The organism is Kribbella orskensis (assembly GCF_004342085.1).
GTDB classification, from domain to species: Bacteria; Actinomycetota; Actinomycetes; order Propionibacteriales; family Kribbellaceae; genus Kribbella; species Kribbella orskensis.
On record NZ_SLWM01000015.1, the window covers coordinates 55343 to 168477 of the forward strand.

Consider the following 113135-nt stretch of genomic DNA (forward strand, 5'->3'; position numbering starts at 1 on the left):
GTCTGGTAGCCCGCGTGACCGCCGTCAACGAGGATCTCGCGTCCCCGCGAGGTGTATGTGATCGCCATGTGGTCGTTGTGCCCGTGCTTCTCGCGGGCAGGCCCGAAGCGGATGCTGTAAGTCGACTCCTGCGTGAACGGGCGGGTCTGTCCCCAGCCGGTCCGGCCGAACACGTAGCCGGCGTCGAAGATACCGATCCGCTGGGTCGGCGCGACTCCCTTGGTCCCGAGCTAGGCGGCGTACTCGAGCGGGGTGCCGGGGTCCGACATCGTCTTGACGGCCTCGGAGTCGCCGATCTGGTGCAGCCGGCCGAGCGAGTTGGTGGCGAGCGCGAGCCAGCTCGCCATCAGGGCCCGGCGTTTGCTGATCGTCGTACCGGGATCGGCGCCACACTGCTTCAGGACCGCTTCGGCCCGGCCCCAGAGCGTGTAGTTGAACTGCGCGTAGGCGGTGGACTGCTCGTTGGTGGAGCCCTGGCTGTCGATCGCCGTCTTGATCGCGTTCGTCAGCCGGCCCTCCGCGGTGCGAAGGTAGGACGGCCGGTTCAGCGTGCACCCGACACCGAACAGCGCCAGGGCCTCGTCCGTGCCGTGGTTCCCGTCTCCACTGTAGTTCTTGATCAGGAACTTCGCATGCTCGACCAGCGCCTTGTCGAGCCAGGAGTAGCCGGCCGGCAGGGTGGGCACCCCGAGCCCGGACAGGATCGCCTGCCGGGTGCAGATCAGCACGTTCGTGCGGTGCATGGTGGACTCGTAGGCGCCGACGTCCTTCTTCCAGGAGTACGGGTTGTCGTGCACCCAGTCCTTCACGATCGCGGTCACGTGGGCCAGCGCCGCCCTGTCACCCCTGCTGCCGGCGCTGATGCCGAGCCCGAGCCACCGCAGCGAGTGCAACCACATGTACCAACTCGGGTTCTTGTGCGGGTTGAGCCGCCAGTCGATGTCGCCGTTGCCGTCACCCACCTTGACTGGCCCGAAGTTGCCCCACGTGTAGGTGTCCTTCATCAGGTCCGTGACCGGGTTGATGTTGTCGATGCTGCTGTAACCCGGGCAGGTGTAGGTACCGGTCACTTGCGCCCTCGCCTGCAACAGGTCCCGGATGCCGTGGTTCGCCACCCCGGTCGCCGCGAACACGGTGACGACGGCGAACACCACCACCCCGCAGATCAACCGGCCGTGTCGCCAAGCCGTCTTCCGCTTCCTCACAATTCCACCCCAGACGGGCGCGACTCAGCTGGAAATGGGCAGGCTGAAGCGCCTCAGGTCGTTTTGGCGCACAAAAACGTGCGTGAGCAGCCGTCGACCGAACAATCGACGGCTATCAGATCCGTCCCGTCAGCGGCCGGATGTCTCCACGGGTTTCGAAATGCCGAGGAGTTTCATTCAGCCGGGCGAAGGAAGATCACCGTTCCGCCAACCGCAAGCACTGCGTCCAACGATGCACCTTCTTGCCGGACAGTGAATTCACAAGCCCCCTACTCATCACGACGCGGACAGTGCGGCAGGAATTGTCACCGCATACCTGTCTTGTGTCGTGATCGCCCTATTGGGTTCCCGGCGATCACGACATAGGTTTCCGCGGCAGGTGCTGGTCCGCGTCAAGGCTGCGGGTATCCAGCCGTTCGACAACTACTTCCGCAGCGGTGAGATGGCGGCGTTCCTTCCCGCGCAATTTCCTCAGCAGCTGGGCAACGAGCTGGCCGGCGTGGTGGAGGCCGTGGGTGACGGCGTGACTGGAGTCGGTGTCGGTGACGAGGTTTTGGGGTGGGTCACGCGCGCGGCTTTCGCGCAGCACGCCGTGGTGCACGTCGGCCAACTCGTCCTCAAGCCGAAGGTCCTGGATTGGCCGGAAGCGGGCGGTTTGTCTGGAGCTGGACAGACAGCGCACACCGCGTTGCAGGAGGTCGGGCTGAAGAGCGGAGAGACACTGCTGGTGCATGCTGCTGCCGGCGGCATCGGCAGTATGGCCGTTCAGATGGGCAACAACCTCCAGGAGAGTTCTCCGGGGTCGCCTTCACCTGGCACGCCGCGACCACCACCGCGGCCGCGCCGTCACCAAGTAGCAGCAGTAGCAGTAGTTGCGGTGACGGCGGCGGATACGGCTACTGATCCGATTCGACGAGCACTCGCACGTCCCACGGTCCGAGCTCGAGCTTCCCGTTCACCGGTTCGTCCGAGAGCACGTCGTGAACGGGAGCGGGCAGGTCGAGGCTGTGGTCGTCCCACGACCAGTTGTGGACGAACCGAACCCGCCGGCCGTCCGCTGCGGTCGCGGACGTGACTGTCACACTGCTCGGCAGATCAGTCAAGGACACCGGCCGGATCCACCGGAACAGAGCAGCCGCCAGCGCGGGGTTCGGAACTGTACCCACGTAGGTGATCCGGCCGGAGCCGTGTGCCCGGGTGGTTATCGCCGGCCACTGCGCGAAGTGTGGGTGGTCGTAGCCCGCCAGCACATCGGCTCCGTCGAGCTGAAGTCCGTCGACCCAACGGGTGGCCGCCGCGTCGTCGCCGAGTTCCAGGCCGCCGGTCTCGCTGCCGCGGACACTGAGATTCACGCTCAGGTTGCTGTACTCGTCGTACCAGACGCCTGCTGCGGTGGCGAGTCTGGCGGGCTGGATGTCGGTGCGGGCGCGCGCCTCGCGGTCCGCGTATCCGGTCCGCGGCCCGACGACGAGGTGACCGCCTGCCTCGGCGTACGCGACCAGTTGGTCCAGCAGTTCGTTGTTGGCCAGATAGAGCGCCGGTACGACGAGAACCGGCTGATTCTCGACCGAGCCGGTGAACTGGCTCGCGTGCACGATGCGTACCTGTAGGCCGGCGTCGAAAGCTCCACGGTAGAAGGGATCGAAGAACCCGTTGTACGAGCGTTCGTCCGGGCTGCCGTCCTCGTGCGCGAGCGCCGGGTACTTCTGCATCAGCCACTTGCTCGGCATCGAGTAGAGCATCGTCACGTCGCTGTCCGGGGTGAGACCTGCCACCACTGATCCCGCTGCCTCTAATTCGGCGCCGAGTCGCGCGATCTCCCGGTAGGTACGGCCAGGCCGGCCGCTGTGGGGGAGGACTCCGCCCCAGTAGGTCTCCGCGCCGAAGTGCAATGTGTGCCAGTGCCAATACTCGATCATGCTGGCCCCACGCGACACGAGCGCCCACGCTGCCTGCCGCCACTGACCGTCGTACGCGGGACGGTTGTTCCACGGATAGCCGATGGACTGTGCATTGGTCTCGGTCACGAGGAACGGGCGCTGCTGTGACGAGTACATCCGGTCCGCGCTGAGGTAGAGCGCCCACGTGCCGCTGGTGGTCCAGCCCTGTTGAGCTGGACCGGCCTGTGGGTGCGAGAGTCCCTCCTGCGTCGCGTAATAGGCGTTTCCGGTGGTCACGTCGAGACGCCGTACCAGCTCGTCGTCGGCGAGTGCCGGACGCTCGTACGCGATGCAGGTCGTGACGAACTGGTCCGGCCGTGCGTACTCGCGGACGATGTCGGCCTGCCAGCCGATGAACTCAGTGGTCTGGTCTGCCTGGAACTGCCGCCATGCCACGTCGTACTGCGGCTGCACGTTGCCGTCGGGCGTCCACAGATCGGCCCAGTCCGACAGCCGGTGGGACCAGTACACGAGTCCCCACTCGTCGTTCAGCGTCTGCACGTCGCCGTACCTGTGCCGCAGGCTGTCCACGAACCGCTGGAACACCCCGCGGTTGTGCAGCAACTCGTTCCCGGGCTCGTTGTCGACCTGGAACCCGATCACCGCCGGATGACCGGCGTACCGCTCGGCGATCCTGCGGATCACCCGCTCGGCGTGGAACCGGAAGCCGGGATGGGTGAAGTCGACCTCCTGTCGCGCGCCCCAGCCGATGCGCTGACCCGTCCTCCGCTCACCGGTGATCTCCGGGTAGAGCCGCGCCAGCCACGGCGGTACGGCGTACGTCGGGGTGCCGAGCAGGACCGCGATGTCACGTTCGTGGGCACCGTCGAGGACGGGTTGCAACCAGTCCAGCTCGAAGCGCCCGTTCTCCGGCTCCCAGGTGGACCAGACCGACTCACCCACCCGGATCACCGAGAAGTGGGCCGCGGCCATCTGATCGAGATCCTGCTCGAGACGATCCTGCGGTTGGTACTCGTGGTAGTACGCACCTCCGAAGAGCACGCGTTCGTGCACAACTTCTCCAATGGTAGAAGGGAGAACTAGCCCTTGACGCTGCCTGTGGACAGTCCGGACTGCCAGTACCGCTGCAGCAGCAGGAAGGCGGCGATCAGCGGGATCACGGACAGGAACGATCCGGTGATCACCAAGGACAGGACGGCTCCGGTCGTGCCGCCACCGGCGCTGGCCTGCGACGACCACTGCGCGAGCCCCAGCGTGATCGGGTACAGATCAGGGTTGTTGAGCATGATCAGCGGCAGGAAGTAGTTGTTCCAGGTCGCGACCAGCGTGAACAGCACCACCGTGACGATGCCTGGGGCAAGCATCCGGAGCGCGACCTGGAAGAAGATCCGGAACTCGCCCGCGCCGTCGATCCGGGCGGCCTCGATGATCCCGTCCGGAACCGCGTCCTGCGCATAGATGCGCATCAGGAACAGGCCGAACGGGCTGACCAGCGACGGCAGGATGATCGCCCACGGCGTGTTCACCAGACTCGCCTTGCTGAACAGCAGGTACGTCGGGATGGCGAGCGCCGTGGTCGGCACCATGATCGCGCCGAGCACCAGCCCGAACATCGCGCCGTTCCCCCGGAACCGGTACTTCGCGAAGCCGTAACCGCCGAGCGCGCAGAGGAACGCGGCCCCGCCCGCACTGACCACCGAGTAGAAGATCGTGTTGCCCATCCAGCGGGAGAACACCCATCCGCCGTTCGTCACGGTCTCGCGAATGTTGGACAGCAGCGAGAAGTCGCTCGCGAACCACAGGCCGAAGCTCGAGAACAGGTCGCCCACCGTCTTCGTCGATGCGACGAACAACCAGAACAACGGCAACAGGAAGTAGATCAGTAACGCCACCATGCCGAGGGTGAGCACGTTGCTGCGTCGCTCTCTCATGACCGGCTCCTCCGGGACGTGACGAACAGAACGGCGTACGACGCGACGACTATCACGGTGCCGAGGAAGAACGAGACCGCCGCGGCGTAGTTCACCTCCTGGCCGGTGAAGGCGAGGGTGTAGGCGTAGAGATTCGGCGTGTAGGCGCTGTCGATGACGCTGGGGGCCAGGCGCTGCATCAACTGAGGTTCGTTGAACAACTGGAAGCTGCCGATGACCGAGAAGATCAGGCAAACCAGCAGTGCCGGCCGGAGTGCCGGGATCTTGATGCTCCACGCGGTCCGGATCGCTCCGGCGCCGTCCACCGCGGCGGCCTCGTAGAGGTCGTGCGGCACGGCCCGGAGAGCGGCGTACAGGATGATCATGTTGTAGCCGGTGAACTCCCAGGTGACGATGTTCGCGATGGAGCCGAGCATCCAGTCGCTGCTGAGGAACTTCGGTGCCGGCAGGCTCAACTTGCCGGCGAGTTGGGCGAACGGACCGAAATCCTGGCCGTAGAGGTAGCCCCACATCAGCGTGGCGACCACACTCGGGACCGCGTACGGCAGGAAGATGGCGAGCCGGAAGGTCTTCGCCATTCGCAGCAGCCCGCTGTCGATGGCCAGCGCCGCCAGCAACGCGATCGCCAGCATGATCGGCACCTGGATCAGGCAGAACAGCGCGACCCGGCCCATGCCTGCCAGCAGCCGGGGATCGGTCAGGGCCCGCGTGTAGTTGCCGAGCCCGGAGAACACCGTGCCGCCGATCAACCGCTCCTGGAACAGGCTCAGGTACGCCGCATACGCCAGTGGCAACACCAGCAGGCCCAGGAACACCAGCATGAACGGCGCGACGAAGAGGTAGCCGGTGCGGGCGTGGCTCACGCCACGCCCCCGCCGACGAACCTCACTACGGCTCGGCGCCCGCGCCCCGAGCCGATCGGCGGTGTTGATGCTCATTGCCCGACCTTGAAGCCCTGGTTCTCCGCGTACGTCGTAGTCCGCTCCTGCCACTGGTCGAGTGCGGCGCTGGTGTCGCTCTTGTTCGCGAACGACTTACCGACGGTCTCGCCCCAGTCGCTGTAGGCCTGATCCAGGAACGGCGGCCACTGGAACTTCGTGTCCACGGTGTCGCTGATCCCGGCGAACAGCTTGTTCACCGTCTGGCCGCCGTAGAAGGGCAGCGGGCGGTCGACGAACGAGGTGTCGGCCAGCAGGGCCTTCGTCACCGGGAAGAGGAACTGCTGGGTCGCGAACATCTTCGTCGACTCGGGATCGGTATTGATGAATTCGGCCAGCTTCGCCGCCGCGATCGGGTTCTTCGTCCCCTGCACGACCGCTGTCGTCGAACCGCCCCAGTTGCCGGAGACGTTCTTGCCCGCATCCCATTGGGGGAGCGGTGCCGCACGCCACTTGCCGCTGGTCGCCTTCGCGCTGCCTTCGAGGAAGACCGGGCCCCACGCGGCGGTGAGCCAGGTGGCGTACTTGCCACGGTTCAGCGCCTGGTACCACTGGTCGTTGAAGTCGGCATCGGCCGAGATCGCGCCGTCCTTGATCAGGCCGCTCCAGTAGTCGGCGAGCTTCTTGGACTCCGCACCGTTCAGATCGATCTTGACCGAGTCGGCCCCGGTATTCTCGAACGGCTTCACGCCCGCCTGCCAGAGCAGGCCGAACCACACCCCGGCCTGGCTCTGCGCGAGGTTCGTCATGAAGACCTTGGGATCTGCGGAGTGCAACTTCCGGGCCGCCGCGGCGAACTCGTCCCAGGTCTTCGGTACGGCGATGCCGTACTTGTCGAAGATGTCCTTGCGGTACAGCATCCCCATCGGCCCGCTGTCCTGCGGGATCGCCCAGACCTGGCCGTCGGAGCCGACCACCTGCTGCCAGGTCCACGGCACGAACTTGTCCTTCAGCGCCTCGCCGCCGTACGGGCGCAGGTCCATCAGGCTCTTGGTGATCGAGAACGTCGGGATGTACTGGAACTCGATCTGGACGGCGTCCGGGAAGCCGGTGCCGGCCTTCAAGGCGGTGCGCAGCTTGGTGTACTGCGGGGTTCCCTGGCCGGCGTTGACCACCTTCACCTTGATCGCGGGGTACTTCTTCTGGAACAGGTCGACTTCCTTCTGGATGTTCGGCACCCAGGTCCAGAATGTCAGCTCGGTGGGCGTGGACATGGCCTTGTCGATGTCTGCCTGGCTGACGGTCTTGGCCGCCGCGGGCTGACCGCCGGAGCCGTCGCCGCCACCGCCGCAGGCGGCCAGGGCGAGACTGCCGCTGAGGACGAGCGCCGCGGCGAGCGCAACTCGCCGCCGCAGGGATGTGCGTTGGAAACGAGACACGTGGAACAACTCCTTGGGATCTGAGCAGAGCTTCGCCCGGGGTCGCGGCCTCGGCCGGCAGGTGCGGACCGCCCGTCAGGGCGGACGTGCGTTCAGCGGTGGGTGCGGCTCCGCCCACGCGGAGCAGCGGTCGAGCGGCGGATGACCAGCCGGAGCGGCGGTGGCTCCGGTGTGGGAGACCGGTCGCCGGTGGGCGACTCGATCTCCTTGACGAGGTTCGCGATCCCGCGGGCGACGTGGACGTCGAAGTCCTGCGGGACGGTGGTGAGTGACGGCGTCAGGAACGCCGCCGTCGGGATGTCGTCGAATCCGACGATGCTGACGTCATCGGGGACCGATCGGCCGGCCTCGGTGAGCGCGCGCAGTACACCGATGGCCATGTCGTCGTTGGCGACGAAGATCGCGGTGACGTCATCGTCGGCAGCCAGCTCCCGACCGGCTGCGTAGCCGGACGCCGGGAGCCAATCACCTTCCAGTACAGGGGGTTCCGGGACGCCGGCGTCGGCCAAGGCCTGTCGCCAGCCCGCCAGCCGGTCCCGGGCGGCCCACCAGCGTTGCGGGCCGGCGACGTGCCAGACCGTCCGGTGCCCGAGACCGAGCAGATGTTCGGTCGCGGCCCGGCCGGCGCCGACGTTGTCGCCGCCGGTGTCCAGGCTCGGCTTCGCGCTGAGACCCGGGAGCCGGCCGAAACTGAGTACCGGGATGTCGACGTCGATCGGCTGGGCGTCGCCCTCGTCGATCGGTTCGGACAGGATGATGCCGTCCACTCCCTGCACGAGCAGGTGCTCGATCGCGTCGGCGACGGTGTCGCCTTCGAGGGTGTTGACGATGCTGACCGAGTAGCCGGTGGTGCGGAGGGCGCGTTCGATCGCCACCAACTGCGTCGCCGGACCGAACAGCGCCGTACCGAGGCACACGACTCCGATCCGGTGGGTGCGGCCGGAGTTCAGCGCGCGGGCGGCGTCGTTGCGGCGGTACCCGAGCTCCCGCATCGCGGCCTGGACCCGGAGCCGGACCTCCTCCTTGACGTACGGCTCGCCGTTCAGGACACGCGACACGGTCTTCTGCGAGACGCCCGCGAGCCGGGCGACGTCCGTGCTCCCCGGACGGCGGCGCGCATGACCGCCCTCGGAAGCCCGTTTCGCCACGGTCATGACCATCACCTCGGGTGTGTTCTGACTGCTTCTGACTACGCAGTCAGATTCTGTCTACGTAGTCAGAAGGTCAATGGCTCGTGACCTGTGATCTGGGTCACATCAGGTCAGCGGGAGTACTGGGCGGTGAGACGGCCGCGGGCGATGGTCTTGGCGTCGATCGCCTTCAGGGCATCGTCGAGGCCGGCGCCGTCCAGGAGGCCTGTCGGTCCGGACAACGCATAGACGGTGAAGCGATAGTGGTGCGTTCCGCTCGGCGGGCAGGGACCGTAGTACCCGGTCTTGCCGCCCGAGTTCTTCGCCTGCTTCACGCCCGGCGGCACCCCGCCTTCTGCCAGTGAGGCGGCTGTTGCTTCGAGGTCGAGCACGACCCAGTGGGTGAAGGTGCCCCGGGGTGCGTCAGGGTCGTCGACGACCAGGGCCAGGGCTCCGGCGTTCGCCGGGATGTCCTTCCAGGCCAGCGGTGGCGGCACACCCTCGCCGTCGCAGGTGTACTTGCGCGGGATCGTCTCGCCGTCGCGGAATGCCGGACTGGTCACGGTGATGCTGGAGGGTGCGGTCACGGCAGGCTCCTTCCCGTTCTCGGCACCGCCGCAGGCGGCCGTGCCGAGAAGCACGGTCATCCACAGCAGTAGCCGCAGTCGCACCCTTTCACGGTACTTGTTATCGATCCGGCACGAAGACGACGTCACCAGCGGTAACTGGCGCCCGCTCGACCGAGGCGATCACTCGTGCTGCCCGGGGGCGCCAAGGTCGTCACCCTGCTCCAGCCATTCATCGCGGCCTCGCTTGCGAGGTACGGCCAATCCGGCACCGGGCCCTGGATGATGTGGCTCGACGAAGCCTTCGACGGCGTCGACCGTGGGAGAAGCTGGACGGGAAGCCGCTGACGGTGAAGCTTCTGTTCCGGTGAACGGACGACCAACACCTCCGCGCTCGCACGCACGACGAGCTGGTCTGGAAGCCAGCGCGCTCGGCAAGGCGGGGGTAATCCCGATGCCGAAGAAGGACGCCCGCGGCAGGCGTCACTACAAGACCAACCTGTTCCACTTCCTATTCCGCTACTTGAACTCCGGCGAGGGCGACGTACCACCAGTCACCCGCGAAGTCCTCCGCCGCGCCGAACCCAACCGCTCCAACCGCCCCTGGGTCCACGTGGCTGACGACCTGCGACAGGCCGTCAAGGCAGCGTCAAGATCGGTGGCCCTGGTGTTAGAAAGGCGTCAAGACAGGAACTCCGTCGCACCCGGTCGGGTTGGCTTGGGGTTGTGAGTAGTCGGATCCTTCAGGTGCCCAAGCGTCTTCTGGTGGGTCGCCCGATCCGCAGCGCGCTGAGCAGCGAGCAACTGCTGCCCAAGAAGCTCGCCTTGCCGGTCTTCTGCAGTGACCCGCTGTCGTCGAACGCCTACGCGACCGAAGAGATCCTGTTGATGCTCAGCCTCGGCGGGCTGGCGTTGTTCCATCTGACCTGGTGGGTGGCCGGGGCAGTCATCGTGCTGCTGCTCGTGGTCGTCGCGTCGTACCGGCAGACCTGTCACGCTTATCCGAACGGTGGTGGCGCCTACGCGGTGGCCGGCGCGAACCTCGGCCGAGACGCTTCGCTGATCGCGGCGAGCGCGCTCCTGGTGGACTATGTGCTGACTGTCGCGGTGTCAGTCGCCGCGGGCGTCGCGAACATCGTGTCGGCCTTCCCGGCACTGGTGCCACACGCGGTCTCGGTGTCGATCGGGCTGGTCGCCGTACTGGCGTTGCTGAACCTGCGCGGCGTCCGTGAGTCGGGCACGATATTCGCGATCCCGACATACGGCTTCGTGATCAGCGTCTTCATCATGATCGCAATGGGCCTGGCCCGGATGGCCGGCGGTGATACTCCGGCGGCGGAGTCGGCGTCGTATGGAATCCGGCCGGATCACCAGGCGACTGGGCTGCTGCTGGTAGCCCTTGTGCTGCGGGCGTTCGCCTCCGGCTGTACCGCGCTGACCGGCGTCGAGGCGGTGAGCAACGGTGTACCGAACTTCAAGAAGCCCAAGAGCGACAACGCGGCCAACACGCTGGCGATCATGGGCGGGCTGACCATCACCATGTTCGCCGGGCTCACCGCGCTCGCGCTCGCCACCCACGTGCATGTCGTGGACGACACCACCCGGCTGATCGGTGCGCCCGACGACTACTCCCAGCGGACAGTGATCGCCCAGCTGGGTGCGGCTGTGTTCGGCAGCGACTCGATCTTGTTCTACGTCGTCCAGGTGTTCACTGCGGCGATCCTGGTGCTTGCGGCGAACACCGCGTTCAACGGGTTCCCGATCCTCGCGTCGATCCTGGGCGGCGACGGCTACCTGCCGCGGCAGTTGCACCGGCGCGGGGACCGGCTCGTGTTCAGCAACGGCATCGTCATCCTCGCCGCGCTGGCCGGCCTGTTGATCTGGGCGTTCGACGCGAGTACGACGCGGTTGATCCAGCTGTACATCATCGGTGTATTCGTGTCCTTCACGCTCAGCCAGTGGGGCATGATCCGGCACTGGACGACCCGGCTCAGGCCATCCGACGGCAGCCTCGCACCGAGCAGGGCCGCCCGGCGATCGATGCACCGCGCCCGGCTCATCAACGGCGTCGGTGCGGTCGTCACCGGCCTGGTGCTGATCGTCGTACTCGTCACCAAGTTCACCCACGGGGCGTACATCGTGGTGATCGCGATGCCGTCGCTGTACCTGCTGATGCGCGGGATCCAGCGCCACTACGACCGGATCGCGATCGAGACCAGGCCGAGGCCGGGCGGGGTGACGCTGCCGGCACGGATCCATGGCGTCGTCCTGGTGTCGAAGCTGCACGAGCCCACCCTGCGCGCCCTGGCCTTCGCCCGCGCTACCCGCCCGACCACCCTGACGGCGGTGACCGTGGACCAGGACCCTGACGAGACCGAGGCCCTGGTCCGGGAGTGGGATGAGCGGCAAATCCCGGTTCCGCTCAAGATCCTCAACTCGCCGTACCGCGACATCACCGGACCGGTGCTTGCCTATGTCAAAGACATCGGCACGAAGAGCCCTCGCGACGTGGTGTGCGTCTTCATCCCCGAGTACGTCGTAGGTCATTGGTGGGAGCAGCTACTGCACAATCAGAGCGCACTGCGACTCAAAGCACGGCTGCTGTTCCAGCCGGGCGTGATGGTCACCAACGTTCCATGGCAGATGGGCTCCTCCGGGGCTGTGCAAGGGCGTTCGGAAGGGAATGCTCAGGTGGTGTCCGCTGGGGGTGACCTGGCGAGCGACACCCCGAAGTCTGCTGTGTCACGCTAAGCAATGTGGCGCAGAGGGACAGTACAGACTCCGCTGGTGGTCGGAGAGCGTTGCCGCGCCTGGCGACCGGTTTGTCCCCGGTACGGCGATCAGCCGGACTCGCAGCAGGCGTTGTCGGGCTACCGATCGTCACTACCGTCCTCGTCGAACTGCGCTCGCAGCTGTCCCTCGAAAGCGTGCTACTGCTGTACCTGCTCGCGGTCGTCCTCGTCGCCGTCATCGGTGGCATCCTGCCGGCCATTGTCGCCGCTGTCCTGTCGGTCCTGCTGGCCAACTACTTCTTCACCCCGCCCTTTCACACGCTCTTCGTGGAACAGCGCGACAGCGTGGTCGCGCTGATCGTGTTCGTGCTCGTCGCGCTCACGGTCAGCGTCACGGTGGACCTCGCCGCACGACGACGAGTGGCTGCCGTCCGAAGCCGCATGGAGGCGCAGATGCTCTCCGACCTCGCCGCACAGCCTGTGACGGAACGATCGCTGAAAGGCGTCCTGGAACAGGTGCGCGACACGTTCGCGATGACGTCGGTGGCGTTGCTGGTACGGCGCGGCGAGCACGACGAGATCGGCGCGATCGTCGGCCCGCCTCTGCACGGCCATCCCACCATCACCGCCGCAGCCGGGCCAGGCCTCCGCCTCGTTGCTGAAGGCCCCGAACTGTTCGCCGAGGACCGCGGCCTGCTGAACAGGTTAGCCATCGCCGCGGCACGAGCTTGGGACACCCAGCAGCTCGCCGGCGAGGCCCGCGGACTGGCAGAGATCGACCGGCTGCGCACCGCACTGCTCGCCGCGGTCGGCCACGATCTGCGCACGCCGCTGGCCGGAATCAAGGCGGCCGCGTCCACGCTGCGGCAGAAGGACGTCGCCTGGACGGAGGCGGAGCGGGCCGAGCTGTACGAGACCATCGAGGAGTCCGCCGACCGGCTCGACGATCTGATCTCCAACCTGCTGGCGATGAGCCGCCTGCAGGCCGGTGCAGTTTCGGTCCACCTCGTCGCGACCGCCCTCGACGAGGTCGTCGCCAGGGCACTGATCCACCTCCACGGCGACGGTGTGCAGGTCGACGTACCCGATGATCTGCCCCTTGCGCTGATCGATCCCGGACTGCTCGAGCGTGTCATCGCCAATCTGGTAGACAATGCGCGCCGCTACTCACCGCGCGGCACCGCGGTCCACGTGCACGGGTCGGTCGAAGCACCAGGATCGGTTCTGCTGCGCATCGTCGACTCAGGCCCTGGCGTCGCAGCCAAGGACCGGGACCGAATGTTCGCGCCGTTCCAGCGGCTCGACGACCGATCCGCGGGTGGAGTCGGCCTCGGACTGGCCTTGGCCCGCGGCTTCACCGAGGCGATGGGCGGCAGCATCACGCCCTCGGACACGCCCGGTGGCGGACTCACCATGGCCCTTTCATTGCCGGTGGCAACATGAGCCGGGTACTGGTTGTCGAGGACGACGCGCAGTTGCTGCGGGCTCTCAGGATCAATCTGCGCGCCCGGCAGTACGACGTCGACGTCGCCCCCGACGGAGCAAGCGCGCTGTCCGTCGCGGCCCGGTTTCCACCGGACCTTGTGATCCTGGACCTCGGGCTGCCCGACATGGACGGCGTCGAGGTCGTGCACGCCCTGCGCGGCTGGTCATCGGCGCCGATCCTGGTGCTGTCTGCACGCGGCGCACAGGCGGAGAAGGTGACCGCGCTCGACGCCGGCGCCGACGACTACGTCACCAAGCCCTTCGGCATGGACGAACTACTCGCCCGCATCCGCTCCGCGCTGCGCCGCGCAACCCCGGCCGACACCGCCCCGATCATCCGTACGGACGCGTTCACCATCGATCTCGCCGCCAAACGGCTGACCACCGACGAAGGCGAGGTCCGGCTGACACCGACAGAATGGCACCTGCTCGAGATCCTGGTCCGCAACCCCAACAAGCTCCTCAGCCAGCGACACCTGCTCAACGAGGTGTGGGGACCGTCCTACGAGACCGAGACCAACTACCTGCGCGTCTACATCGCACAACTGCGGCGCAAGCTCGAGCCCGATCCCTCCCGCCCCAGACACCTCCTCACCGAACCCGGCATGGGCTACCGCTTCCAACCGTGACGAGCTGCCTTCGCCCCAGTACGGCGGCGCCGCAGGATCTAGTCGAGCAGCCGATCCAGCTCGTCCCCCGCCTCGTCGTACCCGGCATCCCGGATCCGCTGCAGTTCCAGCAGGTCACTCGCCGCTACTGCCCGCCGAGTCGGGTGCTCGCCCGCCCGCTCGCAGCCCTCGTCCAACAGCTCATTCAGTGCGTCGACGTCGCCACGCTCCTCCGCCAGATCCGCAAAGCTTGTCCAACGCCTTCTCGTTCCCCTCGTCGGCCAGTGCCCGCAGGGATCCCCAGTTCGCCATAGCCCCATCGTCCACCGTTGAGCTCTCGCCGACTTCTGCGCTGTGTGCCAAGGCGAGTAGGACGGCGTGATCCGATCGTCTCTGCTCGGCGCTGTCGGCCAGGCCGGGAGTTGAGGGAGGCGTTCGCGGACGCGTTGGTGCATCTTTGCCTGTCTGGCCTTGACGACCTTCTTCAGACCCTGGGTGTCGGGCGCTGGCAGGGCGATTGCCCTGCGCCACAAAATCCCGCAAGAACTGCCTGATCGGCGCCACCGACTGGCCGGCCGAATCGATCACCATCCAGGGCACGATCTCGTCCGCCGCAACGACCCGTCCCCACCTGGGAAGCCGAATAGACCCCAGATCCCGCTCTGGTTCGCCGACCGCTTCCACGCAAGCCTCCCTCGAACCGACTGTGGGACAAGTCCTACCGCCGGGGTGAACGCGACACCCGTTCCACCGGGGCGTGTCGATAGTTAGTCCGGTCAACCGTCTGGAACCGCTACCGCCGGGTCGCCCGCGAATCCAGCGCGATGATCATCCGCGGCCGCCTAGAACGCTCGTCCGGCGCCACCAACCTCGTCGCCGACAAACTGGAACGCCTACCCCTGGCCGCCAAAACCACCTCCCGCGACTTCCGCTGACACGCTTGGCGTTGAGGTTGTCGGACGGGGCCGGTTTCTTGTTCTGCGCTGGTTCGTCGCCAGGTGCGTTGGATCCTTGCCGGCAGATGGCTATGGGATCAGCCCGTCATCTGCGTGCCGGCGGACTCGATCGTCTCATTTTGCGACTCTTGGGCCAGACCATGCTCAGTCTCAGTACCGTCAGACAGGCGCATGTCGATTCTTGGGCCGGGCCCCCCGGACAGTGCGCGACGACCATGGAGGTAGCGATGAAGGCGCTTGTATATCACGGTCCGGGCAAGAAGGCGTGGGAGGACGTTCCCGACGCGACGATCCAGGAAGCCACCGACGTCGTGGTGAAGGTGGACACGACCACGATTTGCGGCACCGACCTGCACATTCTCCAAGGGGACGTAGCCGCCGTCACCGAGGGACGGATCCTTGGGCACGAGGCTGTGGGCACGGTGACCGAGGTCGGTGAGGCGATCAAGGGCTTCCATGTCGGGGACCGCGTCCTCGTTCCGGCAATCACCAAGTGTGGACGCTGCGAGTACTGCACGCGCAGCATGCCCTCGCACTGCCAGACCGTCGGTGGCATCGGTTGGATCTTCGGTCACCTGATCGACGGCACGCAGGCCGAGTTCGTGCGGGTGCCCTACGCTGACACCTCCCTGTACCTGGTACCCGACGGGGTGAGCAACGAGCAGGCGATCTTCCTGGCGGACTCGTTGCCCACCGGATACGAGGTGGGCGTGCTGGCCGGTCAGGTCAGGCCGGGCGACACCGTCGCGGTCGTCGGTTCCGGAGCGGTTGGACTGTCCGCCATCCTGACCACCGGCCTGTGGGGCGCATCCCGCGTGATCGCCATCGACTCCAACAAGTTCCGGCTGGAGAAGGCCCTGGACTTCGGTGCCACGGACACGGTGGAAGCTGGCCCCAACACGGTGGCCGATGTCCTCTCCTTGACTGACGGACTGGGTGTCGATGTGGCCATCGAGGCAGTCGGCTATCCAGAGACGTTGCTGACCGCGGCGTCGCTGGTGCGTCCGGGTGGCCACATCGCCAACGTTGGCGTGCACGGCACCCCGGTGGAACTGCCGATGCAGAACCTGTGGATCCACAACGTCACGCTGAGCATGGGTCTGGTAGACACAGTCTCGATTCCCACGCTGCTGAAGATGGTGGCCAGCGGGCGGATTCCGGCCGAGAAGATGGGCACCCACACCTTCGTGTTCGACCAGATCGACGAGGCGTACGACGTGTTCAAGAACGCGGCGGAACACCAGGCGCTGAAGGTGATCATTTCGCCTAGCTGACTCGAGCGCATCCGGGGGTGGCCATGGCTTTCGCGGCCGTCCCCGATCGATGCGGATGCAACTGATAGCGAACGCGTCCAACCTCCGCGACAGGGACGAGCGCGCGATGCCTATCCGGACGGACCTGGAAGTAGTCCGGTCAACGGTCTGGGCCCGCTACCCGGGGGAGCCGCACGCGACTCGGCCGCCCTCACCGTGCGCGGCCGCCGAACGGGCCAACGGCGTCACCAACCTCGTCGCCGACCACCTCCAGCGGCTACCGCCTGGCCGCCCGCACGACGTCGCGAGACTTCCGGTAGGCCCGCGGCCAGCAACTCCAGCTCCCGCGCACGCCCCACGAATTCGCCCCGCCGGTGCCTCGTCGCCCGCTCCTCGCCCGCGATCCACCCGTGTGACCACGCTCTATGCCCGCTCATCGTAAGGCGGGCGTTGGCCGAGTTCGAGCAGCTCGGCCTGCTGTATGTCCCCTCCTGATGGTGGCCATCAGCCGTGACCCCCTCGGGCGCCACCGACGCCCGGTGAGAAAACCTTACTGATCAACGCCCTCAACACGACAGTGCGCGACGCCCCTGGAGACCCCGACGAAAGGTGAAGCACAGGGCCACCCGCGAGTTCTTGATCGGTGGCGTGCTCGGGCCGATCACCCGGCCCGAGGTGGTGATCGCCGGCCTGTACCGCGGCGACGATCTGGTCATCGTCGGCCGCACCGTTCCACTCAGCCCGGCTCAGTCAGTCGAGCTCGGCGCGGTGCTGACCCCAGCGAAGCCGGGCCACCCGTGGCCGGACGAGATCACGTCACAGCGATGGGGCTGGAAGGACTCCAAGAAGCCGTTGACCAAGGTCGAGCCGCTCGTCGTCGCCGAAGTCGCGGCCGATGCCGCCACCCAGGCTGGCCAGGTCCGCCACTCCATGAGGTTCATCCGCTTGCGACCCGACCTCACTCCCGACGATCTCGACCGGCTCGATTCCTGAGCCGTACTCGCCGGCACGTGGAGTGGGGGAGTGATTCCGTCGGCATGGCTGCTGGTGTCCGTGGCAGGCTGGCAGGCATGTGCGGTCGGTCGGTGCCGTCGAACCGGCGCCAGGTACTCCCACCATCGATGGTGATGTCGCTCCCGGTGAAGGCAACCGCCGCGGCGTTGGCGCAGAAGCCACTCGGTGCTCCCACCTCAGACCAGCTCGCGCAGCCGCGATGGTGACCTGATCCGGCTGGAGGGACGCGGATCAGCAGGATTGGCGGGCATGGTCATTGACTCGATTTTGCCTGGGGCAGGGCGAGTTTTGCGGCGGCGAGGCCTTGGGTGATGAGCTCGTTGCGGGCGTCTTGACCGAGCGGGACGGTGGTGTGGACGCCTTCGCGGAGGTAGGCGATGAGGCGGGACGGTTTGGCGGCGAGGTACTCGGCCCAGTGGACGATCCGCAGGTTGGGGTATCTGCGTTGGGCGTCGGCGAGTTGGAGGTTGATCCAGGCGCTGTTGCGCTGGTCGGCGACCTGCATCGCTGCGGCTTTGGAGGTCCGGCACATCTGGGTGTTGACCCAGACAACGATCCGGTTGGGGCCGACGATGCTCATCGTGCGGTTGATCTGGGCCGCGAAGACCGGCGGGTTGAAAGCGTCGTTGGTGCCAGTGGCCATCAGGATCCGGCGCGGCATGCCGTACTTGGTGGCCCAGGCCTGGAGGGCGTCGACGGCTGGGGTGGTGGGGCGGCCGGACCAGTTGTGGACGGCCAGGCTGTCGCCAGTGCGGCCGGCCAGACGGACGGCGAGGGAACGTCCGTCCTGGACGGCGATGCTGTCGCCGAACATGAACACGCCGTCCCTGGCGACCACGGTCTTGATCGTGGCCTCGGTGGCGATCGCTTTGCCCATGATTTGCCAGTTCCCGAGTACGCCGGAGCCGTAGGGGCCGCTGTCAGCGGCGTCGCTGTGGCTGGCGGCGACGATGGCGCCGGTGGTGCCGGCGACGGCGACCGCTCCGGTCAGCAGAAGCTCGATGCCCTGCAGATTCGACTCCCGTGACCTGCGCCGGCTGACCCGGGGGCCGCGGCTACGGCTTCCGCGCCCCTGGGTGCCTTGGTCAGCCCAAGAATGACGGTTGCTTTGGGCATCGTTCATCCCAGCACCGTAGGTGCCTCGCGAGCGTGATCGCGCCTGCACTGGCGTCGGGTCGTAGCTCCTGTACGGGCACCGCCGCGGAATGCAAGCGCGAGGGAAAGGCTCGCAGCAGAGGCTCCGTCACCCAAAGGCCGTAGCTATCGCAACACACTGACATAGCCGCGATCCGGGCGTTGGGGGCACCTGACAGTTCCGTCAGCGCCAGATGATCCCAGCGACAATGGCTGCAGCGGCAAGCACGCTGGTTCCTACCCACTGCCAGTTCCGTTGCACGAAGGTGCGGCCCGCGTACAGGCGGTCGACCTGAATGGTGAACTCCCGTGTCAGCGAGGGGACGCTGACCGCCCGCTCCCCGTGACCGGGAACAGGCACCCGCATGGAAGCGGACACGGTGAGGCTTTGTTTGCCCGCGATCAGCGGAAGCACGTCGAAATCCCAAGTCGCGGTGTCCGAGACGATTTGCTCACCTTCGGGTGGGTTGAGCCGCTCGACGCGGAACGAGCGGCCCATCAGATCGACGACCATGACGGCCGAGGTGTTGATGACCTCGGTGGCGGGAACCTGGGAGTCGGCGACCAGGGCAGCGATGATGCCGTCGGCCTTCTGGCCGCGGGATATCACGACTCTCACGATGTCGCTCCGGCCTTGCCGCAGCGGTGGCACATCGATGCCTAAGGCGCCGAGGCGGACCTCGATGCCGAGCGCCTTTCGCACCGCCGCGTCAAGGCTCACGGTGGACGGGTCAATCTCCACCGAACCTATCGGTTCCGCTGCCTGCGCGACGGTTGTCGGAAGTTGTATCTGCAGTCGGTCGACGTCGCTATCGCTATCGCGTGGGGCAGATGTGCTCGACTGCACCATGTCGCCGTCCTCCCAGCCGAGATAGGCACTGCAGTGGTAGCAGAAGGTGGATCCGGTGGGGTTGCGCTCCCCGCAGTCCTGGCACTCGGCTGTTCGGTCCGGCACCGACCGGTCATTGCTGGCGTCCAGTCGGCCGTCGTCGTCGCTATCGCGTGGGGCAGATGTGCTCGACTGCTCCACGTCGCCGTCCTCCCAGCCGAGATAGGCACTGCAGTGGTGGCAGAAGGTGGATCCGGTGGGGTTGCGCTCCCCGCAGTCCTGGCACTCGGCTGTTCGGTCCGGGACCGACCGGTTCGTGGCGGTCGGCACGGGCTGCTGGATCTGCGGCTCTGACGTCGGCGTCTGCTGCAAGGAACTATCGCGCCGGTGACCGAAGTGGGTTCTGAGCCGGCCGGCGACACGGAGACCGATCCATACGGCGGCTAATAGCGCTGCTGCACTCGCGACGGCTATTAGGACCTCGACCACGACTGTCCGCCCCCTTGGTGCTGTAGTGACAGCGTCCGCCCTGCGCCCCGACCCGGTCAACAATCCTCAGCAGCTGCCATCGACCGGAGGCAGATGCGAGCGAATGCGCACTATCCGCCGGCGCTCATGTCCCGTCATGCTGTTTCGGCATGTGCTCCTACATCGGCCATGACAGGCCGTTTGCACAGCAGCGGCCGTTCGGTTCGGCACCTGCTCGCCCAGGACAGCCGCCACCTCTGACCACGCTCGCGACAGAGCGCCACCGTCGATCCGTCGTACCGGGGCCGCCTCTTCACCGTCGGCACGTTCCTCCGCCTCAACCTGACGATCTGCCTCGCCGGCATCGTCGGTACGACGGCCACGCTGCTACTGGCGAGGGCAGCCCTCAAGCACTCGAGCGAACAACTAGTGGTGCCGTGACGAGCCTGCCGGGCTGGTCTGGGTCGCCGCTGATCTCGCGCACTGCGCGGTCGAAGAGACACGCGGCGATGTCGCGCAGCGGGATCCGCGCCGTCGTGAGTGGGGTGTCGAGCATGCCGGCGAGCGGGAAGTCGTTGAACCCGGTGACGGCGATGTCCTGGCCGACCTTGACCCCGTGCCGCTGCAACGCACGCATCGCGACCACGGCATAGGCGTCGTTGTCCGCCACGAACACATCCGGGCGATCACTGCGGCCGAAGGTCTCCTCGACGTACGCCGAGACCTGCTCGAGCGAACTGAATGACTCCACCACCGCCGGCGACGGAAACTCCCGCAGGAACCCGGCCCGCCGCTGATGCACCCACGGCAGCGCGCTGTCCGTCGCGAGGTAGGCGGCCCTGGTCCGGCCGGTCCCGGCCAGATGGCGGGCGATCCCTGCCATCGAGGTCTCGTTGTCAACGTCGACCCAGCACTGCCGATGCCGCGGCCCGGTCCGCCCGAACGCGACGAACGGGAACGGCCGCTGACTGAGGAACGCGATCCGCTCGTCCTGCGGCATCGTCTCCAGTACGACGATCGCGTCGACCTGCCGGGCCGCGATCAAGCTCTCGTAGAGCGCGATCTCGGTCGCGCCCTCGGTCGGCGTGGTGACGTGGACGCCGTACCCGGAGATCGCCGCCGACTTCACCAGACCGCCGAGCAAGCCGTGCAGGAAGCCACCCAGGCCAGGGTGCTGGTCGCTGAACGCATCGTCCTCGAGGTAGAGCGGCAGGCCGATTACCTGGCTTCGGCCGGACGACAACGCCCGTGCCGCGTGGTTCGGGGTGTAGCCGAGCTCCTTGATCGCGGCGCGCACCGTCCGGATGGTCGGCTCGCTCACCCGGTGGGGCGCGTTCAGCACGTTGGACACCGTCATGGCCGACACTCCGGCCAATCGGGCGACGTCCGCGACCGTCGTCCTGCGTGGTTTCTGCTGCGTCAATCCAGCCCCCTGTCACTTCCGCTCGATCCGGGCCAGGCCGGCCACGGGTACGTCGATCGCCCACAGTTCGGTGGGTGCCGTCGTACTGCGATGGACCTCGGCGCCCGAGCAGTCCGACACTACGAGGTCGACCGGTCCAGGTCCGGCGCCTTCGACCAGTATGCGTGGTTCGCTGCCGCCATTCACAAGCACCACCGACCGGTCGGAGTTACTCAAACGCACAACTGGGTTGGTGAAAACGGCCACGACAGTCTCCGCACCGGCGGCCCGCACCTGCGTGTAGCGCGCGTCCGGGCGCGACGGAGTCAGTACGCCGTGCAGCAGCGCATCGGCGTGGTCCCGCAGGAATCCGAGCCAGAACCGTACGACGCGTTGCTGCACGACCGGCAACGCAACGAGCTCCATCGACACCTGCGGCGTACTGAACATCGCACCGATGAACTGCTGGGCGACGGTCTCCGGGGAGGCCGACGGATGCCACATCAGCATGTCCGAGTGGACCGCGCGATCGCCCGCCAGCAACCGGCTGTCGATCGTGCGCACACGGTTCTCCACCGGATCCATCGCGCAGTCGCCGGCCCGCAGGAACGTGCCGAACTGCCACAGCCGCGGGTTCACGTAGTCCTGCCGGAACTCGATCAGCAGGTCCGGCCGCAACCGGCGCAGCTCGGCCGTGATCGCGTGCAGGATCAGCTCGACACCTTCGTCGATCGACGAGCAGTCGCCATCGGGCGCCGGGTGAGGGGACGACCATGCCCAGGTGTCGAGGAAGTCGAGCTTCAGCCCGTCGACACCCCAATCCCGCACCGGCCGGACGCAGCTCTCGACGATGTGCTCACGCACCTCGGGGTACCTCGGATCCAGCACCGAGGCGCTCAGACCGTCGACGTAGCCGAGGGTGCGGTCTTTCATCCGGTCCCACGCCTTGGAGTGCTCACCGATCAGCGGCGGCGCGATCCACAGCACGTAATCGACTCCGAGCTCGTGCACCCGCCGTACATGACCGGCCATGTCGGGGAAGGTCTGACTGGTCGGCTCCCAGTCGCCGCAATGGGCGTAGCCGCGCGCGGTGTCGTCGGTCTGCCAGCCGTCGTCGACGATCACTGCGGAGCAGCCGTACGACGCTCCTGCACGGGCGTGCCGTTCGACGGACTCGGCGGAGACGTGCTGGTGGTCGCTGTACCAAGTCGAGTACATCGCTTGCCGGGCCGGCTCGGGCACTGGCGCGATCCGGTTGCCCAGCTCGGCCGTCCAGTCGTCGGTCACACCGCGCAGCGCTTCGGCGAAGTGCAGCTCCCGCAGGTCGATCCGCAAGGTGAAGCGGCGGACGCCGTCGGTCGGCTCGATGTCGTCGACCGCGAGCTGGACGAGTTGCTCCGCGCCCTCTTCGTTGACGCCGACCGCGAAGTCGCAGCCGCGGACCGTGGCGGACAGCGAGATCGTCAGCGGACTCCGGTCGCCGGCGTCGACGAGGGCCGCGACCGGCGCCGAGCGGACCGACCGGATGTCGCGGTGCGAACCCCAGTCGGTCGGCAGCTCCCGATGCGATCCCTGCGTCGCGCGCCACAGCGTCACCGCGGACTCGGCCGGCCAGGTCCAGCGGATCCGGACGGCGTCGTCGGCGACCACGTCGTACCGCAGCACGCCGGGCTGGGTGCCGGTGAGCTCGGTGATCGAACGGGCACCGGTGACCGACGCGGTCCGGACTGTGCGGCCGTCAGGAGACCGGATCTCGAAAGTCGTCACGATTGCGAATATAGCGATAAAACAGAGTCGCCAGAAGGTATTGACGGAATTGCTGGGCGCTTCTAGTTTTAGCGCTCATATCCGATCCTCCGAGGAGTCGCCGTGCTGGCTCTGAGCTCCGACAGCCCGGTCGTCGAGGACGCCTTCGGCTGGGCCCGGAAGCAGGCGCTGGGCTGGGTCCAGACGGCGCCGACCCGGGGTTCCGGCACTTCGCCCGCTCGGCGACGCCGGCGCGGATCTTCGGGGCAACCGAACCCGCGACGGCGGCGGCCGCCCGGGCAGCAGGACAACAGACAGCACGGGGAATCGAACCTAGAGAAGGAGAACTGTTGATGCCGACCAATGAGAAGCCCTTCGGACGACCGATCACACGTCGTGGTTTCCTGGCCAGTGCGGCCCTCGCCGGAGTGGGCGCGAGCGCGTTGCTGACCGCCTGCGCCGGCGGAAGCGCGGGCGGAAGCGGGGGCGGCACCTCGAGCACCCCTGGCAAGGGCGGCAGCCTGACATGGGCCTCATGGGCGAACCCAGGCGAGGCGGAACGGTTCCGGCAGATCTCGAAGGACTACGAGGCCGCGCACGGGAGCAAGGTCACCTTCCAGGTCGTCGTCGGTGACTACGGGGCCAAGCTGCTCACCCAGCTCGCCGGCAACAGCGGTCCGGACGTCTTCTACGTGCAGGACTCCGGCATGCAACGGCTCATCCAATCCAAGAACGTCGCCGATTTCACCGAGTTCACGTCGAAGCCGGACTCGCCGCTCAGGCTCGACGACCTGTACCCGAACCTGATGGAGTGGTGCAAGCCTGCCGACGGCAGCCCGGGCACCTACGGACTGGTCGTCGACTGCAACCCGATCGTGTTCTGGTTCAACAAGGACATGGCCGCGGCCGCCGGGATCACCCAGAATCCCGCTCAACTGCAGGAATCCGGTACCTGGAACCGGGACGCCCTCGACGACTTCCTGACCAAGATCAAGGCCACTGGCAAGCGGGGCATGGTGCTGGAAGGCGGCTTCGGCCCCATGTTCAGCTGGATGACCGCCTTCGGAGGCAAAGTCGTCGACGGCGACAAGGCGATCTTCAACGAGGACGCCAAGTCGATGGAAACCCTCGAGTGGCTCTGGGAGGGAATGGCCAATCGCAACATCACCTATGGTGGGTCGCTGCCGAAGGGTCAGGGCATCGACGCCCTGTTCTACGGCCAGCAGCTCGCCAGCTGCCAGATGGGACGCTGGATTCTCCCGAACCTCAAGAAGCTGAAGTTCGGCTACGACATCGCACCGTTCGCCTCCGCCGACGGCAAGACCGTCCCGCCGGTGATTGTCTACACCGCGGCCATGGGGGTGAACGCCAAGGCCAAGGACCCCGAAGCCGCGATGTACTTCGCCACCCGGTTCGTCAACAAGGACGGTCAAAAGGCCCGGCTCTCCGGCGGAGGCAACGCGGTGCCGGCCACCGCGGGACTGGAAGACGTGGTGCTGGAGAACAAGCTGCCCGAGCACTGCGCCTGGTTCACCGACGTCGCCAAGAACGGCTATGCCATCCCGCCTGCCATCGCGTCCAAGGCGGAGGTCGGAGCCAACCTCGGCACCGAGATGGACAAGTCGATCAAGGCCGGCGACAGCGCGAAGGTGTGGGCCGACAAGATCTGCAAGTTCATCAACAACGGGAGCTGAGGCATGCCGCTCGCGCCCGATGTGAAGCGCAGACGGCGGACCGAAGCACTGTGGGGGTACGCCTTCCTCACCCCTCAGCTCGTCGGCCTGATCGCCTTCATGCTCGGTCCCCTGATCTTCGCCCTCTTTCTGTCGTTCTCGAGCTGGGACGGTTTGGGCTCGCGCACGTTCGTCGGACTGCAGAACTTCACCGGTGTGTGGCAGAACGCCCAGCTGCGGCAGTCCTGGCTGAACACTGCATGGTTCACTGCCCTACAGGTGCCCGGACTCATGATCACCGGCTTCTTCTTCGCGTTCTTCATCCAGAAGGCGGGTCGATTGACGCCCCTCTACCGGATCTTCTTCTTCGCGCCCCAGGTCACGTCAACCGTCGCGGTGGCCGCCGTCTGGCTCTGGCTGCTGAACCCCGAGATCAGTCCTATCAACGCCCTGCTGAAGTCGCTCGGGGTGCCCAACCCACCTGACTGGCTGCAGGATCCGGGGACGGCGATCCCTGCGATCGTCCTGGTGTCGATCTGGCAGGGCCTCGGCTACATGATCGTGATGTTCGTCGCCGGCCTGCAGAACATCTCGCCGACCCTGATGGAGGCCGCGGACATCGACGGCGCCTCGGAATGGCAGAAGCTGCGCAAGATCACCGTGCCACTGCTGTCGCCGACCATTCTGTTCCTGTCGATCACCTCGATCATCGGGTCCTTCCAGGTGTTCGACTACATCTTCTTCTTCTTCGACACCACAGCGCCGGCGAACGCCCACACGATCGTGTACGACATCGTGAACATCGCGTTCCGTGAGTTCAAGTTCGGATTCGCTGCGGCAATCGCAATTTACCTGTTCCTGATCCTGCTGGTCCTGACCGGCCTCCAGCTTCTTGCTCAGAAGAGATGGGTGCATTACACCGAATGACTTCCTCATCAGGCGAGATCAGCGCCCGGGCCATCGAACGGGCGCGTCGAAAGAGTCTTTCTCATGGGCTGAGCGGGGGTCGGTTCAAGCCGTCCTGGATTCCGCTGCACCTGCTTCTGGCCGCGGGCTCGCTGGTGATGTTCGTGCCATTCCTGTGGATGTTGTTCTCGGCCTTGAAACCGCTGGACGAGATCTTCGCCCAGCCGCCGAGACTGCTGCCGAAGGTCTGGCAACCGCAGAACTTCGTCACCGCATGGCAGGGCGCCGACTTCGCCCGGGCGTACTTCAACAGCGCCTACATCGCCGCCCTGGTCACGATCCTCACGCTGATCACCTGCTCGATGGCCGCGTACGCCTTCGCGCGGATCCGTTTCCCAGGGCGCAGGGTGATCTTCGGCATCTTTCTGGCCACCATGATGGTTCCGTTCCAGCTGACCGTGATCCCGCTCTACGTCATCCTGGGGCAGCTCCGCTGGATCGACACCCACCTGGCGCTGATCGTCCCGCCGGCGTTGTTCAACGCCTTCGGCGTCTTCCTCCTCCGTCAGTATGTCCGCGGCATTCCGCTGGAGCTGGAGGAAGCTGCCGCGATCGACGGCGCGGGGCGGGTCCGGATCTTCACGACCATCATTCTGCCGCTGCTGCGTACCCCACTCGTGGCCCTCGGCATCTTCGTGTTCCTCGGGCAGTGGAACTCGTTCTTCTATCCGCTGATCTTCCTGAACAGCGATCAGAACTTCACGATTCCGCTCGTGGTCAACCAGTTCAAGGGCGCCTACTCCTCCGATTGGACCAGCCTGATGGCGGCCACGACGATGGCAGCGCTGCCGATGCTGCTGGTCTTCATCATCGCCCAGCGTCAGATCGTGCAGGGTATCGCTCTGTCCGGCTCGAAGACTTGACCGATACCGGCACTGTCGTTGAGTTCGGCGGTGATCCGTGGAGCACCCTGGTCTTGTCGGTGTCGTGGACGGCGCGGATCCGCTCCGCGAGCGCCGCGTCTGCTGCGGCCCGTTCCTGGCGGGCGGGAGCGGCCTTCAGCCACGCGTAGTACGACGGCGCTCGATCTCGACGAGCGCGCACAGCCGATTCACGCTCCAGCCAGGGCGGGAGGTGGTGGAGTGGTCGGCGACGAACTGGAAGCGGTTCACCAGTTCGTCTCCCCGGCGAAATACTTGGCCGCCTGGCGCAGGATCTCCCGCTCGGTCGTGAGCTTGGTCTTGTCCGCCCGCAGTTGCGCGTTCTCGGCCTCGAGCCGGGCAAGCTTCGCCTCCGGCGACTCCGGCGCGGCACCCGTCGGTGTCTTGCGCCGGCGGGTCCGCGAAGGGCTGCTGACAATGGTGCCGTCGCCGGTCGTCTTCTTGCCCGAGCCATACACCTCGACCCAGCGAGCCAGGGTCGCCCGCTCGATCCCGAGATCCGCCGCGATCCCACGCAGCGTCGCCCCCGGAGTGGACTCGTACAAGTCGACGGCCTGCCGACGAAACTCCTCGGAGTAGTTCTTGCGGGCCATAGTTCTCAATCATCTCGCTTCCCCAGCACATGCTGGATTCAGCGTGTCCAAGAACCAGGATCAGGGCCCCATCGACCCTCACCCGCCAGCCTGCTCACACTCATAACGGTCTTGGATGAAGTCGCCCCTCTCGTCCGAGAGATTCACGGACTCCTGACCAGTGACGAGGCATCTCAAGTCCAGGCAGAGGCCCAAGCGAAGCGCAGGGAGGAGTTGCGTGCGAAGCAGCGTGAGGCCGGCAGCAGGGCGGCGGATTTCGCGTGGGCAGACTGAAAGGTGCTCCTGACCAGCGACGATGTGGTTTGTCTAGGACCATGTCGTGCGGAGCCGAGGAGCACCTTCCAGGTGATGAAGACTACCGGGTTGTATCCGTGCGTTCGGGTTGATGCTGCCGGTTCGGGGGTGGTGTCGCAGGCCGGTGGTCTGTTGCTCACTGAGGCGGTGCGGGTCAGTGGCCTGGGCGCGGAGCGTCGCGAGCGCTGGCGCCGTGTGGCGCAAGCCGTTGGCCCGGCACGACCCGGCCAAGATCGTCACCGATCTGGCGATCGTGCTCGGGTTGGGTGGGAACTGCCTGGCCGACATCGCGGTGCTGCGCGGCGAGCCGGGCGTGTTCGGCCCTGTCGCCTCAGATCCGACGGTGTCCCGCACGATCGACGCGCTGGCCGGCGACGTCGAGCGGGTGCTGAGTGCGATCAATGTCGCCCGGGCGGCGGCCCGCGCGCGGGTGTGGGCGCTGGCCGCAGATACACCAGCGCACCGCCACAGGATCACTTCAGGTGGGAAACGGAACCCGGTGAACCCCGACGGCACTGTCACGGGCGGCCTCGCACGAGGAGTGTGCTTCATCGACCCACACCCTTCACTGACCGCGGCGATCCGCCAACGCAATAGTGCCCCGCCGACCAGTACACCGCCGTCGCGGAGACCACCGACCACGGCTGTCCGATCCGCGACCATCTGGCCGCTGTTGCACGACGGCGAGATCATCTGCGCGACGGCTCTGGAAGGCGCCCTGCTGGTGTCGACCCGGGGCGGCGATTACGAGCTGCACCTCGGCAAGGACCTGTCGATCGGGTACCTGTCCCACGACGCCGAGCGGGGTCGAGCTCTATCTGCAGGAGTCGCTGACATTCCTGGCCCTCACTGCGGAGTCCAGTGTCGTACTGATCTCCTGATCACAGCTCCAGCAGCGCACGTTCCTCCCGGCCCCGCTCACGCCTGAGCCGGCGCAGGCTCGAGTCGGGCAGCCGGCCGCGTCACCACGCACGAGTTTGTCGCGCTGGCCATCGATGATCGTCCGCCGCGCTTCGATCGCTGCCCGGTGTCCTGCGGCCGGTTGATCTCGCCGCGTCGGACTGCGCCGCTTCGTCGGCTGATGTCAGGCGAGAAAGTCGATGCGGTGTTCTTGGCCGGCGAAGGTGAAGGTGTCGCCGAGTTGGAGTCCCTTAAGCGAGGAATAGATCAGCGAATCGGACGACAGGCCTTCGTAGGTCGCGCCGTCGCACTCGAACGCGGCCGCCACGACGCCGACGACGTAGCGAGCGCCGTCAAAGCCGACGAACGCGCCGGGCGCTACGGCAGTCTTGACGCCGAAGTCGAGATTCTCGATCCGGGTCAGGGTTGCCTTCTGCCGGTCCTCGACATCGTTGAGCAGCCCACCCAGGTCAGCGGCCTCATCGGACTGGGACAGATCGCCGACCGAGTCCGCTACGTCAGGGGCCAACTGTGCCGCGGACTCGTGTTCCGCGGCGCCCGCGCGCGACGACCGAAGCTCGGCTTCGGCGTGGGCGATCAGCGCGTCCTTGACCCGCTGTTTGGCGACACTGTCCATCGCGGCCGGCTCAGTCATCGGCAGTCCTTCCAGGGAGACTCTTCCGCCACCGTCCCACAGCCGGGCCGTCTCGGCCACGGATCACAGTCTGCGGATCGCTCCGGCGACGGGGTATCGCGTCAACGGGTGAGGAAGTTTGCGGTCGGGTGTCATGGAGATCGCCTGCGGCTTCGGGGTTGGTCGGGTCGGATGTCCGCTGCGTGGTGGGGTTGGTGAGCTGGACTCGGGACTGGACGTCGAGTTTGGCGAAGATGGCGCGGAGGTGGGTGCCGACGATGTTGTCGGAGATGCCGAGGGTCGAGGCGGCGACTTGCTGGTGTGGCCGGCGGCGATCAGTTCGCGACGCGTTGCTCGGCATCGGTGAGGGCTGCTCAGCCGGCGGTCGGGCGCGTGGCAGCCGGTTTCCACTTCGTACGCCGCCTCCCGGCGCATGGCCTCGATGCCATCGCGGCCGACCCGCGAGCCCATAGCGTCGTATACGTCGGCTCGGTTGAGCGCGACGGATGCGCTTCGCGCTGGGTGAGCTGGAACCGTCGACAGGTCCCGATCTCCCAGCCCGCACGGGCATCGCGTCGCGCCACCATCAGTCCACCGAAGTCACCTGTGGATCAGGGCAAAGCCCCAGCACCCCGGTGTTAGGGCTGTCTCGCGATCGTGTACCGGATCGTGTCGTTCGCAGCGCCTCACCCGAGATCTTCACGATGCGCAAGGTGTGCTCACCATCCTTCAGACCGGGATCAGTGAACACCTGCCGTGCCGTGACACGCACGTCGTTGAAGAGGTTCACCCGCCTCACGACGCTTCCGCTCGGCCGGCGTACGCCGGATCGGGTGCGACTCGGGAAATTATCTTCGCTAGTGGTAGAGGGTGGCGGATGGGAGTCGCGCAGGCGTTGCTGGGCCGGGGGAGCGGGGTGCGGTTGGATGTCGCGGCCGCCACTTTCCTCGGCACGATCACCGTGCCGAAACCCGCCGCGCGTACGCCGCCGGGCTCGACCGCCTGGTCAGCGAGTTCGGTTGCCGACGCTGACCTGCAACTGCTCGGTGTCGATCCTGACCGGGTTGCTGGCTGGTTCGTTGCGACCTGGGACGACTCGGCGCCGAGCACCTTCAACGCCCGGTCCGGATCCGGACTCGGCCGATGCCCCCGGCCCGGACTCGGGCCCTGAGCAGGGCACAGATGGGTAAGCGCGGCCAAACGGTGACTCGTGAACAGAAGCGGTCTGTCGTCGGCTAGGGGTTGCTGGGCGCTGGGGAGGCCGAACGCCGGGTGGCCGCTGCCATCCCCTACAAGTTCAACAATCGGCACTTCCTCGACGCCGGGAGGCTCAAAGGCATCCACCCGCTGGCAGGCACGAACGACCCACATCCCGAACGGACAGTACTGCCTGTACATCGAACTGCCGAAGTCCTCCGGCTACACAACGGCGTGGGTGGACTGGCTTATCAAGAGCTGCCAGACCGCCGCGGGCTTCTTAGCGCAGCTACCTAATTTGCGGCTTCGAAGGCTGCCCGGACGTCGTCCCCGCCATCGCGCAAGCTTCCGGCACCCCCACCCGCCCAGCGGCCCGACCCGGTCGCTGTCGTTGGAGCCGTCCCAACGTGCACTGATAAGGCTGTCCTGGTCATCGACGATTGCGTCGAGGCGCTGGCAGAAGCCCGGTCCGGCCTGCCCCCTACATCTCCCACCTACCGCCCTCGAAGCTCATCTGGTAGTTCCGGCAGGCTCCGCGCACGATCGGCGTGGAGCCTGGCGTTGGTATCGCTGGGGTGACGGATCAGCGGGCGGTCTTGAGGAGATCCTGCTGGAGGTTCGAAATGGCGGCGGCCAGCCGGGTGTCGGGGCGGAGGCCGTCGATGGTCTGGCTTGACTCGGTCACCGTTACTTGGGCGAGGACGTTGCCGACGACAAAGTTCACGTTCGCGCCTGCCGTGAAGCGCGTGGGAGACGACTTCTTTGTCAGTCCTGAGTCCGTCCAGGTGCGCGAGATGCCCCGGACCGTGAACGTGTCGCCGTGCTCGTACTGTCCCCAGAAACGGTTCTGGAGCGTCACAGCGCCCTGATGAGAACGGAACCGGTACAGGTAGACCGCCAGTCGTCGGTCGTCGGACGACATGCGGATGCTGACGTACCCGCGGACGAATCCGGTCCGGGCGAGCAGTTGGCGATCCTCCTGCGGGGTCCCGGACAACTTGCTGACGAACCGCTCCACGTCGAACGCACCGACCCGTTGCCGATCCCAGTCCCGGGATGACCTTCGAGTGAAGGTGGCGGATCGGACCACCAGCCGCGCGAGATCGACCTGCCGCGGCGTGGCAGTCGGCGCGGTCGGCCGCGGCGATACGGCTCGCGACGGTGTCGCCGCAGGAGCCGACGCCCGTGGTGCGGGAGTCACCGAAGTTATCGCCGATACCGTCGTCGGTGGCGGCGCACTCTGCTCGGCGGAGCCGCCGCAGCTGACCAGCAGTGGCACAGCAAGCAGGGCAAACCCGGCACGCATCATCTGGTGTTCCTTCCTCCCCGCCGGACTCGCTCGTCCGGCCGAAAGCAGACCCTACCCAGGGTCAGGGTGCTTGCGCGCACTCGCGCGACTGCGACGAGGTGGCTGAAGACCCGCCCTGCCCTACCTGTCGCGACAGGTAGGGCATATGAAACCTGTAGTTCGACGGCCAGCCCGTCTCGGGACAACGGCATCGCGCCGCGCCCGCCGGGCAGAACGAGCCGCCGAGGCAACCCGGCTCACACGAGCATTCGCCGATCACAATCCGCCACCCGTGAAGCCGGCCCTCTAGAGGCGAACTTGCGGCAGCGCTCACGTCTTAGCTCACGTGATTCAGCGGCAAATGGTGAGGAACGTCGGGTCTCAATGACATGCCTGCCAAGACATAAGCGCAGGTCACGAACGATCTTGCGCATTGCTGGCAGGAACTGAGAGGTCTGGGCTCAGAAAGCGGTGGTTAGGGGTTGGGCAACCGTGGTCGGAGCATCATTCCAGGCGGACTCTCCCGGCTTGGGGCGCTTGGCCGCGGCGAGAAGATGCGGACGCCTCAGGGCAGGTCAGGGTCTTCGAAGGCTTGTTGGAGGGCTTGGGTGGCGGCGGGGTTGGGGGCTTTGCGGTCGAAGTAGCTGTCTTGGGTCATGGAGACGCGGGCGTGGCCTAGTTGGTCGGCGGCTCCGCGGGCTGTTTGGCCGGCGTCGTCGAGGGCTGTGGCTACGGCTTTGCGGAAGGCGTGGGAGGTGATCCAGGTGAGGGTGTCTGTGGGGACTGGCTCGGCGGCTTGGTCTACCTGGGTGAGGAGGGCTTCGGTGGCTTCTGGGGTGGGGCTGTAGGTCCGGAGGAGGGTGGTGGCCATGGTGCGGTCGACCTTGGTTCGGCCGGTTTCGATGAGTTCGATTTTGGTCTTGGGCCAGTTGAGGGTCTTGGTGACTTGTTCGCGGGTTAGGCCGGCTTCTCTGCGGGCGGCGCGGAGAGCTAGGCCTAGGTCGCGACGGGCGGTGCTTCCGACTGGGGAGAGGGCTGTGCGGAGGGATCGGCGGACGTTGGTGGGGTCGCGGTAGCCGCCGAGGGTGTCGGCGAAGATCGGGTCGTCGAGGCGGATGCCGGCGGCTGATCTGGTGCGGAGGGTGGCGACTAGCCAGTTGGGGAGGCCGAGGGTGCGGTTGCCTGCGGCGGATTTGGTGGGTTTGCGGAGGAGGCCCTCGGCCTTGATGCGGACGATGGTGTGGGTGATGTCGACGGTGCCGGCTTCGAGGTCGACTTGGGACCAGTGGACGGCGAGGGCTTCTCCGATTCTGACGCCTGTGCCGAGCATGAAGGTGACAAGGTCGGGCAGATCGGCTCTGATGGCTGCTTTGTCGGCTTTCAGGTGCGTGCGGAGGAGCTTGATCTCATCGGCGCGGATGGCCCTTGCGGGCTTCTTGGCGGGGTGTTCGATGCTTTCGACTTCGCGGACCGGGTTGACGCTGATGGCGCCGTAGCGGACGGCGAGTTGCATCATGCCGGAGATGATGGCGCGGCAGGTTTTGGCGGTCGGGGCGCCGGTGTTCCTCTTGATTGTGGCGATGACCTTGTCGATGCGAGGCGTGTTCGCTTCTCCGATGCGGATCTCGCCGAGGGCGGGTCGTACGTGGTTCTTGATGGCACGTCGGTAGGTATCCAGGGACGTGGGGGAGCGTCGGCCGTCGGCGATCTGCTCCTCGAACTTCTCTTCCCAGAGGTCGAGGAGGTGGGTGAGCTTATGCATGGCGGTCAGGTCGCCGGACTGGCCGGTCTTGGCGCGGTCCTGAAGCTTCTTGAGTAGCGCCTGCCCGGCGGCCGTCTTGGTCTTGGCGTAGGCGGAGACCAGGCGGACATGGCCGTCGTGATCGCGGAACCTGGCCTGCGATTTGTACTTGGTGGGGTTGCCCTCATCGTCGGTTCCGGCGATCCAGGTCGAGATCTCTCCCCAGGATCCGATCGGCACCGGCGGTCGCGCCATTTCAGGCCTCCAACCTGATCGACGGTTGGTTGCTCAACGGCTGGTCCGGCAGAGACTCCGCAGTTGCGGGACCGATGCCAAACGATGTGAGGTGACGCACAGTAACGATCAGATAGAGGATGGAGTAGGCGTCCGATCGTCCCCAGGGCAGGTCACTGGAGGACCTGAGTGTGGTCGCCGGCGACTCGACGAGTAGCGAGGTCCGGCAAAGCGATGCGTAAGAGGTGCGTAGACAACACGAAGGCCCAGGAGCAGATTGCGATGTCTGCCTGGGCCTTGGTGTTTGTGCGCCGCCAGGGACTCGAACCCCGAACCCGCTGATTAAGAGTCAGCTGCTCTGCCAATTGAGCTAGCGGCGCGTTCTGTTCGCTTGGTGTTGCCTGCGAACGAAGAGGATCGTAGCAGGGCTTCTTGGTAGATACGAAATCGGCTATTCCGCCGCTGCCGGGAGGTTGCCGGGGCAGGGAAATCAGGGGCGGAGTTCGAGGACGGCCATGGCGGCGTTGTGGCCGGCTATGCCGCTGACGGCGCCTCCTCGGCGGGCTCCGGAGCCGCAGATCATGAGGTTCGCCACATCGGTCTCGACGCCCCAGCGGCCGACCTCGGCCTCGTCGTCGACCCACGGCCACTGGAGGTCGCCGTGGAAGATGTGGCCGCCGGGCATGCCGACGGATTGCTCGATGTCGAGCGGGGTCTTCGCCTCCAGGCAGAGGTTGCCGTCGGCGTCGCGGGCGATGCACGGTTCGAGCGGCTCGTCGAGGTACGACTCCAGCCCGCCCAAGACCCGGCGTACCGACTCGTCCCGGGCGGCATCGTTGTCGGAGGCAAACAAACGGGTGGGGAAGTGGACGCCGAAGACGGTCAGCGTCTGGTGGCCCGAGGCAACCAGGGACGGGCTGAGGATGGACGGGTCGGTGAGGGAGTGGCAGTACACCTCCGACGGAGCGACCGACGGTACTGCGCCCGCGGCGGCCTGGCGGTAGGCGGTTTCCAGCTGGCTGTAGTCCTCGTCGATGTGGAAGGTGCCGGCGAACGCCCGCCGCGGGTCGTCGCCGGATCGCAGCCGGGGGAGGCGCGACAGCAGCAGGTTGATCTTCAGTTGTGAACCCTCGGGCCGGGCGCTCGCAGGTTGCCCGCGCAGCGCGGCGAGAGTAGTCGGCGCGACATTGGCGAGGACGTACGTGCAGTCGACAGAGCGCTCCCCGTCGCCACCCATCCAGGTGATCGACGCGCGCGTGCCATCGGCCTCAACACTGGTCACCGACGCATTGACGACAAGTGCAGCACCGGCCCGGCGAGCAGCCGCAGCCAAGGCATCCGTGACCGCGCCCATCCCACCGACAGGCACCCGCCACTCGCCTGTCCCGTTGCCGATCAGGTGGTACAGGAAGCATCGGTTCTGGATCAGCGACTCGTCGCGCAATCCCGCGAAGGTACCAATGACAGAGTCCGTCGCGACCACGCCACGCACCGTGTCGTCCGCGAACCGCTGCTCCACGACCTCGCCGAACGGCCGCTCCACCAGCGCGGCCCAGAGGGCGGGGTCGACCCGATTGCGCAGTGAAGCCCCCGATACGAGAGGCTCGAGCAGCGTCGGCGCGACCACGCCCGCAAGCTCCCCGACGGATCCGTAGAAGGCCGACCACGCGTCGTACTCCGAGTCGCCGCCGGTCAGCGCCGCGAACGACTCCCGGGTGGCCGCGCCCTCAGGCCGCTCCACCATCAGGCCGAGGTCGCGGCCGCCCCGGCGTACCGGCGTGTACGACGCGACGGAGCGCGAGCGGAGCTCCAGGGACAGGCCGAGGTCGGCCACGATCTTGTCGGGCAGCAGACTGACCAGGTACGAGTACCGTGACAGGCGGGCGTCCACGCCGGGGAACACCTGCTCGCTGACCGCGGCACCACCGGTGTGGCTCTGCTGCTCCAGCACGAGGGTGCTCAGCCCGGCGCCGGCCAGGTAGGTCGCGGCGACCAGGCCGTTGTGGCCGCCGCCGACGATCACGACGTCGTAGAAGTTCTTGCTCTCAGCAACCATGTCAGACCGGCCAATCGAGTCGGTGGTACGCGGCGTCCCAGAACATCCACTCGTAGCGCGAGGTGGCGGCGAAGTGCCGGTGGCACCGGTCGCGTTCGCCCGGGCCGACCTCGTCGCCGAGCCGGTCCGTCACCGCCAGGACCGACTCTACGACCGCGTCGAACTCCTCGGACCCGTACGCCTCGATCCATTTCGCGTACACCGGGTCCGGCGAGGACCGTTTGAGCAGCTCCCGCCCGACCTCGCGGTAGATCCAGTAGCAGGGCAGCACCGCCGCCACGGCCTCGGCGTACGTGCCGGTGGAGCAGACGGCGGTCAGATAGGACATGTACGCCGTGGTCGTCGGCCCCGAGCCGGTCGCGTCGACGTCGGCGGAGGTCAGCCCGAGGGAGCCGAGCAGGTCCGCGTGGAGCTCGCGCTCGACCTCGATCGCGTCCGCGGCGTGCCGGGCGAACATGCTGACGGCGTCCTCGTCGACGGCCCGGGCGGCGACCAGCGCCAGCGCGCGGGAGTACGCCCGCAGGTAGTGGCTGTCCTGCACGATGAAGTACTTGAACGCCTCGTGGTCGAGCGTCCCGTCGGTCAGCCCGGTGATGAACGGGTGCTCGACGATCTGTTCGTACACCGCGGCGGCGCCGGAGTCCCACAGCTCGGCGGAAAACGTCATCCTCAGCTCCTCAGCCTCGACTGCGACGACCCTAACCAGCCGGCGCCCGAAGACTACGAGACGAAAGTCACGATCGGCCTTACTCTGACGCCATGACCATCCAGGGGGAACCCACCGCGCGTGACGAGGCGGTTCCGATGCCGCCGGACACGCCGCTGCTGCGCCGGATCCGTGCGTCGGTGATCGGCGACGACCAGGTGATGCCAGGACCGTACGGGCCGCGCCGGGTCACGTACGCCGACTACACCGCGTCCGGCCGGGCCCTGACCTTCCTGGAGGACTTCATCCGCGAGGAGGTGCTGCCGCGGTACGCGAACACGCACACCGAGTCCAGCGGCACCGGCCTGCAGACCACCCGGCTCCGCGAGGACGCCCGCAAGATCATCCACGACAGCGTCGGCGGTGACGAGGAGACCGCGGTGATCTTCTGCGGCTCCGGCGCGACCGGCGCGATCGACAAGCTGATCGGGGTGCTCGGCCTGCGGATCCCGGCCCCGCTCGACGACGAGTACCACCTGACCGACGAGATCCCGCCGGAGCAGCGCCCGGTCGTCTTCATCGGCCCGTACGAGCACCACTCGAACGAGCTGCCCTGGCGCGAGTCGATCGCCGACGTGGTGGTGATCGGCCAGGACGCCGACGGCCATATCGACATCCCGCGGCTGGAGGAGGAGCTCGCGAAGTACGCCGATCGTCCGGTGAAGATCGGCTCGTTCTCGGCAGCGAGCAACGTCACGGGCATCGTCAGCAACACCCGTCGGGTCTCCGCGTTGCTGCACCGGTACGGCGCGCTCTCCTTCTGGGACTGCGCCGCCGCCGCGCCGTACGTCGAGATCGACATGTACGGCGGTCGCGATGCCGACCCGCTCTCCTACAAGGACGCGATCTTCCTCAGCCCGCACAAGTTCATCGGCGGCCCGGGCACCCCCGGAGTACTGGTGGCCCGCCGTGAACTGCTGCACAACCGCGTCCCCGACGTACCGGGCGGTGGCACGGTCGCCTACGTGAACCCGACCGAGCACCGGTACCTCGACGACCCGGTGCACCGCGAGGAGGGCGGTACGCCGAACATCATCGGGTCGATCCGCGCGGGCCTGGTGTTCCAGCTCAAGGAGGCCGTCGGGATCGAGGTGATCCGGGCGCACGAGGACGCGTACCTGCGCCGGGCGGTCGAGGCGTGGCGGGACGAACCGGGCCTCCAGATCCTCGGCAACCTGGACTCCGAGCGGCTGTCGATCGTGTCGTTCGTGGTGAAGGCGCCGTCCGGGCGCTACCTGCACCACAATTTCGTCGTCGCGGTGCTGAACGACCTGTTCGGGATCCAGTCCCGCGGCGGCTGCTCCTGTGCGGGGCCGTACGGTCACGTCCTGCTCGGGATCGACCTGGTCAAGTCGCACGAGTTCGCCGACGAGATCGAGCACGGCTGCGAGGGGATCAAGCCGGGCTGGGTCCGGGTGAACTTCAACTACTTCATCTCCGAGGCGGTCTTCTCGTACGTCGTGGAGGCGGTGCGGCTGGTCGCCCAGCACGGCTGGCGGCTGCTCGGGGACTACCGCTTCAACCCGTCCAACGGGCTCTGGCGGCACCACCGCGGCCCGGTGGAACCACCGATGCGGCTGTCCCAGGTCGGCTACGACGCCGACGGCGAGCTCCGCTACCCGCGCCACGACGACAAAGCGCCGGAATCCGCGCTCGAGGGCTACCTGGCCGAGGCGCGAGAACTACTGTCCGCGTGCCACAACGCGGACACCGACAGTGAGGCCAGCGTCAACCAGGAGTTCGACCACCTCAGGTGGTTCGACCTACCGTCCAGCTGCCTGTCGCCTGTCGTTCCCTGACTCGGGCGTCAGCGCCGGCTGGTAGGTCCCGTCAGTCGCGCTGAGCGTCCACGGCGACCCGTTGACGATCAAGGTCCGGTCGGCGATGGCTGCCTTCGCCGTAGCCAACACCGGCTGCTGCACCCACCGACAACCCGTGCGATAGGTCCGCTGCGTCACCCGTACTGCGACCGCGCCCGGCCCCTCCGCGTAAGCAGCCGCCTGAAGCTTCTGCGCGCACCCCGCCGGCGTAGCCACAACCAGCACGATCTGCTCAGGATTCGCCGCCACCGCCCGAACCTCCAACACCTTCGCCACCGTCGTCCGAATCACCCGCGGCGCAGCAGTCTGCCGAGCCTCCACCACAGGCACCGGTCCCGGCTCTTCAGGCGAAGACCCCCCGAAAACCTTCGCCAGCACAAAAACACTGAACGCGACCACTCCGACAACAAAGGTCACCAAAACAGCAACCCCATACACAAACCAAACACTGCCGCCCGACTTCACCCCCCGATCCTCCTAGCCCAACCACCCCCACCCCGGTAGGACACCCGCGCAGTACCTGGTGGGGCCTCAACTGCAGTAGTCGCAGACACCTGTGACTGGCAGCTGGGTGTGACAGGTCGGGCAGGTCGCGGTAGGTCGCTCAGCCGCCTTCGCCTTCCGCGTCCTTTCTCGCGCTGCGGCGAGCCGGTGAGTCAGGGCCGGCGACCCGCCGTCAGGCGGCAGGCCAACCGCGTCGAAGTAGCGGTAGCAGGCCAAGCGCTCGCGAGCCGCATGCTCGTCGAGGTCTGCGGGAGGCCGGCCGGATGCTGCCTCGACAGCCACCGCATATCCGGGACCCACGCTGCCTTCCGAGTTGATGCAAAGCGATGAGAGCAACGGTTCGCCACGCCGGGAGCAGTCGGCCGAGACCCGGCCCAGCACATCCCCGATCCAGTAGTGCATCAGCTGCTTCGTCCGGATCCCGGTTCGAGCCTGCACTTGCTCCGAAAGCAGCTTGTAGGTCACTACGTCCCGATAGCGGTGTGCGGTCGCGAGCAACACCTCGCGCCCAGCATCAGCCCAAGCGCTCCGGGCCTGCTCAGAGCCGACCTCGGACACCTCCCGCCAAGTCCTACCCTCGGACGCCTGCATCCCGCCGCCGTCCTCAACGAGCGAGGTCACCTCGAACCCGAGTTGGCGAAGCACCTTCGCAGCCCCACTCACCCCGCCGGAGAACTCCGAGGAGGTCGCCGCTCGACCGGTCGCATACTTGTGCGCCACCCCGAGCACCGCCTTGGAGTCATAGCTCCTCCCGCCATGCAGGAGCAGGTACTCCCGGGCAGGCCCGAAGCCGTACCGCGCCAGGAACTCCTCAGCCCCGCGCTCGTCGTACTCCGAAAGCGCGCTGAGCACATGATCCCGAGTCACCACATCAAAGGTCGGCACACCGCTGACGATACGACCGACCACAGACAGTGGGGACAGCAAAGGCCAAAGTGCAACCTCACCCCGACAACAGCCCAACAACCACCTCTGCCACGGCGAGAGCCGAACAGCTACCTCAGCCAGAGCGAAAGCCGGACAACCACCTCGGCCACGGCAGAGAGCCGGGCGGCTGCCCCAGCCACGGCAAAGGGGGGTTCGGGGTGGCGAAGCCCCCGCCTGCGGAGCGAAGCGACGCACAAATAGCGAAGGCGGCCAGGTCCACGCTTTCTGTGGACACAGACCGCCAGTCGCCTTCGGGTGAGTAACGGGACTTGAACCCGCGGCCCCCTGGACCACAACCAGGTGCTCTACCAGCTGAGCTATACCCACCATGTTGCCTTACCTAGCCGCCCGAATCACTGCGGCTGGGTAATCATAGCGACGATGGTCAGTTACCTGAAATCGGGTCGCTGACCAGGCTCGCGGCCGCCTTCGCGGTGTCGGTGTCGGGCCCGGGCTGGGGCACGAAAACGGTCTGCCGGTAGTAGCGGAGCTCGGCGATGCTCTCGGTGATGTCGGCCAGCGCGCGGTGGTTCCCGTTCTTGGCCGGCGTCGCGTAGTACACCCTCGGGTACCAGCGGCGGACGAGTTCCTTGATCGAGCTGACGTCGACGTTGCGGTAGTGCAGATGCGCCTCCACCTTCGGCATGTCGCGGACCAGGAAGGTGCGGTCGGTGCCGACCGAGTTGCCCGCCAGCGCGGCCTTGCGCGGCTCCTTCACGTACCCGGAGATGAAGTCGAGCACCTGCTGCTCGGCCTCGCCCAGCGGGATCCCGTTCGGCAGTTCGGCGAGCAGGCCGGACGCGGTATGCATGTCGCGGACGAAGTCGCCCATCTGTTCCAGCGCGGCCGGTGGGGGCGCGATCACCAGGTCGATTCCCTCTCCGAGCACGTTCAACTCGTAGTCGGTGACGAGAACCGCGACCTCGATCAGGGCGTCGTTCACCAGATCAAGCCCGGTCATCTCACAGTCGATCCACACCAGCCGGTCGTTCATGAGCACCCACCTTACGGCGGCCGGAGGCGACCGGCGCGCCCGGCAGCCTCAACGCCGGGCGTGGCGATCGATTCCGTCCTGCGATCCGCCGCCGAGCGCGGGTGGTCAGCCGGGGGCGTGGCCGACGTGGATGCTGCGCACCGACAGCGCGGCGAGATCCGTCCGGCGACCCAGGTACTGCGAGCTGTCGGGGTCGAGCAACGCCTGCCAGACGGCCAGATCCGCCGCTGGCAGGGCCAGCTCGGCCGGCAGCTCGGACCCATGCCCATGACCATGTCCGTGTCCATGTCCGTGCTCCGGCTCGTGATCCCCAGCACCAGGAGTCAGCCGTTCGATCCGGAGCTGGAACTGGGTGACCACTCGCTCGCGATCCTCGTCGGACAGCGGCACCGGCTTCTCGGTCAGCACACTTCGAGTTGTCACCCCGGTCAGCCCCGCCCGCTGCAGAGCGTCCGTCCATCCATAAGGCATCGGTACGGTCCCTGGCAGCGCGTCCCGCATCGCGGCGAACCATCGATCCTGCGCAATATCGAGCCGTAGCTCCAGGCCGGGCTCACCGATCCCCAGATCCCAGGGCAGACTCCGCGCCGGCAGCCCACCCTCGGCCAGCGCCAGCCGGCCACCCGGTGCAAGCAGCGAGGCGAGCGCGTCGATCGCGGCCTGCTGGTCGGCCGCATGGTGCACCGAGGCGGATGCCCAGATCAGGTCCGCGGGTGCGCCGATTGCCTCACGCAACGGTTCTGGTCCGTCGTCCATCGACACCAGTTCACACCGGACGGCGCTGCCTGCCGTGTGGTCGCGGGCCTCCTGCAACACGTCCGGGTCGGCATCGATCGCGACCACGCTGCCGCCGGCCGGCAGCGCCGCGGCGAGCGCCTTCGCCATACCGCCACCACCGCAACCGACATCCACGGCCAGCCGGTCGGTGGACCGAACCAGGCCCTCGGCAACCATCTCGTTCCACCCGGCCTCGTCGGTGGCGGTAGTCCGCAGCCGCCCGGCCTGCGCCGCCCAATCGATCTCGATCATGCACTCCAGTCTGCCCCGCCACCTGGTCAACCTGACAGCTCCCCGGGGAGGCCCACCGGAACCATCCAGGGAGGCGCCGTCAGAACCCCTCCAGGGAGGCGCCAGCCTGGTTGGGGTGGGCGGCTGGGCACGCGGGCGAGTTCGCGGCAGTGGTTGGGCTGGCTGTTTGGTTGGGTGCGGGAGCGGCCTGCGGCAGTGGTGGCTTGGCGGGTGGGTCGGGACGACCTTCCCGGTCGGGCGGGAAAGCTCCCGCGGGGTTCAGGGGCAACACTGTTGCGGTGCTGCTACCCACGGTGCTGTTCTGTCTAGGGGAGACGGGAGGTGGGGCATGCCGGTTGGCGGGGGCCCGGCGTCGTACGGCGCTGTTGTACGTCCGCGGCTGTTTGCGCTGCTGGATGAGGGGTCCCGGCGACGTCTGCTGACGGTGGTTGCGGACGCCGGGTTCGGCAAGTCGACCCTGCTCGGTTCCTGGGCCGCGGAGCGTCCCTGCGCCTGGTACACCGTCCGTGCCGAGGACCGGCCCCTCGCAGCGATGGTCACCGGACTGGTGGAGTCGCTGCGTCGCCAGGTCCCAGCCCTGTCGGAGGTCCTGGCCGCAGAGCTCCAAGGACCGCGTGGCCCCGACGCCGACGCCGAGCAGGAAACCAGAGCACTCGCGTACGCCGCAGTGCTGGCGGATGCGCTCGAGCAGCACCTCGACGGTGACCTGGTTCTGGTCCTGGACGACCTGCACGAGCTCAACCCCGGTGACCCGGCGACCAGGCTGATCGAGGGCCTCATCCGGATCGCCCCTCCGTCGCTGCACCTCGTGGTGGCGTCCCGGACGCCCATGCCGTTCGGGATCGACCGCCTCCGCGGCCGCGGTCAGGTGCTGGAGATCGACGCGACCGCCCTCGCCTTCACAGTGGCGGAGACCCGGGCCGTGCTGCACGTAGTACTGGGTGATGGGTCGGAGGAGCTTGCCGAGCCGCTGCAGGCCGCAGTACAGGGGTGGCCGGCGGCTGCGCGGTTGGCGGTGGAGGCATTGCGGACCGTGCCGGGCTCGGAAAGGCAGAGCCGGTTGCGGCGCGCACTGCGTTCCGACGGGCCGCTGTACGACTACCTGGCGGAGGAGGTCTTCGCTGCCGAACCACCTGCCGTACGGCGGTTGGTCGCGGCGGTTGCGGTGCTCCCCAGGTTCGGGACCGAGTTGTGCCAGGCAATAGGTCTCACGGACAGCGCCGCGATGCTGCAGCAACTCCGTACCAGAGGTCTGCTCGTCTCGGCGGGAGATGAAGACGGCTACGAGCTCAACCCGCTGGTCCGGGACTTCGCCATCGACAGGCTGTCAGCGGACGAGGTGGGCATGGACACGCTGGTACTGCGGGCAGGCGAGTGGTTCGAGTCCGTCGGGGACCACCGGGACGCGCTGGCCTGCTACCAAGCGGTGGAGCCGGCCCACGTGGCGAGAATGCTCACCGAGCGCGGGCATGCGATGGTCAGCGGTGGTCTGGCGGAGACGGTGGTCGGTGCGGTCAGCGCGTTGCCCGAGGAACTCCGGGACGCCGCGATGGACCAACTGGAAGGGGAAGCCCGGCAGGTGCTGGGCGACTGGCAGGGCGCGGAGGACTGCTTCGGCCGGATCATCGCACCCGAAGGTGAGATCCCCGTCGGCATCGCCTGGCGGCTCGGGCTGATCCACCATCTGCGGGGCCGTACGGACATCGCGGTCGCGACGTACCAGCGGGGCAGGATCGACGGACAGCAACCGACCGACGAGGCGCTCCTGCAAGCCTGGTGGGCAGGCGCGCACTGGCTGCGCGGGGAGTTCGACGAGTGTCGCCGGCTCATCGCGGCCGCGGAGGTATCGGCCAAGGTCTCCGGCGACGACCGCGCGCTCGCGATCGTCCACACAGTGCTGGCGATGCTCGCCGCGGTCGACAGCGATCCGCGGGGGAACGCGTCGCACTACGTCAGAGCCTTGGAGCATGCAGAGCGCGCCGGAGATCTCTTGCAGTCCATCCGGATTCGGGTGAACCGCGCATCGCACCACATCGCCGAGGGCGACTACATACTCGGTCTGGACGAGCTGGAACGCGCACTGGAGTTGGCGGACCGCGCAGGCTTCGCAGTGTTCCGTGCACTGGCTTTGAACAACCGCGGCGAGGCTCTACTGAGGCTCGGCCGGCTGGACGAGGCCATAGGTGAACTCGAAGCTTCCAGAGCGCTGTACCAGAAGCTGGAGTCGAAGCGGGTTGCGCAACCTCTTGCCGTGTTGGGAGAGGTCTACCGCGAGCGAGGCGACCGGGCGATGGCCCGAGCCTGCTACGAGGAGGCCATCACCATGGCTGAGGACACCAAGGACATGCAGGCGCTAGTACCGTCGCTGGCCGGCCTGGCTCGAGTGCTTGCCGTCGAGGAGCCGGAGCGCGCTGCGGAGCTCGCCGAGATCGCAAGACAGGCTGTTGCCTACGGACCGGTCCCTGGCTTGTCTGGCGCGCTGGTCGCTCTTGGCTGGGTGACACTGCACGCCGGGAACAAGACGGAGGCTGCAGCCGCAGCGGAGGAATCAGCCGCACTGTGCCGCAAGCGGCGTGACCGGGCCGGCCTGGCCGATGCACTCGAGCTCTACGCGGCAGCCGACGGCGGCGAGGTGCTGCACGAAGTACTGAACATCCGGAACGAGTTGGGCGACCCGCTGGGCCAAGCACGAGCTGAGCTGATGCTTGCAAGGCGTACTACGGGAGCGGAGGGCCGCGAGCTGGCCTTGAGAGCGCACCAGCAGTTCCTGGCTGCGGGAGCGACCCGCTATGCCGCAGCCGCTCTTGCCGCCAGCGAGGAGACAAGGCCGGCTCCGGTGCGCATTGAGTGCCTAGGTGGCTTCCGCGTACTCCGGAACGGCAAGGCCATCCAGCTCGGCGAGTGGCCGTCCAAGAAGGCCCGCGACCTGCTGAAGATCCTGGTGGCTCGTCGTTGTCGTCCGGTCGCCCGCGTGCAACTCCTGGATCTGCTGTGGCCGGACCAAGGTGAATCGGTCGCTTCGCCCAGACTGTCGGTCGCCCTGTCGACAGTGCGGTCCGTGCTCGACCCCACGAAGCAGTACCCGCCCGACAAGTTCGTCGGTGCCGATCGCGCGACCATCTGGCTCGACGGCGACGAGGCCGCCGTAGACGTCGAGGTCTTCCTCCACGACGCCCGGGCCGGCTTGGACGGCAACAGCCTGCCCCTGCTGCGCGGAGCGGAGGCGGCGTACAGCGGTGACTTCCTGGAAGAAGACGTGTACGCCGACTGGGCCGATGGGATGCGTGAGGAGGCCCGGGCACTCTACGTACGGGTTGCCCGCGTACTGGCCGAGCGGACCAAAGGCGATCCCGACGCGGCCGCCGGGTACCTGCTCCGCATCCTCCAGCGCGACCAGTACGACGAACGGGCCCACCTCGGCTTGGTGTCGGCGTTCCAGGCGAGTGGTGCCCATGGCGAGGCCAGGCGGGCATATCGCACCTATGTCCAGCGCATGGCGGAGCTCGAGGTGGAGCCCGCACCCTATCCCGCGGTACAGGCCCGGCCGGTCCGGCTTTAAGACTGTCTGAAGCCGCGGCGTCACTCTTTGGACATGGCAGCACCTGTGCACAACGCGGTGGTCACCTGCGACTTCGGGGTCGCGGGTCACCCAGGCCGTGACTATCGAGCAGGCGCCGGTACGCCGGTCCGGGCCACCCTGGCCGGGGTCGTCGTACGGGTGGCAGTGGACCAGGTCGTGGTGGAGTCGAACGCGATCTGGCACATCTACGACCATCTGGCCGAGCCGGAGGTCCGGCAGGGGGACACGGTCGAGACGGGGGATCGCCTCGGCCTGGCGACCGGGCCACACCTGCACTACGAGGAGCGGGTCACGCCGTACCGGGCTGAGGACCGACGCAGCCCGCGCTTCGACCTGCACCCGAACACGAGGCTGCCTGCGTAGCGGAGATGTCACGGACTGCTCGGGGAGCTGGGGGCTGAGGTGGCGTCGGGCGGGCCGGCCGTGGGAGGGAGCGGTCGAGCCGCTCGGCGCTACCGTTTGCTGATGATCGCGACCAGGTTCGACACGGAGCGACTCGCCCTGCTCCCGCTGCACGTGGAGTACGCCGAGGAGATGGCGAAGGTGCTCGCGGACCCCGGGCTCTACACGTTCACCGGTGGTGAGCCGCCGTCGGCGGAGGTGCTCGAAGGCCGCTACACGCGCCAGGTGGCGGGCTCGGGCGATCCGGGGGAGTCCTGGCTCAACTGGGTGATCAGCTCACTGCGGGACGACGAACTCGTCGGCTATGTGCAGGCGACAGTGACAGCCGAGGCGGCCGAGATCGCCTGGGTGCTCGGCACGGCCTGGCAGGGCCGTGGCTACGCGAAGGAGGCGGCCGTCGGTCTGGTCGCGTGGCTCCAGGCGCAGGGCGCGCGGCGGATCATCGCGCATGTCCACCCGGATCACGGGGCTTCGGCGTCGGTGGCAGCCGCGGCAGGACTCAGCCGGACCGACCAGATCGACGACGGCGAATTCCTCTGGCTGCTGACCACTTGAGAGATCATGCAAAACAGGCCCGGCCGCGAACGGCCGGGCCTGCTTCGGGAGTCGTTCAGACCGGGCGGACGTTCTCCGCCTGCGGGCCCTTCGGACCCTGGGTCAGGTCGAACTCGACCTTCTGGTTCTCGTCCAGCGAACGGAAACCGTCCGTCGCGATCGCCGAGTAGTGCACGAACACGTCGGCGCCGCCGCCGTCCTGGGAAATGAAGCCGAAGCCCTTTTCACCGTTGAACCACTTCACTGTTCCGCTGGCCATGATTTTTGCTCCTTCTGTGGGGCGGGTAACAAGTCCCGGCGGTCGCCGGTCCCAGGGTTGCCGAACGAGCCCTCCCAGTCGGACCAAGGCCCGGAAATGAGAAAACGCCCTGCGGATCACAAACTCCGCGGGCGTTTCAAAACGAACGTGGAACTGCAAAACTGCAACCGCCGGAAACGGTAGCACATCCTGACCGACAGTCGCGGCTACCAGGAGCCGCGGTGGTCCGGGACCAGGAAGGTGAAGGGGACGATCAGCAGCAGCACCGCGGCGAAGATGATGCAGACGTTCGCCTGCGAGGTGCCCGGGTTCGCGCTGTGCGCCAGCACCGTGGTGGTGACGGAGACGGCGATGATGCCGCCCGACTGCCGGAACATCCCGCGCAGCCCGGCGATCGCGGAGATCTGGTCCGGCGCGAGTTGCAGGCTCGCGTTGTTGGAGGCGGGGATCGACAACCCCATCCCGATCCCGGTCACCCCGGCCGCCACCGCGAGCCAGGCGTACGGCGTCAACCCGTGCGGGGCGATCGACATCAGCGTCATCCCGGCCGCGACCAGCAGGAACCCGCCGATCATCGGCGCCCGGTAGCCCGTCCGCCGCAACGCGAACACCGCCAGCCCGGCCACGCAGATCATCCCGACGGCTCTTGCCGTCAGCAACGTTCCCGCCTGCAGCGGCTGGATCCCGTACCGCGACTCGGCGTACAGCGGGACGAGCGCGCCGAACCCGAGCACGGCGGCGCCGTACAGCAGGTTGATCGCGTTCATCACGGCGAAGCCGCGGCCGCGCAGCAGCGTGATCGGGATGAACGGGTCCCTGGCCCGGTTGGTGTGCCGGACGAAGAGGAAGCCGAAGACCACCGCGAGCACCTCGGCCCCGATGAACAGCGGGTCGGTCGGCTCGGCCCCGCGGCCGCCGAGCGAACTGATCCCGTACATCCCGGACAGGATCGTCAGCGCCAGCAGCAGCGCGCCCACGCCGTCGATCCGGGCGGCCGCCTTCGGTGCGCTGTGCGGGATGAACCGCCACGCGAGCAGGATCAGCAGCAGCCCGGCCGGCACGTTGACGATGAAGATCTCCCGCCAGGACCAGTAGGTGACGATCACGCCACCGACGATCGGGCCGAGGATGCCGCCGATCGGGAAAATGCTGGTGAACATGCCCACCGCGCGGTCGCGGTCCCGGCCGAACTGCTCCGCCACGATGCCGGTCGCGGTCGGCATGAAGGCGCCGCCGCCGATCGCCTGGAACGCGCGGAACACCACCAGCAGGTAGATGCTGTCGGCCAGGCTGCAGGCCAGCGAGGCGATCGTGAAGAGCACCGCGGCGGCGAGGAAGACCCGCTTGCGGCCGAACTGGTCACCGAGCCGGCCGGCCAGCGGCATCACCAGGATCTGGCCGAGGGCGTAGATGGTGATGGTCCAGCCGCTCCAGTTCAGCTCCGCGTTCAGGTCGCCGCGGATGGCATTGAGCGCGGTCGCCACTATGGTCTGATCGATCGAGGCCATCAGGAGGGCGATCGACACGATGCCGAAGACGATCCGCCGGTGAGCCAGCGGCTCGTCGGCGGCCGGTTCGGCGGTTCTCTCCTCAAGCCTTGGCGGTTCCATCGATCGACAGACTACATTGCTTGCCAGCAGGCAATAAAGGGGTGACATGACCGACACCGAGACGTTGAGCAAGCTCCGCGGCGTGATCTCCAAGCTCGCGCGCGAGCTCAACGCCACGGCTACCGGCGAGGGCCTGACACCGACCCAGGCGTCGGTGCTCGGCCTGATCGCGTTCCGCGGCCCGCTCGGCCTGACCGAACTCGCTCAGCTCGAGGGGCTCAACCCGACGATGCTGTCCCGCGTGGTCGGCAAGCTCACCGAGCTCGGCCTGATCCAGCGCGACCCGAATCCGGACGACCTCCGTGCGATCCAGGTCGAGGCGACCGACGCAGGCCGCGAGTTGCACGAACGGGTCAAACTCCTCCGCACCGAGGCCATCGGCGCCTGCCTGGACCAACTCCCGAAAGAGTCGGCCCAGACGATCATCGACGCCCTCCCCGCCCTGGAAGAACTAGCCCAGGCGATGCGCGCCACCCACCCCTAGGAGTGCCCGTCGGCTACGACCCGCCCGGTACTGCGTACGTCGTACTGGTCGGGTGTTGCTGACCAGGTGAGGTCGCAGCCGGAGCGGCCGCACTCGCAGGCGAAGGGGTAGGGCGGGAGTTCGGTGAGCCCGAGGTCCGCCTGCCAGAGGCGTCCCTGGCGGCAGGCGGCCAGGTTCTCGATCAGTCGCTGCCGGCTCAACTCGTCGCCCGGCTGCAACCTCGGCAGCGGACCCAAGGCCGCCTTCACGGCTGCGGTGACCGCGTCCCAGTCCGGCTCCGCCCCCACCTCGATCAACCTCCGCCCGTACCTCGGCACTTCGTGCACCACCTGAGCAGCCCCCGAGTTGTTCGAGACCCCGCCGAGGTGTCCGATGGCAGGTTGTCCGGCCGCTGGCGCCCTACAAGCCGCCAGCGGCCGTGGAGCCCGCCAGCCGCGCCCCACATCCGGCGATGAACACCCGGAGCCCGCCGGCCATCGGTCGTCTGGCAGCAAGGTTCTGGCGAGCGCTTTCCTGGATCGGTTGGAAGGCAAGGGCTATCAAGTCATCGGAAATGTGACCTTGGTCATGTCTTGACCGGTTATGGGCGGCAGCCTACTGTATTCCGTATACCGAGCCCCTCCGGAAGGTGGGACCCATGGAGAGTGCGCCCAGGCTTCGCTATGCCGTCAACTGCTCGATCCTCTTCACCGAGCTACCGCTACTGGAAAGACCCGAGGCCGCCCGTTCCGCCGGATTCGACGCGGTGGAGTTCTGGTGGCCGTTCGACACCGGACTGCCCGGCGACGCCGAGGTCGACGCGTTCGAACGCGCGATCCGCGATGCCGGTGTCCAGCTGGTCGGACTGAACTTCGCCGCCGGCGACCTGCCCGGCAGGGACCGCGGCCTGGTGTCGTGGCCGCGACGATCGCTGGAGTTCCGCGACAACATCGCGGTGACGCTGGGGATCGGCGAGCGGCTGGGATGCCGCGCCTTCAACGCGTTGTACGGCAACCGCGTCGAGGGTGTCGCCCCGGCCGAGCAGGACGAGCTCGCTGCCGAGAACCTCGCGCTGGCCGCCACCGCGGCCGGCTCCTTCGGCGCGACGGTCCTCGTCGAACCGGTCAGCGGGGCCGACCGCTATCCCCTGCGGACGGCCGCCGACGCGGTAGACGTGATCACCCGGGTGGAACGCGAGTCCGGTGTCACCAGCCTCGGGCTGCTCGCGGACCTGTACCACCTGACCGTCAACGGCGATGACGTCAGCAAGGCGATCACGACGTACGCCGAACGCATCGCGCACGTGCAGGTCGCCGACGCGCCGGGCCGCAACGAGCCCGGTACCGGCGAGACCCCGATCGATCAGTACCTCGGTGAGTTGCGGGCGGCCGGCTACGACGGCTGGGTCGGGCTGGAGTACAAGCCGAGCGGCCCGAGTGCCGGGAGCTTCGCCTGGCTGCATCGCAACTGACCTGGAGCGCACGGACTGAGAAGGAGCTGGCATGCCACGAATGACTGCCGCCCGCGCGGCGGTGGAGATCCTCCGTCGCGAAGGCATCACCAATCTGTTCGGCCTCCCCGGTGCGGCCATCAACCCGTTCTACAACGCAGTACGGGCGCAGGGTGAGCTCAAGCACGTGCTGGCCCGGCACGTCGAGGGCGCCTCGCACATGGCCGAGGGCTACACCCGCGCCAAGGCGGGCAACATCGGCGTCTGCGTCGGTACGTCGGGTCCGGCCGGCACCGACATGATCACCGGCCTGTACTCCGCGTCGGCCGACTCCATCCCGATCCTGTGCATCACGGGACAAGCACCGGTGGCCAAGTTGCACAAGGAAGACTTCCAGGCCGTCGACATCGAGTCGATCGCAAAGCCTGTGACCAAGTGGGCGGTCACCGTCCTCGAGGCCGCGCAGGTGCCCGGCGCCTTCCAGAAGGCGTTCCAGCTGATGCGCACCGGTCATCCCGGGCCGGTGCTGATCGACCTGCCGATCGACGTCCAGCTGACCGAGATCGACTTCGAACCCGACCTGTACGCGCCGCTGCCGATCGCGACGCCGCGAGCCACCGTGGCCCAGGCCGAGAGGGTGCTGGAGCTGCTGGCCGAGTCGGAGCACCCGCTGATCGTGGCGGGTGGCGGCATCATCAACGCGGATGCGGCTGACCTGCTGGTGGAGTTCGCCGAGCTCACGGGCGTTCCCGTCGTACCGACCCTGATGGGGTGGGGGACCATCCCCGACGACCACCGGTTGATGGCCGGCATGGTCGGGCTGCAGACCTCGCACCGCTACGGCAACGAGACGCTGCTGGCCTCCGACCTGGTGATCGGCATCGGCAACCGGTGGGCGAACCGGCACACCGGTGGGCTCGACACGTATCGCGCGGGCCGGAAGTTCGTGCACATCGACATCGAGCCGACCCAGCTCGGCCGGGTGTTCGCACCGGATCTCGGGATCGCGTCCGACGCGAAGGCTGCACTCGAGGTGCTGATCCATGTCGTGAAGCAGCAGCTCGCCGACAGCGGCCCGCTGCGCGACCGGTCGGAGTGGACTGCCGCGTGCCGCGAACGCAAGCGCACGCTGCAACGGCGTACCGACTTCGACAACGTGCCGGTGAAGCCGCAACGGGTCTACCAGGAGATGAACCACGCCTTCGGCCCGGAGACCCGGTACGTCTCCACGATCGGGTTGTCGCAGATCCAGGCCGCCCAGATGCTGCACGTCTACCGGCCCCGGCACTGGATCAACGCCGGCCAGGCGGGCCCGCTCGGCTGGACCGGTCCCGCGGCGCTCGGCGTGGCGGTCGCGGACCCCGAGGCCACCGTCGTCGCGCTGTCGGGCGACTACGACTTCCAGTTCCTGATCGAGGAGCTCGCGGTCGGTGCGCAGTTCAACATCCCCTACATCCACGTGGTGGTGAACAACGCGTACCTCGGGCTGATCCGGCAGGCGCAGCGAAACTTCGACATGGACTACTGCGTGCAGCTCGCCTTCGACAACATCAACACGCCCGAGCTGAACGGGTACGGCGTCGACCACGTCAAGGTCGCGGAAGGCCTTGGTTGCAAGGCGTTGCGGGTGTTCGAGCCGGACGGGATCCTGCCGGCGCTGGAGCAGGCCAAGAAGCTGATGGTCGAGTACCAGGTGCCGATCATGGTCGAGGTCATCCTCGAACGCATCACCAACGTCTCGATGGGCACCGAGCTCGACAACGTGGTGGAGTTCGACGAGCTCGACGACGTCCGCCACCCCGCTCCGACCGTTTCCGGACCCAGGGACTAGGAGGTATCGACGATGAGAGTTGCGGTTCTTGGCGCGGGTGCGATCGGCGCCTATGTCGGCGCGGCGCTGCACCGGGGCGGTACCGAGGTCCACCTGGTCGCCAGAGGCCCCCATCTGGAAGCGATCCGGAAGAACGGCGTGCAGGTGCTCAGCCCGCGCGGCGACTGGCTGGCGAAGACGCCCGCCACCGACGACCCGGCGGAGATCGGCCCGGTGGACTTCGTCTTCCTCGGCCTGAAAGCGAACTCGTACGCGTCCTGCGGCCCGCTGATCGAGCCGCTGCTGCACGACAAGACGGCCGTGGTGGCCGCGCAGAACGGCATCCCGTGGTGGTACTTCCACGGGCTGTCCGGTCCGCACGAAGGCCGGCGGATCGAGTCGGTGGACCCGGGTGGTGAGGTGACCCGGGTCCTGCCGCTCGAACGCGCGATCGGCTGCGTCGTCTACTGCTCGACCGAACTGGAGGGGCCGGGCCTGGTCCGGCACCTCGAAGGCACCCGGTTCTCGATCGGTGAACCTGGTGGTGGCCGGTCAGACCGGTGCCTGGAGTTCAGCGAGGCGATGATCGCCGGCGGCCTGAAGTGCCCGGTCGAGGAGGACGTCCGCAACGACATCTGGATCAAGCTGCTCGGCAACGCGGCCTTCAACCCGATCAGCGCGCTCGCCCGGGCCACGATGGTGGAGATCGCCCAGCACTCGGGCACCCGCGCGATGATCCGGCTGATGATGGAGGAGACCCTCGAGATCGCCGCCGCCGTCGGCAGCCACCCGGACATCTCCGTCGACAAACGCATCGACGGCGCCGAACGGGTCGGCGAGCACAAGACGTCGATGCTCCAGGACCTGGAGAAGGACAAACCCCTCGAACTGGACGTCATCCTCGCCGCGGTCGTCGAACTCGCCGACCTCACCGACACCAAGGCCCCCACCCTCCGAGCCGTCCACGCAGTAGCCGATCTCCTCTCCACCAAGGTCGGTCTAGCCCCCATAGCCCACGCCCCAACGGCCGCCCCGGCCCCGTCCACAGCAGCCCCCGCCGCCGTGGTCCCGGCCGTCTCGTCCCCCCGGGCCTGAGCCAGGTGGGTCCGGAGCCGCGCGCGCCCTGCCAGGCCCCCTCCGGACCCATCTGTTCCAACTACAACCCTCAGAGTTCGAGTGGTCCCAGCGCAGGGCCGCTCACGAAGCACGCGGCGGGGTCGGCCAGGGTGTCCAGTTCCAGCATGACGAGTTCGTTGTGGCCGGCTTGGACGACCGGGCCCGGAACGAAGAGGGTTTCCTGGGGGCCTCGGCGCCAGTAGCGGCCCAGGCAGAAACCGTTGACCCAGGCAAAGCCCTTGCCCCAGGCATCGGTTCGCAGGAAGTGGTCCGCGGCCTGGTCCGCTGTGAAGGTGGCGCGCCAGGCCGTGGGTCCGGGACCCGGGTCGTCCGCGCTGACGGAGTCCCACAGCCGAGGGACGAGATCCAGGTCGATCACACAGACCGACCAGTCCGTCAGTGGCTGCGTGCCGAGGCGAACCGGCCCAACCAGGCCCTTGGACTCACCGATCCGCGGTCCGTAGTTGACCCGACCCTGGTCCTCGACGACAAGCTCGAGCCGGCCACGCCCACGCGGCAGCATGATCGCCCGATCATGATGCTCCCGATCGAGGACACCCACCGGGTCTCCGTCCAGGAACACGAGAGCCCGGTCCCGCACCTCTCCGACGCTGAGCACGGCTGGACCTTCGACATCGAGGTCCGTGCGGAAGAGAGCCAGCCGGGCTCCGAGGTCATCCAGCGACGGCAAGGAGTCGTGGTCGCTCCAGCCGCCCCACAGTCCCGGATCCGCCAGCAGACGGACAGGTTCGCCGAGCGTCACGCAGTACTCCGGTGCCGGTGCGGCCGGGCTCGGAACAGTGTCCGGCACCGGCGCGTACCGGGAGATCACCTCCCGGAACGCGTGGTACTTCGCAGTCGGGTTTCCGGCCTCGTCGAGCGGGGCGTCGTAGTCGTACGAGGTGACCGTCGGACGGTAGACGCCCTTGTCGTTGGCTCCGCTGGTGAGCCCGAAGTTCGTGCCGCCGTGGAACATGTAGATGTTGACCGATGCCCCCGAGGCCAGCAGAGAGTCGAGCTCAGCGGCGGCCTCCTCGACCCCGGTCGTGTGGTGCGGGCCGCCCCACTGGTCGAACCACCCGTCCCAGAACTCCATGCACATCAGCGGTCCGGTCGGCTGATGGTCCCGCAGAGTGCGGAGCCGCTCGGCACTCCGCGACCCGAAGGAACCAGTCCGCAGTACGCCGTCCAGGCCGCCTGCTTCGAGCATGTCCGGCACGGGCTGATCCACGGTCACCAGAGGCACGGAGATGCCCGCACCGCGAGTGACCTCGACCAGCGCCTTCAGGTAGGTCTGGTCGTCACCGAACGCGCCGTACTCGTTCTCGACCTGGACGAGCAGCACCGGCCCGCCCTGGTCCACCTGGAGCGGCCGCACGATCCGGAGTACCTGCTGGAGGTACTCCTCGACCGCTGCCAGGTAGCGCCGCTCGTACCGGCGGATGCCGACGCCTGGCTCCCGGAAGAGCCAGGCGGGCAGGCCGCCGTTGTCCCACTCCCCGCAGATGTAGGGACCCGGCCGGACGATGGCGTACATGCCGGCCTCGGCGACCTGCCGGAGGAACCGCCCGAGATCGAGCATCCCTTCGGTGTCGAACACGCCACGCTGCGGGCTGTGGGCGTTCCAGGGCACATAGGTCTCGATGGTGTTGAGCCCCATCAGGCGGGCCTTCTCGATCCGGTCCGCCCAGGACTCCGGGTGCACCCGGAAGTAGTGCAGCGCACCGGACAGGATCCGGAAGGGCTCGCCGTCGAGCAGGAACTCGGACTCACCGATCGTGAAGTCAGACATGCGTCTCTCTCTGCCGAACTGTGGATTTCCGCCGGGTAGGCGGCGTCAGCCGTTGGTCTGGAAGCCCTGCTGGTTCCCGTAGCTCACCAGCGCGTCCTGCCACGCCTTGAGCCCGGGATTCAGGTCGGACTTGGACTGGTAGGCCTTGCCGACGGTGTCACCGAAGATGCTGTTGGCGTAGAGCTGGAAGGGCAGGTAGCTCCAGTCCTTGACCACCGAACCGGCCGCGCCGGTGAGCACCTGGTTGATCTGCTGACCGCCGAAGTACGGGCTCTTCTTGTCGACGAACGCCGGGTCCTTGAGGTCCGCGGTGGTCGACGGGAAGCCGCCGCTCTCCAGGAACGGCTTCACACCGCCGTCGTGGTTCAGCCAGCGGACGAATCCGGCCGCCAGCGCCGGGTTGGCGCTCTGCTTGAGGACGGACTGCGTGCTGCCGCCGTTCTCCGCGGTGGCCGGCTGCCCGTCGTACGTCGGCAGCGGCGCGACCCGCCACTTCCCGGTACCGCCCTTGACCGACGACTCGAGCACGCCGGGCATCCAGGCGCCGATGGCGAGGGTGGCGATCGTGCCGTCGCCGAGTGCCTTGAACCACTCGTCCGACCAGCCCGGGATGCTCGCCACCAGGCCGCCCGTGACGAGCTGGTTCCAGACTCCGGTCCACTTCTGCGTGCCGGCGTCGGCGAGGTTGATGGTGACGGCCTTGCCGTTGGTGCTGAACGGCTTGCCGCCCGCCTGCCAGATCATGCTGGTGGCGAAGCCGGCGTCGCCGGTGTCGTTGGTGATGAACTTCTTCGGGTCGGCGGCGTGCAGCTTCTTCGCCGCGGCGATGTACTCGTCCCAGGTCTTGGGGATCGCGATGCCGTATTTGTCGAAGACTTCCTTGTTGTAGAACAGCGCCATCGGGCCGGAGTCCTGCGGCAGGCCGAAGAGACCGTCACCGGCGTGTACGGCGGTCCAGGTCGACGGCGTGTAGGCGGAGGCGAAGGTGTCGAAGCCGTACTGGCGGAGGTCCACGAGCGAGCCGGGCAACGCGAACTGCGGCAGCGCCTGGTACTCGATCTGCGCGACGTCCGGCGCCCCGGAGCCTGCCTTGATGACGTTCTGCAGCTTGGTGTACTGGTCGTTGCCGGTGCCGGCGTTGACGTAGTTCACCTTGACGTTCGGGTACTCCTTCTCGAACGCCTTCACCTGGGCCTCGGCGGACGGGGTCCAGCTCCAGTAGGTGATCGTTCCGCCCTTCTCCAGAGCGGCGTTCACGGCGTCCGGCGAGGCCTGCGGCTGGTCGCCGCCGCCGGATTCGTCGGAGCCTCCGCACGCGGCGAGCAGAAGCGACGCGGCCGTGACGGCGGCCGTGGCGACGACGAGTCGCCTGAGGCCGCGCCGATGGGTGGTCTTCATGGGTGTTCCTTTCGCTGTTACGAATGTCTTCACGAGCGCAGCCACTGCTGGTTCGCCTGACCGTTGCAGAGCCAGACGTCGACGGGCGTTCCGTTGCCCGTGCCGGCCCCCGCGGCGTCGAGGCAGAGATCGGGATGGCCGACGCTGCTGACGGACTGGTCCTCGTTGAGTTCCCAGGCCTGGTTGGATGCGCCGGTGCAGTCGGTGATGATCACCGGGCTGCCGGCGCCGGCTCCGTCGCCGCCGATGGTCATGCACTTGTTGCCGTAGACCGTGAGTTGCTTGTCGGTCGTCCAGTTCCAGGACTGGTTGCCGCCGCCGTTGCAGTCCCAAAGATCCAGAGCCGTGCCGTTGGTAGTGGAGAACCCCGGTACGTCGACGCAGCGGTTGCTCGCCGCTCCTCGCAGTACCTCTCCTGGCGGAGCCGGCGGCAGGTCGTTCACCGGCTCCTTCTTGAGCAGGCCCCAGCCCCACTGCAGCTGGGCCAGACCGGACGAGCTGTTGACCTCGAGATCCCCGTCGCCGACCAGCGTCGTCATGGAGTACGCGTCGCCGGTGCGCAGGCCAGGCCAGTAGACGACACCCATGCCCTGCTCCCGGGCCACCTGGGTGAGTGCTCCGAAGTACGACGTGTAGACGTTGCCCTCGTGGTTGCCGTAGTTCAGCCCCGTGGTCATCGGCGCGCCGGCTTCGTCGATGATCGTGCGCCAGCCGTACGAACCGATCCGCGGCCGGAGGTTCGCCAGCCACTCCTGCTCGGTCGTCGCGTCGTCCCAGAAACCGTAGAAGTGCAGCGACAGCAGGGTGCCCTCCAGTGCGCGGGCCGCGCCGACACCGGTGACGTTGTCGTTGTAGCCCGTGCCGGAGATGACCACCCGACCGCGCGGGACGTTCTTGTGTTGCGCCAACCACGACGACGTCAGGGACACCCACTCGTCGAGCGAGTAGCCGAACGGTTCGTTCATCGGCTCGAAGTACACCTGCGGGTTGTTGCGGTAGGCACCGACCACGGTGTTCCACATGGTGTCGAAGGCGGCCTGGTCGTCGACCCGGCCGTCCTTGGCGTCGTCGGCCTCCCAGTGGCTGAGGATCACCTTGAACCCGCGCCGGGTGGCCGCGTCGATCGCGCCGCGGTACGACGTCCACCAGTCCGTGCCGACGCTCGACGGGTTGATCGGCATCCGGATCGTGTTCGCCCGCAGTTCGTTGCGGAACTCCTGCACGATGCCCGAGGCGCGGCGGTAGGTGGTCGCGTAGTCGTCGTCGGTGCTCAGCCCTGACGGCACGACCTCGTCCGACGCGTAGTTGTCCCGCGGGTCCGCCCAGTTCACCCCGCGGAAGTCGTTCGTGCCCGACGGGTGGGCCGGTGACGCGGTGGCGGGAAGGGCGGCCGCGCCGGTCACCAGGATGACCGCGGCCACGATGGCTCGCCAGACTGCAGTTCTCATCGGACTCCTTTCACTGTTCTCACTGCTTGACGCTGCCCGCGCTCAGGCCGGACTGCCAGAACCGCTGGAGCAGGAGGAAGGCGACGACGAGGGGCACGATGGTCAGCAGCGACCCCGTGATCACCAGGTTGTAGATCGGCCGGGCGCCGACACCGGTGGCCTGGTTGCTCCACTGGGTGAGCCCGACGGTGAGCGGGTAGAGATCCGGCTTGCTGAGCATGATCAGCGGAAGGAAGTAGTTGTTCCAGGTCGACACCACCGCGAACAGCAGCACCGTGACGATGCCTGGGGCAAGCAACCGCAGGGCGACGGTGAAGAAGATCCTGATCTCGCCGGCGCCGTCGATCCGGGCCGCCTCGAGCAGGTCGTGCGGTACCGCGTCCGTCGCGTAGACCCACATCAGGTACAGGCCGAACGGGCTGACCAGCGACGGGATGATGATGGCCCAGACCGTGTTCGTCAGCGCGAGGTTGGAGAACATCAGGAACGTCGGCACGGCCAGCGCCGTCCCGGGCACCGCCACCGCTCCCAGCAGCACGGCGAAGACCGCCCGCCGGCCCGCGAACCTGTACTTCGCCAGCCCGTATCCCGCGGCGGTCGCCAGGAGCGTCGCTCCGCCGGCACCGACCACGACGTACAGCAGGGTGTTGCCGAGCCAGCGCAGGAAGATGCCGTCGTCGTAGGTCAACGTGTCGCTGATATTGCCGAACAAGGCGAAGGACTTCCCGAACCACAGCCCGGGGCTCGACAGGAGATCGTCCTGCGTCTTGGTCGCGCTGAGGAACAACCAGAGCAACGGCACGAGCGTGTAGACCAGGTAGAGGAGCATCAACCCGGTCAGCAGCGGCGACCGCCGGGGCCGCAGCGGCGACGTCGTCGTACTCACAGCGCCTCCCGCGAGCCACGCAGCTGGACGACGTACGCGATCACTGCCGTGATGACGCCCATCACGATGGCGACGGTGGCGGAGTAGTTGAACTGCTGGCCCGCGAAGGACAGGTTGTAGGCGTACATGTTCGGCGTGAAGTACGTCGTGATCACGTTCGGCGCCAGCGTCCGCAGGATGTTCGGCTCGTTGAACAGCTGGAAACTGCCGATGATCGAGAAGATGGTGGCGATCACGATCGCGCCGCGCAGAGCGGGCAACTTGACCGCCAGGATGGTCCGGACCGTTCCCGCGCCGTCGATCGCGGCGGCCTCGTAGAGCTCCTCGGGCACGGTCCGCAGCGCCGAGTAGAAGATGAGCATGTTGTAGCCCACGAACTCCCAGGTCACGATGTTCGCGATCGAGGGCAGCATCCAGGACTTGCTGAGCGGCTGGATCGCGGTGCTGCCGAGCAGGTCGTTCAGGTCGGCCGCCAGCCCGAAGTTGTTGCCGTAGATGTAGCCCCACATCAAGACGGCGACGACCCCCGGGACGGCGTACGGCAGGAAGATCACGATCCGGAAGAAGCTCGAGGCGTGCAGCCGCGCGCTGTCGATCGCGAGGGCGGCCAGCAGGGCGAGCACGAGCATCACCGGCACCTGGACGACCAGGAACAGCAGCACCCGCAGGAACGCCTCCCAGAACTTGGAGTCGCGCACCACCTCGGCGTAGTTGTCCAGCCCGACGAAGGTGTTGCCGCCGAAGAAGGCCTGCTCGCGGAACAGGCTGAGGTAGATCGCGTACCCGATCGGCGCCAGGAAGGTCAGTGCGAACACGGCCAGGAACGGCCCGACGAAGATCCAGCCCTTCGTGTCGCGGTGCAACCAGCCGCGCCGCGGGCGCAGTACAGCGGACTCGGCCATCTGCCCGTCGACCTCCGATGTTAACGTCAACATGATCGCCAGGACGCTAACGTGTTTACGTCAACATGTCTATAGTTCAGCGGAGACCCCTGGGGAGAGCCAATGACAGCGGAGCAAACGCCGGTACCGCGGCGGCGCGGGCCGTCGATGGCCGACGTGGCCCGGCTGGCCGGCGTCTCCGGGCAGACGGTGTCGCGGGTCGCGAACGGACGGCACAACGTGGACGCGGACACCCGCGAGCGGGTGCTGGCGGCGATGCGGGAGGTCGGCTACCGGCCGAACAGCGCCGCGCGGGCGTTGCGCAACGGGCGGTTCCGGAGCATCGGCGTGATCGTCTTCGAGCTGTCGAGCTTCGGCAACACCCGCACGCTCGACGCGATCGCGGCGGCGGCCACCACCCGCGGCTACGCCGTCAACCTGCTACCGGTGCTGGACGCCTCGCAGGAGGCCGTGTCGGGTGCCTTCAGCCGGCTGGGCGAACAGGCGGTGGACGGCGTCATCATCCTGATCGAGGCCCACACGCTCGACGACGCCGAGGTGCCGCTGCCCGACGGGCTGCCGGTCGTCGTGGTCGACTCGAGCGCGCACTACGACTACCCGATCGTCGACACGGACCAGGCCCAGGGCGCGCGCCTGGCCACCGAGCACCTGCTGGATCTCGGGCATCAGACGGTCTGGCACCTCGGCGGTCCGCCGTCCTCCTTCGCCGCGGCGCGGCGGCTCCGGTCCTGGCAGCAGACGCTGACCGATCGAGGTCGCGTGGTGCCACCGGTCCTGGTCGGGGACTGGTCAGCGGGGTCCGGGTACGAGGCAGGCCGGCAGTTGGCCGACAACCCCGATGTCAGTGCCGTGTTCGTGGCCAACGACCAGATGGCGCTCGGGCTCCTGCGCGCCCTCCACGAGCGAGGGCGCGCAGTACCGGAGGACGTCAGCGTGGTCGGCTTCGACGACCAGGAGGAGGCCGCGCAGTTCTGGCCGCCGCTGACGACCATCCGTCAGTCGTTCGCCGAGGTCGGCCGCCGGAGCGTGGATGCGCTCATCAACGAGATCCAGGCCGGGGAACACCACCACCAGCCCGTCTCCGTCGCCACCGAACTCGTGGTCCGGAGCAGCACCGCGCCGCCGCGCTGATCAGCGGCCGGACAGTTGTTCCACGACCTTGAGCAGAGCCGAGTGGTCGAGGGAACCGTTGCCTTGGGCCCGGGCCGCCGCCACCAGCTGGGCGACGACTCCCGTCACAGGCAGAGCGACGCCGGCGGCTCGGGCGGAGGCCAGGGCTATGCCCATGTCTTTGTGGTGGAGGTCGATGCGGAAGCCCGGTTCGAATTGGCGGGCGAGCATCGAGGCGGACTTCAGGTCGAGGATGCGATTGCCTGCCAGGCCGCCGGCGAGGACTTCGAGGCCTCGTTCGCCGTCGACGCCGGATGCCTCCAGGAGCACGATCGCCTCGCTGACCAGCGAAATGATGCCGGCGACCATCAACTGGTTCGCCGCCTTCACGGTCTGGCCGGCGCCGTGTCCACCGACGTGGACGATCGTCCGTCCGAGATCCTCGAAGATCTGTCGAGCTGCTTCGAAGTCCTCGGCGGAGCCGCCGACCATGATGGACAGCGACGCCTTGATAGCCCCCTGCTCGCCACCACTGACCGGCGCGTCCAGCACCCGTACTCCGCGCTCCGCGCCGCCCGCCGCGACCGCGAGGGAGGTCTCCGGCGCGATCGAACTCATGTCGACCAGCAGTACTCCGGCAGCAGCGGACTCCAGTACTCCGCCCGGCCCCAGCACGACCTCCGAGACCTGTGGAGAGTCGGGCAGCATCGTGATGATCACCTCGGCCCCGGACACTGCCGACGCGATGTCCGGAGCTGGTTTGCCGCCGGCCTGGAGGAGTTTGTCGACGGACGCGGACACCACGTCGTACCCGGTGACGTCGTGGCCGGCCCGGACCAGGTTGGCGGCCATGTGCGAGCCCATGATGCCGAGCCCGATGAATCCGATCTTCTGCATGGTCGCGCCCCTTCTCAGTGAACCAGGAGTTGTTCGAGCGCCTCGCGCATCAACCGCGCGGCCTCGCTGGGCGTCTTGCCGACCTTGACCCCGACCGCCTCGAGCGCCTCCTGCTTCGCGGCCGCGGTACCGGTCGAGCCGGACACGATCGCGCCGGCGTGGCCCATCGTCTTGCCCTCGGGCGCGGTGAATCCGGCGACGTAACCGACCACCGGCTTCGTCACGTTGTCCTTGATGAACGCGGCCGCGCGCTCCTCGGCGTCGCCGCCGATCTCGCCGATCATCACGATCGCGTCGGTGTCCGGGTCGTCCTGGAACGCCCGCAGTGCGTCGATGTGGGTGGTGCCGATGATCGGGTCGCCACCGATCCCGATCGCCGTGGTGAAGCCGTACTCCCGCAGTTCGTACATCATCTGGTAGGTCAGCGTCCCCGACTTGGACACCAGTCCGATCCGGCCCGGGCCGGCGATGTCGGCCGGGATGATCCCGGCGTTGGCGCGACCCGGGCTGATCAGGCCGGGGGAGTTGGGGCCGATGATCCGGCTCCCGGCCGCCTGCGCGTGCGCGAAGAAGGCGGCGGTGTCGTGCACCGGCACGCCCTCGGTGATCACCACCACCAGCGGGATGCCGGCGTCGATCGCCTCGATCACCGCGCCTTTGGTGAACCGCGGCGGGACGAACACGACCGACACGTCGGCGCCGGTCGACTTCACCGCGTCGGCGCAGGAGTCGTAGACCGGGATCGACCGCTTGGCGAAGTCGACCGACTGGCCGCCCTTGCCCGGCGTCACGCCGCCGACGATATCGGTGCCGGCGGCAAGCATCCGGCTGGTGTGCTTCTGCCCCTCGGCCCCGGTCATGCCCTGCACGACGACCCTGCTCTTCTCGGTCAGGAAGATTGCCATATCCGTCTGCCTCCTCAGGCCTGTGCGGCCAGCTCGGCGGCGCGGTCAGCGGCGCCGTCCATGGTGTCGACAACCGTCACCAGCGGGTGGTTCGCCTGGGCGAGGATCCGGCGGCCCTCGTCCACGTTGTTGCCGTCCAGCCGGACGACGAGCGGCTTGTTCGCCTGGTCGCCCAGCAGCGCGAGCGCCTGCACGATGCCGTTCGAGACCGCGTCGCAGGCGGTGATCCCGCCGAACACGTTCACGAACACGCTGCGCACCTGCGGATCGCCGAGGATGATGCTGAGCCCGTTGGCCATCACCTCGGCCGAGGCGCCGCCGCCGATGTCGAGGAAGTTCGCCGGCTTCACACCGCCGTGCGCCTCACCCGCGTACGCGACCACGTCGAGGGTCGACATGACCAGCCCAGCTCCGTTCCCGATGATGCCCACCGAGCCGTCGAGCTTGACGTAGTTGAGGCCCTTCTCCTGCGCGGCGGCCTCCAGCGGGTCCGCGGCGGCCTTGTCGTCGAAGGCCGCGTGGTCAGGGTGCCGGTACGCCGCGTTCTCGTCCAGCGTGACCTTGCCGTCGAGCGCCTCGAGCGAACCGTCGGCAAGTTTCACCAGGGGGTTCACCTCCACCAGGGAGGCGTCCTCGGCGATGAACACCGCCCACAGTTGCTGTACGACGGACGCCGCCTCCGCCGGGAATCCCGCGGCCGCGACGATCTCGGCCGCCTTGGCCTCGTCCACCCCGGTGGCCGGGTCGATGGACACCTTTGCGATCGCGCCCGGGTTGGTGTGCGCGACCTCCTCGATCTCGACACCGCCCTCGGTGCTCGCGATGCACAGGTAGTTGCGGTTGGCCCGGTCGACCAGGAACGAGAAGTAGTACTCCTCGGCGATGTCGGCGGCGGGAGCGAGCAAGACCCGGCGGACCGTGTGGCCCTTGATGTCCATCCCGAGGATGTCGCGGGCCCGGTCGGTGGCGTCGGCGGGAGTCGCGGCCAGCTTCACGCCGCCTGCCTTTCCTCGGCCACCGGCCTTCACCTGCGCCTTGACCACCACCCGGCCGCCCAGCGCCTCGGCGGCTCCGGCGGCGTCCGCCGCGTCCTCGACCACCCGGCCGAGAGTGACCGGCACATCGTGCCGGGCGAAGAGTTCTTTGGCTTGGTACTCCATCAGATCCACGGGAAGTCCTCCTCGGACAGCTCGGACGCGAGAGTGTGACGACTGTATGCTGTATGCACATTCCTTCACAAGACCGCGGCGATCGGTGTTGGGCTCTGGACAAGGAGTAGCGAGGAGGAGTACCAAAGCTCCATACGGTATGCAGTAGTCAGGAGGCGACCTCATGAAGGAAGCAACCACCAGCACGCCTCCACGGGACGTGCGCGACGTTTACGGCCGCCGGTATCGCATCGGCGAAGATGCCCGAGAGCTCACCGGCCACTCCAGGCAGTGGCAACTGTGGGCCACCTGGGCCTGCATGGTCGCGATCAGTCCACTCCAGTACTCCTTCGGCTCCGCGGCCCTTGGCCTGGAATCCAGCCGGGGCTGGGGAACTGTGCAGACCATGTGGCTGCTCGCCTTGTTCGTGGCGTGCCAGGCACTGGTCGCGATCCCCGCGGCCTGGACCCAGCGAGTACGCCGAACCTCGCCGACCCAACTCGTAGTACTGGGTGGGGTGTTCGCGGCGATCGGGCTCGCGACACTGGCGCACTCGGGCAACTACGCCACCGTAGTACTCGGCTATGCCGTGGTCGGCGGCACCGGGGCAGGGCTGGTCTACGCGGCCTGCATCACGACCGCGGCCAGGTGGTTCCCCGACCGGCGGGTCGCGACGATCGGGTTCGTCACCGGCGGTTTCGCGGTGGGAGCGGTCCCGAGCATCGCGCTGCTGACCATCTTCGACTCGGCTGGAGGGCATCGACTCGTCTTCGACCTGATGGCCGGCGTAGCTCTCCTGATCGTCCTGACAGCCGGGGGAGCGCTCAGGGATCCGCCGCGGCACTGGTGGCCGGCAGAGATCGACGCGCAGGTGTGGGCGGTCGACCGCAAGCTGAACCGGAGCATCCCGAACAACCTCCCTGCGGTCCGTCACTACCGTCCGGCCGAGGCGATGCGCACCGGCGCGCTGCCGCTGATGTGGCTGACGCTGGCACTGAGTACTGCGCTGTCGTTGTTCGGCATCGCCTTCGTCGTCAGCTACGCGATCGAGGCCGGCCTCGGGCCGGCGGTCGCCGGGTTCGCCGCCGGGTTGCTTGCCGCGGTCAACGGTCTCGGCCGGTCCTTCGCCGGTGACCTGTCCGAGCGGTTCGGCCGTCGCCGCGTGCTTGCGGCGGTGCTGATGGTCGAGGGCTTCACGCACGTCGGACTGGTGCTGGCGGGCGAGGCCGGGGTGGGCTGGGCGTTCGTGCTCTGCGCGATGTTCGCCGGTCTCGGTGGTGGCGCCTTCTACGCGATCATGGCGAACCTGGTGCTCGAGTTCTTCGGCGAGAACAGCCTGCTGCAGAACCAGGCGATCCTCTACAGCGCCAAGGCTGTCGGTGGCCTGGTAGGCGTCGGTGTGACCGCGAGCCTGGTGGCGGCGATCGGCTACCGCCCGGTCTTCCTCGGCGCCGGCCTGCTTGGTCTGCTGACGGCCCTCACTGTGCGTTTCCTCAAGCAACCTGGCCGCCCAGCTCTGCCAGTCCGACCTCAGTTGGGAACGCCGGTCGCCGGACCGGGCGAGTGAGCCGCACGGAAGCCGGGGCCTCGCTCAGCGGCCCCGGCACTCCCACGGACCTGTACGCCGAAGGTGCCCAGGGCAACGCTTACTACGCCCGGGTGGCACGTTCCGAGCCCTGCGTGATGGAGCTCGTCTCGAAGCTGGCCAAGGAGCCTTGGACCGACAGACCATCGTCAGTGCACCCGGTCCTCGGCGCAGTGGCCCGGACGGTCCACGACTACAGCAGCCCGGCAGGGCGGCGGGCATTGTTGCCTCTGGCACCTTCGTTCCTGGCGACCGCCCAGGCGGGCTTCGAGAGTTCCGCCCGCCTGGTTGCTCTCTGTGTCTCAGCCGCACTCACCAGTCCGGACCCGAACTGCATCACCAAGGATGAACGTGGACGGCTGGCCGGCGCTCAGGAGACCGCGCTGTATCTGCTGGCCTCACGTCCTGCGGACCAGAGACCGGGCGGATTCGCCCGCTGGTGGCTCCCCGTGCTCGACCGCCTGAACCTCAGCGAGTCGTTCTACCGGGGGTTCGTGGCGACCGAGCACGCCGCTGAGGCCGTCGCTGTGACCGCCCGGGCCTCGGGCGGCGACAGCGACGTACGACTCAGGCGGCTGCTGAAACAGTGCCTCGCAACGGTCTGACCGCCTCAGGGGGCAGGGGACTGTCAGACACCCCCTCGGCGGCCTGGTGCGCCGAGCCCCTCGTGGTCGACGTCGGCCGCGCCCCACAGACCGTGGTCGCGGTCGTCGTCCGGGATCACCATGAGCTCGTGCAGGCGTGGTGGGCCGACCTGCTCCTCCAGCCGGCGAAGGTCCGTCGAGCAGCGGGACACGTCATCGATCAGCCGCAGTACGTCGAGGTGCGGGCCGAGCTGGTTCCGCAACCCCGCTAGGGCTTTCTCGAGGTTCTGCAGTGCGCGGCGGGTCTGGCCGAGCTCGTCGTGGATCGTCATCGCAGCTCCCGGGTTCGCGAGGTGAATCGCCGCTTGGTAGTGACAAGCATACGGGATACTGCATACAGTCGTCCTCAAGAATTCTGCCGGGTTCCGACCTCTGGACAACGGGTTCGACGGTGCGATATGACTACGACTACACCATACGGTATGCAATCTACGAAGTGTCGCTCCGTGAACCCAGACCGGCCTTCCTCGAGGAGATGACTGCACAGATGGCGCAAACAGTGTCCGAATCAAACGCGGTTGCGGAAGTGACCGAACCGGAACCGAGCACCGCCACGATCTCGGGCGGGCATCTGGTGGCCAAGGCCCTCAAGGCCGAGGGAATCGACGTGATCTTCACGCTCTGTGGCGGTCACATCATCGACATCTACGACGGCTGCGTCGACGAGGGCATCGCCGTCGTCGACGTCCGGCACGAGCAGGTCGCGGCGCACGCCGCCGACGGCTACGCCCGGATGACGGGCAAGCCCGGCTGCGCGGTCGTCACGGCCGGCCCGGGCACCACCGACGCGGTGACCGGTGTCGCGAATGCGTTCCGCGCGGAGAGCCCGATGCTGCTGATCGGCGGCCAGGGCGCGCTGAACCAGCACAAGATGGGCTCGCTGCAGGACCTGCCGCACGTCGACATGATGACCCCGATCACCAAGTTCGCCGCCACAGTGCCGCACACCGCCCGGGTGGCCGACATGGTGTCGATGGCTTTCCGTGAGTGCTACAACGGCGCCCCCGGCCCGTCCTTCCTGGAGATCCCGCGCGACATCCTGGACAACTCGGTCCCGGTTGAGTCCGCGACCATCCCGGAGGCCGGCCGCTACCGCGCTTCCACCAAGAGCATCGGCGACCCGGCGAGCATCGAAGCGCTCGCCGACCTGCTGGCCCGGGCCGAGAAGCCCGTCGTGCTGCTCGGGACCCAGGTCTGGACCTCGCGGGGCAGCGACGCGGCGATCGACTTCGTCCGCAAGCTGAACATCCCTGCCTACATGAACGGTTCGGCCCGCGGCACCCTGCCGCCCGGCGACCCGAACCACTTCCACCTGTCCCGGCGGTACGGGTTCAACAACGCCGACCTGATCCTGATCGTCGGCACCCCGTTCGACTTCCGGATGGGCTACGGCCGCCGGCTGCCGAAGGGCGCGACCGTGGTCCAGATCGACATGGACTACCGCACGGTCGGCAAGAACCGCGACATCGACCTCGGCTTGGTCGGCGACCCGGGCGCCATCCTGGCCGCGGTGACCCAGGCCTCGTCGGGCCGGATCCAGAAGGCCGGCGACCGGAAGGCCTGGTTCAGCGAGCTCCGCGCCGAGGAGGACGCGGCGTACCAGAAGCGACTGCCGCGGCAGCTGTCGGACGCCAACCCGATCCACCCGCTGCGCCTGGCGCACGAGATCAACGAGTTCCTCACCGAGGACTCGATCTACATCGGTGACGGCGGCGACATCGTCACCTTCTCCGGCGGTGTCGTGCAGCCGAAGTCACCCGGCCACTGGATGGACCCGGGGCCGCTCGGCACCATCGGCGTCGGCATCCCGTTCGTGATGGCGGCCAAGTACGCCCGGCCGGACAAGGAGGTCGTCGCACTCTTCGGTGACGGTGCCTTCTCGCTCACCGGGTGGGACTTCGAGACGCTGGTCCGGTTCAACCTGCCGTTCGTCGGTGTCGTCGGCAACAACTCGTCGATGAACCAGATCCGCTACGGCCAGGAGGCGAAGTACGGCCATGCCCGCGGCCGGATCGGCAACACCCTCGGCGACGTGAAGTACGACGAGTTCGCCAAGATGCTCGGCGGCTACGGCGAGGAGGTCCGCGACCCCAAGGACATCGGACCGGCCATGCAGCGGGCCCGCGAGTCGGGGCTGCCGTCGCTGATCAACGTGTGGGTGGACCCGGACGCGTACGCGCCCGGAACGATGAACCAGACCATGTACAAGTAGCGATCCCCGGCGGCGGTACGTCCCTCCCGGCGTACCGCCGCCCAGTACTGGAGGACCACTATGGGTAAGGCCCTTGAAGGTGTTCGCGTACTCGACATGACGCACGTGCAGTCCGGACCGTCCTGCACACAGATCCTTGCCTGGCTCGGCGCCGACGTCGTCAAGCTCGAGGCGCCGACGGGTGACATCACCCGCCAGCAGCTGCGCGACCTCCCGGACGTCGACAGCCTCTACTTCACCATGCTCAACTGCAACAAGCGCAGCATCACCTTGAACATGAAGTCCGAGCGGGGCAAGGAGATCTTCACCGACCTGGTGAAGGACTCCGACATCCTGGTGGAGAACTTCGCCCCCGGCGCGATCGACCGGATGGGCTTCACCTGGGATCGCCTCCAGCTGATCAACCCCGAACTGATCTACGCCTCGATCAAGGGCTTCGGCCCGGGCCGCTACGAGGACTTCAAGGCCTACGAGGTGGTCGCCCAGGCGATGGGCGGTGCGATGAGCACGACCGGCTTCGAGGACGGCCCGCCGACCGCCACCGGAGCTCAGATCGGTGACTCCGGCACCGGGATCCACCTGGTCGCAGGCATCCTGGCCGCGCTCTACCAGCGCGTTGCCACCGGCAAGGGCCAGCGCGTCTCCGTCGCCATGCAGGAGGCCGTGCTGAACCTCAGCCGGGTGAAGCTGCGCGATCAGCAGCGGCTCGCCCACGGCCCGCTCAAGGAATACCCGAACGATAACTTCGGCGACGCGGTTCCCCGCTCCGGCAACGCGTCCGGCGGCGGCCAGCCCGGCTGGGCGGTCCGGACTGCGCCCGGCGGCCCGAACGACTACATCTACGTGATCGTCCAGCCGCCCGGCTGGGCCCCGATCGCGAACCTGATCGGCAAGCCCGAGCTGGCCGACGACCCGGACTGGAATACGCCGGCCGCCCGGCTCGACAAGCTCGACAAGATGTTCGCGCTGATCGAGACCTGGACCGAGCAGCACACCAAGTTCGAGGTGATGGAGAAGCTGAACGCGCTGAACGTGCCGTGCGGCCCGATCCTGTCCACCCGGGAACTGATCGAGGACGAGACGCTGGCCGAGCTCGGCGCCGTCGTCGAGGTCAAGCACCCGCAGCGCGGCACCTTCAAGACCGTCGGCTGCCCGATCAAGCTGTCCGACTCGCCCGTCCAGGTGGAGACCTCGCCCGGGCTCGGTGAACACAACTCCGCCATCTATGGCGGGCTCGGCATCGACACCGCCGAGCTCGAAGAACTCAAGGCCGCCGGCGTCGTCTGACCGGCGAACGCCGCACAACCACGCTTCTGAGGAGCAGGCATGACATATGACAAGGCAGCCGTCCAGTCCATCCTCGACCAGGCTCTGGCGGAAGGCCGCACCTCGCTCAGTGCCCCCGAGGCCAAGCAGGTCGCGGACGCGTACGGCATCCCGACGCCGGGCGAAGGGCTGGCCACGACTGCCGAGGGAGCAGCCGGACTCGCCGCCGAGATCGGTTTCCCGGTCGTGCTGAAGATCGTCTCGCCCGACATCCTGCACAAGACGGAGGCGGGCGGCGTGGTGGTCGGCGTGGACAGCGCCGAGGCCGCGGTCACGGCGTACCAGCAGATCGTCGCGAACGCGAAGGCCTACCAGGCCGAGGCGGAGATCACCGGCGTGCAGGTGCAGAAGATGCTGGTCACCGGCGGTGACGTCCAGGAGGTGATCGTCGGCGCGGTGACCGACCAGACCTTCGGCAAGATCGTTGCCTTCGGCCTCGGTGGGGTGCTCGTCGAGGTGCTCAAGGACGTCACCTTCCGGCTGGCGCCGACCACGCCCGAAGAAGCTCGCTCGATGGTCGACGGGATCAGCGCTCACGAGATGCTGAACGGCGTCCGCGGAGCCAAGCCGGTCGACAAGGACGCCATCGCGGCGATCATCAGCAAGCTGTCGGACCTGGTCGGGGACTTCCCGCAGTTCGCCGAGGTCGACCTGAACCCGGTGCTGGCCGGGCCGGACGGCGCCACCGCGGTGGACTTCCGGATCATCGTGGACGTGGAGGCCGGCAAGCCGGTGGACCGCTACAGCCAGGAAGAGATCCAGACCGCGATGACCCGGATCATGAAGCCCGGGGCGGTGGCCGTGATCGGCGCTTCGAACGAGGCCGGCAAGATCGGCAACTCGGTGATGAAGAACCTGGTCAACGGCGGCTACCAGGGCGAGATCTACCCGATCAACCCCAAGGGCGGCGAGGTGCTCGGGCTGAAGGCGTTCCCGAGCATCACCGACGTGCCGGGCGACGTGGACGTCGCGGTGTTCGCCGTACCGGCCAAGTTCGTCGGCGGGGCGCTCGAGCAGTGCGGCCAGAAGGGTGTCGCCGGGGCGATCCTGATCCCGTCCGGGTTCGCCGAGACCGGCGAGCAGGAACTCCAGGACGAGGTCGTCGCGATTGCCAAGAAGCACAACGTGCGTATTCTCGGCCCGAACATCTACGGCTACTACTACCTGCCGGAGAACCTCTGCGCGACGTTCTGCACGCCGTACGACGTCAAGGGCAGTGTCGCGCTCTCATCACAGAGCGGAGGAATCGGGATGGCGATCCTGGGTTTCAGCCGGTCCAGCCGGATGGGCGTCTCCGCGATCGTTGGGGTGGGGAACAAGGCCGATATCGACGAAGATGACCTCCTGACGTTCTTCGAGACCGACGACAACACCAACCTGATCGCCATGCACCTGGAAGATCTCAAGGACGGCCGGGCGTTCGCCGAGACGGCGGCTCGGGTGTCGAAGAAGAAGCCGGTCGTCGTGCTCAAGGCAGGCCGGACCGACATGGGCGCCCGGGCCGCGAGCTCGCACACGGGCGCGCTGGCCGGCAACGACAAGGTCTACGACGACATCCTGCGGCAGAGCGGCGTGGTCCGCGCCCCGGGGCTGAACGAGATGCTCCAGTACGCCCGGGGCATCCCGTTGCTGCCGACGCCGAAGGGTGAGAACGTCGTCATCATCACCGGCGCGGGTGGCTCGGGCGTCCTGCTGTCGGACGCCTGTGTCGACAACGGCCTGCAGCTGATGTCGATGCCGGCCGACCTGGACGCCGCGTTCAAGAAGTTCATCCCGCCGTTCGGTGCCTCCGGCAACCCGGTGGACATCACCGGCGGCGAGCCGCCGTCGACGTACCGGAACACGGTGGCGCTCGGTCTCGAGGACGAGCGGATCCACGCGCTGATCCTGGGCTACTGGCACACGATCGTGACGCCGCCGATGGTGTTCGCGAAGCTCGTCGCCGAGGTGGTCGAGGAGTACCGCGCGAAGGGCATCGACAAGCCGGTGGTCGCCTCGCTGTCCGGTGACGTCGAGGTCGAGGAGGCCAGCCAGTACCTGTTCGAGCACGGCGTGGTCGCCTACCCGTACACCACCGAGACGCCGGTCCAGGTGCTCGGCGCGAAGTACCGATGGGCCCGGAACGCGGGTCCGCTCGGTTCCTAGTCAGCCGCAACACAACGACTTGATCCCAAGAGAGACGGTGATGCGTTTGGTCAGGGAGGAGTGCACGGGGGAGCGATAAGTCTCGTCAGCTGGCGTCGATCTAAGGAGTCCGCCTTGGACGTCACAAGCAAGACCTCTGAAGTACCCGAAGAGCCCGCGTCAGCGGTTGGCACCGAACGGGTCTGGAAGGCAGGCCGACTCGAGCCGATGCCGATCCGCGCGCTGCCGAAGGCACCGCCCTCTCTGCACATCCTCGGTCCGACCGTCTTCCTGGTCGCGCTGGGCGTCGGCATGGGTGAGTCCTATATGTGGCCCCGGCTCGTCCTGGTGTTCGGTCCGGACATCCGGTGGCTGTTCATGGTCGGTGTCACCCTGCAGGCGTTCGTGCTGATGGAGATGGCCCGGTACGCGATGGCGACCGGTGAGAGCATCTTCTTCGGCGCCGCCCGGGTGTTCAAACCGTTGATGTGGTTCTTCTACGTCGCGGCGATCCTGATCTACGTCTGGCCGGGGCACCTCTCGGCCGGTGCGGCCGCGTTCGAGGAGATAACCGGCATTCCATGGCAGGTGACAGCCTGCGTGGCGCTGGTGTTCGTCGGGGTGCTGTTCAGCATGCTGTCGGTGATCTACAACTTCCTGGAGAAGCTACTCGGCCTGCTGATCGGCTTCCTGGTGGTCGGTACCTCGATCATCGCGGCGATCGTGGGCAGCTGGGACGACCTGGCCCAGACCATCTCCGGCATGTTCGCGTTCGGCTACCTGCCGGACAAGGCGTTGTCGGAGGCCTGGTTCCCGATCCTGGTCGGATCGATCGCCTTCGCCGGCCCGTCCGGCATGCAGCAGATGTGGTACACGCTGCAGTTGCGCGACAGCGGGGCCGGCATGGGCGCCCACATCCCGAAGATCCGCGGCCTGCGGTCGGCGGACGAGGCGGAGTCGATGCCGTCGCGGGGCTACATGTTCGACACCGAGAACCCCGAGGAGCTGCAGAAGTGGAAGGGCTGGCGCAAGTGGGTCACCTTCGACGCGCTGCTGCTCTTCTGGGGCATCACGATGCTCGTCACGATCTCGTTCACCGTGCTGGCCATGTCGGCGGCCCGGGAGAATCCGGACGTGGCGGGGCTGATCGAGGGTGGTGACCGGGAGGCTGCGCTGAAGGCGATGTCGGACGCCTTCGCGTCTGCCGGCAGCCCGATCCTGGGCACGCTGTTCTTCGCCTTCATCGCCCTGATCGGCCTGAACGCGACGCTCGGCCTGTTCGACTCGTTCTCCCGTGGCCAGGCGGACATGACGTACTACTTCGTCCCGGGCGCCAAGCGCTTCTCGATGTCACGTCTGTACGCCGGGTTCCTGTGGGGCGTGATCACCTTCGGCATCCTGATCCTGCTGTTCGGGCCGGCCGACGGTCCGGCGGGAATCCTGGACATCCTCGCCTTCCTGTCCACCTTCGCGATGGGCGCCTACTGCATCGTGTTGCTCCTGGTGAACAACAAGTTGCTGCCCAAACCGATCCGGCCCGGTCCGATCCGGAACGTGATCATCGGCTTCGGCGCGGTCTTCTACCTGGGCATGTTGTTCTACAGCCTGGTTCGCTTCGGCGTGGTTGTGGGCTGACCATGACTGTCACCGACAGCGCGAAGGTTCGGCAGCTGGCGGAGTTCTCCGTGCCCGCCGCAAGTGTGGGAATCGCAGCCGGCCTCGTCGCCGGTGGGTTGGCCGCGTTCGTCGGCCGGCCCATCGGCTGGGCGCTGGTCACCGGCCTCGGCCTGGCGATCCCACTCGCACTGTTCGGAGCCGGGTACGCCGTTCTGCTGGCGCTCGGCAAGATCCCTGCCGGGGTGTTCGCCCCGGCGGCGGTCTACTGGGTGATCGGGTTCCCGCTCGCCCTGTTGGCGCACTCGGTGGTGACCGAGTGGTCGGTTGCCGGTACACCGGGGCTACCGGCGGAACCGTGGAAATTCCTCGCGTTCCGGGCCCTGCTCAGCATGGGCTTCGCGATCGGGTTCATCTGGATGCACGAACAACTCGGCCGGCACTGGTGGCCGAGGATCCTGGACCACAACCTGTACGCCCGCCGGGTCGTCGCGCAGTACGTCGAGCTCGCCGACTCACTGGCCGAACGCAAGGCGGCCACCGATCGTCACCGCAAGACGACCGGGGCGGTGGGGCGGGGAAGGAATTAAGTACAGCCGGGCTGAACGCACCGCCTGGCAAGTGCCGTAGCAACGCCCTCTCAGCCGCCCGCGTCTGTCCATCAACAGCCGCGGGCGGCCGCATATCCAAGTGGAGGAGCTCATGCACGTATCGATGTCGGCGTGGATCATCACCATCGCCGCCCTGCTGGCCCTGCTGGTGCTGGACTTCCTGATCGTGGCGAGGAAGCCGCACGAACCGTCCCTGCGCGAGGCGACCCTGTGGGTGTCCTTCTACGTCGGCATCGCGCTGGCCTTCGGCGTCGGGCTGACCCTGGTCGCCGGCGGCGAGGCCGGCGGGGAGTTCTTCGCCGGCTGGCTGACGGAGTACTCGCTGTCGGTCGACAACCTGTTCGTCTTCATCATCATCATGGGCCGGTTCGCCGTGCCCCGGCAGTACCAGCAGAAGGTGCTGCTGGTCGGCGTCGCGCTCGCCCTTGTGATGCGCGGCATCTTCATCGCCATCGGCGCCGAGGCGATCGCACACTTCAACTGGGTCTTCTACCTCTTCGGCGCGTTCTTGCTCTTCACCGCCTGGAAGCTGGCCACCTCGAAGGAGGAGGAGGAGTTCAAGGAGAACATCGTCCTGGCCAAGGTCCGCAAGGTGCTGCCGACCACCGAGGGGTACCACGAGGCCCGGTTGACCACCCGCGTCGACGGCAAGCGGTTCGCCACCCCGATGCTGATCGTGATGATCGCGATCGGGACCACCGACCTGCTGTTCGCGCTCGACTCGATCCCGGCCATCTTCGGGCTCACCCAGCACGCCTATCTGGTGTTCGCCGCGAACGCCTTCGCGCTGATGGGCCTGCGGCAACTGTTCTTCCTGATCGGCGGCCTGCTGGACCGGCTCGTCTACCTGTCCTACGGGCTGTCAGTCGTACTCGGCTTCATCGGCGTCAAGCTGATCCTCGAGGCGCTGCACCACCACGGCGTCTCCTGGGCGCCGGAGATCCCGATCCTGGTCTCGCTGGCGATCATCCTCGGCACGCTCACCGTCACCGCCGTCGCCAGCCTGGTGAAGTCCCACCGCGACGAGCGCGCGGAAGCGAAGGAGCCGGTCCCCGTGGCGGAGGAGGTCTCCGCCGAGTGACCGGCTCGTCCTGGACCACCTGTACTGCGGTACGTCGCAGTACAGGTGGTTCACTCGGCGCTGCGGCGGCGCCGGGTGGTCTTCTTCTCGATGACCAGACCCTCCTCGGGCGTCGCGCCGCTCCGCAGGTCGTGGTACGCCTTGCGGGTGTGCTCGGTGTGCTCCCGCATGATCTGCGCGGCCTTGTCCTCGTCGCCGTCGCTGATCGCCTTCACCAGCCGGCTGTGCTCGCGCCAGGAGGCCGCGCCGCGCACAGGTGCCACGGGCGTGTAGTACCAGCGGACCCGTCGGTCCACCTGGCCGGCGAAGTCCACCAGGAAGCGGTTCCCCGACATCTCGGTGATCAGCCCGTGCAGCTCGGCGTTGGTCCGGACCGCACCGTCGATGTCGCCGGACTCCTGCAGGCTCGCGCCGATCTTGCAGAGGTCCCTCAGCTTCGCCACCGCGTCCTTGTCGGGGTTGCGGGCCGCGAGGCGCGCCGACTCCGACTCCAGCGCCGCGCGGGCCGCCAGCAGTTGGTCGACCTCGTCCTCGGCGGGCACGTGCACCATCGCGCCGAACCCGGGCCGCAGGTCCACCCAGCCCTCGTTGTTGAGCCGCTGGAGGGCCTCTCGGACGGGCTGCCGGGACACGCCCAGCATGCCGGCCAGCTCGACCTCGACGAGGTGCCGACCGCGCTCCAGGGTGCCGTCGATGATCATCTCGGTGAGTGCCTCGTAGACCGACTCACGCAGGGGCGTCGGCCGCTTGACGTGCCGGACGCCGGGGGAGTCGGAGGTGGAGTCCGGGCCCGCGCTGATAGTGGTCATGAGGTCCTTCCCGAAAAGCATGTCGGCACTTGGTAGACAGTCTACCAAGTGCCGAGGGTGAATCGCCTGTTTCCGGTGCTCCGGATCCCTGGAGTTCCGTTCCGCGGGGAGTCCGCCGCCGTGGAGCCGGAGTTCCTGGTGTCCCGTCGCTGCGACACCGTTGTCCGGAGCACCCGTTCGGGCGAGGGGTCAGGCGGCCGTCGTCTCGCGCGTGCGGTCGCCGTCGGCGGGCTGGTTGCCGTCCTTGTCGTCGTGCTGCTCCAGGTCGACGTCGATGTCCAGCTCCTGCTGCAGCTCCGGTGCATCCGGGAACTGCGGACGAGCCGCCAGAGCGCCGAACCTACGGGTGAAGATCATTTCTCCCTCTCCGCTCCGGCTCGGTCGCCGGAGACTTTCTGGAAATACTGGCTACTGCATACATTCAACCAGCCGTACTCACCGGTTATGCCCGCGTCTCACGTGATCCCGGTTACGTCGCCCGTGATCCCGGTTACGTCGCCCGTGATCCCGCTTACACGGCGAGCGCCGTGGGGTTATCTGGTGGAGTACGAGTGGGCGCCCGCGCCGGCCAGGCGGCCACCGTCGACGATCAGGTACTCGTCGCGGATCGGTGTGCCGGCGAGCCAGGACTCGAGGATCTCCCGGGTGCCCGCGGCGTACCGGGTCTGGGCGGACAGGGACGAGCCGGAGATGTGCGGGGTCATGCCGTGGTGCGGCATCGTGCGCCACGGGTGGTCCGCGGGCGCCGGCTGCGGGTACCAGACGTCCCCGGCGTACCCGGCGAGGCGGCCGCTGTGCAGGGCGCGGTCGATCGCGTCCCGGTCGGCGATCTTGGCCCGGGCGGTGTTGATCAGGTAGGTGCCGCGCTTCATGGTGGCGAGCAGGTCCTCGCCGAACAGGCCCTCGGTCTCCGGGTGCAGCGGCGCGTTGACGGTGACCACGTCGCAGTGCGGCACCATGCTCGCGGTGTCCGGGTGGAAGGTGAGGTTGAGCTCGCGTTCGATCGACTCGGGCAGCCGGTGCCGGTCGGTGTAGTGCAGCTTCACGTCGAACGGCGCGAGCCGGCGCAGTACGGCCAGACCGATCCGGCCGGCGGCGACGGTGCCGACGTGCATGCCCTCGAGGTCGTAGGAGCGCGACACGCAGTCGGCGACGTCCCAGCCGCCGTCGAGCACCACCTGGTGGGAGGGCAGGTAGTTGCGGACCAGACCGAGGATCATCATCACCACGTGCTCGGCGACGCTGATGCTGTTGCTGTAGGTGACCTCGGCAACGGTCAGTCCGTGCTTGGTGGCGGCGTCCAGGTCGACGTGGTCGGAGCCGATGCCGGCGGTGATCGCCAGCTTGAGGTTCGGCGCCTTCGCCATCCGCTCGGCGGTGATGTAGGCGGGCCAGAACGGCTGCGAGATCACCACGTCGGTGTCGGGCAACTCCCGATCGAGGACGGAGTTCTCACCGTCCTTGTCAGAGGTGACGACCAGGGTGTGGCCCTGGCTCTCCAGGAAGTCACGCAGACCCAGTTCGCCCGAGACGCTGCCCAGGAGAGTGCCGGGGGTGAAGTCGATCGCCTTCGGGGTGGGCGCGGTCTGGCCGCCCGGGTAGGACTCGATGGTGGGGATGTCGTCGCGGGCGTAGCTGGTGGGATACCCGTCCTTGGGGTCGTCGTACAGCACACACAGGACCTTGGCCATGATGGGCAACTCCTCAACGTCTGAAGGGGTTTCGTCCCTTTCAACGGTGGCTCGCCCCGCTCACGGCGGTCAAAGACTTGCTGGCTATGTCGGGATAGGGCCGCGCTATCAGTTGAACTGCGCGGAATAGCCGGAACTCATCAGATGGACGTCGAGCAACTCGTCCAGAGCGGTGTGTACGCCGGCCTGGCGGGCGACGTCCAGCAGGGCTCGGGCGAGGACCGGCTCGGGGCTTCTCGCGGCGATCACCAGGCCGACGCGAGGTCCGTGCGCGGGGCTCTTCAGCGGTACCACCCGCATGCCCGCCGGTACGCCGAACATGTGCAGCCACGCGTGCGAGATCACGGTCGACCAGTGGTTGCCGCGGAGGTGGCTGTACAGCCCGCTGACTGTGTCACTCTCGATCGCGGGCGTGGCTGTCACGCCGTCGTCGGTGAAGTAGCCGTTCATGATCCGGCGGTTCCGCATCTGCGGTGACAGCAGGCAGAGGGGTTGTTCCGACACCTGCGCCCACGTTGCCACCGGCAACTCCGCGAGGCCGCCGTCCTCGGGAGTCAGCAGCAGGTAGCGCTCCTCGTACAAAGGGGTCTTGCGGACCTGGCCGAGGGTGTCGTCGTCGAGGTACGTCATCGCCACGTCGAGCTCGAACTCGGCCAGCTTCTGGGTGATGTCGCGGGACGAGAGCGACTCCAGGGTGACGCGCGCCTGGGTATGGCGCTCGCAGAAGGGCGTGGTCAGCAGGGAGACGACCGGCATCGCGGTCGGGATCGCGCCGAGTCGCAGGGTGCCGGTCAGGCCACCCCGCATCACCGACAGCTCGTGCCGGAGCGCATCCCGCTCGGCGAGGATCCGCTGTGCCCAGAGGAGCACCCGTTCGCCTTCGGGGGTGAGGCCCTCGAACCGCCGGCCGCGCCGCACGATCGGTACGTCGAGCTCCTGCTCGAGCTTGCGGATCGCGGCGGACAACGACGGCTGGGAGACGTAGCAGGCGTCGGCCGCGCGGGCGAAATGCCGCTCCCGGGCGAGCGAGACGAGGTACTCGAGCTGGCGCAGCAGCATGGCGGATCAGCCTCGCTTCCGCGACCGGGCACCGGCAGGAGCGCCTACGGCATACCGTTCGTCTGTATACATAATCCAACACTACGTGGCTGGGCGAGGCGGGGGTAGATCTCGGGTGGGTCGCGGTTCGGTGTGATCCACGTCACAGTGCGAGGCGGTCGAAGTCGGAGGTGCCCGTTCGACGCGTTGGCAAGATCACCGCACTGATGGGAAGGCAAGCACCCATGAACAAGGTCAGCTCCAAGGACGGCACCTCGATCGCGTACGACACCTTCGGCAGCGGTCCAGGGCTGATCCTGATCGCCGGCGCCTTCACCGACCGCTCGTACTACGAACCGCTGGCGACCGCGCTGTCCCCGGACTTCACCGTGATCACCTATGACCGGCGTGGTCGTGGCGACAGCACCGACACCGCGCCGTACGCGGTCGAGCGGGAGATCGAGGACCTGGCAGCCCTCCGCGAAGTGACCGGCGCCGTCTACGCGTCGGCCGACTCGTCGGGCGTGATGCTGCTCTTCCGGGCGGTCGCGGCAGGCGTCCCCTTCGACAAACTGGCCGTGATGGAGCCGCCGTTCCGCGTCGAGGGCGCACCGCCGGCCCCGGACCGCTACCTCGAGCGCCTCCAGGAGTTCATCGCCACCGGCAACCCGGGCGGCGCCGCCGAACTCTTCATGGTCGAGGCAGTCGGCCAGCCCCAGGAGATGGTCGACGGTTTCAAGGGCACGCCCATGTGGACCGCCCTCGAAGCAATGGCGCCCACCCTCGTCTACGACGCCCTCCAGATGGGCGACAGTTCGCTCCCGACGGACCTGCTGAGCAAGATCTCCGCCGAAACCCTCGCCATCCACAGCACCGGCAGCCCCGCCTGGATGCAGTCCGCGGTGGCAACCACCGCCGCCACCCTCCCCAGCGCCCGCCTGGCCGCGCTGGATGGCCAGTTCCACCAGGTCTCCCAGGACGTGCTGGTCGATGCCTTGAAGGACTTCTTCCGGTCAGGTAGTTGAGGTGACTGGCGCTGATGCCCTCGAGCGCGGACCGGATGTCGCCGAAGCGCAGCGGCCCGTCCTCGAGCACGCTGATCACCATCGCGGCCCCGTCCATGGTTACCTTGAGGTGATCGGTCACCAATAGTAGGGATTGGCCTCCAGAAGGATCAATCCCAGCTCTGGAGGAAGATGACAGACCCGGTCGCGGTCGCGCAGCAGTACTTCGACGCGCTGATGGCCAAGGATTTCGCCAAGGTCGGCAGCTTCCTGGCGCCGGACATCGTCTGGCACCAGCCGGGCGCCAACCAGTTCTCCGGCACCCAGGAGGGCGCCGACGCGGTGAACGCGATGATCGGCGGGATGATGGCGGCCAGCGCCGGCACCTTCGAGCTGGAACTGATCGCGCCGCCGATGCTCAACGGCGACCTGGTGGCCGCCGCGATCCGCTTCGGGGCCCGCCGCGACGAGGTCGAGATGACGATGGACGGTGTCGACCTGCTCCGCGTCGCCCACGGCCAGATCGTCGAGGTCTGGCTCTTCTCCGGTGACCAGAAGGCAGAGGACGACTTCTGGGGAGCCTGATCACGAGAGTCCTGCCAGCCAGCCGCGCAACTCAGCGTCGTCGACCTCGTCGGCGAGCGTGACGCGGGCCAGGTCGCCGATCGAGTTCACCATCGCGATCGCCACCGAGGTCTCGTAGCCCGGCTCACTGGGCAGCATCTCCGGGATGCCGCCCGTCATCGAATATCCGGCGGCCCCTTTGACATCGATGCCGACCGGTACCGCGAACCGCCCGGCGGTCTGGTCGACCGAGTCCACGAAGGCCTTCACGTCGGCCGGATTCAGCAGCGTGCCCTTCCAGTCGCTGGGTGGGATCGCGATCAGTAGTCCGATCACCGCGGGCTTCTTGCCACCCGCCGTCATCGGCAACAGGCGAGCGACCTCCGTCCTGATCCCGTCGGCAGGTCCCGTCACCACGACAACAGGCTTGCCCCGGTACGAGGCGGCGTCGAGGTGGCCGCCGCCGACCGCCGGAACCAGGAAACCCCCGAGCGCCCCTTCTGCCGTCTCCTCACCGCCCGGCGATGGTGTCGCCTCGACGCCCGGGGGCAGGCTGGTGGAGAAGGTACCGGCGTTGGTCGGTGGGCCGAAGGTCACCTCGGCCGGGGCGTCCGGACCGTCCTGCAGCATCAGGCCGGTCTGCTCGTCCAACGCGATCTCCCGTGCCTCCCTGGGCTCGATCGGTGCCGTTGGTTCCGCCACGACCTTGTCGCAGGCGTACCGCACCGCGCTCCTGCCGAGGACCGTCTTCGGGCCCAGCCGGCGGGCGTTCGGGCAGGTCTGGCGGAACGCCTCCGTCCCTCCGGTGAAGAAGAAGGTCGGCCTGGGGAACTCGTCCTCGTTCGGCTGCTCCTGTCGTTGGTACTTCGGGTCGCCGTGAAGGTTGTAGGTCAGGATCGTGTCTCCGTCCCACACCTGGAACGACCCGGCCTCCGGACCGGTGTAGACCGTCATCCGGTACCTACGGTTGCCGTCAGCAATGATCTCGACCGCTCCGGCGTCGGACTCGGTGACCTCCTTGTAGCGGAGGCGGACGAGATCCCGCGCCACGCCCGGCGTACCGGACACCGATGCGCGTGCTGTCGGGTCCGTGCGGTCGTATGATTCCGACGCGCTGTCGCAGCCGCCGACCGCCACCACGGCGACTGCAGCCAGGATGGCGAGCAGTGGCCTGCGAGATCCCTTCGTGTGCACAGTCATCGCTGTGCCCTCCCTCTGGGTGATGCTCCGCCAACGGGTCGGCGAACTGCCGATCCGTCAGCGCTCTCCCCGTGAGTGGCCCGTCCTCAGTGGGCCCTGTCGGGCAGTCGCCACCTCCCCAGTAGCGACTGCCCGAACTAATTGGCACGCAACCCGCAGTACAGGCGGGCTCTCAGCTCAGTCTGCGCGCCCAACGGGCTGGCCGCACCACCCTGCGGACTACTGGCTGGGGATGGCGTCGAGGGTGGCCAGTTGGGCGGGGGAGAGGTGGATGTCGGCGGCGGCCAGGTTCTCCGTCAGGTGGGCGGGGTTGCCGGTGCCGGGGATGGCCAGCACGTGCGGGCCCTGCGCGAGGGTCCACGCGATCCGGATCTGGGCGGGCGTCGCTCCGTGCTCGCGAGCGATGGCGAGCACCGGGTCGGACGCGGCGACACCGCCGGCCTCGCGACCGGTGGCGGTGACGGCGAAGAACGGCACGAACGCGATGCCCTGCTCGCCGCAGACCCGGAGGATCTCGTCGTTGACCCGCCCGAACCCCACGCCGTACCGGTTCTGTACCGCGACCACCGGCGCGATCTGCTGAGCCTGCGCGAGGTGGTGCAGCCGGACGTTCGACAGCCCGAGGTGCCGGATCATCCCCTGCTCGCGGAGCTCGGCCAGTACTGCGAAGTGCTCGGCGATCGAGTCGAGCCCGTGCTGGCGCAGGTACACCACATCGAGGGTGTCGAGCTTCAGTTGGCGAAGGTTCTCCTCGACGAGCCCGCGGAGTTGGTCGGGCCGGGCGAGGCCACCCTCGAGCGGCCCTACCTTCGTGGCGATCACCAGGTCGTCCGGGTACGGCGCCAGCGCCTCCTGGATCACCTCATTGGCCGTGTTCAGACCGGTGAACTGATTGCTCGGCCCGTCCGGATTCAGCGGGCTGAAGTGATTGCCTGGCCGATCCTGCTTGAACGTCGGATAGAACGCGGCCGTGTCGAGGTGATTCACCCCGAGTTCCACCGCCTGCCGCAACAACCCGACCATCCGCTCCTTGTCCGCCACCGACACCCGGCCGGCTCCAGTGCCCCCGCTGCCGCTGCCGTTTCCGTTTCCGCTTCCGGCGAGGCGCTTGGCGCCGAAGCCGAGCCGGTTCACCGACAGGTCGCCCAGACTCCAGGTTCCGGCCGAGGCGGCGGGCTTGCGATCCGAATTGTTTGATGTTATGGTTGAGAGGAGATCTGTGTTCAAGTCTGTTCTATGCATTTGGTCAGAATAAACCCGACCTCTGCATCCGGTCTAGATCTTCGATCGATTTTCTCCGCGCATCAGCCGAATTGCTGGTGCGCTTCTTCATTTCTCCGGGGTTTCAGGTTGTCCGGGACGTAGTACCTGCTCGGCGGACGAAGTCTCGGAGCAGGAGATTGACCTTGACCGGGTCGCGCGCCTGAGGGAGATGACCGGCGCCTTCGATGACGACGAGGTCGCCGCCGGTCAGTTCGGCGACCTTGCGGCCTCGCTCGGGTGATTGGCAGTGGTCTTCGGATCCCGTGATGACGAGCACGGGGCAGGTCACCTGCCGGCAGATGTCAGCGGCGTCGTACTGCGTACTGGCTGGGGCATCCGACTCGGCCAGCATCGCGTCCACGGTTGTTCCGCAGGCCCAGGTGACGCAGTCCTCCAACTGCTTGCTCGAGTGCGGCTCGGGGAACATCTCGCCGAAGAAGAAGCGGGCGAACCCGGGCCAGTCGCGCCGCCAGTAGTGACGGTTCAGCTTGTTCCACCCGTCGTCGCTGTCCAGTACAGCGTCGAAGTCGTGGGCGACCTTGAAGGGATGCGGTGGCGAGAGAGCCAGGCCGGGGTTGATCGCGCACACTCCGAGCACCCGGCTCGGGACCTCCGCGGCCATCATCACCGCGTGGCCGGCACCCGTGCACAGACCCACCAGAACGGCCTGTTCCACCTCGATCCTGTCGAGCACCGCCCAGGCGTCATCGATGAACTGGCGAGTCGAGAACAACTCGGGACTGCCCGGTGAGTCGGACTTGCCATTGCCGCGGGGATCGATCACGACGACGCGGTAGTGCCTTGCGAGGAAGGGCACCTGAGCCTTCCAGGCTTGCGACTGCACGATGAGGTCCGGCATCAGCAGGAACACCGTGGGATCCCCGTCGCCGTACGACTCGTAGTACACGCGGACGCCGTCACGCTCGACGTACCCGTTGGTGGACGGGGCTAGCGCGCGCATCAGAACAGCTCCGCCAGCATCGCGGCAGCACGCGCCGCGCCATCGGTCTCGACCGGGCGGTAGTCCACCTCGCGACGTACCTCCTTGGCGATTGCCTCCGCGAGCGCGTCCGGGTCACGAGCTTCGGCGTACGTCAGGCAGCGGCCGGCGCCGTACCGGTCGAGCCTGTGACGAACGTGGAGGTTCTGCTCGAAGTGGTTCTGGAGGGGGATGTAAAGGAAGGGCTTTCGATTCGCGGTGAGTTCCATGCAGGTCGTGAGACCGCCTTGTACTACGGCGAGGTCGCACGCGGCCAGGTGTCGGTAGAGCTCAGGCAAGTAGCCGCGAACCTTCACACCACGGCGGCTGGGCAGAGACCTGGGGTCGATCCGAGGTCCGCAGACGACCAGGAAGTGGAGTTCCGGGACGAGCCGTCGAGCCCGCGGTACGGCGTCCAGCACGCGGCGCAGGAGTGATGCTCCGACTCCGGAACCACCAACGGTCACGAGGCAGAGTCGGTCGTCCTCCTGGTAGCCAAGGTTTGACCTGAGGCGCGCGCGCTCTTCTTCATCGGGAGGTTCGAAGCCGGTGATGTAGCCGGCGAAGTCGAAGTTCTGCTCGGTCCAGTCGCGGATCTTCGGCAGGCCGGGGCCGAACTCGTCGTCGACGATGTCGTCCGGGTTGCCGACGAAGATCGACCGGTCGCGCAGCCGCCGGTATCTCTGGCGCTGCTCGAGCATCTCCGCGTTGTAATCGGCGGCCAACCGTTCCTCGGGCTCGCCGCCGTCGGGCATCGGCAGCCAGCCGACGAAGTCCGTCAGCCAGGCGAACCCGAAGCGCTTCAGCTCGGGGTTCTCGTGCAGGAAGTAGTCGACGTCCCAGGCCTCGTCGGCGACCACCAGGTCGTAGTACCGGTCCTCGACGACGTCGTTGAACACCATGAAGTTGTTGACCAGGATCTCGTCCATCCGCCGGATCGCCTGGAACGCGTGCAGATCGTGCTCGCCGGACTCCTCCTCGACGTGCGCCGACTCGTTGGCGAGCCAGGTCGATGCCGGATGCACCTTCTCGCCGGCGTCCTCGAGCACCTTGGTCACGGGATGCTGGGTGAGCCAGTCGATCCGCACGTCGGGGTGGTGCCGGCGCAGTTCCCGCGCGATCGCCAGGTCGCGGCGCGCATGCCCGAGCCCGATGGGGGAGCAGAGGTAGAGCACGCTCCTGGGCCGCTGCTGAGCCCGCACCCAGGTCCGCGCTCGCACTGAGGACTGGACCACGATGACCTCCAGGACGGGCCGTCGTACCAGTATGCTCGCGCGCTGGCTTGCCCTCGACGGGCATCGTCACAGCCAGTACGCTCGAAAATCCGGCTGCACGGGAGGCATCCATGAACCAGCGTCTGCTGAACTCGTTGACAGACGCTGAGCGTCTGCTCGTCGCGGAGACCGAACGCGACGCCCTGAAGGGCCTCGACGAAGACGAACTCCTGGACCTGCACCAACGGATCCGGCGCGCGCGCACGAAGTACGTCAAGAACTACCGGCGAGGTGCCAGCGCCGCTGTCGCGCCCCGGGGTGGCCGCGGCTTCTCGTACCCGAAGAACCAGCGGGACCGCGACAAGGCCGAACTCTTCGAACTCTCCCTGGCTCGCGTGAGCCGCGAAGTCGCCGCAGCCGCCAACCGAGCCGCCGCCGAACTCAAGGCCGAACGCCTCGAAGCCGCTCGCTCGACCTCCGCCGCCCCCAAGGCCACCACCCGCCCACCGCGCAACTCTGCGACCAAGACCAGCAGCCCACCGCGCGCCACCAAGACCACCGGCGGCCTGAAGAAGGACGCCTCCAGCCGGGCCGCCAACACCCGCCGCCAGGCCAAACGCGACGCTTCCTGACCCCGACGCGACGTCATGTGAGAGGCGGCTGTTCCATGCGTTCAGATATCACTCCCGGCGGGGTCTTTCCCGACTACGCGCTGCCCGACCACACGGAGACCGTCCGGACGCTCAGTGAGCTCCAGGGGGACGATCCGATGATCCTCACGCTGGCGCGCGGGCACTTCTGCCCCAAGGAGCACCAGCAGCACCTCGACCTGGCGGCGATCCAACCGAAGCTCGCGGTGGCCTACACCCAGATCGTGACGATCTCGACGGACGAGCACCACACGCTGCAGGAGTTCCGCGCGTCGGTCGGCGCCTTCTGGCCGTTCCTGTCCGACCCCGGCCGGACGATCCAGAAGGACCTCGATATCCAGGAGTACACCGATCCCGACAACGACCCGATGATCCCGTACACCTTCGTCCTCAAGCCGGGCCTGGTCATCCACAGCATCTACAACGGCTACTGGTTCTGGGGCCGGCCGTCTGTCGACGACCTCTGGCGAGACCTCCGCGCCGCCTCCGCCGAAATCCGCCCCGACTGGGACCTGGGCACCCCCGGCCTCCGCGAAGCCTGGACAGCCGGCGACCACTCCCACTTCCACGGCTGGGACCGCCGGGCCAACGACGCCGCCCCTACGACCTGACCACCCCTCTCAGCTCATGTGTTGATGCGGCCGCCGCTGAACTTCCCGGTGCCACCGGGAGATCTTTCCTCGCCAGACAGCGCGGGACGCGACGCAAAGCAACGCACCCGGGTACACGCCACCACCGATCGTCTGGGGCCAGTGCGCCAGCGTTTCGCTGCAGAACGCCGGCGCGCGGTGCGGCCTGCTGACCGTGCCGCTGGACTATGCCAAGCCCCAGGCGGCAAAGATCAAGATCGCGGTCTCGCGGATCCTGCACAAGACCTCCGACGCGAACGCCCAGGGCGTCATGCTGGTCAACCCGGGTGGCCCGGGCGGCTCCGGGCTGGGCCTGGCGCGGCTCGGAGAGTTCGTGCCCCACAACGGCGGCGACCCCTACGACTGGATCGGCTTCGACCCCCGCGGCGTCGGCTCCAGCCAGCCCTCGCTGAGTTGCGACGGTGAGTACTTCGGCGGCCCGCGCCCCTACTTCGTCCCCGAGACGAATGCGCTGCGACAGGCATGGTGGCAAAAGACCCGCCAGTACGCCCGCGACTGCGGCGCCGCCGGCGGCGCCCTGCTCGACCACATGAAGACGACCGACTGGGTCAACGACATGGAGAGCATCCGCAAGGCGCTCGGTGCCGACAAGATCAACTACTACGGGTTCTCCTACGGCACCTACCTCGGCCAGGTCTACAGCACGCTGCACCCCGATCGGGTCCGCCGGATGGTGTGGGACGGTGTCGTGAACCCGGCCGACGTCTGGTACGACGCCAACCTCAACCAGGACATCCAGTTCGACAAGAACATCAAGGTGTACTTCGACTGGGTCGCCAAGCACGACGACGTCTACCACATCGGCACCGACGGCGCCGCGATCGAGGACCTCTACTACTCCATCCAGCAGCAGTTGCGCCGGAACCCCTTCGGCACGCTCGGCCCGGACGAGTGGAACGACATCTTCGTCGGGGCGGCCTACTACGTCTACGGATGGGAGGACGTCGCCCAGGTATTCGCAGCCGCGAAGGCCGGCGACCTGGGTCCGGCCCGCGACTACTACGGCGACCCGACCGGTCCTGGCGCGGACAACACCTACGCCAACTACCTGGCGGTCCAATGCACCAACGTGCAGTGGCCACAGGGCTGGGGCAAGTGGGCCAAGGACAACTGGGCTCTGCACCAGACCTCGCCGTTCCTGACCTGGAACAACGGCTGGTACAACGCGCCCTGCCGCTACTGGCCAGGCCGCGTGGGCACGCCGACCAACGTCAACGGTGCACGGGTCCCGGGCGTGCTGCTCATCGAGGAGACCAACGACGCGGCCACGCCGTGGGCGGGTGCGATCGAGGTGCGCAAGCGCTACCCGCGGTCGGTGCTGATCGAGGGCGTCGGCGGTACGACGCATGCCGGCTCGCTGTCAGGGGTGTCGTGCACCGACGACCGGATCGCGACGTACCTGCTGACCGGCGCGCTGCCGGCGCGGCTCCCCGGTGAGCGTTCCGACGTCCAGTGCGATCCGGTTCCGCAGCCCGACCCGACCCCGGCGGTCGGTGCCGCGGCGATGAGGGCAAGCGGCTCCACAGTGCAGGACCGGCTGCCTGCCGACCTGCGCCAGATCATCACGCAGGCATCGACAGTCCGCTGAGCTGCTGACGTGACGAGGTGGCGTGTGCCGGGGCTCGGCTCCCCGGCGTACGCCACCTACATGGAGTCGACCAGCGGACTACTTCACGGTGATGGTGCCGGTCATCTCCGGGTGGATGGAGCAGTGGTAGGCCACCGTGCCGGCGGCGCTGAAGGTGTGGGTGAAGGTCTGGCCGTTCGACATCGGCGATGACGCGAACGAGTTGTCATCGGCCGTGACGGTGTGCTGCGTCGAGTCGTCGAACTTCCAGGTCACCGTGGTACCGACCGCGACGGTCAAGGTCATCGGCGTGAACATGAAGTCTTTGATCTCCACCATCGACCCACCGGCGGGAGCGGCCGAACCGCTCGAGGCCGACTGCGTCGCAGGCGCCGATGTAGTACCTCCGCCACTATCCGACTCGGGGCCGCAGCCGGTTGCCAAGACGAGTACGGCCAGCAGCGCGACAAGGCCGACCAGCAGGCGGCGAGGTCGTAGCGAAGAGCCGCACGAAGTTCCTGCTCGCTTCATGAATGCCTCTGTCAGCGGAGACGCCGGACGCGGTCGCCTGACCAACGACTTCGGCAAGCGAACCCGTCGGGCCTAGGTGCTTGACACACCTCAAAAGACGCTACGCCGGAGGCACCCGGTTGCAAAGGCCGCCGTCCCCGGACGCGAGGGCTGGCGAGAACGATCTGTGGTCCGCAACGGATGAGGCGCCTGCCGGCGATTCCCGCGAGAATCGAGGCGGAGAGCGGAGGGGGTCAGTGTGTGGTACATCGTCATCTTCGCTGGGTTGGCGGTCCTTCTCGTGGTCGTGGTGCTGATCCGGAACGAGCGCGTCAAGGCCGGTCGAGGCGGTTCCGGGACACCGACGGGTACCGCCAACGCGTCCCGTACTGCGTCGGGCAGTGCTGCGCGGCGGGAGCGGAAGCGGCGGCGCAATCGCGAGGAGACCGCCGCAAGCGACACTGACAGAGGTACACGCAGGGGTGGTCAGTTGCCTGCCGAGACGACGCAGGTCCGAACGGTCGCGGCCTGCCCGCGTTTCGCTGCGACTTCGACGGCAATGGCGAAGGCGCGTGTGGTGAGTGGGGATCGGGGTTCACGATTGATTCGATCGAGAACTATCGCTTTTCGCCATCTACAGGCGGGCCTACTGTCATGCCATGAACGCGGAACGCCAGAACCTGCCGTTCGACTATGACGCCGAGCTGCGTCGCTATCACCGGCGGCTGCTGACGGCAATGGATGTCGGACCCGCTGACCACGTGCTCGACATCGGCTGCGGTACCGGGCTCACCACCCGGGAGGCCGCCAGAGGCACTGTCTCCGGGAGCGCGGTCGGCGTCGACATCTCCGCCCTGATGGTGGCGACTGCCCGCCGGCTCAGCGAACAGGATGGCTTGCGCAATGTTCGCTTCGAACAGGCTGATGCCCAGATACACCCTTTTCCAGCAGAGCATTTCTCCCTAGGCATCAGCCGGTTCGGCACGATGTTCTTCACCGACCCAGACGCCGCGTTCACCAACATCGCCCGCGCGTTGCGGCCGGGAGCACGGCTGGTACAGCTGGTGTGGCAGGACAGAAGGCACCAGGAGTGGGATGCCATGATCCGTGATGCCCTGGCCGACGGACGCACACCGCCCGTTCCCGCGGGCGGCGACCCGTTCTCCCTCGCCGACCCAGCAGCCGCAGAACGCCTCCTGACCGCAGCCGGGTTCATCCACATACACGTCACCGACGTCCGCGAACCCGTCTACTACGGCCCGAACGCCGAAGCCGCGTCCAACGCAGTCCGCAGCCTGTGGATGACACAGGACCTACTCGCCGACTTGAACCCAGCCCAAACCGAACAAGCACTCCAGCGGCTACTCGCCATCATCGCGGCCCACCACACCGGCGACGGCATCTGGTTCGACTCACGAGCCTGGATCATCACCGCCCAACGTGGTTGGTGATCACTGCGATCACGCTGAAGCGGCGGTCGGTCGCGGAGGTGGTCGCCAAGTACGGTGTCGCCGGTCGTGGCTGTATGAACTGCTGGCCCGGTACGGGTGGAGGGCGAGGCGACGTTCGAGCGGCGAGTGCAGTCGCGAACCGCCGTAAGCGACACTGACAGAGGTCGCCGCAGGGGGTGTTCAGATGCAGGCCGAGACGCCACCTTGTACGCCGGTGTTGAAGGACGAAGTCCTCTCTTCGGCGCTGCCGTGGTCGCTCTCCTTGGTCCAGGGGTAGTCGTCCGCGACCGCGGCCAGTGTTTTGGCGAGTTCCTCGCCGTCGCCGGGCTCGATCGCGATCACGCCTTCATCGGCCGCCCCTTGCAGCGCGGCCCCTGCCAGGCAGTCCGCCTGGAGCTCCGCCGCGACCGAGACCAGGTCGTTGTCCAGCCTCGCCTGGATCGCGTGGCCCCACTCGTGGGCGATGATCAGGTAGACCCAGGCGTCGCCGATCTGGCTATAGCCGGCTGCCATCAGGTCTTCGTCCCACGCCAGGAAGTCGCCCGGCAGGCAGTAGAAGGCATTGAACGGCACGGAGGGCTCGCCCCCGCAGGACGGTCCGTCTGTGCCGGTGTAGGCCCCGGCGACGCGTGGACTTCGGTACGGCTGTCCGAACTGCTGGGCGAAGTGACGACGCCAGAACCCATCCACCGCTTTGACGGCGGTCTGTTCGTCGTCCTGCATCGCCTCGCGATCGACTGCGGCTTGGGCCGTCTGTGTTGGTTGCGCCGATTGGGTGGTCTCGGCTGTAGACCCGTCAGGTGGAGCCGAGGACGTAGTACAACCGCTGGCGAAGACGGCCACGGCCATCGCGGTCGCCGGCCACCCGAGCGCAGTACGTTTGAGCACGATCTCAGCGTCGTACATGTCTGACCCGTGGGCTTCACCCTGCGCGGACGAGAAAGTGCGCGAATCGAAACCGGGTCGCTGTGGTCGCTCGGTGTATCAGCGGGCGCCCCGGACGCCTCCGCAAGACGAGCTGCCGTACGCGGTTAGGGCGCTGAGGGGGAGATCGAGGATGGGCGACTACGGGCTCACCGAGGGCATCGGGCGCGTGGACGCCCTCACGGCACCTTCGATCGAGAACGTCAGGACGACTTTTGCCGCTCTGGACCGCACGGTCGACACGGTCAGTGCGGGGTGCCGGGCCGTCTCCGAGACCCTGGAGGCCGTCGGCTCAGCCCTCCAGGTGATCACGCAGAGCGGGGGAGGACTGGGGCAGCAGTGGGGCGGATTCGGCATGATCGGTTTGCCGATCGTGGGCGCCATGCGCGCCGTGCAGGGCGTCACCAGCCAGTACGTCAAGCAGCAGACCGGGATCCCGCTCAACACCTGGACGGATCTCGTCGCCAGTTCGTCGGCCCAGTTCGAGGCATACCTGTCCCAGCTGGAGACCGTTGCTGCGCTCGCCGAGCGGTACCACCCCCCGGCGGACAGCGAGATGGACCTGGAGGCAGCGCGGGAGGACCAGGAACTCCTCGTGGACATCCGCTGGCGAACTCAGGCCTGGAAGCAGATCTTGAGCCGTGTGGCGCAGTTGGGCCGGCTCGTGGACGCCATCCTGAGGGCGAACCTCACTGGCGAGCCAGGACCGGCCGAGGCTGATGGTTCGGACAGGTCGTCCGGTTTCTCAGGTTCATTGCAGAAACGGTTCAAGGAAGTGCAGACCCGGACCGTTGAGAGGTCGAGTGACCTGCGGGAATGGGTGCTTCAGCCTTTTGTCGAGGTCCGGGACAAGGTCAAGCAGTTGCCTGCACAGACCGCACAACTGTCCCAGCAGGTCACGTTGCTGGAGGTTCTGCTCGATCTCGAGGTCGCCGAGATCCGCGCCTGCTTGGGTGAGATCTCGCCCACTGAGGCCAGGATCGTCGGCATCAGGGTGGCGGCCGGGGTGACCCTGCCCGAACTTGGAGAGCGGCTCGTAGCCGCTAGGCAGTGCGCGCTGGACCACGAGGCCTACCTTGATCGACTCGACGGCGCTCGCAACGCCGGTGAGGTGGATGCCCGGGTCTACTCGATCCTTTTGGAGGAGTACCGGAACGGGCTGGCGAGCAGCCGGTCCCGTCTTGCCGAGCTCGAGGCCGAAGCGGACCTGTGGCGACGAGATGGCCAAGCAGTGCTCGACGCCTGCGCCGACTGGATGACGCTGGAGCTGGACGTCCTGGCTGCGCGGTCACTGACCGAGCGGGCGGAGGCATCCGCCGATCGTCGCGCTCTCCTGCAGCGCGAGCGCGACCGTCTGGACGAGGCTAGAACCGTCCTGGCCTCGCTTTAGCGCTTCAAGTAGCGGCGCGCCCCGCACGATTCGAAACCTGCGACCAACGGATTAGAAGGTCGATGGACTCACTTGACAGGAGGCAACCTGAGCCTGGTCAGGCATCTCCAGTTTGGGCGTGTGTTGGCGTGCTCCCAGCCGATCTGGCTCCGGCGCCCGCGCGTCTCCGGCTGCGAGCGGCCAACGACGCCGCCGCGCCGCCTTGCCGGTGGCTTAGATCGGACTCCGGCGCTCCGTGACCGCGAGATGCGGTTACGGAGCCAGGTCGACGCGGATATCCCCGGACGTGTCCGGCAGCAGGATGACTGTGGCCCCGTTGTCGTGGGTCCAGCCGACAGGCAATAGAAACCAGCGACCGCCAGTGTGCACCAGCATCCGGAGGCCGTTGTAGCGGAATGCGAAGGCAGCTCCGGCCGCGCCGAGGGGCTCAAGGTTCACCCCAGGCCCGGTGATTTGCAGGCGGACGCGGCTGTACACAACTGCCTGCGGGTGGGTGGATAGCGTCAACTCTATTGCTCTCGCTGCGGCTATCCCGCGCTGCTGGGCCACATTGGCTGTTGCCCAGAAGACCGCGACGAGGAGGAGTGCCGCCGCTAGGACTCGTCGCAGGGTCCCAGTCCCATCGAGGGCTGTCCTCAGTGGTGCGGGCAACCTCTCGGTGGCCCGGGCGGTTTCTACGGCGTACTCGAGCAGGAGCGCGCCGGTGCCCAGCGCCACGGGTGCGGCCAGTGGGCTGAGGAACGGGTCGTGGCGCCGATGGAGTCCGATCGCTCCGAGCAGAAGCATCGTCGTGGCGATGGCGGCGAGGGCAATCCAGGCGATTCGTCGCCATCTGAGGGTGGCCCGACCCAGCAGGTGCAGGAGCACGTAGTGGCTGGCGACGGCCACCACGGCGCCGACGAGGAGCGTTGCTAGCGGAAGGAACAACGTGCCCGCGCTGCGTACGAGGTAGTCCGTTGTCGAGAAGTCCAGACTGCCGAGGTCGATGCCGAAGTAGGCAAACAGGGCCTGCTCGCGCACGTAGCCGAAGTAATACAGCACTGCGGTGAGGACGCCGGCTGGGGCTAGCACGCGGCTAGCGAACTCGACGACCGGACCGAGTCCTCGATCGCTGGCCGACGAGCTGGCGGACCGCTTGCTCACGACGTCAAGGGCCTTCGGCCGGAGACGCTGGCGAGAGTGACGAACCGGTAGACGGGCCAGAAGTGGATATCTCAGTTGGCGTCGGACTCGGAGTCGGCGTCGGCGTCGGACTCGGGTTCGGCGTCGGACTAGGAGTTGGCGTCGGACTCGGAGTCGGCGGGGAAGGTGTTGTAGTCCTAGCGATCTCACCGAGCAGCTCCGATGTCCTGACCCCGACCCGCAGACACAGGTGGCTCGGTTCGGAGTTGCACAGCGACTCGCCCGGTCGATGGTCGATGATTTCGACGTACCCCCCGTCACCCAACGTCGGGCGGTCGCTCTCGTCGTATGCCTTCAGCCCCAGGCACATGTCGAGCGGTCGGCAGCGGAAGCGGGTGATCTCCGAGCCTGGCAATCTCAATAACGATCTGCTGGATCGTTTTCGGACAGTCGCCGGTGCTGGCGATCTCGATGAGGTTCTTGCAGGCTTTGGCGAGGGTCTTGGCTTGCTCCTTGGTAAGGCGGACTCGGATGACGTCGGTGGCCCGGGTCTGGACGTCTCCACCGATAGCCAATCCCTGCCCCTGCAGTGGCAGTGAGGTTGCTATCGGCGAGGTCCGCGAAGTGCCAGACTCGCTGTCCCCACAAGATGTGACCAGAGCTATGCAGATCAGAATGCCGAGTGCCGCGGCCCGAAGTACCATGACGCCCCCTCCACTGTCCAGGATGCCTTCAGGGCGCATTCGTCGCCAGCCCCGGTGGATCATTTGAGCTCTGAGGACGTGTGACTGACACGAATGCAGATGTCGTAAGGACCGCGCGCCTCCTGGTGCGCTTGCCCACTGAGGCTGACCGGGACCGGTTCGTCGAGCCCGTCTGTGACGAGGACTTCATGGTGTTCTACCCAGGCGTCCTCACCGAGGAGGAGGCCACGGACCGGTTCGACCACATGGTCGCCGTCTGCCAGACCGTCCCGTTTGGCAAGCAGCCGTTGGTCGAACAGTCCGCTGGGCTGGTCGTGGGATACACCGGTGTCGACTACATCGACTTCGAGGGCAAGACCTGGCTGGAGTGGGGATACCGGCTAGTGCCGGAGTGCAGGGGCCGCGGGTATGCCACCGAGGCCGGCCAGGCTCTGCTGGCCAAGGCTCACCAGAGCTATGCGGGTGAACTGCTGGCCATCATCGCCCCGGAGAATCTCGCTTCGCAGAATGTCTGTCGCAAGCTCGGATTCACCTTCTGGAAGCAGGCGCTGGTAGAGGGCGACCTCCGGAATCTCTACAGCCTTCCTGTCGGACGATCCGCCCCGTAGGTCAGGCCAGTCAGGCCACCCGGAACAGCGCCCGAACTGCCAGGCCCGGGATTGGGCAAGGGAGTCTCACGGGCGCGAAGCGACGGGCCGAGCGCGACGCTGAGTGGCAACCGATCCATCCGCCGGCGCCCGGCGCCGGTCGAACCTACCGGGCAGGTGCACCATGTCCAACGAAAACGAAATCCGTCCCTTCCGGCTCGACACGCCGGAAGAAGCGATCGCCGACCTGCATCGCCGGATCGCGGCCACGCGCTGGCCCACCCGAGAGCTGGTCACCGATCGCTCCCAGGGCGTGCAACTGGCGACGGTCCAGGAGCTGGCCCGCTACTGGACGACCGATCACGACTGGCGCGCGTTCGAGGCGAAGCTGAACGCGCTACCGCAGTACACGACCGAGATCGACGGCGTCGAGATCCACTTCATCCACGTGCGGTCGAAGCACGAGAACGCACTGCCGCTGATCATGTCGCACGGCTGGCCGGGCTCGGTCGTCGAGCTGCTCGGGGTCGTCGGCCCGCTCACCGACCCGACCGCTCACGGCGGCAACCCCGAGGACGCCTTCCACCTGGTGCTGCCGTCCTTGCCTGGCTACGGCTTCTCCGGCGAGCCGACCGAGCTCGGCTGGGAGTCCGGCCGCATCGCACAAGCGTGGGCGCAGCTGATGGACCGCCTCGGCTACACGCGCTACGTCGCCCAGGGCGGCGACGTGGGCGCCGCCGTCACGGACGCGATGGGCCGCCAAGGACCTGAGGGGCTGGTCGGGATCCACGTCAACTTGCTCGCGACGGCGTTGGGCATTGTCGATCAACTGCCGGCGGAGTCCGAGCAGGAACGCGCGGCGCACGCCGCGCTAGCGACGTTCACGACGGACGGCTTCGCCTACTTCCTGGAGCAATCCACCCGGCCGCAGACGATCGGCTACTCCCTGCTGGATTCACCCGTCGGGCTGGCGGCCTGGATGCTCGACCACGACACAGACAGCTACTACAAGATGTCTCAGGCGTTCGTCGACAAGCTGCCGACGGGTGGCCTCACCCGGGACAACATCGTCGACAACATCACGCTGTACTGGCTGACCGGCACCGGCGCCTCGGCCGCCCGGTGGTACTGGGAGTTCGGACGGTTCCTGGCCGCGGCCGGTGCGGCCGGCCAGGCTCCTCCGCCGGTCACCGTTCCCGTCGGCTTCACGACATTCCCCGGCGAACTCTGGGCTGCTCCGCGCAGCTGGGTCGAGACGGTCTACCCCGGCCTCGCCTACTTCAACGAGGTCGACAGCGGCGGCCACTTCGCCGCCTGGGAGGACCCCGACCTGTTCGCGACCGAGGTGCGAGCCGCGTTCCGCCCGCTGCAGAATTCCTGAGCTCGCCGCAAATTCCACACCAGGACCAGGGCACGTCCCCGGAAGGCATGTGCCCTGATCCTGGGTGGCGCGTCCGGCTGGACTCGAACCTGGCAATGAAGCGCGGCGTTTAGCTCGGCCCGTGATTCCTGACGCGTCACAACTCTCACTACAAGCCTGTTGCTCTCAACGCTCAAGCGCGCCGAGGGTCAAGCGATCGATCGTCGTCAGCGTCCTCATCGGCAATCGGCGAGAGGTTGAGATCGAGCCGCGCGAGGCGCTCCGGATCTACGAGAGAATCAATGTTGGCGATCTTGCCGTTCGTGACAGTGAAGGCCATCACCGAGAACACCTGGCCGTGCGGCGCCACCACGGCTCCGGCGGCGCCGTTCACGAGCGCGGGTCTGATGAACGGATAGAGCTTTGAGTAGGTGACGGTGTGCGCGGCCACCGCCTCCGCGCCGCGTCGTACGAGGGAGGCATCCGCGCGGAGGGTGCCACCATCGATCCGCAGTTGGACGTCGGGATCGAGCACCTCCAGGAGGGCATCGAAATCGCCGTCCCGGGACGCGGCGAAGAACGCGTCAATCACGCGCCGTTGCCGCGCGAGGTCAGCGTCCGGCTCCGGGGAGTTACGCAGACGTCGACGGGCGCGGCTGGCGAGCTGTTGCGCGGCCGCTTCGGAGCGATCGAGCGTGGCTGCGATGTCGGCAAACGGCACGGCGAACACGTCGTGCAGCACAAACGCCAGTCGCTCGGCGGGAGTGAGCTCCTCAAGCACTACGAGCAGAGCCAGGCCGACGGAGTCGGCCAGGAGCCCTTGGTGTTCCGGGTTGCCCTCTCCCCAGCTGACTACCGGATCCGGGACGTGCGCCGAAAGCTCCTCGCGTCGCGTTCTCCGTGATCGCAACATGTTCAGGCACACCCGGCCGACGACCGTAGTCAGCCAGGCCCGCATGTTCTCAACGGTCCCGCCGTCCTGGTCGCGAACCCGCAGCCATGCCTCCTGAACAGCGTCGTCGGTTTCGCTGACCGACCCGAGCATCCGGTAGGCAACCGCCCGCAGATGCGGCCGGTGCTGCTCGAATTGTTCGGTCAACCACTGACGTTCCTCCATCGACAACTCCTCGCTTGGCAATCGGATGGTCACCAGTGGTCGTGGTACGCGACGTTGGCGGACAGGGCGGCCGCCGCCAGAAGCAGGAAGAATACGGCTCCGCCGATCTGACGGTCATCGACTCGAAGATGCGCCGTCACCGCGCAGCTGAAGTACAGAACGAGGCCGCTCGCGGCAGCCGCCCCGAGCACCGGCACCGCGAAGCCTGCGAGAAGTCCAACGGCGCCGCAGGCCAGCAATGTGCCGAGCGGCGCCATCCACCATCGAGGGATCCGTACCCGGTCAGCGACGACCTTGACCGACTCGGCGCCGCTGAAGTTCAAGAACGCGGCGTAGCCGTTCACGAACGCCGCCAGACACGTGGTGACCATGAAGATGACGTACATACCCGTTAGACACGCGTCGCCCGAAAAACCTGACAACCCGAACGACGGTGGCGCCGAAGTGGTGACGGCGGTCACGAACATCGGGGGGCGCACGGGAAAGCTGATGACAGCTCTCACCTACAAAAGGTGTCGGCTTAGACCCCCATAGCCAACCTAGAAACGACGCTCGGTTCCGATGAGGCCCGAGCCCGCTCTCAAACGCTCTGCGGTGACATTAGGGCGTCTGAAACCGGTCATCCGCCGCAACGCTGGCGATCCCTAGGATTCCGATGAGATCGAGCAGCTCGGTGAGCTTGCCAAAGGCAACGAGCCTACCGGCGTGATCAGCTGAGGCCTGGTCGCTCGGAGGAATCCCCGCGCGGCGCCTTGCACTGACTAGGCATGTCCGGCTACAACCGGCCGAGCACGAAGGATGTGCCCCACCAGGTCGGTGCAACGTCTGACGGGTCAGGCGTCGATGCGGCGGCCGCTGAACTTCCCGGTGTTGGATTCCAACACTTCGGTGGCGCTCCCCGGGGCAAACACGGTGGCACGGTAGGTCCCGGAGATCTTGCCGTGCTTCAGCGTGCCCACGAGCCGCACTCGCACCGTCGGCCCGACCGATTCCGGTCCCCCCTCGCCCGGGAACCCGGTCCAGAAGGTCGCGCGGAACGACTTGCCGTGTCGCGCCCAGGTGCCGGTGAACGGCGGTCCGGCTGGGCTGATGTCGTGTGACACGAAGACGCCGCCCCCAGCGAAGCTGAGGACCAGCCGAACCTTGTCCGGCGAGCCGTCGTCCTGCCGTACGCTTATCCAACTGCCGAGCAACCCGTTGTCGTCGTCGGCCAACGCGGGAGTCGTCGCCAGCCCGGCGATCGCAACGCCACCCGCGGCGATTCCTGCACCCCTCAACGCCTGTCGGCGCCCCATCGCGTTCTCACTCATCGGAGTCCCTCCCAGAGATCCGTAGTTTCTTTCAAGCTGCACCCAGAACTGCGGAGTGGCAAGAACGTGCGGCCGTTTGTCCGCCTCGGATAGGCCGAGGTCACCGCAGCAGAACTGACGCATCGCTCCTTGTCACCAAGGCGTTGCCGCATCGGGGTCGGTGGCGTGCAAAGGCCACCACGACCCACATCAAGAGCGCGGGTCAGCGAGGTGTGAGCTTGATGACCCGCGCGCCTCCAACCCAGGCCAAGTGCAGGTCCCGGTGGTTGGGGTTGCCGTCCTGATCCACGTGAACTCTGCTGAAGCGGGCGAATGCCGGATTCGCGGCCGCCATTTGTGCGTATGCCGTTACGACGTCGGGCTCAGCGGTCAAAGCCTGGACGTCTGCCAACCTGGACTTTCCCTTGAACCTGAAGGCCACGGGCTCGCCGGTCCGAAGGTTTCGGGCCCAACCGAAACTGGTGCCGATGAGGAGGTCCTGACCTTGGGCTAGGTAGGAGACGGGCACTGTGTATCTACGGCCTGACTTTCGTCCCACGATGTACAGCGTGACCAGTCGGCCACCGATGATCCGACTTAGGCCCGGGGTGCGCAGCAGGCCGCGCACCACGAGATTGGCCAGTCCCTGCGCACGCATGGTCCGTACGGCTGGGGTGTTCGGCTTGTCAGTCATTGCTGTGGGTCACCACCGCTCGGACGGGAGGGAGCGCGGGGTGCTGGGTCGGGTCGCCGGTTGGAACCATGCGCACAACCTCCGCCGGCATCGCGCCAACCGTGAACGCGCGGACGGCCGGCCCGACGGACACGGTGACGAACGACGCCACCGGCGGAACTTCGGCGGGGAGCGGAACGGAGTACTCCCCTGAATCGAAGTGGGAGTCGATCACCCGCAGCGAGGTGCTCGTTGGCTCGGGCGGCCTGAACGAGGTGGCCCACCAAGCCTCGATGACGACCTGGGCGGGTTCCTGCAGGGTGAGCTGGACCGTTCTCTTCGTCGTGTCATATGCGATGCCGTAGTGGTCTCCGGCAGTCGACGTGACGCCCTCGACCTGGGCGGCGATGAGGCCTGCGATTCCGGCGAGTCCCTGCACAAAGGTGACGTGGCCGTTGACCTTGGAGATCTCTTCCCTGAGGAACCGCTTGGTGTTGGGCGGAACCATGCCACCGAAGACGACGACATCGAGGTCCGTGGCGTCGTACTCCGTCAGCACCTCGTCGAACTGGTTCGTTGCATCTGCGCGGAATCCCTTACCTCGCAGGATGTCGGCAGCGTCAAGGATCACGCTCGGGCTTCTGCCGATGACCAGAATCCGTTCGGTTCCACTGGTGGTTGGGTCGTCCATGAGCCGGTCTCCTCGCTAGAGCCTATGTTGGTCTAACCAACATAGACCATGTTGGTCTCCCCAACAACGAGTACTGTGGACCCATGCCGATGGATCACCCGCCTGGCCGTACTCCGGCCCGTGTCAAGGATCGTCCGACATGGCTCATCAGCCGGACCTTCGCTCGCTCGTCGGGTCTCCTCTCCGCTGGGTTCGAGTCCCGCGGCCGCGGCCTTCGCAGTTACCACTACCGCCTCTTGGCTGCGCTCGACGAGTGGGGGCCCGCGAGCCAGGCTGACCTGGGCCGTGGCACCGGGATCGATCGCAGTGACGTCACGGCAGCCCTGTCCGAGCTCGAGTCACGTCGGCTCGTCGAGCGGTCCGTCGACCCCGCGCACCGGCGGCGCAACATCGTCACCATCACCCAGGCCGGAGTCGAACAACTCCTGGAGCTCGACAACGTCCTCGACGGTGTTCAGGAGCAAGTCCTGAAGCCTCTGACACCTGCGCAACGGCGCCAGTTCATGGCTCTGATGGCGAAGCTTCTGGCGACCGAAGACGAGTCGCCGAAGGGATGACTCTGGCAGCCGCGGAACTCCTGATGGACAAGACTTCTGGTTGTTGAGGCACCGTCAGGTCGTGTCGCAGGTAGACGGCCCGGGATGACCTGCTACGACTCCCCGGTGGCATGCCTCGCGAGAGGGCCCGGGGTAGCTGCCTCGACCCGAATCGACAGGGTCTGGTAGCCGCGCAGCACGAGTCTGTCGCGGCGGGTGGGGTTGCGGTCGGGATCCGCCGAGATGCCCGGGAAGCGGTCGAGGAGGCGTGGGAAAGCCAAGGATGCTTCGAGCCGGGCCAGGTTGTTGCCGATGCAGATGTGCGGGCCGGCGCCGAAGCTGAGAGGTTTGCTGCCGGTGCGGGCCGGATCGAAGCGGTCGGGGCGCGGGTACCGGGCGGGGTCGCGGTTGGCTGCTCCGAGCAACAGGATCACGTCGCTGCCGTAAGGGACGGGGACGCCTTCGGTAACGAGGCCGTCGGCGCGAGCCACGCGGGTCGTGACCTGCACCGGAGACTCGTACCGCAGGACTTCTTCGATGAAGCCTGCTGTCGTGACCCGGCCGGAACGCAGCGCCGGGGCGAGATTCGGTTGGTCCAGCAGGATCGCCAGTCCGTTGCCGAGGAGGTCCGTCGTGGTCTCGAATCCGGCCACCAGCAACAGGATCAGATTGGCGATCAGCTCATCGTCGGACAGGCGACCGTCATCCGTGTCGCGTGCGGCCACCAAGGCGCTGACGAGGTCGTCGCCCGGCGCCGTACGACGTTCGCTGATCAGGGGAGTGAAGTACGTTCCCAGTTCACGTGCGGCCGTGTCGGCGGGACCGTCCGTGTCGCCGGCAAGCTCCAATGCCGCGGTCAGCGCGGATGCCAGCGGGCGGAACTGGTGGCGGTCGGCCGTGGGGACCCCGAGAAGTTCGCAGATGACGGTGACCGGCAGTTGGAAGGCGAACCGATCCATGAAGTCGACCGTGCAGCCGTCTGCTCCGGACTCGGCGAGCCGGTCGAGCAGGGTGTCCACGGCGGCCACGACCGACGGCTGCAGTGCGGCGACTCGGCGTGGCGTGAACACCTGGGAGATCAACGAGCGCATGCGACCGTGATCCGGTGGGTTGGTCCGCAGAATTGATCGCTCCATCAACCGCAGCGCGGCACCGGCGGTATGGTCGTCCGCTGCTGCGGTCCGGCTCGGTGCCGTGTCCGGCAGGCCGAAGCCTGGATTCCGAAGCACCTGGTTGACCGCCGTGTAGCCGACCACAAGGAAGACACTGTCTGTGACAGCCAGGACCGGGCCGAGCCGGTGGGCAGCGGCGTAGAGCGGGAAAGGATCGGCACGCCCGGCTGGTGACATCAGGGTCTGGATGATCGCCGCCGCGTCTTCGTGGGGGGAAGGAGGCATCGTCGGGCCTGGCCGTCAGTGGTGCGTGGCGCCCGAGGCCACGCGGTCGACGGTTCGGCAGCGGCGTCCGCGAGTCAGTACGCCGCTGCCGGCCGCGCGGGCGTTCTTTACCCAGTCGGAACCGGGGTAGGCCTGCACGATGTACGGCACGCCGTCGACGATCACCGGGGCGACCGGGGTGGTTCGCAACCGGCCTGTCGTGCGGCCGGCGACTGTCAGCAACTGGGTCGGTCCAACGGGCAGGCCGATGCGGTGCAGCAGGATGATCAGGCGGTTGCGGAGACGTTGTCTGGGCATGGTGGGCTCCGTCGTGTGGCTGGCCGGAACTGTCAACGGGGTTGGTGGAGATCGTTGGCGGCGGCGCGGCCGAGGAGGATGAAGCCGACCGCGTATGACGTCGCGCCGGCGACTTCGAAGAGTTGGATGAGACCGAAGCGCGGCCCGGACGTGAAGATGAACAGGCCGCCGACCGTGTAGACGGTGGCACCCACGCCGAGCAGTACTCCGGCCCAGCGCAGGCCATGACGCCCGAGGGTACGGGCGAGCCACACGTATCCGAGTGGGAACACGAGCAGGGCCGGGAACACGATGAGCGCGGCGGGCGTGTCGAGGTCGGCCGGCTCATGCACCAGGCTCGGCGCGTACTCGGCTCGGACCGGGTTGTGGGAGCCGTCGAAGATGATCAGGGCGAACCACAGCAGGGTGCCGGTCAGGGCGGCGTACCAGGCGCGCAGGTCTCGCAGTCGGGTGATTTGGGTGCCGAGCGCAATCACGCTGGCCAGGCAGATGACCTGCAGGAACAGGCCTGCTGCCTGGATGTCATGAGTGAGGCCGTAGCGCTCGCCGACGGCGGCGATGCTCCATCCGTCACGAGCGGGATGCAGCAGCGTCCCCAGCCAGAACAACGGGCCGCCGATCAGCGCGGTCAGGCGTGCGGTGGTCCGGAGTTGCCGGCGCAGTGCGCTGGAGTGCGGGATCGTCTCGCTCATCTGACGTGATCTCCGTTCGCAGTGGCCCAGCATCTCACTGGAGTGTCGCTCTAGTGGATCACTAGTGGCTGACTCTAGTCAACTGATAGGTTGTGGCCATGAGCGCGAGAGCCGACCAGGCCACCAGCAGGGCGGACAAGGCACGTGCCAATCGGCGCCGGATGCGCGCGGCGGCGCTGGCCTTGTTCGCCGATCGGGGGTATGCCTCGACCTCGATGCAGGCCATCGCCGACGAGGCCGGAGTGGCCGTGCAGACGCTGTACTTCACGTTCGGCACCAAACGCGCCCTGCTCAGTGAGATCCTCGATATCGAGGTCGCCGGCGACGAGGAGCCCGTTCCGACGCTGGAGCGCCCCGGAGTGCTTGCCGCGATCGACGACCCCGACCGGGAGCGGCAACTTCGCGAGCAGGCGCGGATCGCCCGCGAGATCTATCAGCGTGTCGCACCCGTGCTCCAGGTCGTCGCGAACGCCGCGTCGGCCGACCCCGAGCTCGCGGAACTGTGGGAGACCAACAACACCCAGCGCGCCACCGTGATGGAACGGCTCATCTCCGCTCTCGCGGCCAAAGGTCCGCTACGAGACGGCCTCGACACGGCCATGGCGATCGACATCGCCCTCGCCCTGCAAAGCCCCGAGATGTACCAGTACCTCACGAAACGTCGCGGCTGGAGCCCTAGCCGATGGGAACAGTGGACAGCTGACGCACTGATCACCCAACTACTGCCCAGCCGGTAGCAGCACGGAGGTTTCACAGGGTCGGGCCAACACGCGAGTGATGGCCCGACGCTCCTGGCCCCAGCCGTGTCACCAGGGAGCGACGGTGATGCCACCCCAAGTCTCCGGGGCGACATCGCGCACGGTCTGGGTCAGCTCCCAGCGGTGACCGGCAAGGTCCTCCAGCATGCAGGAGCGCTCGCCGTACTCATGGCTCGTCGGTTCTTCAATCACTGGCGCCCCAGCCTGGCGGGCTCGAACGAAGGCGGCGTCCACGTCGGGCACGCGGATCTTGATCACGTGTGTGACACTTCCGGCGCTGGGTGGGACCTGCTGGCCGTGGACGTCCGCGACGACGACGGCACCGTCCTCGCCAACCCGCAGTTGAGCCCGGTGCGCCTCGCCGATGCGGACTCGCTCCTCGAAGCCGAACGCCGTTGCCAGCCAGGCAACCGCGGCGCGGACATCGGGGTAGACAAGCACTGGTGTCACGGTGGCCGGTGGCGCCGAGCGATTGGTCAACACAACCGCCAGCCTAGACGTAGCGGAGGACCCGAACACGCTGTCATCGGCAGTCCGCGCGGATCGCGGCAAAGGAGTGCGCCGCGGGCGAAACGCCGCTGAAGATTCCCGTCGCCCTCTCTTCAGCCAGGTAGCGGAAAGAAATCACTGAGCGCGTCCCGAATGCTTTCCCCAGATCCGGGTGAGCGTCGCCGCCTTCCAAAGCTGCGACGATAGGCTTTCTGATCAGCAGGGCGTCCGCGTGAGCCATCGCTCAGGGGCCGGTCTGACGGGCGGAACGCGGACCGGGGAATCGGCCGCGGCGCGGCGAAAGATTCTCCGGGGCCGTGTCGATTCGCGGGCCGCTCGTTCGACCTGGGTGTGCGAGGGCCGAGAGGCGGCCCCGCCGGATGAGGAGGACACGATGCCGAAGTACATGCTGATCTTGCGGGGCACCGATGAGTCGAACGCGGCCCTGATGGCCCGGTTCGAGGAGTTGGCGGCCTCGACGTACCAGTACATCGAGGACCTGGTCAAGGCCGGCGTGTTCGTCGCGGCCGAAGGACTGGACGATGCGGGCCAGGGCGTCGTGGTCGACTTCAGCGGCGAGACCCCGGTGGTCACGGACGGGCCATACGGAGAGACAAAGGAATTGTTCGGGGGCTACTTCCTGCTCGATGTCGCGTCGAAACAGGAGGCGGTCGAGTGGGCCAAGCGGATCCCGGCGGTCACCGGGTCCAAGATCGAGGTCCGGCGGGTGGCCGGCGACGACGAGATGCCGCTGGAGACCGCGGGGTCCGTCGAGGAACGGGGCCGGCGCGAGAGCAGCGGCCAGATCTGATGGGTGCGGCCGACGTCGAGGCCGTCTGGCGGATCGAGTCGGCGCGGATCGTCGCCGCGCTGACCCGGTTCACCGGCGATTTCGGGCTGGCCGAGGATGCGGCCCAGGAAGCGGTGGCTGAAGCACTGGTGTCGTGGCCGCGTGCCGCTCCGGCCGATCCGGCCGGCTGGCTGATGGCCACGGCCCGGCGGCGGGCGATCGACGCGATCCGCCGCCGGACCGCCCTGAAGGACCGATACGCCCTGCTGGCGGCTGACCCGGTGGTCGACGAGGACATCGACCCCGACCGGATCGACGACGACATCCTGGCGCTGATGTTCGTCAGTTGCCATCCGGTGCTCTCCCCCGAGGCCCGGGTGGCGCTGACCCTGCGCGTGGTCGGCGGCCTGTCCACCGAACAGATCGCCCGCGCGTTCCTGGTACCCGTGCCGACCGTGCAGGCCCGCATCACCCGGGCGAAGAAGACGATCGCGGCGGCCGGGGTGCCGTTCGAGCTGCCGCCGGCCGGTGAGCGCCGGGAACGGCTGGGCGGCGTACTCAGCGTCGTCTACGTGATCTTCAACGAGGGGTCGACGGCCACGTCGGGCGACCGGCTGCTACGCCCCGACGTCGCGTACGAGGCGATCCGGCTGGCCCGCAAGCTGGCCGCGCTGCAGCCGGACGAGCCGGAGGTGCACGGCCTGCTGGCGCTGTGCGAGCTGACGGCCGCGCGCTTCCCGGCCCGGACAGGCCCGGACGGTTCGCCGGTCCTGCTGGAGGACCAGGACCGGCGGCGGTGGGACTTCTCGGCGATTCGCCGTGGGCTGGCGGCGCTGGTCAAGGCCTCGACTCGCGGCCTCGGCCCCTACGGCCTGCAGGCCGCGATCGCGGCGGCCCACGCGTCGGCGCCCTCGGTCGAGGCGACCGACTGGGACCGGATCGTGGTGCTCTACGAGGCGCTCGGCCGGGTCGCGCCCTCGCCGGTGGTCGAGCTCAATCGGGCCGTCGCCGTGGCCATGGCCTCGGGTCCGGCGCAGGCCCTGGCCATCGTGGACGAGCTGATCGCCTTGGACCGGCTCCCCGGTTCGCATTTGGTTCCGACCGTACGCGGTGAGCTGCTGGCCCGCCTCGGACGGCGACCGGAGGCGTACGCCGAGTTGGAGCTGGCGGCCCGGCTGTGCGCCAACCAGCGCGAACGCTCAGTGCTGCTGCGCAAGGCGGCCGCGCTGCGCTGACTTCTCCAGCTCGGCCAGCCGGGATTGGAGATCATGGGAAAGCACACGCGCGATGTCGACGGGTGTTACCGGGCGAACAGGCGCGGGAGGTTCCGACCGGCCAGGACGACGCGAAGCAAGCTTGCTGGGACCGCCAGCGCCATCGCCCATGTCACAGCCGGCGCAGCGGTCGCGAGTGTGGCGAGTATGCCGAGGTCGAGCAGTATCAGAGTGATGCTCGCAGGTCCGGTGAGCCGGGCTGTTTTGGGGTTGTTGCTCCGGGCGACGATCCCTAGAGTTGCCGCCACGGTGAGCAAGGTGGCCCCGAAGGCGACTGCCGCGCCGGGGGCGATCTGCCAGTTCCAGGCATGTGCAGTGATCAGCGTCGTGGCCCACAGGCATGCGAACATCGGAGCGGTGGCGAGCAGTGCGATCGCGGTGCGTCGGCCTGAGGATTGATGAGCGAAGGCTGCTGTGACCTGTGCCGGCCGGCCGAATTCTGCGATGGCGACTCGAGCTGCCTCGGTGGGGGAGTTGCCGCGTCGTAGTTGGTGCTGGAATGTCTCTTCCAGGCCGTCGGCGAGCTCCTCGACCGCCTCGGCGGGGAGGCGCCGAGCAAGCTCGGACAAGTAGCTGTGGATCAGGTCGCGGTCGGCCATGGGCCTGGTTCCAGGAGTGTCGTGACTGCGGTGGCGAACTCGCGCCAGTTGGCGCGCTCGCCCGCCAGTTTCTTGTGGCCTTCGGCGGTGAGTTGGTAGCTGCGGCGGCGCCGTCCGTCGACCACCGACCAGGATCCGCTGATCAGCCCGGCCCGTTCGAGCCGGTGGAGCGCCGGATAGACGGTGCCGGTGGGCAGGTCGAACCGGCCGCCGCTGCCTTCGCGCAAGGCCTCCATGATCGCGTACCCGTGCTGGGGGCCATCGTTCAAGGTGGCCAGCAGCAGGACATCGAGGTGACCCTTCAACGCTTGCGCATCCGCCCTCATAAGTAGTTATCCTACAACAGGAGGATAGGTAGTAATCCTAGCTATGGATGGTGGCGTGATGAGTGAGCCTGCGATCGTGGCCGAGGGGCTTGTGAAGCGGTTCGGGGCGGTCGAGGCTCTGGGCGGCGTCGACCTGGAAATTCCGGCCGGTGCGGTGCTGGGGCTGCTCGGCCCGAACGGAGCAGGTAAGACCACTGTGGTCCGGATTCTCACGACGCTGTTGCGGCCGGATGCCGGTCGAGCACGGGTTGCGGGCTTGGATGTGGTGAGGCAGGCCGCAGCTGTGCGGCGGCGGATCGGCCTGTCGGGCCAGTTCGCAGCTGTGGACCCGTACCTGAGCGGCCGGGAGAACCTGCAGATGATCGGCAGGCTGTCCGGCCTGGGCCGCGGTCGTGCCCGGCACCGCGCGGGCGAGCTGCTGGACACCTTCGAGCTCACTGCGGCGGCGGAGCGGGTCGTGCGTGGCTATTCCGGTGGGATGCGGCGTCGTCTGGATGTCGCGGCCAGTCTGGTGGCCCGGCCGTCGGTGCTGTTCCTGGATGAGCCGACCACTGGTCTGGATCCGCGGGGCCGGATCGGGTTGTGGCAGACGATCGCGGAGTTGACCGCACAGGGAGCGACGGTGCTGCTGACCACGCAGTATCTGGAGGAGGCCGACCAGCGCGCCGACAGCATCATGGTCATCGACGCCGGCCGGGTGATCGCGACCGGAACGTCGGACGAGCTGAAGGCGCAGGTGGGCGGCGACCGCCTCGAGCTACGGGCTGCGCCGGGCGTCGACCCGGTCGCACTGGCGGCAGCCGTGGCGGATCTCGGCTCGGGATCACCGGTCGTCGACGCCGACGAATGCAAGGTGGTCCTGCCGGTCGTGGACGGTCAGAGCGTGCTCGGCGACGCGGTGGCCCGCCTAGGGGCGGCGGACCTGAGGGTGACCGATGTGGCGCTGCGTCGGGCTTCCCTGGATGACGTGTTCTTGGCTCTCACCGGCCAGTCAGCAACAGCCGTGGGCCCGGACCTTGCTGAGACCGGGAGCCGGCGATGATGAGCGGGTCGGCGAGATCTGTCACGCAGCCCGCCGCTACAGCAGATGCCGCAACATCGCGCGGGCTGCGTTGGTTGCTGGGCGACGTGTCGGTGATCACCGGTCGGAACCTGCGGCGGTTGACGCGTGTGCCAACCTTGATCGCCTTCGCCACGGTGCAGCCGGTGCTGTTCGTGTTGTTGTTCACCTATGTTTTCGGTGGGGCGATTGACCCGCCGGGAGTGGACAGGTACGTCGACTTCCTGCTGCCGGGGATCTTCGTCCTAGCGATCGCGTTCGGCGCCTCCCAGAGTGGTGTTGCGATTGCCGACGACCTCGCGACCGGCATGATCGATCGGTTCCGCTCGCTGCCAATGACTCGGTCCGCGGTGCTGGCCGGGCGGACCGTGGCTGACGCTGTGCGCAACCTGTTCGTCCTGTTGCTGATGACTGGTGTGGGTTATGCGATCGGGTTCCGCTTCCATGCCGGCGCTGCGGCGGCAATGGGCGCGATCGGGTTGGCGTTGCTGATCGGTGTTGCGTTCTCGTGGCTCAACGCGCTGGTGGGGCTGCTGGTTCATGATGCCGAAACGGCTGGCCTGGCTGGTCTGATGCCGGTCATCGTCTTGGTATTCACCAGCTCCACGTTCGTCCCGGTCGCCACAATGCCAGGCTGGCTGCAGGTGTTCGCGAAGGTCAACCCGGTAACCGTCACGGTCGACGCGTTGCGCGCCCTCGTGCTCGGTGGCCCGACGGCCGAACATGTGTGGCAGGCGCTGGCGTGGATCATTGGGCTGCTCGTGGCCACCGTACCCTTCGCTGTGCTGCGTTACCGCCGCGCGTCCATGGCGTGACCTGCGCGCGGGATTAGTGCCAGCAGGCTCTGCCGCTTCGGAGTCAGCAGCAGCTCTGGGGGTAGGCCCGCAGGTCTGCGAGGGCGGTAGCGCTTCACGTTGCGATGCCGCAAAGAGGATGCACACTGGTGCCATGGGCAACGTCCGTGCAGCCGGGTTCAGCCGCCGATGTAGAGCTCGCCGTCGCGCTCGGTCACTGGCGCCCGGCCGAGTGGCAGCACCCGCGTGAGCATGCGGTAGCCGAAGTCGAGGCCGGGCACCTTGGCGAAGGTCCCCTGCGGCCCGTTGACCATCCGGCCGGTCGCGACGTCGTAGGCCGAGCGGTGCCAGGGGCAGACCAGGCAGCCGTTGTCATCGATACTGCCGGCCGCTAGGTCGGCGCCGAGGTGGCGACACCGGCGGGTGACCGCGAAGTAGCGCCCGTCGGCGTTTCCGACGGCGTAGCGTCCGACGCCGACCACTTTGCCGGGCGGGAGATCGGCAGCTGCGCCAACCCTCTGTGCGCTCACTGCGACTCCCTCCGTTGCCGCTGCTTGTCTATATGACCCTAGGCCTGATCGGCTGTGGTGGTCGAGCCGTTCGACTCGCCCCCGGTCAATCCGGCGGCTTTGCAGAGGGCGTTGAAGCCGTCGTCGGTGCCGCTCCAGTGCGCTCGTACTTGGTCGATGCCGACTCGCCGGACGACGGACCGGAGGACGGCGACCACGATGATGGCGTCGTCGGCGTAGCCGAGGACGGGGACGAAGTCGGGGATCAGGTCGATGGGGAAGGCGAGGTAGGCCATCAGCAGGCCGAGCCGGATCCGGACGGCTCGGGGCTGGGTGCGGTCGGTGGTGAGGTTCTTGAGCAGCCGGATCAGGTCGGGGAGGATCCGCAGCGCTTCGCGCAGGATGTTGCCTTTCGGGCGGACCAGGAGCAGCGCGATGATCAGGGCGAGCCAGCTGGCCACGATCGCGCCGCCGAGCCCGATCAACAGGTCTTTCCACATGTCCCAGGCTCCGTTCGGATGGTCACGGGTTGTCGACAACGCGCAGTTGGGGCGTATCGGTCGCTGTTGGGGTGCCGGTGTCGGCGGCTAGTGCCGCGGCCTCGAACGCGGTGAACGCGGCGCGGCAGGCCTGCACCGCGTCGCGGGCGGCCTGCCCGCCGGGAGAGTTGAAGTAGTCGCGGGCCGCGATCGCGGCCAGCCACTTCTCGAACCGTTCGAGGTCGGCCTCGGATTCCTCGACCTCGGCGTAGGTGGCGCGGCCCCGCGCGGTTTCCTTGGCGATCTCGTCCAGGAACGCCGGCGTGCGCTCGACCACTTCGCCGTACTCGGTGTCGCGATCGGCGCGCTGCTCGCCGGCGATCGCGGCCTCCTCGGCCGGGTCGGTGAACGTGGTGTGCAGGATCCGGGCCCTGCCGCCGGAGCTGTTGACCCGGGCCGCGAGCCGCTGCACCGTCTGCGGCACGGCCCCGACCTGCGGGAGCAGGCAGACCGAGTTCTGCAAGTAGACGGCGCCGAGCTTGCGTAACTGGCGCCAGACATGCACCCGCAGCGACGCGTCCGCGCCGGTCGTGATGCTCACCAGCAACCACCGCACCTGACCATCTGTGCTCATGTTACGAGCGTAACACTGGGCTGCTACTGTCGTCGCTATGTGGCGGGATGAGGTGCCCGGCGATGACGCATGACCTGTGGCTGGCGACCGCCGTCGCCGCCGCATGCTTCGCGACGGCGTTACTGTCGGCGATCGCCGGATTCGGCGGCGGCGTGCTGCTGCTCCCGGTGTTCGTCGCGGTGTTCGGTGCCCGCGACGCGGTAGCGGTCCTGACGGTGGCCCAGTTGGCCAGCAACGGCAGCCGGGTCTGGTTCAACCGCGACCAGGTCGACCGGCGGCTGGTGGCGATCTTCGCTTCCGGAGCGGTGCCTGCCGCAGCGGCCGGCGCGTTGCTGCTGTCCAGCGCGCCGCTGCCCGCGCTGACCCGCGTGATCGGCGTGTTCCTGCTCGCGATGGTGGTGTGGCGGCGGATCCGCCCGGCCGCGGCCCGGGTCGGTGACCGTGGCTTCGCGGTGATCGGTGCGGGATCGGGGTTCGGGTCCGCGCTGGTCGGCAGTGTCGGGCCGATGGTGGCCCCGTTCTTCCTCGCCCGCGGGTTGACCCGCGGCGCCTATATCGGCACCGAGGCCGCCTCGGCTGTCGTCATGCACGTCACCAAGCTGATCGTTTTCGGTGCCGCCGCCGTACTCACCTGGCGCACCGGCTTGATCGGCCTGGCTCTGGCCCCGGCCGCTGCGGCGGGCGCTTGGGCGGGCAAGAAGGTTCTGGACCGCTTGCCGGTCGACATGTTCGTCGTACTCGTCGAGATCGGCCTGGTGGTGTCCGGGTTGCTGCTACTCATCACGGGTGGCTGACCCGGCAGGTCACCACCGACTGTGTCCTCGATGGCGAGCTGGTCGCGTAGAACGGCGGCCGGCTCGACTTCGACGCGCTGCAGCAGCGCATGGTTCAACACCACCGCCACCGTCCGGCACCGACTCGCACCCGTCCAGCCGGCGTCGCTCGTGGTGTTCGACGTACTCGCAGTCGGCAGCGTCGACGTACGGCCGATGCGCGGGACCGCGCGCCGCCAGTGTCTCGAATCACTCGCCAGGAACTGGCCGCCGCTGCAACTGCCACCGGTGACCAGCGATGTCGACGAGGGCAAGGAATGGCTGGAAGTGTTCAAGCTCTCCGGCGTCGAAGGACTGGTCGTGAAAGGCGCGTCGACCAGGTACCAGCCGGGCCGCCGCGACTGGGTGAAGGGTCAAGCACCGCGAGACCATAGATGCGATCGTCGGCGCCGTCACCGGCAACCTGCGGGGCCCGAAGCACTAGTCGTCGGTCGATACCGCGGCAACGAGCTCGAGATCGTGGGCCGCACTGTCAAGCTGAAAGACGACCAGGCCGCAGAAATCGGCAAACTGTTGAAGCCAGCCTGGCCGCGCCACCCGTGGCCGGATGAGATCAGCACTCACTGGGGCAAAGGCAGCAAGACTCCGCGATCAAGGTCCAGCCGCGTCTGATCGTCGAAGTCGCCGCCCATGCGGCTCTCCGGGCAGGCCATTGTCGTCACCCGTTGCGGCTTGTCCGCCACCGATCCGACCTTGCGCAACCACTTGGTCTCGGGTGGCGCCGTTGCGATCGAATGGCCGTCGGTAGGCATCTCCCGTCTCCTCATTGCTGCAGGTGAGACAGGTGCGCACCGGCCCGCTGCGCGGAGCGCGAGCCGGGCCGGCCTGGGGTGTGCTGTCGTTAGGCGGTGGTCAGCTGGTAGCCGGCGTCGAGCTTGCCGATGCTGCAGCTGCAATCGGTGCACATAGTGGTGGTTCCTCTCCTGAATCAATCGGTGTGGGGAGTCGGTTTACGGGTCAGCGGTCCGGTGTCAGGCGCACCCGGCGCAGGAGCTGGGCGTTGGCGGCGACGACGATGGTCGAGGCCGACATGAGTACGGCGCCGACAGCCGGACTGAGGGTGAAGCCTGCCCAGGCGAGTGCTCCCGCCGCGAGCGGGATCGCCACGACGTTGTAGCCGGCGGCCCAGGCCAGGTTCTGGATCATCTTGCGGTACGACGCCTTGGACAGCCGGATCACGCCGGTGACGCCGCGCGGGTCAGACGAGGCGAGCACGACGCCTGCCGACTCGATGGCGACGTCAGTGCCGGCGCCGATCGCAATACCGACGTCGGCCCGCGCCAGGGCGGGTGCGTCGTTCACGCCGTCGCCGACCATCGCTACGGTCAGGCCGCGAGATTGCAGTTCGCTGACCGCCTTGTCCTTGTCGGCCGGAAGCACTTCGGCGAACACCTCGTCGATGCCGTCGCGGAAGCCGAGATCGGCGGCCACGGCACGGGCGACGGGTTCGGCGTCGCCCGTGATCATGACGATCTTCGCCACGCCTGCCGCCCGCAGTTGCTCTACGGCCTCGCGGGCCTCGGGTCGCACCTCGTCCTCCAACGCGATCGCTCCGGTCGCCGCCGCCATCGATCCCTCAACGCGCAGGAGGTACAGCACGGCTGCTCCCCGCTCGGACCACTCCTCGGCTCTGTCCCTCAGAACGGCCGGCACCGTGGCGTCCAGCTCCCGCAGCAGCGCGGGCCCGCCAACCGCATACGTGGCGCCTTCGACCGAGGCCTGCACACCGCGGCCGGTCAGCGACTTGAAGTCGCTCGCCTTGGCTCGCCCGCCGCGCTGGTCGGCGGCGGTGACCATGGCTCGGGCCAGCGGGTGCTCACTGTCCGCCTCGACGGCACCGGCGATGCGCAGTACCTCCCGTTCGTCGGTCCCGTAGCCGGCGATGCCTGTGACGACGTGTTCGCCCTTGGTCAGGGTGCCGGTCTTGTCGAACAGGACAGCCTGCACGGTCCGCATCCGCTCCAGCGCCAGACGGTCCTTGACCAAGATGCCAGCCTTCGCGGCGACCGCGGTGGACAGCGCGATTACCAGCGGGATGGCCAGCCCGAGGGCGTGGGGGCAGGCGATCACCAGGACAGTGACGGTCCGTACGACGGATTCGCTGAGGGTGCCGAAGGCCCACCAGGCGAGGAAGGTGACCAACGCGGCGGCGGTCGCGATGTAGAACAGCATCGCGGCGAACCGGTCGGCCAGGACCTGGGCGCGTCCGCTGGACTGCTGCGCCTCGCTCACCAGCCGCTGGATCCCCGCCAACGCGGTGTCGTCGCCGATCGCGTCGACCCGCACCCGGATGGCGGAGTCGGTCGCCACGGTTCCGGCGACCACACGGTCGCCGAGGGTCCGCGACACTGGCCGGGACTCGCCGGTGATCATCGACTCGTCCAGCTCCGCTGCGCCGTCGACGATCTCGCCGTCGGCCGGCACCCGGGCACCGGACCTGACCAGGACGACGTCGCCGAGGCGCAGGTCGGAGACCGAGACCGTCTCAACAGCGTCGTCGGTGACCCGGTCGGCATCGTCGGGCAGCAGCGCGGCCAGGGCGGCGAGCGCGCCTTGCGCCTGGCCGATCGCCTTCATCTCCTGCCAGTGGCCCAGCAGCATGATCGTGACCAGGGCAGCGAGTTCCCACCAGAAGTCCAGGTCGAACGCGCCGAGGCTGGTCGCGAGCGATGCGACGTAGGCGACCGTGATCGCCATCGAAATCAGAAGCATCATGCCCGGGGCCCGGTCGCGCGCCTCGCGGACACCGCCGACCAGGAACGGCCAGCCACCGTAGAAGAACACGAAGCTACCGAGCACTGGGCCGACCCAGCTCATGCCGGGGAAGTCCAGGGTGTAGCCGAACCAGTCCATCACCATGTGACTGGTGGCAACGATCGGCAGGGTCAGCAACAGGCTCAACCAGAACTTCTGCCGGAACATCTCCGGGTCGTGACCGGCGTGCTTGTCGTGTCCGCCGTGAGCCTCGTGGTCGGCATGCCCGCTGTGGGTGTCGTGCCCGGTCGGCTGACCGTGGCCAGCGTCGCCGTCGTGGGTGGCGTGGTCGACGGTCTGGGCTGGGTGGCCGTCGTGGTGGTGTTCGTCGCCAGGGTGGTGGTGATCCTGGCCGTGTTGGGTGGCCTTCACCATGATGTGTCCTCTCAGCGTCCGTATCGGTGTGGCCGCGGCCGATAAGCCGC

103 protein-coding genes, 2 tRNA genes and 4 pseudogenes are annotated in these 113135 nt (G+C 67.5%); 47 read left to right on the forward strand and 62 right to left on the reverse strand.

Annotated elements, in window-relative coordinates; all coding sequences use genetic code 11:
* Positions 1–5: 5 nt before the first annotated feature.
* Together EV644_RS46660 and EV644_RS46665 are read right to left on the reverse strand one after the other, a co-directional pair.
* A pseudogene (locus tag EV644_RS46660) lies at positions 6–68 on the reverse strand (hypothetical protein); the annotation flags it as partial.
* Positions 69–230: 162 nt separating this feature from the next.
* Positions 231–1205, reverse strand: a complete 975-nt coding sequence (locus EV644_RS46665; RefSeq protein WP_241999008.1) for a heparinase II/III family protein — start codon at positions 1203–1205, stop codon at positions 231–233.
* A 379-nt stretch (positions 1206–1584) separates the two neighbouring features.
* Here EV644_RS46665 and EV644_RS47900 point away from each other — a divergent pair.
* Positions 1585–1707: pseudogene (locus tag EV644_RS47900) on the forward strand (NADP-dependent oxidoreductase); the annotation flags it as partial.
* 394 nt (positions 1708–2101) lie between these two features.
* Here EV644_RS47900 and EV644_RS30580 read toward each other — a convergent pair.
* From EV644_RS30580 to EV644_RS30605, 6 genes are all read right to left on the reverse strand, one after another.
* Positions 2102–4159 carry a beta-galactosidase gene (locus tag EV644_RS30580; protein WP_199240079.1) on the reverse strand — a complete coding sequence of 686 codons (2058 nt, stop codon included), beginning with the start codon at positions 4157–4159 and terminating at the stop codon, positions 2102–2104.
* A gap of 26 nt (positions 4160–4185) precedes the next feature.
* Positions 4186–5037, reverse strand: coding sequence for a carbohydrate ABC transporter permease (locus EV644_RS30585; protein ID WP_199240080.1), 852 nt, complete (start codon positions 5035–5037; stop codon positions 4186–4188).
* The gene (locus EV644_RS30590) at positions 5034–5975 is read right to left on the reverse strand and encodes a carbohydrate ABC transporter permease (protein ID WP_132192481.1); all 942 of its coding nucleotides are present in this window, start codon (positions 5973–5975) and stop codon (positions 5034–5036) included. Before EV644_RS30590 ends, EV644_RS30585 begins: the two co-directional genes overlap by 4 nt.
* Positions 5972–7354 (reverse strand): ABC transporter substrate-binding protein, encoded by a 1383-nt coding sequence (locus EV644_RS30595; protein ID WP_199240081.1) that lies wholly within the window; start codon positions 7352–7354, stop codon positions 5972–5974. Before EV644_RS30595 ends, EV644_RS30590 begins: the two co-directional genes overlap by 4 nt.
* Positions 7355–7446: 92 nt before the next feature.
* On the reverse strand, positions 7447–8508 hold the full coding sequence (locus EV644_RS30600) for a LacI family DNA-binding transcriptional regulator (RefSeq protein ID WP_132192483.1): 1062 nt from the start codon (positions 8506–8508) through the stop codon (positions 7447–7449).
* Positions 8509–8615: 107 nt separating this feature from the next.
* The gene (locus EV644_RS30605; protein WP_199240082.1) at positions 8616–9155 is read right to left on the reverse strand and encodes a YbhB/YbcL family Raf kinase inhibitor-like protein; all 540 of its coding nucleotides are present in this window, start codon (positions 9153–9155) and stop codon (positions 8616–8618) included.
* Positions 9156–9797: 642 nt separating this feature from the next.
* Here EV644_RS30605 and EV644_RS30615 point away from each other — a divergent pair.
* Genes EV644_RS30615 through EV644_RS30625 form a run of 3 tightly spaced genes read left to right on the forward strand, consistent with a single transcriptional unit; the run spans position 9798 to position 13896 of the window.
* Positions 9798–11801, forward strand: coding sequence for an APC family permease (locus EV644_RS30615; RefSeq protein ID WP_241999010.1), 2004 nt, complete (start codon positions 9798–9800; stop codon positions 11799–11801).
* Positions 11802–11806: 5 nt separating this feature from the next.
* Positions 11807–13225, forward strand: coding sequence for a sensor histidine kinase (locus tag EV644_RS30620; RefSeq protein ID WP_132192487.1), 1419 nt, complete (start codon positions 11807–11809; stop codon positions 13223–13225).
* The gene (locus EV644_RS30625; protein WP_132192489.1) at positions 13222–13896 is read left to right on the forward strand and encodes a response regulator; all 675 of its coding nucleotides are present in this window, start codon (positions 13222–13224) and stop codon (positions 13894–13896) included. The genes EV644_RS30620 and EV644_RS30625 overlap by 4 nt, the downstream gene beginning before the upstream one ends.
* A gap of 38 nt (positions 13897–13934) precedes the next feature.
* Here EV644_RS30625 and EV644_RS46670 read toward each other — a convergent pair whose 3' ends face one another.
* Positions 13935–14072, reverse strand: a complete 138-nt coding sequence (locus tag EV644_RS46670; protein ID WP_241999012.1) for a hypothetical protein — start codon at positions 14070–14072, stop codon at positions 13935–13937.
* A gap of 986 nt (positions 14073–15058) precedes the next feature.
* On the opposite strand from EV644_RS46670, the gene EV644_RS30635 reads away from it, so the two are divergent.
* Together EV644_RS30635 and EV644_RS30640 are read left to right on the forward strand one after the other, a co-directional pair.
* Positions 15059–16105 (forward strand): zinc-dependent alcohol dehydrogenase family protein, encoded by a 1047-nt coding sequence (locus tag EV644_RS30635; RefSeq protein WP_132192491.1) that lies wholly within the window; start codon positions 15059–15061, stop codon positions 16103–16105.
* 588 nt (positions 16106–16693) lie between these two features.
* Positions 16694–17077: a hypothetical protein gene (locus EV644_RS30640; protein ID WP_132192493.1), complete on the forward strand. Its 384-nt coding sequence runs from the start codon at positions 16694–16696 to the stop codon at positions 17075–17077.
* Between the two features lie 274 nt (positions 17078–17351).
* On the opposite strand, the gene EV644_RS30645 is transcribed toward EV644_RS30640, so the two are convergent.
* The 4 genes from EV644_RS30645 to EV644_RS30660 form a co-directional block, all read right to left on the reverse strand.
* Positions 17352–18221, reverse strand: a complete 870-nt coding sequence (locus EV644_RS30645; RefSeq protein ID WP_241999014.1) for an SGNH/GDSL hydrolase family protein — start codon at positions 18219–18221, stop codon at positions 17352–17354.
* A 195-nt stretch (positions 18222–18416) separates the two neighbouring features.
* Positions 18417–19433: a double zinc ribbon domain-containing protein gene (locus EV644_RS30650; protein WP_132192495.1), complete on the reverse strand. Its 1017-nt coding sequence runs from the start codon at positions 19431–19433 to the stop codon at positions 18417–18419.
* Positions 19434–19935: 502 nt separating this feature from the next.
* Positions 19936–20952 (reverse strand): LacI family DNA-binding transcriptional regulator, encoded by a 1017-nt coding sequence (locus EV644_RS30655; RefSeq protein ID WP_255511370.1) that lies wholly within the window; start codon positions 20950–20952, stop codon positions 19936–19938.
* 12 nt (positions 20953–20964) lie between these two features.
* Positions 20965–22698: a glycoside hydrolase family 36 protein gene (locus EV644_RS30660; RefSeq protein WP_132192499.1), complete on the reverse strand. Its 1734-nt coding sequence runs from the start codon at positions 22696–22698 to the stop codon at positions 20965–20967.
* Positions 22699–23030: 332 nt separating this feature from the next.
* Here EV644_RS30660 and EV644_RS30665 point away from each other — a divergent pair, with 332 nt between their 5' ends.
* The 3 genes from EV644_RS30665 to EV644_RS30675 are packed head-to-tail and all read left to right on the forward strand — an operon-like array spanning position 23031 to position 26179.
* Complete coding sequence (locus tag EV644_RS30665) at positions 23031–24371, forward strand: type 2 periplasmic-binding domain-containing protein (RefSeq protein WP_132192501.1); 1341 nt, start codon at positions 23031–23033, stop codon at positions 24369–24371.
* Positions 24372–24374: 3 nt separating this feature from the next.
* A complete protein-coding gene (locus tag EV644_RS30670) occupies positions 24375–25277 on the forward strand; it encodes a carbohydrate ABC transporter permease (RefSeq protein ID WP_132192503.1) in 903 nt (300 codons plus the stop codon).
* Positions 25274–26179: a carbohydrate ABC transporter permease gene (locus tag EV644_RS30675; protein ID WP_132192505.1), complete on the forward strand. Its 906-nt coding sequence runs from the start codon at positions 25274–25276 to the stop codon at positions 26177–26179. Before EV644_RS30670 ends, EV644_RS30675 begins: the two co-directional genes overlap by 4 nt.
* On the opposite strand, the pseudogene EV644_RS30680 reads toward EV644_RS30675, so the two are convergent.
* Positions 26176–26790 (reverse strand): annotated as a pseudogene (locus EV644_RS30680) (transposase); the annotation flags it as partial. The gene EV644_RS30675 and the pseudogene EV644_RS30680 sit on opposite strands and share 4 nt — an antisense overlap.
* A gap of 348 nt (positions 26791–27138) precedes the next feature.
* Here EV644_RS30680 and EV644_RS30685 point away from each other — a divergent pair.
* Positions 27139–27547 (forward strand): annotated as a pseudogene (locus EV644_RS30685) (transposase); the annotation flags it as partial.
* A 78-nt stretch (positions 27548–27625) separates the two neighbouring features.
* Positions 27626–28012: an encapsulin gene (locus EV644_RS30690; RefSeq protein WP_241999029.1), complete on the forward strand. Its 387-nt coding sequence runs from the start codon at positions 27626–27628 to the stop codon at positions 28010–28012.
* Positions 28013–28168: 156 nt separating this feature from the next.
* On the opposite strand, the gene EV644_RS30695 is transcribed toward EV644_RS30690, so the two are convergent.
* Complete coding sequence (locus EV644_RS30695; RefSeq protein ID WP_132192507.1) at positions 28169–28639, reverse strand: hypothetical protein; 471 nt, start codon at positions 28637–28639, stop codon at positions 28169–28171.
* An 856-nt stretch (positions 28640–29495) separates the two neighbouring features.
* Here EV644_RS30695 and EV644_RS30705 point away from each other — a divergent pair.
* Positions 29496–29789, forward strand: a complete 294-nt coding sequence (locus EV644_RS30705; protein WP_199240084.1) for a hypothetical protein — start codon at positions 29496–29498, stop codon at positions 29787–29789.
* A gap of 609 nt (positions 29790–30398) precedes the next feature.
* Here EV644_RS30705 and EV644_RS30710 read toward each other — a convergent pair.
* The 5 genes from EV644_RS30710 to tenA all read right to left on the reverse strand — a co-directional run bounded on the left by EV644_RS30710 (position 30399) and on the right by tenA (position 35801).
* Positions 30399–31124 (reverse strand): hypothetical protein, encoded by a 726-nt coding sequence (locus EV644_RS30710; RefSeq protein WP_132192511.1) that lies wholly within the window; start codon positions 31122–31124, stop codon positions 30399–30401.
* Positions 31125–31668: 544 nt separating this feature from the next.
* Complete coding sequence (locus tag EV644_RS30715) at positions 31669–33099, reverse strand: tyrosine-type recombinase/integrase (RefSeq protein ID WP_132192513.1); 1431 nt, start codon at positions 33097–33099, stop codon at positions 31669–31671.
* Between the two features lie 286 nt (positions 33100–33385).
* Positions 33386–33458 (reverse strand) — tRNA-Lys (locus EV644_RS30720).
* A 110-nt stretch (positions 33459–33568) separates the two neighbouring features.
* Complete coding sequence (locus tag EV644_RS30725; RefSeq protein WP_132192515.1) at positions 33569–35134, reverse strand: phytoene desaturase family protein; 1566 nt, start codon at positions 35132–35134, stop codon at positions 33569–33571.
* A gap of 1 nt (position 35135) precedes the next feature.
* Positions 35136–35801, reverse strand: a complete 666-nt coding sequence (gene tenA, locus EV644_RS30730; protein ID WP_132192517.1) for a thiaminase II — start codon at positions 35799–35801, stop codon at positions 35136–35138.
* Between the two features lie 92 nt (positions 35802–35893).
* On the opposite strand from tenA, the gene EV644_RS30735 reads away from it, so the two are divergent.
* The gene (locus tag EV644_RS30735; protein WP_132192519.1) at positions 35894–37639 is read left to right on the forward strand and encodes an aminotransferase class V-fold PLP-dependent enzyme; all 1746 of its coding nucleotides are present in this window, start codon (positions 35894–35896) and stop codon (positions 37637–37639) included.
* On the opposite strand, the gene EV644_RS30740 is transcribed toward EV644_RS30735, so the two are convergent.
* The 5 genes from EV644_RS30740 to EV644_RS30760 form a co-directional block, all read right to left on the reverse strand.
* A complete protein-coding gene (locus EV644_RS30740; RefSeq protein ID WP_132192521.1) occupies positions 37604–38125 on the reverse strand; it encodes a hypothetical protein in 522 nt (173 codons plus the stop codon). The genes EV644_RS30735 and EV644_RS30740 overlap by 36 nt on opposite strands.
* A 66-nt stretch (positions 38126–38191) precedes the next feature.
* Positions 38192–39049 carry a ScoMcrA-related endonuclease gene (locus EV644_RS30745; RefSeq protein ID WP_132192523.1) on the reverse strand — a complete coding sequence of 286 codons (858 nt, stop codon included), beginning with the start codon at positions 39047–39049 and terminating at the stop codon, positions 38192–38194.
* 296 nt (positions 39050–39345) lie between these two features.
* Positions 39346–39418 (reverse strand) — tRNA-His (locus tag EV644_RS30750).
* A gap of 58 nt (positions 39419–39476) precedes the next feature.
* Complete coding sequence (orn, locus tag EV644_RS30755; RefSeq protein WP_132192525.1) at positions 39477–40085, reverse strand: oligoribonuclease; 609 nt, start codon at positions 40083–40085, stop codon at positions 39477–39479.
* Positions 40086–40190: 105 nt separating this feature from the next.
* The gene (locus tag EV644_RS30760) at positions 40191–41114 is read right to left on the reverse strand and encodes a class I SAM-dependent methyltransferase (protein WP_132192527.1); all 924 of its coding nucleotides are present in this window, start codon (positions 41112–41114) and stop codon (positions 40191–40193) included.
* A 328-nt stretch (positions 41115–41442) separates the two neighbouring features.
* On the opposite strand from EV644_RS30760, the gene EV644_RS30765 reads away from it, so the two are divergent.
* The 3 genes from EV644_RS30765 (at position 41443) to EV644_RS30775 (ending at position 45651) form a co-directional block, all read left to right on the forward strand.
* Complete coding sequence (locus tag EV644_RS30765; RefSeq protein WP_132192529.1) at positions 41443–44673, forward strand: tetratricopeptide repeat protein; 3231 nt, start codon at positions 41443–41445, stop codon at positions 44671–44673.
* A gap of 33 nt (positions 44674–44706) precedes the next feature.
* Entirely contained in the window at positions 44707–45057 is a 351-nt protein-coding gene (locus EV644_RS30770) for a M23 family metallopeptidase (RefSeq protein WP_132192531.1), read from the forward strand.
* A gap of 102 nt (positions 45058–45159) precedes the next feature.
* Positions 45160–45651 carry a GNAT family N-acetyltransferase gene (locus EV644_RS30775; RefSeq protein ID WP_132192533.1) on the forward strand — a complete coding sequence of 164 codons (492 nt, stop codon included), beginning with the start codon at positions 45160–45162 and terminating at the stop codon, positions 45649–45651.
* A gap of 55 nt (positions 45652–45706) precedes the next feature.
* Here EV644_RS30775 and EV644_RS30780 read toward each other — a convergent pair whose 3' ends face one another.
* Positions 45707–45910 carry a cold-shock protein gene (locus EV644_RS30780; RefSeq protein WP_132192535.1) on the reverse strand — a complete coding sequence of 68 codons (204 nt, stop codon included), beginning with the start codon at positions 45908–45910 and terminating at the stop codon, positions 45707–45709.
* A gap of 206 nt (positions 45911–46116) precedes the next feature.
* On the reverse strand, positions 46117–47520 hold the full coding sequence (locus EV644_RS30785; protein ID WP_132192537.1) for an MFS transporter: 1404 nt from the start codon (positions 47518–47520) through the stop codon (positions 46117–46119).
* A gap of 46 nt (positions 47521–47566) precedes the next feature.
* Here EV644_RS30785 and EV644_RS30790 point away from each other — a divergent pair, with 46 nt between their 5' ends.
* Positions 47567–48004, forward strand: a complete 438-nt coding sequence (locus EV644_RS30790) for a MarR family winged helix-turn-helix transcriptional regulator (protein ID WP_132192539.1) — start codon at positions 47567–47569, stop codon at positions 48002–48004.
* Here EV644_RS30790 and EV644_RS30795 read toward each other — a convergent pair.
* Positions 48001–48321: a hypothetical protein gene (locus tag EV644_RS30795; RefSeq protein WP_199240085.1), complete on the reverse strand. Its 321-nt coding sequence runs from the start codon at positions 48319–48321 to the stop codon at positions 48001–48003. The two genes, EV644_RS30790 and EV644_RS30795, sit on opposite strands and share 4 nt — an antisense overlap.
* Before the next feature lie 320 nt (positions 48322–48641).
* Here EV644_RS30795 and EV644_RS30800 point away from each other — a divergent pair, with 320 nt between their 5' ends.
* From EV644_RS30800 to EV644_RS30810, 3 genes are read left to right on the forward strand one after another with little or no spacing between them, the layout of a single operon-like run.
* Positions 48642–49454, forward strand: a complete 813-nt coding sequence (locus tag EV644_RS30800; RefSeq protein WP_132192541.1) for a hydroxypyruvate isomerase family protein — start codon at positions 48642–48644, stop codon at positions 49452–49454.
* Positions 49455–49485: 31 nt separating this feature from the next.
* Complete coding sequence (gcl, locus tag EV644_RS30805) at positions 49486–51264, forward strand: glyoxylate carboligase (RefSeq protein WP_132192543.1); 1779 nt, start codon at positions 49486–49488, stop codon at positions 51262–51264.
* A 12-nt stretch (positions 51265–51276) separates the two neighbouring features.
* Positions 51277–52338 (forward strand): 2-dehydropantoate 2-reductase, encoded by a 1062-nt coding sequence (locus tag EV644_RS30810; RefSeq protein ID WP_132192545.1) that lies wholly within the window; start codon positions 51277–51279, stop codon positions 52336–52338.
* A 70-nt stretch (positions 52339–52408) separates the two neighbouring features.
* On the opposite strand, the gene EV644_RS30815 is transcribed toward EV644_RS30810, so the two are convergent.
* From EV644_RS30815 to EV644_RS30835, 5 genes are read right to left on the reverse strand one after another with little or no spacing between them, the layout of a single operon-like run.
* Entirely contained in the window at positions 52409–54151 is a 1743-nt protein-coding gene (locus tag EV644_RS30815; RefSeq protein WP_132192547.1) for a glycoside hydrolase family 35 protein, read from the reverse strand.
* 45 nt (positions 54152–54196) lie between these two features.
* A complete protein-coding gene (locus EV644_RS30820) occupies positions 54197–55549 on the reverse strand; it encodes an ABC transporter substrate-binding protein (protein ID WP_132192549.1) in 1353 nt (450 codons plus the stop codon).
* Between the two features lie 29 nt (positions 55550–55578).
* Positions 55579–56997, reverse strand: a complete 1419-nt coding sequence (locus EV644_RS30825; protein WP_132192551.1) for a ricin-type beta-trefoil lectin domain protein — start codon at positions 56995–56997, stop codon at positions 55579–55581.
* A 19-nt stretch (positions 56998–57016) separates the two neighbouring features.
* A complete protein-coding gene (locus EV644_RS30830) occupies positions 57017–57883 on the reverse strand; it encodes a carbohydrate ABC transporter permease (RefSeq protein WP_199240086.1) in 867 nt (288 codons plus the stop codon).
* Entirely contained in the window at positions 57880–58818 is a 939-nt protein-coding gene (locus EV644_RS30835) for a carbohydrate ABC transporter permease (protein WP_241996116.1), read from the reverse strand. Before EV644_RS30835 ends, EV644_RS30830 begins: the two co-directional genes overlap by 4 nt.
* A 69-nt stretch (positions 58819–58887) precedes the next feature.
* Between EV644_RS30835 and EV644_RS30840 the strand changes: the two genes are divergently transcribed.
* The gene (locus EV644_RS30840; protein WP_132192553.1) at positions 58888–59916 is read left to right on the forward strand and encodes a LacI family DNA-binding transcriptional regulator; all 1029 of its coding nucleotides are present in this window, start codon (positions 58888–58890) and stop codon (positions 59914–59916) included.
* On the opposite strand, the gene EV644_RS30845 is transcribed toward EV644_RS30840, so the two are convergent.
* The 3 genes from EV644_RS30845 to sucC are packed head-to-tail and all read right to left on the reverse strand — an operon-like array spanning position 59917 to position 62866.
* Positions 59917–60792, reverse strand: a complete 876-nt coding sequence (locus EV644_RS30845; protein WP_132192555.1) for a 2-hydroxy-3-oxopropionate reductase — start codon at positions 60790–60792, stop codon at positions 59917–59919.
* Between the two features lie 14 nt (positions 60793–60806).
* Positions 60807–61697, reverse strand: a complete 891-nt coding sequence (gene sucD, locus EV644_RS30850) for a succinate--CoA ligase subunit alpha (protein ID WP_132192557.1) — start codon at positions 61695–61697, stop codon at positions 60807–60809.
* A 14-nt stretch (positions 61698–61711) separates the two neighbouring features.
* The gene (gene sucC / locus EV644_RS30855) at positions 61712–62866 is read right to left on the reverse strand and encodes an ADP-forming succinate--CoA ligase subunit beta (RefSeq protein ID WP_132192559.1); all 1155 of its coding nucleotides are present in this window, start codon (positions 62864–62866) and stop codon (positions 61712–61714) included.
* Between the two features lie 163 nt (positions 62867–63029).
* Here sucC and EV644_RS30860 point away from each other — a divergent pair, with 163 nt between their 5' ends.
* Positions 63030–64412, forward strand: a complete 1383-nt coding sequence (locus EV644_RS30860) for an OFA family MFS transporter (protein WP_132192561.1) — start codon at positions 63030–63032, stop codon at positions 64410–64412.
* Positions 64409–65035 carry a hypothetical protein gene (locus EV644_RS30865; RefSeq protein ID WP_132192563.1) on the forward strand — a complete coding sequence of 209 codons (627 nt, stop codon included), beginning with the start codon at positions 64409–64411 and terminating at the stop codon, positions 65033–65035. The genes EV644_RS30860 and EV644_RS30865 overlap by 4 nt, the downstream gene beginning before the upstream one ends.
* 23 nt (positions 65036–65058) lie before the next feature.
* On the opposite strand, the gene EV644_RS30870 is transcribed toward EV644_RS30865, so the two are convergent.
* On the reverse strand, positions 65059–65346 hold the full coding sequence (locus EV644_RS30870) for an Rv0250c family protein (protein WP_132192565.1): 288 nt from the start codon (positions 65344–65346) through the stop codon (positions 65059–65061).
* A gap of 254 nt (positions 65347–65600) precedes the next feature.
* Between EV644_RS30870 and EV644_RS30875 the strand changes: the two genes are divergently transcribed.
* The 6 genes from EV644_RS30875 to EV644_RS30900 all read left to right on the forward strand — a co-directional run bounded on the left by EV644_RS30875 (position 65601) and on the right by EV644_RS30900 (position 74042).
* Positions 65601–67286 (forward strand): thiamine pyrophosphate-binding protein, encoded by a 1686-nt coding sequence (locus tag EV644_RS30875; RefSeq protein WP_241999016.1) that lies wholly within the window; start codon positions 65601–65603, stop codon positions 67284–67286.
* 60 nt (positions 67287–67346) lie between these two features.
* Entirely contained in the window at positions 67347–68573 is a 1227-nt protein-coding gene (frc, locus tag EV644_RS30880) for a formyl-CoA transferase (protein WP_132192567.1), read from the forward strand.
* A 39-nt stretch (positions 68574–68612) separates the two neighbouring features.
* Positions 68613–70757, forward strand: coding sequence for an acetate--CoA ligase family protein (locus EV644_RS30885; RefSeq protein ID WP_132192569.1), 2145 nt, complete (start codon positions 68613–68615; stop codon positions 70755–70757).
* Positions 70758–70871: 114 nt separating this feature from the next.
* A complete protein-coding gene (locus EV644_RS30890) occupies positions 70872–72371 on the forward strand; it encodes an Nramp family divalent metal transporter (protein ID WP_132192571.1) in 1500 nt (499 codons plus the stop codon).
* Positions 72372–72373: 2 nt separating this feature from the next.
* A complete protein-coding gene (locus EV644_RS30895; RefSeq protein WP_132192573.1) occupies positions 72374–72940 on the forward strand; it encodes a hypothetical protein in 567 nt (188 codons plus the stop codon).
* Positions 72941–73052: 112 nt separating this feature from the next.
* Positions 73053–74042 (forward strand): TerC family protein, encoded by a 990-nt coding sequence (locus tag EV644_RS30900; RefSeq protein WP_132192575.1) that lies wholly within the window; start codon positions 73053–73055, stop codon positions 74040–74042.
* A 50-nt stretch (positions 74043–74092) separates the two neighbouring features.
* On the opposite strand, the gene EV644_RS30905 is transcribed toward EV644_RS30900, so the two are convergent.
* The 4 genes from EV644_RS30905 to EV644_RS30915 form a co-directional block, all read right to left on the reverse strand.
* Positions 74093–74851: a GntR family transcriptional regulator gene (locus tag EV644_RS30905; protein WP_132192577.1), complete on the reverse strand. Its 759-nt coding sequence runs from the start codon at positions 74849–74851 to the stop codon at positions 74093–74095.
* Between the two features lie 189 nt (positions 74852–75040).
* Positions 75041–75208, reverse strand: coding sequence for a hypothetical protein (locus EV644_RS45580; protein ID WP_199240087.1), 168 nt, complete (start codon positions 75206–75208; stop codon positions 75041–75043).
* Positions 75209–75384: 176 nt separating this feature from the next.
* Entirely contained in the window at positions 75385–76542 is a 1158-nt protein-coding gene (locus EV644_RS30910) for an NAD-dependent formate dehydrogenase (RefSeq protein ID WP_132192579.1), read from the reverse strand.
* 108 nt (positions 76543–76650) lie between these two features.
* Complete coding sequence (locus EV644_RS30915) at positions 76651–77601, reverse strand: LysR family transcriptional regulator (protein WP_132192581.1); 951 nt, start codon at positions 77599–77601, stop codon at positions 76651–76653.
* Between the two features lie 224 nt (positions 77602–77825).
* Between EV644_RS30915 and EV644_RS30920 the strand changes: the two genes are divergently transcribed.
* A complete protein-coding gene (locus tag EV644_RS30920) occupies positions 77826–78605 on the forward strand; it encodes an alpha/beta fold hydrolase (RefSeq protein WP_158292969.1) in 780 nt (259 codons plus the stop codon).
* A 171-nt stretch (positions 78606–78776) separates the two neighbouring features.
* Positions 78777–79169, forward strand: coding sequence for a nuclear transport factor 2 family protein (locus EV644_RS30925; RefSeq protein ID WP_132192585.1), 393 nt, complete (start codon positions 78777–78779; stop codon positions 79167–79169).
* Here EV644_RS30925 and EV644_RS30930 read toward each other — a convergent pair whose 3' ends face one another.
* The 4 genes from EV644_RS30930 to EV644_RS30945 form a co-directional block, all read right to left on the reverse strand.
* The gene (locus EV644_RS30930) at positions 79170–80348 is read right to left on the reverse strand and encodes a hypothetical protein (RefSeq protein ID WP_132192587.1); all 1179 of its coding nucleotides are present in this window, start codon (positions 80346–80348) and stop codon (positions 79170–79172) included. It lies immediately after the preceding gene.
* A 219-nt stretch (positions 80349–80567) separates the two neighbouring features.
* Entirely contained in the window at positions 80568–81482 is a 915-nt protein-coding gene (locus EV644_RS30935) for an aldo/keto reductase (RefSeq protein ID WP_241999018.1), read from the reverse strand.
* A gap of 211 nt (positions 81483–81693) precedes the next feature.
* Positions 81694–82572 carry an alpha/beta fold hydrolase gene (locus EV644_RS30940; protein ID WP_132192591.1) on the reverse strand — a complete coding sequence of 293 codons (879 nt, stop codon included), beginning with the start codon at positions 82570–82572 and terminating at the stop codon, positions 81694–81696.
* Positions 82572–83825: a glycosyltransferase gene (locus EV644_RS30945; RefSeq protein WP_132192593.1), complete on the reverse strand. Its 1254-nt coding sequence runs from the start codon at positions 83823–83825 to the stop codon at positions 82572–82574. Before EV644_RS30945 ends, EV644_RS30940 begins: the two co-directional genes overlap by 1 nt.
* Positions 83826–83935: 110 nt before the next feature.
* Between EV644_RS30945 and EV644_RS30950 the strand changes: the two genes are divergently transcribed.
* The 3 genes from EV644_RS30950 to EV644_RS30960 all read left to right on the forward strand — a co-directional run bounded on the left by EV644_RS30950 (position 83936) and on the right by EV644_RS30960 (position 86692).
* Positions 83936–84436 carry a hypothetical protein gene (locus tag EV644_RS30950; RefSeq protein WP_132192595.1) on the forward strand — a complete coding sequence of 167 codons (501 nt, stop codon included), beginning with the start codon at positions 83936–83938 and terminating at the stop codon, positions 84434–84436.
* Between the two features lie 35 nt (positions 84437–84471).
* Complete coding sequence (locus EV644_RS30955) at positions 84472–85065, forward strand: redoxin domain-containing protein (RefSeq protein ID WP_132192597.1); 594 nt, start codon at positions 84472–84474, stop codon at positions 85063–85065.
* 193 nt (positions 85066–85258) lie between these two features.
* Complete coding sequence (locus EV644_RS30960) at positions 85259–86692, forward strand: alpha/beta fold hydrolase (protein ID WP_241999020.1); 1434 nt, start codon at positions 85259–85261, stop codon at positions 86690–86692.
* A gap of 78 nt (positions 86693–86770) precedes the next feature.
* Here the strand turns inward: EV644_RS30960 and EV644_RS47280 are convergent, their stop codons facing one another.
* On the reverse strand, positions 86771–87202 hold the full coding sequence (locus EV644_RS47280) for a cupredoxin domain-containing protein (RefSeq protein WP_132192601.1): 432 nt from the start codon (positions 87200–87202) through the stop codon (positions 86771–86773).
* 638 nt (positions 87203–87840) lie between these two features.
* Between EV644_RS47280 and EV644_RS30970 the strand changes: the two genes are divergently transcribed.
* Positions 87841–88632 carry a class I SAM-dependent methyltransferase gene (locus EV644_RS30970; protein ID WP_132192603.1) on the forward strand — a complete coding sequence of 264 codons (792 nt, stop codon included), beginning with the start codon at positions 87841–87843 and terminating at the stop codon, positions 88630–88632.
* 180 nt (positions 88633–88812) lie between these two features.
* Here the strand turns inward: EV644_RS30970 and EV644_RS30975 are convergent, their stop codons facing one another.
* On the reverse strand, positions 88813–89538 hold the full coding sequence (locus tag EV644_RS30975) for a neutral zinc metallopeptidase (protein ID WP_199240089.1): 726 nt from the start codon (positions 89536–89538) through the stop codon (positions 88813–88815).
* A gap of 151 nt (positions 89539–89689) precedes the next feature.
* Between EV644_RS30975 and EV644_RS30980 the strand changes: the two genes are divergently transcribed.
* Positions 89690–90946, forward strand: a complete 1257-nt coding sequence (locus EV644_RS30980) for a hypothetical protein (protein ID WP_132192605.1) — start codon at positions 89690–89692, stop codon at positions 90944–90946.
* Between the two features lie 252 nt (positions 90947–91198).
* Here EV644_RS30980 and EV644_RS30985 read toward each other — a convergent pair whose 3' ends face one another.
* Complete coding sequence (locus EV644_RS30985) at positions 91199–92017, reverse strand: hypothetical protein (protein ID WP_132192607.1); 819 nt, start codon at positions 92015–92017, stop codon at positions 91199–91201.
* A 446-nt stretch (positions 92018–92463) separates the two neighbouring features.
* Here EV644_RS30985 and EV644_RS44775 point away from each other — a divergent pair, with 446 nt between their 5' ends.
* The 3 genes from EV644_RS44775 (at position 92464) to EV644_RS31000 (ending at position 94740) form a co-directional block, all read left to right on the forward strand.
* Positions 92464–92667, forward strand: a complete 204-nt coding sequence (locus EV644_RS44775) for a hypothetical protein (RefSeq protein ID WP_158292970.1) — start codon at positions 92464–92466, stop codon at positions 92665–92667.
* Between the two features lie 230 nt (positions 92668–92897).
* Positions 92898–93380, forward strand: coding sequence for a GNAT family N-acetyltransferase (locus EV644_RS30995; protein WP_158292971.1), 483 nt, complete (start codon positions 92898–92900; stop codon positions 93378–93380).
* A gap of 163 nt (positions 93381–93543) precedes the next feature.
* Positions 93544–94740 carry an epoxide hydrolase family protein gene (locus EV644_RS31000; protein ID WP_132192613.1) on the forward strand — a complete coding sequence of 399 codons (1197 nt, stop codon included), beginning with the start codon at positions 93544–93546 and terminating at the stop codon, positions 94738–94740.
* A gap of 172 nt (positions 94741–94912) precedes the next feature.
* On the opposite strand, the gene sigJ is transcribed toward EV644_RS31000, so the two are convergent.
* The 4 genes from sigJ to EV644_RS31025 all read right to left on the reverse strand — a co-directional run bounded on the left by sigJ (position 94913) and on the right by EV644_RS31025 (position 98489).
* Positions 94913–95836, reverse strand: a complete 924-nt coding sequence (gene sigJ / locus EV644_RS31005; protein WP_132192615.1) for an RNA polymerase sigma factor SigJ — start codon at positions 95834–95836, stop codon at positions 94913–94915.
* Between the two features lie 29 nt (positions 95837–95865).
* Positions 95866–96339, reverse strand: a complete 474-nt coding sequence (locus tag EV644_RS31010; RefSeq protein WP_199240090.1) for a DoxX family protein — start codon at positions 96337–96339, stop codon at positions 95866–95868.
* A 330-nt stretch (positions 96340–96669) separates the two neighbouring features.
* Positions 96670–97146, reverse strand: coding sequence for a hypothetical protein (locus tag EV644_RS31015; RefSeq protein ID WP_132192617.1), 477 nt, complete (start codon positions 97144–97146; stop codon positions 96670–96672).
* A 665-nt stretch (positions 97147–97811) separates the two neighbouring features.
* Positions 97812–98489 carry a hypothetical protein gene (locus EV644_RS31025; protein WP_132192619.1) on the reverse strand — a complete coding sequence of 226 codons (678 nt, stop codon included), beginning with the start codon at positions 98487–98489 and terminating at the stop codon, positions 97812–97814.
* An 83-nt stretch (positions 98490–98572) separates the two neighbouring features.
* Between EV644_RS31025 and EV644_RS31030 the strand changes: the two genes are divergently transcribed.
* The gene (locus tag EV644_RS31030; RefSeq protein ID WP_199240091.1) at positions 98573–99046 is read left to right on the forward strand and encodes a MarR family winged helix-turn-helix transcriptional regulator; all 474 of its coding nucleotides are present in this window, start codon (positions 98573–98575) and stop codon (positions 99044–99046) included.
* A 92-nt stretch (positions 99047–99138) separates the two neighbouring features.
* On the opposite strand, the gene EV644_RS31035 is transcribed toward EV644_RS31030, so the two are convergent.
* From EV644_RS31035 to EV644_RS31045, 3 genes are read right to left on the reverse strand one after another with little or no spacing between them, the layout of a single operon-like run.
* Positions 99139–100422 (reverse strand): cytochrome P450, encoded by a 1284-nt coding sequence (locus tag EV644_RS31035; protein WP_132192621.1) that lies wholly within the window; start codon positions 100420–100422, stop codon positions 99139–99141.
* 15 nt (positions 100423–100437) lie between these two features.
* Positions 100438–100719, reverse strand: coding sequence for a nitroreductase/quinone reductase family protein (locus tag EV644_RS31040; RefSeq protein ID WP_132192623.1), 282 nt, complete (start codon positions 100717–100719; stop codon positions 100438–100440).
* A 32-nt stretch (positions 100720–100751) separates the two neighbouring features.
* Positions 100752–101411, reverse strand: coding sequence for a hypothetical protein (locus EV644_RS31045; RefSeq protein WP_132192625.1), 660 nt, complete (start codon positions 101409–101411; stop codon positions 100752–100754).
* A 98-nt stretch (positions 101412–101509) separates the two neighbouring features.
* On the opposite strand from EV644_RS31045, the gene EV644_RS31050 reads away from it, so the two are divergent.
* Positions 101510–102148, forward strand: coding sequence for a TetR/AcrR family transcriptional regulator (locus EV644_RS31050; protein WP_132192627.1), 639 nt, complete (start codon positions 101510–101512; stop codon positions 102146–102148).
* A 69-nt stretch (positions 102149–102217) separates the two neighbouring features.
* Here EV644_RS31050 and EV644_RS31055 read toward each other — a convergent pair whose 3' ends face one another.
* Positions 102218–102652, reverse strand: a complete 435-nt coding sequence (locus EV644_RS31055; protein ID WP_132192628.1) for a VOC family protein — start codon at positions 102650–102652, stop codon at positions 102218–102220.
* A gap of 400 nt (positions 102653–103052) precedes the next feature.
* Between EV644_RS31055 and EV644_RS31060 the strand changes: the two genes are divergently transcribed.
* Together EV644_RS31060 and EV644_RS31065 are read left to right on the forward strand one after the other, a co-directional pair.
* Positions 103053–103469, forward strand: a complete 417-nt coding sequence (locus EV644_RS31060) for a YciI family protein (RefSeq protein WP_132192630.1) — start codon at positions 103053–103055, stop codon at positions 103467–103469.
* On the forward strand, positions 103469–104683 hold the full coding sequence (locus EV644_RS31065; RefSeq protein ID WP_132192632.1) for an RNA polymerase sigma factor: 1215 nt from the start codon (positions 103469–103471) through the stop codon (positions 104681–104683). The genes EV644_RS31060 and EV644_RS31065 overlap by 1 nt, the downstream gene beginning before the upstream one ends.
* A gap of 65 nt (positions 104684–104748) precedes the next feature.
* Here EV644_RS31065 and EV644_RS31070 read toward each other — a convergent pair whose 3' ends face one another.
* A complete protein-coding gene (locus tag EV644_RS31070) occupies positions 104749–105321 on the reverse strand; it encodes a permease prefix domain 1-containing protein (RefSeq protein WP_132192634.1) in 573 nt (190 codons plus the stop codon).
* Positions 105303–105647, reverse strand: coding sequence for a PadR family transcriptional regulator (locus tag EV644_RS31075; RefSeq protein WP_132192636.1), 345 nt, complete (start codon positions 105645–105647; stop codon positions 105303–105305). The genes EV644_RS31070 and EV644_RS31075 overlap by 19 nt, the downstream gene beginning before the upstream one ends.
* A 58-nt stretch (positions 105648–105705) precedes the next feature.
* On the opposite strand from EV644_RS31075, the gene EV644_RS31080 reads away from it, so the two are divergent.
* Together EV644_RS31080 and EV644_RS31085 are read left to right on the forward strand one after the other, a co-directional pair.
* Positions 105706–106689, forward strand: coding sequence for an ATP-binding cassette domain-containing protein (locus EV644_RS31080; protein WP_132192638.1), 984 nt, complete (start codon positions 105706–105708; stop codon positions 106687–106689).
* Complete coding sequence (locus tag EV644_RS31085; protein WP_241999023.1) at positions 106686–107522, forward strand: ABC transporter permease; 837 nt, start codon at positions 106686–106688, stop codon at positions 107520–107522. Before EV644_RS31080 ends, EV644_RS31085 begins: the two co-directional genes overlap by 4 nt.
* Positions 107523–107680: 158 nt before the next feature.
* Here EV644_RS31085 and EV644_RS31090 read toward each other — a convergent pair whose 3' ends face one another.
* From EV644_RS31090 to EV644_RS31100, 3 genes are read right to left on the reverse strand one after another with little or no spacing between them, the layout of a single operon-like run.
* Entirely contained in the window at positions 107681–108031 is a 351-nt protein-coding gene (locus tag EV644_RS31090) for a Rieske (2Fe-2S) protein (RefSeq protein ID WP_132192640.1), read from the reverse strand.
* A 38-nt stretch (positions 108032–108069) separates the two neighbouring features.
* The gene (locus tag EV644_RS31095) at positions 108070–108510 is read right to left on the reverse strand and encodes a YkvA family protein (RefSeq protein ID WP_132192642.1); all 441 of its coding nucleotides are present in this window, start codon (positions 108508–108510) and stop codon (positions 108070–108072) included.
* A gap of 22 nt (positions 108511–108532) precedes the next feature.
* A complete protein-coding gene (locus tag EV644_RS31100; RefSeq protein ID WP_132192644.1) occupies positions 108533–109123 on the reverse strand; it encodes a Chromate resistance protein ChrB in 591 nt (196 codons plus the stop codon).
* A gap of 62 nt (positions 109124–109185) precedes the next feature.
* On the opposite strand from EV644_RS31100, the gene EV644_RS31105 reads away from it, so the two are divergent.
* Positions 109186–109917, forward strand: a complete 732-nt coding sequence (locus EV644_RS31105) for a sulfite exporter TauE/SafE family protein (RefSeq protein WP_132192646.1) — start codon at positions 109186–109188, stop codon at positions 109915–109917.
* 30 nt (positions 109918–109947) lie between these two features.
* Entirely contained in the window at positions 109948–110568 is a 621-nt protein-coding gene (locus EV644_RS31110; protein ID WP_132192648.1) for an ATP-dependent DNA ligase, read from the forward strand.
* 345 nt (positions 110569–110913) lie between these two features.
* On the opposite strand, the gene EV644_RS31115 is transcribed toward EV644_RS31110, so the two are convergent.
* Entirely contained in the window at positions 110914–113085 is a 2172-nt protein-coding gene (locus EV644_RS31115) for a heavy metal translocating P-type ATPase (RefSeq protein ID WP_132192650.1), read from the reverse strand.
* Positions 113086–113135: the final 50 nt, after the last annotated feature.

Excerpts from the sequence above, each read along its gene's own strand:
- EV644_RS30585 (WP_199240080.1), bottom strand. The coding sequence starts at position 5,037 with ATGAGAGAGCGACGCAGCAACGTGCTCACCCTCGGCATGGTGGCGTTA.
- EV644_RS30590 (WP_132192481.1), bottom strand. The coding sequence starts at position 5,975 with ATGAGCATCAACACCGCCGATCGGCTCGGGGCGCGGGCGCCGAGCCGT.
- EV644_RS30600 (WP_132192483.1), bottom strand. The coding sequence starts at position 8,508 with ATGACCGTGGCGAAACGGGCTTCCGAGGGCGGTCATGCGCGCCGCCGT.
- EV644_RS30625 (WP_132192489.1), top strand. The coding sequence starts at position 13,222 with ATGAGCCGGGTACTGGTTGTCGAGGACGACGCGCAGTTGCTGCGGGCT.
- EV644_RS30635 (WP_132192491.1), top strand. The coding sequence starts at position 15,059 with ATGAAGGCGCTTGTATATCACGGTCCGGGCAAGAAGGCGTGGGAGGAC.
- EV644_RS30645 (WP_241999014.1), bottom strand. The coding sequence starts at position 18,221 with ATGAACGATGCCCAAAGCAACCGTCATTCTTGGGCTGACCAAGGCACC.
- EV644_RS30665 (WP_132192501.1), top strand. The coding sequence starts at position 23,031 with ATGCCGACCAATGAGAAGCCCTTCGGACGACCGATCACACGTCGTGGT.
- EV644_RS30670 (WP_132192503.1), top strand. The coding sequence starts at position 24,375 with ATGCCGCTCGCGCCCGATGTGAAGCGCAGACGGCGGACCGAAGCACTG.
- EV644_RS30675 (WP_132192505.1), top strand. The coding sequence starts at position 25,274 with ATGACTTCCTCATCAGGCGAGATCAGCGCCCGGGCCATCGAACGGGCG.
- EV644_RS30695 (WP_132192507.1), bottom strand. The coding sequence starts at position 28,639 with ATGACTGAGCCGGCCGCGATGGACAGTGTCGCCAAACAGCGGGTCAAG.
- EV644_RS30705 (WP_199240084.1), top strand. The coding sequence starts at position 29,496 with ATGGGAGTCGCGCAGGCGTTGCTGGGCCGGGGGAGCGGGGTGCGGTTG.
- EV644_RS30710 (WP_132192511.1), bottom strand. The coding sequence starts at position 31,124 with ATGATGCGTGCCGGGTTTGCCCTGCTTGCTGTGCCACTGCTGGTCAGC.
- EV644_RS30715 (WP_132192513.1), bottom strand. The coding sequence starts at position 33,099 with ATGGCGCGACCGCCGGTGCCGATCGGATCCTGGGGAGAGATCTCGACC.
- EV644_RS30725 (WP_132192515.1), bottom strand. The coding sequence starts at position 35,134 with ATGGTTGCTGAGAGCAAGAACTTCTACGACGTCGTGATCGTCGGCGGC.
- tenA (WP_132192517.1), bottom strand. The coding sequence starts at position 35,801 with ATGACGTTTTCCGCCGAGCTGTGGGACTCCGGCGCCGCCGCGGTGTAC.
- EV644_RS30735 (WP_132192519.1), top strand. The coding sequence starts at position 35,894 with ATGACCATCCAGGGGGAACCCACCGCGCGTGACGAGGCGGTTCCGATG.
- orn (WP_132192525.1), bottom strand. The coding sequence starts at position 40,085 with ATGAACGACCGGCTGGTGTGGATCGACTGTGAGATGACCGGGCTTGAT.
- EV644_RS30760 (WP_132192527.1), bottom strand. The coding sequence starts at position 41,114 with ATGATCGAGATCGATTGGGCGGCGCAGGCCGGGCGGCTGCGGACTACC.
- EV644_RS30765 (WP_132192529.1), top strand. The coding sequence starts at position 41,443 with ATGCCGGTTGGCGGGGGCCCGGCGTCGTACGGCGCTGTTGTACGTCCG.
- EV644_RS30770 (WP_132192531.1), top strand. The coding sequence starts at position 44,707 with ATGGCAGCACCTGTGCACAACGCGGTGGTCACCTGCGACTTCGGGGTC.
- EV644_RS30775 (WP_132192533.1), top strand. The coding sequence starts at position 45,160 with ATGATCGCGACCAGGTTCGACACGGAGCGACTCGCCCTGCTCCCGCTG.
- EV644_RS30780 (WP_132192535.1), bottom strand. The coding sequence starts at position 45,910 with ATGGCCAGCGGAACAGTGAAGTGGTTCAACGGTGAAAAGGGCTTCGGC.
- EV644_RS30785 (WP_132192537.1), bottom strand. The coding sequence starts at position 47,520 with ATGGAACCGCCAAGGCTTGAGGAGAGAACCGCCGAACCGGCCGCCGAC.
- EV644_RS30790 (WP_132192539.1), top strand. The coding sequence starts at position 47,567 with ATGACCGACACCGAGACGTTGAGCAAGCTCCGCGGCGTGATCTCCAAG.
- EV644_RS30800 (WP_132192541.1), top strand. The coding sequence starts at position 48,642 with ATGGAGAGTGCGCCCAGGCTTCGCTATGCCGTCAACTGCTCGATCCTC.
- gcl (WP_132192543.1), top strand. The coding sequence starts at position 49,486 with ATGCCACGAATGACTGCCGCCCGCGCGGCGGTGGAGATCCTCCGTCGC.
- EV644_RS30810 (WP_132192545.1), top strand. The coding sequence starts at position 51,277 with ATGAGAGTTGCGGTTCTTGGCGCGGGTGCGATCGGCGCCTATGTCGGC.
- EV644_RS30815 (WP_132192547.1), bottom strand. The coding sequence starts at position 54,151 with ATGTCTGACTTCACGATCGGTGAGTCCGAGTTCCTGCTCGACGGCGAG.
- EV644_RS30820 (WP_132192549.1), bottom strand. The coding sequence starts at position 55,549 with ATGAAGACCACCCATCGGCGCGGCCTCAGGCGACTCGTCGTCGCCACG.
- EV644_RS30825 (WP_132192551.1), bottom strand. The coding sequence starts at position 56,997 with ATGAGAACTGCAGTCTGGCGAGCCATCGTGGCCGCGGTCATCCTGGTG.
- EV644_RS30835 (WP_241996116.1), bottom strand. The coding sequence starts at position 58,818 with ATGTTGACGTTAACATCGGAGGTCGACGGGCAGATGGCCGAGTCCGCT.
- EV644_RS30840 (WP_132192553.1), top strand. The coding sequence starts at position 58,888 with ATGACAGCGGAGCAAACGCCGGTACCGCGGCGGCGCGGGCCGTCGATG.
- EV644_RS30845 (WP_132192555.1), bottom strand. The coding sequence starts at position 60,792 with ATGCAGAAGATCGGATTCATCGGGCTCGGCATCATGGGCTCGCACATG.
- sucD (WP_132192557.1), bottom strand. The coding sequence starts at position 61,697 with ATGGCAATCTTCCTGACCGAGAAGAGCAGGGTCGTCGTGCAGGGCATG.
- EV644_RS30860 (WP_132192561.1), top strand. The coding sequence starts at position 63,030 with ATGAAGGAAGCAACCACCAGCACGCCTCCACGGGACGTGCGCGACGTT.
- EV644_RS30870 (WP_132192565.1), bottom strand. The coding sequence starts at position 65,346 with ATGACGATCCACGACGAGCTCGGCCAGACCCGCCGCGCACTGCAGAAC.
- frc (WP_132192567.1), top strand. The coding sequence starts at position 67,347 with ATGGGTAAGGCCCTTGAAGGTGTTCGCGTACTCGACATGACGCACGTG.
- EV644_RS30885 (WP_132192569.1), top strand. The coding sequence starts at position 68,613 with ATGACATATGACAAGGCAGCCGTCCAGTCCATCCTCGACCAGGCTCTG.
- EV644_RS30895 (WP_132192573.1), top strand. The coding sequence starts at position 72,374 with ATGACTGTCACCGACAGCGCGAAGGTTCGGCAGCTGGCGGAGTTCTCC.
- EV644_RS30900 (WP_132192575.1), top strand. The coding sequence starts at position 73,053 with ATGCACGTATCGATGTCGGCGTGGATCATCACCATCGCCGCCCTGCTG.
- EV644_RS30905 (WP_132192577.1), bottom strand. The coding sequence starts at position 74,851 with ATGACCACTATCAGCGCGGGCCCGGACTCCACCTCCGACTCCCCCGGC.
- EV644_RS45580 (WP_199240087.1), bottom strand. The coding sequence starts at position 75,208 with ATGATCTTCACCCGTAGGTTCGGCGCTCTGGCGGCTCGTCCGCAGTTC.
- EV644_RS30910 (WP_132192579.1), bottom strand. The coding sequence starts at position 76,542 with ATGGCCAAGGTCCTGTGTGTGCTGTACGACGACCCCAAGGACGGGTAT.
- EV644_RS30915 (WP_132192581.1), bottom strand. The coding sequence starts at position 77,601 with ATGCTGCTGCGCCAGCTCGAGTACCTCGTCTCGCTCGCCCGGGAGCGG.
- EV644_RS30920 (WP_158292969.1), top strand. The coding sequence starts at position 77,826 with ATGAACAAGGTCAGCTCCAAGGACGGCACCTCGATCGCGTACGACACC.
- EV644_RS30925 (WP_132192585.1), top strand. The coding sequence starts at position 78,777 with ATGACAGACCCGGTCGCGGTCGCGCAGCAGTACTTCGACGCGCTGATG.
- EV644_RS30930 (WP_132192587.1), bottom strand. The coding sequence starts at position 80,348 with ATGACTGTGCACACGAAGGGATCTCGCAGGCCACTGCTCGCCATCCTG.
- EV644_RS30940 (WP_132192591.1), bottom strand. The coding sequence starts at position 82,572 with ATGCGCGCGCTAGCCCCGTCCACCAACGGGTACGTCGAGCGTGACGGC.
- EV644_RS30950 (WP_132192595.1), top strand. The coding sequence starts at position 83,936 with ATGAACCAGCGTCTGCTGAACTCGTTGACAGACGCTGAGCGTCTGCTC.
- EV644_RS30955 (WP_132192597.1), top strand. The coding sequence starts at position 84,472 with ATGCGTTCAGATATCACTCCCGGCGGGGTCTTTCCCGACTACGCGCTG.
- EV644_RS47280 (WP_132192601.1), bottom strand. The coding sequence starts at position 87,202 with ATGAAGCGAGCAGGAACTTCGTGCGGCTCTTCGCTACGACCTCGCCGC.
- EV644_RS30970 (WP_132192603.1), top strand. The coding sequence starts at position 87,841 with ATGAACGCGGAACGCCAGAACCTGCCGTTCGACTATGACGCCGAGCTG.
- EV644_RS30975 (WP_199240089.1), bottom strand. The coding sequence starts at position 89,538 with ATGTACGACGCTGAGATCGTGCTCAAACGTACTGCGCTCGGGTGGCCG.
- EV644_RS30980 (WP_132192605.1), top strand. The coding sequence starts at position 89,690 with ATGGGCGACTACGGGCTCACCGAGGGCATCGGGCGCGTGGACGCCCTC.
- EV644_RS31000 (WP_132192613.1), top strand. The coding sequence starts at position 93,544 with ATGTCCAACGAAAACGAAATCCGTCCCTTCCGGCTCGACACGCCGGAA.
- sigJ (WP_132192615.1), bottom strand. The coding sequence starts at position 95,836 with ATGGAGGAACGTCAGTGGTTGACCGAACAATTCGAGCAGCACCGGCCG.
- EV644_RS31015 (WP_132192617.1), bottom strand. The coding sequence starts at position 97,146 with ATGAGTGAGAACGCGATGGGGCGCCGACAGGCGTTGAGGGGTGCAGGA.
- EV644_RS31025 (WP_132192619.1), bottom strand. The coding sequence starts at position 98,489 with ATGGACGACCCAACCACCAGTGGAACCGAACGGATTCTGGTCATCGGC.
- EV644_RS31030 (WP_199240091.1), top strand. The coding sequence starts at position 98,573 with ATGCCGATGGATCACCCGCCTGGCCGTACTCCGGCCCGTGTCAAGGAT.
- EV644_RS31035 (WP_132192621.1), bottom strand. The coding sequence starts at position 100,422 with ATGCCTCCTTCCCCCCACGAAGACGCGGCGGCGATCATCCAGACCCTG.
- EV644_RS31040 (WP_132192623.1), bottom strand. The coding sequence starts at position 100,719 with ATGCCCAGACAACGTCTCCGCAACCGCCTGATCATCCTGCTGCACCGC.
- EV644_RS31045 (WP_132192625.1), bottom strand. The coding sequence starts at position 101,411 with ATGAGCGAGACGATCCCGCACTCCAGCGCACTGCGCCGGCAACTCCGG.
- EV644_RS31050 (WP_132192627.1), top strand. The coding sequence starts at position 101,510 with ATGAGCGCGAGAGCCGACCAGGCCACCAGCAGGGCGGACAAGGCACGT.
- EV644_RS31060 (WP_132192630.1), top strand. The coding sequence starts at position 103,053 with ATGCCGAAGTACATGCTGATCTTGCGGGGCACCGATGAGTCGAACGCG.
- EV644_RS31065 (WP_132192632.1), top strand. The coding sequence starts at position 103,469 with ATGGGTGCGGCCGACGTCGAGGCCGTCTGGCGGATCGAGTCGGCGCGG.
- EV644_RS31070 (WP_132192634.1), bottom strand. The coding sequence starts at position 105,321 with ATGGCCGACCGCGACCTGATCCACAGCTACTTGTCCGAGCTTGCTCGG.
- EV644_RS31075 (WP_132192636.1), bottom strand. The coding sequence starts at position 105,647 with ATGAGGGCGGATGCGCAAGCGTTGAAGGGTCACCTCGATGTCCTGCTG.
- EV644_RS31080 (WP_132192638.1), top strand. The coding sequence starts at position 105,706 with ATGAGTGAGCCTGCGATCGTGGCCGAGGGGCTTGTGAAGCGGTTCGGG.
- EV644_RS31085 (WP_241999023.1), top strand. The coding sequence starts at position 106,686 with ATGATGAGCGGGTCGGCGAGATCTGTCACGCAGCCCGCCGCTACAGCA.
- EV644_RS31095 (WP_132192642.1), bottom strand. The coding sequence starts at position 108,510 with ATGTGGAAAGACCTGTTGATCGGGCTCGGCGGCGCGATCGTGGCCAGC.
- EV644_RS31100 (WP_132192644.1), bottom strand. The coding sequence starts at position 109,123 with ATGAGCACAGATGGTCAGGTGCGGTGGTTGCTGGTGAGCATCACGACC.
- EV644_RS31105 (WP_132192646.1), top strand. The coding sequence starts at position 109,186 with ATGACGCATGACCTGTGGCTGGCGACCGCCGTCGCCGCCGCATGCTTC.
- EV644_RS31110 (WP_132192648.1), top strand. The coding sequence starts at position 109,948 with ATGGCGAGCTGGTCGCGTAGAACGGCGGCCGGCTCGACTTCGACGCGC.
- EV644_RS31115 (WP_132192650.1), bottom strand. The coding sequence starts at position 113,085 with ATGGTGAAGGCCACCCAACACGGCCAGGATCACCACCACCCTGGCGAC.